The sequence below is a fragment of the Nocardioides sp. NPDC127503 genome, from assembly GCF_040302165.1.
Classification (GTDB): Bacteria; Actinomycetota; Actinomycetes; order Propionibacteriales; family Nocardioidaceae; genus Nocardioides.
The window spans coordinates 56,954-167,344 of the sequence record NZ_JBEORH010000011.1; the positions used below are offsets into that span (position 1 = coordinate 56,954).

The following is a 110,391-nucleotide window of genomic DNA, read 5'->3' on the forward strand; positions in this document are numbered from 1 at the left end:
TCGCTGGTGCTGGTCGCCGGGTTGGCGGTGGCCTGCTGGTGGATGATCCGCGCCGACCCGAAGGTGGCGCCGGCCGCCCGGGCCTCGCCCTCGGCGTCCCCGTTGGTCGCGTTGCCGACCGGCTCGGCTTCGCCCGGAAGCACGGCCGCGGTGCCGTCTGGCGCTGCGTCGGCGGGGACGGTGACCGTCGACGTGGAGGGCAAGGTGCCCAAACCCGGCATCGTCGTGCTGCCGGTCGGATCACGGGTGGTGGATGCCGTCGAGGCCGCCGGCGGGGCGCCCCTCAAGCACCTCGCCGGACTCAACCTCGCCGCTCTGCTCAGCGACGGTCAGCAGATCGTGGTGGGTGCGCCCAACGGGGGAGTGGGCGCTGCTGCAGCTGGCTCCGGTGGTCCGGCCGCTGGGGCACCGGGAGCGGGAGTGAGCCTCAACGCCGCCTCCATCGAGGAGCTGGAGACGTTGCCCGGGGTTGGGCCGGTGACGGCGCAGGCGATCATCGACTGGCGCACCACCAACGGCGCGTTCACCTCCGTCGACGAGCTGCTCGAGGTCGATGGGATCGGGCCGAAGACCTATGACTCGCTGGCACCGCTGGTCACGTTGTGAACGACCTGCGACTGCCGCTCCTCGGGGCCGGCGCGTGGGCGGGGGCGTTGGCCGGGCCGGTCGTGGTCGCCGGTGGGCGGTCCGGGGTGGTTCTGCTCGTTCTCCTTGCCGCGGTCCTCGGCATCGGCGGTGGATGGGCCGTCAGGACGCGCCGCCCGACAGTGCTGGCGTTGGTCCTGATGATCGCCGGGACCGCAGTCGTCGCCGGTCTGCACGCCGCCCGGGTCAGCGACAACCCGGTGGCGGACCTGGCCGCGCGCAAGGCGCAGGTACGGGTGGTCGCCACCGTCACTACCGACCCGAAGGAGGTGAGGGGCGAGCATGCGACGTATCAGCTCCGGCGCGCCAGCGTCCGGGAGATCAGGGGCCGTGGGGTGGTCTACCGGCTGCGTACGCCGGTGGTCGTGCTCGGCGACGAAGCGTGGGAGGACATCCCGCTGGGGGCGACGGTGTCGACGACCGGTCGGCTGGGGAAGAGCGACTCGCACGAGGAGTCAGCGCTGCTGATCGCCGGGACGCCGAGGGTCGTCGCGAGCCCGGGGATCTGGTGGCGAGCCTCCGAGACGCTGCGGGCCTCGATCCGGGAGGCGGTGGCACATCGGCCGCCCGACCAGGCGGCGCTGGTCCCGGCGCTGGTCGACGGTGACGACGCCGGCCTCTCCGACGACCTCGCGGACGACTTCCGTACGACCGGGCTCACCCACCTCCTCGCGGTCTCGGGCACCAACCTGACCCTGGTGGTGGGGTTCCTGCTCATCGTCGCCCGCTGGGCCGGGGTGCGGGGGAGAGGGCTGTACGCCGTCGGGGTGCTCGGCATCCTCGGGTTCATCGTCCTCGCCCGCACCGAGCCGAGCGTGGTGCGGGCCGCTGCGATGGGTGCAGTCGGGCTGCTGGCGATGACCCACAACGGACGCCAGCGAGCGCTGCGTGGGCTCGGTGCGGCGGTGATCGGGCTCCTGCTGATCGACCCCGGGTTGGCGACCTCGGTCGGGTTCACCCTCTCGGTTCTGGCCACGGCCGGCATCCTGCTCTTCGGGCCACCGTGGCGCGACGCGCTGAGGCGTTGGATGCCGCAGTGGTGCGCGGAGGCGATCGCGGTCCCGGCAGCGGCACAGCTGGCCTGCACTCCGGTGGTCGCCGCCATCTCCGGTCAGGTCAGCCTGGTCGCAGTGCTCGCCAACCTGCTTGTCGAACCCGCCGTCGCGCCTGCGACGGTGCTGGGTCTCCTGGGAGGTCTGCTCGGGCTGGTGTGGGATCCGCTCGGCATGGTCGCGGGCACGGTCGCGACCTGGTGCGTCGCCTGGATCATCGCGGTGGCCCGCTTCGGTGCCGGGCTGCCGACCGCGGAGGTCGGCTGGGCGACCGGTCCGCTGGCCCTGGCGGTGCTGGTGGTCGTCTGTGCCGCGATCGCCTTCCTGGGTCCCCGGATCCTGCGGCATCCGGTCACGGGGGTGGCTGGCTGCCTGGTGCTGCTCGCGGTCGCGCTTGTGCGGCTGCCGAGCCCAGGCTGGCCTCCGGCGGGGTGGGTGCTCGTGATGTGCGACGTGGGACAAGGAGATGCCCTGGTGGTGCGCACCGGGCCGGGGAGCGCCGTCGTGGTTGACGCCGGTCCCGATCCTGACCTCGTCGACAACTGTCTCGACCGTCTCGAGATCGAGGACGTTCCGCTCGCGGTGATCACCCACTTCCACGCCGACCACGTCAACGGCGTCGAGGGCGTCTTCGCCGGACGCCGGGTCGGTGAGCTGTGGACCTCGCGTCTCCAGGACCCGCCCGAGGGCGTACGGATCCTCGGGGAGACCGCCGGGGCGGCCGGGGTGGTGCCGGTTCCGGCTCCCTACGCAGCCACGACCACCATCGGTGAGGCGCGGATCCAGGTGCTCTGGCCGACGGGCGACTCCGACACCCGCGGACCCGGGGACGGCTCCACGGCCAACGACGCGAGCGTGGTCCTCCTCGTCGAGTCCCGCGGCCTGCGTCTGCTGCTGACCGGCGACATCGAGCCGGAGGGACAGGACCAGCTCGCCGACGATCTGGCCGAGCTCGACATCGACGTGCTCAAGGTGCCCCACCACGGCTCCCGCTACCAGGACCTCGACTGGCTGCGTACGCTCCGGGCGCAGGTCGCGCTCGTCCCGGTCGGTGCCGGCAACGACTACGGTCACCCGGCCACCGCCACGGTCCAGGGGCTCGAGGAGAGCGGCACCAAGGTCTACCGCACCGACCGCGACGGCTCGGTCGCGGTGGTCGAGTCAGGAGGTGAGGCCGCCGTGGTGACGCCATAGTTGTCGGTGCCGTGTGGGAGGGTTTGAGCATGGCACGCACCGCCTCCGCACCGAGCCCCACCGGCAACCTCTCGGCCTCCGACGTCCTGGGCCGGGTGATGCTGGTGACCGGCAAGGAGGAGTTCCTGGGGGAGCGTACGGTCGCGGCTGCGAAGGCCGCGGTGAAGGCCTACGACCCCGAGGCGGAGGTCTCCGAGGCGACGGCCGCCGACCTGACGCTGGCCACGCTCGGCGAGATGAGCGCGCCTTCGCTCTTCTCGAGCATCCGCTGCGTTGTGGTGCGCAACCTGGAGAACCTGCCGGACGAGTCGGTCGCGGGCCTGATGGAGTACGCCGGAATGCCGTCGGAGGAGGTCGGGCTCGTCCTCGTCCACGGCGGCGGGCAGAAGGGCAGCGGCACGCTCGCCAAGCTCCGCAAGCTCCCGAAGGTGACCGAGCACAAGTCCGTCGAGCTGAAGGCGCGTGAGTTCGGCAGCTTCGTAAAGTCCGAGATGCGGCTCCACGGAGCGAGCATCGATGAGGAGGGCGCCGACTTCCTGATCCAGGCGGTCGGCCAGGATCTCCGCGCCCTCGCGGCCGCGGCGAGCCAGCTCGCCGGCGACAACGAGGCGAAGCGACTCGGCCTGGAGCACGTGAAGCAATACTTCGGCGGCCGGGCCGAGGTGAAGAACTACGTGATCGCCGACGCGATCATCTCCGGCGACCGGGTCAAGGCCCTCGAGGAGATCCGCTGGGCCCTCGACACCGGCTCCTCCCCGGTCTACGTCCTCTCCGCCGTGGCCGGCCAGCTGCGTACCGTCGCCAACCACGTCGCCGGCATCCGTGACAGCGGCACCCCGCCCTGGAAGCAGAAGTCCATCGCCGGCCTCGCCCGCGGCTGGTCCCGCGAAGGCATCGGCGAGGCCCTCCGCTCGGTCGCCCGAGCCGACGCCGACCTCAAGGGCGCCGCCAGCGACCCCGCGTACACGCTCGAGCGTCTCGTTCTCACCCTCGCCTCCCTCCGCCAGCGCTGACCCCGCCGAGGCGTCACCCCGGTCGGCCGAGGCGTCACCTAGGACGGCCGAGGCGTCAGGTACGTCGGCCGAGAAGGCAGCGCGGTGCCCACTCGGCCGCCACAACTGCCCACTCGGCCGACGCAAGTGCCCACTCGGCCGACGCAACTGACGTCTCGGCGGGAGGGGGTCTCGGAAATGCGAAAGCCCCCGTCGCGGAGGACGGGGGCTTCGGTGGGACTTACCTCAGAGGGAGGAAGCCTTCTTGGCGATCGCCGACTTGCGGTTGGCGGCCTGGTTCTTGTGGATGACGCCCTTGGAGGCGGCCTTGTCGAGCTTCTTGGTGACGACCTTGGCGGTCTCGACCGCAGCGTCCTTCTCGCCAGCCGCGGCGGCGGCGTGGAACTTGCGGATGACGGTCTTGAGCTCGCTCTTGACGGCCTTGTTGCGCTCGTGCGCCTTCTCGTTCTGCTTGTTGCGCTTGATCTGCGACTTGATGTTCGCCATGGGTGAATGATCTCCAGTGCTTCGACGTGTGGTGGTGCGAGCTCTCAATCCGGCCCCTCGGGGAAATGAGAGGGGAGAGGCCTACGCGAACACGCTTGCGGTCAAGATTACAGACTCGCGTCGTTTGGCCTCAAATCGCCGTACCTCCCATAGCTACTCCGGGGTAGGCTGTGGTGATCTCGGTCACGAGATTTCCGGCGGAACCCCCTGTTGCGGCTCGGCTCCAGCGTCTAGGGTCCCCCGCGCGGTCCCTCTCGTGCAACCGCCCACCGTTCACCCCCCACGCACACACTGCAGGCCAGGAGAATCATGCCGACCCAGTCCGCGATCGATCTCGCATTCCTCGACGAGATGCCGGCGAACTTCGCCCTTCACTTCCTCAACCGGGTCAAGGCGACCCCGAATGCGGAGGCGTTCCGTTATCCCGTGGTCGGCTCGACGACCGAGGCAGGCGGAGAGGAGTGGAAGTCGCTGACCTGGAAGGAGGCCAGCGACATGGCCAGCCGGCTCGCGGCGGGCCTCGTCTCCCTCGGCCTCGAGCCCGAGCAGCGGGTCGGCATCGCCTCGACCACGCGCTACGAGTGGATCATCGCCGACCTCGCGGTGATGCTCGCCGGTGGCGCCACCACGACGGTCTACCCGACGACCAACGTCGACGACACCGCCTACATCCTCGGTGACGCCGAGTGCCGCTTCGTCTTCGCCGAGGACGACGGTCAGCTCGCCAAGATCGCCGAGAAGGCCGCCGACCTGCCCGAGATCGTCAAGGTGATCACCTTCGACGGGGCGACCGACGGCGAGCGGGTCATCGGCCTGGACGACCTGGCGGCCATCGGCGACAAGTACCTCGCCGATCACCCGGACCTGATCGAGGAGACCGCCGCCAAGATCACCCCGGACCACCTGGCGACGCTGGTCTACACCTCGGGCACCACCGGCCGGCCGAAGGGTGTGCGCCTGCTCCACCGTGCCTGGGTCTACGAGGGCGAGGCCGTCCGGGTCCAGGGCGATGTGCTCGGCCCCGACGACCTGCAGTTCCTGTGGCTGCCGATGTCGCACGTCTTCGGTAAGGTGCTGCTCTCGATCCAGATCGCCTGCGGCTTCCCGACCGCGATCGACGGCCGGATGGACAAGATCGTCGACAACCTGGCGATCGTGAAGCCCACCTTCATGGGCGCCGCCCCGCGCATCTTCGAGAAGGTGCACGCCAAGATCACGATGATGGTCGAGAACGACGGTGGTGTGAAGAAGAAGCTCTTCGACGCCGCCTTCGCCAACGGGATCGCCCGCGACCGGCTGCTGCGCGAGGGCAAGTCCGTGCCGACCTCGATCGCGCTCAAGCACGCCGTGCTCGACAAGCTGGTGCTCAGCAAGGTCCGTGACCGCTTCGGTGGCCGCGTACGTTTCTTCATCTCCGGCTCCGCCCCGCTCAACCGCGACATCGCCGAGTGGTTCCGGGCCGCGGGGATCCTCATCATGGAGGGCTACGGCTCGACCGAGAACGCCGCGGGCGCGTCCGTCGGCACCCTGCAGGAGCACAAGCTCGGCACGGTCGGCAAGGCGTTCCCGGGCAGCGAGGTGAAGATCGGCGAGAACGACGAGCTGCTGATCCGCGGCCCGCACGTGATGCCGGGCTACCACAACCTGCCCGAGGAGACCGCCAAGGCGCTCGACGCCGAGGGCTGGTACCACACCGGTGACAAGGCCTCGATCGACGAGGAGGGCTACATCACCATCACCGGCCGGATCAAGGAGCTCTTCAAGACCTCGGGCGGGAAGTACGTCGCGCCGCCGGCGATCGAGTCGAAGTTCGCCGCGCTGTGCCCCTACACCAGCCAGTTCCTCGTCTTCGGTGCCAACCGCAACTTCGTCAGCGCCCTGATCGCCCTCGACCCCGAGTCGATCACCGCCTGGGGCGCCTCCCACGGCCTGGAGGGGAAGTCGTACGAGGAGATCGTCACCTCGCCGCAGGTGCGTGAGCTGATCGGCGGCTACGTCGACGAGCTCAACGCGAGCCTCAACCGCTGGGAGACCATCAAGAAGTGGGAGATCCTCGAGCACGACCTGACCGTCGAGAGCGGTGAGCTCACCCCGTCGCTGAAGGTGAAGCGCAACGTCGTCGAGGCCAAGGAGCAGGCGCGGATCGACGCGTTCTACGCCGGATCCTGATCCTCTACGCCGGGTCCTGATCCCAGGCTCGGCGCTCCGCCAGCCAGTCCAGACACACCTCGCCCTGCCACCGCTGCATCCTGCGGAGGTGGGGCGAGGTCGTCTTGACCGGCTGGTCGGCGGCGGCTAGGAAGTAGCCGGCGAAGAGGGCCAGGACGGAGTCGATGGCCTCAGGTGCGGCCTGCGACAGCAGCGGATGGGTAGCCAGGAACGACTCAGCGTCGAGGCCGTCGCCGCGCGGCCCGACCAGCAGCAGGAGCGAGTCGATCCAGTCGGCACCGAGGACCGGCCAGGTCCAGTCGACCAGCAGGACACCACCGTCGGGGCGGATGAGGATCGTGTCGTCGCGTGCGTCCAGGTGGACCAGCGTCTCGCCGGCCGTGTGCTCCGCGAACCCGGCGGCGAGCTCCGCCGCCAGGTCGGCATGCGGGTAGCCGTCCACCCGGTCCCACAGGGCGGGGTAGGAGGCGTGCTCCTCGGCGAAGGTCGGCCAGCCGATTCCCGGGGCCGGGGTGAGCGCGGCGGCGGTCTCGACCAGCGCCTCCGAGACGACCTCGAGGTCCGCGGACGTCCACGGCCGCGACGGCAGCCGCGACTCGACGTACTCGAAGGCCAGAACCACCCACTCGCCGTCGTCGAACCACTTCAGCTTCGGGGCGGGCACCCAGCCGGCGAGCTTCTTCAGCTTCGCCGCCTCCTCCCGGTAGAGCGCCGCGGAGTCGCGTTGCGCCTTGGCCGAGGCCGCCTTCACGAAGTGCTGGGAGCCGTCCTGACAGGTCAGCACCGAGGCGAACCCCGGCGTAAACCCGGCCCCGTGCGACTCCGCCGAGACCACCGGCCCACCGCCGAGCCGCTTCTCGATCGAGGACCGCAGAAAAGGCGGCAGGTGGGGCCACTCCAGGCGGCGGGCGGTCTGCCCGTGCGGGATGTTCGTCGGGATCGCGCTCACGACCACATCCTTGTGTACGCCGGCCGTGATGCGCCAGCGCACCACGGCACGAGCAGCTAGGACATCGGCGGCTGATCGAGCTGTGCGGCGGGCTTGCCAGTGGCGACGTCCCAGGCCGCGACACCGTCCTCGGCCGACGCGGTGTAGAGGGTCTTCCCGTTGGGGCTGAAGATCACCTTCGAGCCCGACAACGCGGTCCGGACGAGGTCACGGGACTCGCCGGTACCGCCCAGCGCCTTGGGTGCCCACAGGATCAGCCCGGCATCGTCGGAGTCGCTCGTGGCAGCCAGCGAGCGAGAGTCGGGGGAGAAGGCGACAGCGGCGACCGGATGACCGGGTAGCGTCTCCGCGGCCTCGAGCGTCTTGGCGTCCCAGATCGTCGGGTAGCCCTCGGTGGTGACGCCGGCGATCCAGCGGCCGTCCGGGCTCCAGACCGGATCCGCGACGTTCGCGGCCGCGACGGTGCCGACCTCGTCGCCCGATTCGGCCTCGAGGATCGAGACGCTGTCGCCGGAGGCAACCGCCACCTGCTTGCCATCGGGGCTGAACGAGATGGATCCGACGCCGCTGCTGAGATCGGTGCTCGCCACCTCGTCGCCGTCCTCGACCGACCAGATGATCAGGTCGCCCTCGAGCCCGGCGCCGGCCACGAGCCGACCGTCGGGACTGAACGCGATCTCGCCGACCGGGCTGGCGTCGGTGACCTGCGGGTTCGGCAGGCCCTCGAGCCGCTGGACCTGCTTGTCGCCGTCCACCTCGACCAGCGCGATGTCCGAGCAGCCGACCCTCCTCGCCACGAGCGTCAGGTCCTGGCTGATGGCTCCGTAGCCGGTCTCGGAGAGAGTCTCGTACGCACCACCGGCGGCGTTCCAGCGGCAGGTGCCGTCGGTGCAGCTGGCCACGACGTACTTCCCGTCGGCGCCGGCGACCAGCGAGCCAGGGTCGAGCCGCGAGGGCATGACCGCGGCGGCCAGGCTGATCGAGTCACCTGATGTCCCGAGCGCGGAGATGTCGCAGCCGTCCTGGTCGGGGTCGCCGGCGCAGCCGGCCAGGAGCGCGGCGGCGAGCACGCCGCTGAGCGGGACGCTGAGGACGTACGTTCGGGGTTTCATCGGTCCTTCTCGAGATCTGTCAGGCGAACGAGGACACGTCGAAGTAGGCGACGGTGCCGTCGGTGCAGGTGAGGCGGTCGAGACGACGGCCTCCGGTCTCGACGAGGTCCTGGCGGTCCCGGACCTTGTCGAGGGCTCGGAGCATGTCGTACTCGTCGTTGATACGCAGCACCGACCACGGATGTTGCTCGCTGCCATCGCCGGTGGAGCGGATGCTGCGCAGCGCGGCCCCGGCGACCTGCCGCTCGCGCGCGGCGGCTCGTCCGTCGCCGGACTGCTCCAGCGCGGTGGCCATCCGCAGGTGGGCCGAGGGGCTGAAGATCGCCCCCGGCATGGCCCGCCGCAGCTCGGCGACTGCCGCTGCGTACGACCCCTCGGCGAGCAGCCTGTTGACCGAGTCGAGGTCGAGGTCGGGGGTGAAGTTGACCGAGCCGCGGACCGCGCGGCGAAGCGGCCCGAGGGTCTCGGGGCCGGGGTCGTCGAGGTAGGCGGTGACCAGGTCGGCGTACGTGGTCATCGCGACTCCTCCAGGAGCCGGTTGAACTCCTCGTCGGTGAGGTTGTTCAGGTAGTCACGGCCGGAGTTGCGGGCGTCGGTCTCGACGGGCTGGTTGTAGTACTCGTCGAAGGAGTCGCCGTTGTCGGTGCTCTTGTAGTCGTCGAAGTTCTCTTCCCACTCCTCGGCCTGACCCTCGGTGATGCCGTCCTGCTCGTGCTCGTCGAAGGGATCGTCCTCCCACCAGAACTGGAAGTCGTTGTTGTCCTCGATCGCCTCGTGCTGGCGACCGTGCCGGACCTCATGGGCAACGGTGTTGATCAGCATGCCGGGGTTGTCGAGCACATTGGGGTTGAGCGCCATCGTGGGCTCTTCGTCGCTCCAGTAGCCGAACGTGACGCCGTTGCTGTCCCACTTGTCGTTCGCCAGGGCGTCCCAGTCGATGGTGGGCATGTCGACGCCGCTGTCAGCGGCGATCTTCTTGACCATCGCCTCCAGCACGGCCTTGCGCTCCTCGATGGTGAGCGTCTCCCACTTCTCCGCGATGGCCGGGTCGATGTTGCCGTACTCGTCGCCCTGCTCGTTGATGCCGGTCGGCAGGCCGCGGGCGAGGACCGCGTCGACGCCGACCGCCTTCGCCAGTGCCTTCTCGATCTCGTCAGCGAGCTCCTGGGCGATGTTCTGACGACTGTTGCCCCACTCCTCGGCCTCGAAACGGCTCTTGAACGTCGGCGGGGTGGCCGTGCTGGTCACCGTGCCGTCGTCACTGACCGTGAACTCCTGGGTCTTGGCCCGATCGAGGATGCCCTGGACGAGACGCTCGATCGCCTCGACCTCGGGCTCGGCCGTGTAAAGCGCCTTCTGCATCTCCTGCTTGGCGGTGATGTGGCTGCTGAGGTTCTTGACCAGACCGTTGCGATGCCCGCGGGCGGCGTCCGCCGCCATCCCGGTCCAGGACTTGGCCACGCCGTTGGCCTCGAGCTCGTCGCGGCTGCTCTCCAGCTTGCGAAGATCGGCCTTGAGCCCGTCGCCGGCATCACCCAGCGGTGCGGCCTTCCAGGTCTTGACCTGGCCGAACGTGATCGCCATCAGACGAGCGCGGACGCGTCGAAGTGAGCGAGGGTCCCATCGGTGCAGGTGTGGCGGTCGATACGCCGCCCGTCGGCCTCCAGGAGATCCTGGCGGCCGGGGACCTTCTTGAGCGCGCGGAGCAGGTCGTACTCGTCGTTGATCCGCAGCACGGTCCAGGGATGCTCCTCGGTGCCGTCGCCGCTCGCCCGGATGCTCCGCAGGGCGGCGCTGGCGACCTGGCGCTCGCGGGCGGCGGAGCGCTCCTCACCGGAGCGCTCGAGGGCGGTCGCGAGGCGTAGGTGCGCGGACGGGCTGAAGATCGCTCCGGGCATGAGTGCCCGCAGCGCGTTCGCGGCCTCGGCGTAGTTGCCGTCGGCGAGCAGCTTGTCGATGCCGCTGAGGTCGAGGTCGATGGTGAAGTTGGCGGAGTTGCGGACCGCGCGGCGCAGCGGCGCCAGCGTCTCGGGGCCGGGGTCGTCGAGGTAGGCGGTGACCAGGTCGGCGTACGTCGTCATTTCGACTCCTTCAGGAGGCGGTCGAGCTCAGCGGGCGTCAGGTTGTCGAGATAGTCGCGACCGGACTTGCGGGCATCGGCCTCGACGGGCTGGTTGTAGTACTCGTCGTAGGTGTCGCCGTTGTCGGTGCTCTTGTAGTCGTCGAAGTTCTCCTCCCACTCCTCGGCCTGCTCCTCGCTGATGCCGTCCTCCTCGTGCGCGTCGAAGGGGTCGTCCTCCCACCAGAACTGGAAGTCGTTGTTGTCGTCGATCGCCTCGTACTGACGGGCATGGCGCATCTCGTGAGCCACGGTGTGCAGGATGTCCGGATCGTCGACGTTGCCCGGATTGAGGTGCACCGTGTGGTCGTCCTCGCTCCAGTAGCCGTTGGTGCTGCCCTTCGCGTCCCAGACGATGTCCTCGACGTCGACGCCGTACTCCTTGGCGAGCTCCTCGATCTTCTGGTCGATGATCGCCTTGCGCTCGGCATCGGTGAGCTGGGCCCACCGCTCGGTGGTCTCGGGGGACGCCATCCCGCGCTGATCGCGGGTCTGGTCGAGGTCCGCGTCGGTGCCGGCGGGGATGCCGTCGGTGAGGATCTGGTCGACGCCGACTGCCTTGGCGAGGGCGTCGGAGACGTCGTCGGCGAGCTCCTGGGCGATGGTGTTGCGGCTGTTGCCCCATTCCTCGGCCTCGTAGCGGTTCTTGAAGGTCGGTGGGGTGGCGGTGCTGGTCACCGTGCCGTCGTCGCTGACGTTGAACTCGTTCGTCTTGGCCCGGTCCAGGATGCCTTGGACCAGGCGCTCGATGGCCTCGACCTGAGGCTCGGCGGCGTAGAGCGCCTTCTGCATCTGCTGCTTGCCGGTGATGTGGCTGCTCAGCCGGGCCACGAGGGTGTCGCGGTGGCCGCGGGCGGCGTCGGCGGCGACGCCGGTCCAGGACTTGGCCACGCCGTTGGCCTCGAGCTCGTCGCGGCTGGTCTCCAGGTTGCGGAGGTCGGCCTTGAGCCCGTCGCCGGCGTCACCCAATGGTGCCGCCTTCCAGGTCTTGACCTGGCCGAACGTGATCGCCATCAGTTGGGGCCCATGACCTTGCCGGCCTTTTCGCCGGCGGCCTTGTCGGCGGCCTCGAACTCGTCGAGAGCCTTCTGCATCTCCGCGGCGAGCTTCTGGGAGCTGTCGGCCGCGGCCTTCGTCTCATCGGTCCAGCGGGTGCCGAGATCGGACATGTAGGTGACCGACTCCGCCCCTGGGACCGCAGCGCCCGCCTTGCTCAGATAGCCGGCGGAATCGGCCTTGCGTACGGCGCTCTCGGCGTCCGTGGCGATGCCGATGGATGTCTTCATGTCCTTGGGGACGACATGAATTTCGCTCATGGTCTGCTGGTCCTCCTGGGCCCGAACGGGAGACGGCTAGGGCGTGTCTTCACAGAGACACGCCCTAGCCGGGAGACCCTAACGGAAACTCGGGTCCAGCGTCTTCGTAAATAGCGCACCGCCGTCGACGTCACGGAGGGTGACAGTGAGCTGCTGCGTACGTCCGTCGATCTCGACCTCGCCGAAGAACTGGAAGCCGTCGGCGGGTGAGGCGTTGGCGGCCGGGGGAGCGGCCACGAACTCGGCGGCCGGACCGAAGGTGGGGTCCAGCTTGTTGGGGCCGAAGGCGCCGGCGTTGAGCGGGCCGGAGACGAACTCCCAGAACGGGTCGAAGTCCTGGTAGGCGGCGCGGCCGGGGTCGTAGGAGTGCGCCGCCGTGTAGTGGACGTCGGCGGTCAACCAGACGTGGTTGCGGATGCCGAGGCGCTTGAGCCCGGTCAGGACCTTGGCGATGTCGAGCTCGCGGCCGAGCGGGGCACCGAGGTCTCCCTGGGAGATGCCCTCCTGCAGGGTGCCGTCGGGGACGACCAGGCCGATCGGCAGGTCGGCGGCGATGACCTTCCAGGTGGCGCGGGAGGCGGCCAGCTCGCGCAGGAGCCACTTCGTCTGACGCTCACCGAGCACGCCACCGTCGGCGCTCGTCTCGGCGTTGGTCGTGTTGGTGTCCTTGTGGGTGCGCATGTCGAGGACGAAGAGATCCATCAGCGGGCCGTAGGAGAGCTTGCGGTAGATCCGGCCGTCGGGGTCGGGGGAGGCGTCGCCGACCGGGATGTACTCGTGGAAGGCCTGCTTCGCGCGGGCCGCGAGGACATCGACACGGCGCTCGGTGTAGCGGCCGTCGTCGGGGAGGATCTCGCCCGGGTACCAGTTGTTGGTGACCTCGTGGTCGTCCCACTGCGCCACGATCGGCGTCTGGGCGAGGAAGGCGCGCCAGTTGTCGGCGAGCAGGTTGTAGGCGTACTGCCCGCGGAACTCGGCCAGCGTCTCGGCGACCTTGTCCTTCTCCTCGGTGACGATGTTGTTCCAGACCCGCCCGTCGGGGAGTGTCACGGTCGAGGTGAGCGGGCCGTCGGCGTAGACGTTGTCGCCGGAGCTCAGGAAGAAGTCGGCCTCGCGCGCCGCCATCGCGGGCGCGATCCGGAACCCACCGAAGTCGGGGTTGGCGCCCCAGCCCTGCCCGGCGATGTCGCCGGACCACAGGAACCGGATGTCCTGGCGGCCTGCCGGGGCGGTACGCAGCCGGCCCAGCTCCCAGGCGCTTCCGCGTCGCGGGTCGTCGGGGTCGACGGCGCGCACCCGGTAGAAGTAGTCGCGCCCCGCCTCGAGGCCGTCGACCTTCAGCTCTCCGGTGAAGTCGCTCTTCGCGGTCACCACCGGACCGCTGACGGGCCGGGCCCGGTGGAAGGACTCGTCGGCCGAGATCTCCGCGACCAGGCGCGAGGTCTTGTCCGCGCGGCTCCACAGGACGCCGCCCCGGGCGCCGACGTCGCCGGACTGGACGCCGTGGGTGAGGGAGGGGCGGTTGCTGCGTACGAAATTGGCAGGGCCGAAGGCGGGGGCGGCGGCTGCTGCGGATGCGGGGATGACGAGTCCGGCACCGGCGGCGGCACCGAGGCCGAGGACGGAGCGGCGGTTGAGTGGGGTCATGGACCAAACCTGCCGATTCCGGCGGAACGACCGGTGAGTTCCGCGGGTCGTGTCGGTGAACACGTACGCCTAGGGTGCCGTCCCCGGGTGGAAGAAAAGTTTCTTTCACCCGGATGTCGAGATCGCCGGGCGGGCTCCGAGAGAGGGGTGAAGGCCGGAGACGCCGGCCGCACAAGAGGAGCGACATCATGAACGACGAGTACGCCATGCCCGCACTGCCCGCACCGAGCCCCGGCATCCGCGCCCTGGACCGGCTCATCGGCACCTGGAAGGTCACCGGCGGCGCGGAGGGCGAGGTCACCTACCGCTGGATGGAAGGTGGCTACTTCCTGCTGCAGGACGTACGCCTGGAGCAGTTCGGCCAGGTCACGACCGGGATCGAGGTGATCGGCAACCTGCGCCCCTTCGGCGAGGAGCCGAGCGCCGACGTGCACTCGCGCTACTACGACAACACCGGCGCCACCCTCGACTACGTCTACGAGCTCGACGGCGACACCCTCACCATCTGGGGTGGGGAGAAGGGCTCGCCGGTGAAGTTCGTCGGCACCTTCGACGAGACCGGCGACGTGATGACCGGCGAGTGGGACTATGCCGGCCAGGGCGGCTACGAGTCGACGATGACCCGGGCCTGATCCGCACGCCGCAGCAGGTAGTCGCGTTCGGCCTCGTTGGCGGTCAGCTCCGCAGCCGCCCGGAACTGGGCGGCTGCGGACGGGTCGCGCCGCTGGTCCAACAGGTGCGCCCGCACCGCCAGGACCCGCTGCGCGGTCAGCGGATCGCCGGCGAGGCCGTGCTCCGCGTCGAGCTCGTCCAGCAGCTGCAGGCCGACCACCGGGCCGAACGCGTGAGCCGCCGCGACCACTCGGCCCAGGCGGACCGGTGCGGTGGGCAGCGTACGTTCCAGCAGCAGGTAGAGGCCGAGGATCTCGCGCCAGTCGGTGTCCGCCGCGGACTCCGCGTGGGCGTGGACGCCGGCGATCGCCGCCTGGAGCAGGAAGGGCCCCGGGTCACTTCGCCCCCACACCTCCTCCAGCAGGGCCAGCCCCTCTTCGATCAGCGCGTGATCCCAGCGGGAGCGGTCCTGCTCGGCCAGCGGCACCAGGCCGAGGTCGGGGTCGGTACGTGCCGGCCGCCGCGCCTCGGTGAGCAGCATCAGCGCCAGCAGACCGGCGACCTCGGGCTCGCCGGGAGCGATCCGGACGAGCATCCGGGTCAGCCGGATCGCCTCGTGCGCCAGGTCGACCCGGCCCAGCTCGGCGCCGGCACTGGCGGTGTAGCCCTCGTTGAAGACGAGGTAGAGCACGTCGAGCACGGCGCCGATCCGCTCGGCGCGCTCGCTCTCCCCGGGCGGCGTGAACCGGGCGCCGGCCTTGCGCAGCGTCTGCTTCGCCCGGCTGATCCGCGTGCCCATGGTGTTCTCCGGGACGCCGTACGCATGGGCGATCTCGGTCGTCGTCAGCCCGGCCACGGCGCGCAGCGTGAGCGCCACCTGCCCGGTCCGCGACAGCGCCGGATGACAGCACAGCAGCAACAGCGTCAGGCTGTCGTCGGTCTCCGCCGCCGGGCCGGCCGGAGTGACCACCTCGGCGATCCCGACCTGGAGCTCGCGACGGTGGGCCGCCTGCTCGGAGCGGAGCAGGTCCACCATCCGCCGGTAGCCGATCCTGGTCAGCCAGGAGCGCGGGTTCTCCGGAACGCCGTCGCGCGCCCACTGGACGCTGGCGTCCAGCAGCGCCTCTTGGACCGCGTCCTCGGCGGCCTCGAACCGGCCGAAGCGGCGGACCAGGGCGCTGAGGACGTACGGCGCCTCGGTCCGCAGCAGGTCCTCGAGGGCCGCTGGTCCGGTCATGCCGTCAGAGCCTAGTTTCGGGGGCTAGTTTCGGGGCATGAAATACCTGCTGCTGGGATACACACCCGCCGACGCCTGGGACGCCTCCGACACGGCCTCCGAGGAGGCTCTCGCGGCGTTCGCGGAGTACCAGAAGTTCGAGGAGGAGCTGGTCGCCAACGGCGAGCTGGTCAGCACCGAAGGTCTGGGACACCCGGCCGTCTCGGTCACGGTCCGGCCGGGTGAGAACGGTCCGGTCGCGACCGACGGCCCGTTCGCCGAGCTGAAGGAGGTGCTGGCCAGCTTCGCGGTCATCGACGTCGCCAGCCAGGAGCGCGCCATCGACATCGTGTCGCGGATCGTCGCGGTCCTCGGGGAGCCGATCGAGATCCGGCCGGTGATGGGGGACGACTTCGCGCAGGTGTGACCCGCTGGGATGCGGGTGGCAGTATCTGCGGTGATGTGGGCGAGAAAGAACCTGTACGCCGCCGTGCTGCTGCTCCTGGCGGCGCCGGTGCTGTTCGGCTGCGCCGCGGAGCCTCCGGCCGAGGCGGAGTCCGGCTCGCCGTCGATGCCCGCGATCACGGCGCCCGAGACGTCGGCGAGCGCGCCACCACGCGCGCCGGAGTCGCTCGACATCCCGTCCGTCCCGCCTGCTGACGACCGCGGGATCGTCGAGGGCGGTGACCTGAGCTGGCCGCAGTGTCCCGAGGGGATGGGCATCAAGGAGCGTCGGACGCTGGGACTGCCGATGCCGCTCGACTCGGCGGAGTACGTGATCATCGGCCTCACCAACGGCCCGGCGTTCACCCCCAACCCGTGCCTGGCCTCGCAGGTCGAGTGGGCCAAGAAGAACAAGGTGATGACCTCGGCCTACGCGGTCACCTCCTACCCCCGTGCCGCCACGATCCGTGAGTACGGCGGCGAGGGGCCGGGCGACCCGGACACGAAGATCGGCCGGCTGACCAACGTCGGCTACCAGCAGGCGGTGTGGAATCTCGAGGAGATGAAGCGCGCCGGCCTGGAGTCGCCCTCGGTCTGGCTCGACGTCGAGCCGGTCGCGGTCTGGGAGTGGTCCGGCGACATCGAGGCCAACCAGGCGGTGGTCAAGGGCGCCCTGGCCGGCTATCAGGACGCCGGGAAGCGGGTCGGGGTCTACTCGATCGAGGGCCTGTGGACGCCGATCGTCGGCGACCTGCAGCTGCAGCTGCCCGAGTGGCGTCCGGCGGGCGAGGCGTCGCGGGCGGCGGCCCTGGAGCGGTGTGGTGGCGACTGGATGTTCCAGGGCGGTGCCGCGGTGATGGTGCAGTGGCTCGAGAACGGCCGCGACCGCAACGTGACCTGCCCGGGCGAGTCGGTTCAGCTGCCGCTTTGGTTCCATCAGTACTGAGCGTGGGACAATAGGCGGTGACGTACCCGCCCCCGTTCTTGAGCATCTACGAAAGCAGCCTGTGACTCACTCCGCGCCACAGCCCGGCTCCACTGATCCGGCGATCATCCGCAACTTCTGCATCATCGCCCACATCGACCACGGCAAGTCGACGCTGGCCGACCGGATGCTGCAGCTGACCGGTGTGGTCGACGAGCGTGCCGCGCGGGCGCAGTACCTCGACCGGATGGACATCGAGCGCGAGCGCGGGATCACGATCAAGTCCCAGGCCGTGCGGATGCCGTGGACGGTCACCGAGGGCGACGACACCGACAAGACGTTCGTCCTCAACATGATCGACACCCCCGGCCACGTCGACTTCACCTACGAGGTCTCCCGGTCGCTGGAGGCTTGCGAGGCGGCGATCCTGCTCGTCGACGCGGCCCAGGGCATCGAGGCGCAGACCCTGGCCAACCTCTACCTGGCGATGGGTGCCGACCTGCACATCATCCCGGTGCTCAACAAGATCGACCTGCCCTCCGCCAACCCGGAGAAGTACGCCCTGGAGCTGGCCAACCTCGTCGGCTGCGAGCCCGAGGACGTACTCCAGGTCTCGGCGAAGACCGGCATGGGTGTCGAGGGACTGCTCAACGAGATCGTGGCCCAGACCCCGGCTCCCGTCGGTGACCCGGACGCCCCCGCGCGGGCGCTGATCTTCGACTCCGTCTACGACACCTACCGCGGCGTGGTCACCTACGTCCGGGTCTTCGACGGCAAGCTGACCCACCGCGACAAGATCAAGATGATGTCGACCGGTGCGGTCCACGAGATGCTCGAGCTCGGCGTGATCAGCCCGGAGCCGGTCAAGGCCGACCACATCGGCGTCGGCGAGACCGGCTACCTGATCACCGGCGTGAAGGACGTACGCCAGTCGCGCGTGGGTGACACCGTCACCGGCAACAACCGCCCGGCCAAGGAGATGCTCAGCGGCTACTCCCACCCCAATCCGATGGTCTTCGCGGGGCTCTACCCGATCGACGGCGACCAGTACCCGGTGCTGCGCGAGGCCCTCGACAAGCTGCAGCTCAACGACGCTGCCCTGACGTACGAGCCGGAGACCTCGGGCGCGCTCGGCTTCGGCTTCCGCGTCGGATTCCTCGGCCTGCTGCACATGGAGATCACCCGCGACCGTCTCGAGCGCGAGTTCAACCTCGACCTCATCTCGACGGCCCCCAACGTGGTCTACGACGTGATCATGGAGGACGGCTCCGAGCACATCGTCACCAACCCGTCGGAGTTCCCCGAGGGCAAGATCCGCGAGGTGCGCGAGCCGGTCGTCAAGGCCACCATCCTCTCGCCGTCCGACTACATCGGCACGATCATGGAGCTGTGCCAGAAGAAGCGCGGCACCCTCGGCGGCATGGACTACCTCTCCGAGGACCGCGTCGAGATGCGCTACGTCCTCCCCATGGGCGAGATCGCCTTCGACTTCTTCGACCAGCTCAAGTCCTCGACCAAGGGGTACGCCTCGCTGAACTACGAGTTCAGCGGCGACCAGGCCGCTGACCTCGTCAAGGTCGACATCCTGCTGCAGGGCGAGCCCGTCGACGCGTTCTCCGCGATCGTCCACCGCGAAGCCGCGTACTCCTACGGGGTCATGATGGTCGGCAAGCTGCGCGAGCTGATCCCCAGGCAGCAGTTCGAGGTCCCGATCCAGGCCGCCATCGGTGCTCGCGTCATCGCCCGCGAGACCATCCGCGCCATCCGCAAGGACGTCCTCGCCAAGTGCTACGGCGGCGACATCTCGCGTAAGCGCAAGCTGCTCGAGAAGCAGAAGGAGGGCAAGAAGCGGATGAAGATGGTCGGCCGCGTCGAGGTCCCCCAGGAGGCCTTCGTCGCCGCTCTCTCCACCACCCAGCCCTCTACCGACAAGACCGCCGGGAAGAAGTAGGCCCCGCTGGTCGAGCCGCTTTGCTCCGCTGGTCGAGTTGCCGGAGCCGCTCTGCCCCGCTGGTCGAGCCGCCGGAGCCGCTAGGCGGAGGCGTGTCGAGACCAACACGGTTCTCTTCCGCGGGAGAGCTCGCTTGGTGACTGTTCTTCGTTTCAGGGTTCGCCGCCGACCCTTGATTTGAGTGTCTCTCGATCGTGCGCCGCGTCAAGGACGGGCTTCGCCCGCCGCTTCGCGGTGGCCTTCGGCCATCCTTGACCCGGCACCCGATCGAGAAAGATTTCGCCTATATCGGGGCGGCGGCGAGAGAGTGGCGCGGTGCTCAGGTGTCTTGTTCGCTGACCGCGTAACTTGGTTCTGACCTGCTTAAATGGGTCGCTTCATGGTGCCCTGTCGCATATAATTAGGCTTATGTACGAGACCATCGATCGCTTTCTTGCTGGGCCGCCTGCGGGTGCGTCCGAGGGTGAGTTGGTCGACTGGATCTCGCGCCTCGAAGAGGTCAAGTGCACCGCTGAGGCAGTCCAAGCCGAAGCGGCGGTACGTCTCGAGGAAGCCGCTCGCGCCCGCCAGGTCGAGGCCGGGGTTCCGGCCCGCAAACTGGGCGAAGGCGTTGCATCGCAGGTCGCGTTGGCGCGGCGGGTCTCGCCCGAGAAAGGTGCCAAGCTGCTCGGGCTCGCGAAGATCCTGATCGCCGAGATGCCCCACACCTACGCGCTGATGAAGGCAGGCCTGTTCTCCCAGTGGCAGGCCACCATCCTCGCCCGAGAAACCGCCTGCTTGTCGATGGAGGACCGTCGGGTCATCGACCATGAGCTCTGTGCCACCGGTCCAGACGATGAACCCGCTCGAGCCGTGTCGATGGGGTTACGGCAACTCGAGAACGCCGCCAAGAAACTCGCCATCACCCTCGACCAAGCATCCGTCGTCGCCCGCGCCGCCAACGCCGAGAACGACCGACGCGTCAGCCTCCGCCCGGCACCGGACACCATGACCTGGCTCGGCGCCCTCCTCCCGGTCAAGGACGGCGTCGCCGTCTTCGCGGCCTTGGACCAGGCCGCCAAGACCGCTGCGGCCGCCGGGGACGAGCGAACACGCGGCCAGGTCATGGCCGACACCCTGGTCGACCGAGTGACTGGCCGCGCTGAGGGAGCCAAGCCTCGGATCGAGGTCAAGATCGTCATGACCGCCGACTCGCTCGCCAACGACGCCGATCAACCCGCGATGGTCGAGGGCTACGGACCCGTCCCCGCAGCCTGGGCCCGCAAAGCGCTCAACGATGCCGAGGTCTTCGTCCGCCGCCTGTTCACGGATCCCGCCGGGCAGTTGGTCGCGATGGAATCCCGCTCACGGAAGGCACCCGACGGGTTGGCGGAGTTCGTCGCGACCCGCGACGGAGGGATCTGCAGGACCAACGGCTGCGATGCTCCGATCCGCAACATCGACCACATCGAACGTCATGCAGACGGCGGCGAAACGAGAGCCGAGAATCTGCAGGGTCTGTGCGAAAGGTGCAATCAAGCCAAGGAAGCCCTCGGGTGGCGCGCCAGACCAGAACCGGACGGCAGCATCATCACCACCGCACCCACCGGGCACACCTATGTCAGCCCGCCGCCAGACACCTGGTCACCGGATCCACCATCCTTGTCGTCGGCAGAGCGCAGGCTGCGCGATGTACTTCTCACTCACACGCTCGCGGCCTGAGCCGCTACGCCTTACGCTCGATGGAAGACAGCCTTTCCCGGGGGCGATGAGACGGGAGGGGACGCGAATGCGATCCGATGAGGAGCGCTCGGGTGCCCGTGGCTGGGTGTGGTGGTACGGGCTGTTCCTCGGTTGCCTGCTCGTCGTGGCAGGGGTGGCCGAGACGGTTCGCGCGGTGAGCAGCGGGGACGGTGGGCTTGTCTTCTGGTTCGGCACGCTCGTCGGTGGCGGCGTGCTCGTCCTGGTCGGCACGCTGCTGCTGCCCCGCAGGCCTAGGACGGGGTTCATACTCACGACGGTCGGATGTCTCGCGGGGGTGCTCCCGACCATGTGGACGTTGATCGTGCCCGTGATGCTCGTGGCGTTGATCTTCGTGAGCGGCAGCCGAGCTATGGCGCCGCCGCGGGTCAGGAGCGGATGAGCTCGATGCTGTCGAGGACGGCGTCGAGGTCGTCGAGGCGTTGGTCGATGTCGTCGGGGTTCTGCCAGAACACGCGGATGCCGTTGGCCTGCACCTGGACGCAGTCGAAGGGCGTGCCGTCGGAGTAGGACCACCAGCTGAGCCGCTCGCCCTCCAGGTCGCCGAAGGTGTCGGTCGGGGCGTCGTAGGTGACGTCCTTGACGTCGTCGTCACCGCCGCTGTCCTCGAACTCCTTCAGCTCGTCGTTCATGTCCGCGAGCGACTCCTTCTCGCCGACCCGGACGCTGAAGAAGCGGTCCTCGGACGTACGCCACGTGCACTGGCCGCCGGGGGTCTGGTCGCTCGGGCCGGTGGACTCCGGCTCGAACTCCTTCGGCACGTCCAGCCTCAAGATCACCCGCTTCCCGCCGATCGCCCCCGCACACTCGGCGGCGGTGAACCCCTCCGGCGTCGAGGTCGAGGACGCCGAGAACGGCGTCGGTGCGTCCGTCGTCACCGGCCCCGAGCCGGCCCCGCAGGCCGACGTGGCAGCGATCAGGACGATCATGGGTGCAGCCCGAAAATGCATGCCGGCTAGTCCATCACAGGACGCGGCGGGCGGCCGCGGAACACCATCCTTCCCGCCGCGATCGCCGGGATGCGACCGGTTATGCGCTATCCGCGCATCGCCAGGTAGTGGGGGCTGTGCATGAGCCCGATCACGTTGCCGAACGGGTCGGCGACGGTGGCGATCTCCCAACCGGGTTCGCCGAGCGGTCGTGGGGCCGCCAGCCCGTTCGCGCCGAGGGCGAGCAGGTGGTCGTACGCCTTCTGCACGTCATCGACGTGCCAGTGCATGATCGCGCCGGCAGGGCTGGCGAACTCGTAGCCCTCCGGTGCGTAGCGGCGGTCGAGGAGGCCGAGCTCATCCTGGCTGTCGCCGATGCGGAACTCGACGTACGCCGGCTGCTCGGCGCTGGGGCGTGCGAAGTAGGGGGCGACGCCGAGGAATTCCTGGTACCAGGCGGCAGCAGCCTTCACGTCGTCGACGAGGTAGTTGATCGTGGTGAATCCGTGGAACATGTGCTCTTCCTTTCGTGGTGGTGACTCCCATGATTCCGCTCAAAGTGCTCACGGAATGAGCACTTTGTGTGGCAGCCTCAGATCTGTGCGAGCCGAGCGGATGATCGCCACGCTCCTGCTGTTGCAGGCGCGCGGCCGGGTGACGGCGGCCGAGCTCGCCGTCGAGCTGGAGGTCTCGGTCGCCACCGCCCGTCGCGATCTCGAGGCGCTGTCGTCGGCCGGCGTGCCGGTCTACCCACAGCCGGGGAGGGGCGGAGGTTGGTCCCTCGTCGGGGGCGCGCGCACCGACCTGAGCGGGTTGACCGGTCCCGAGTCACAGGCTCTGTTCACGCTGGTCGGACCGGGTGCGGGCACGTCGCCCGAGGCACAGCAGGCGGTGCGCAAGCTGCTCCGGGCGCTGCCGAGCCCATTCCGGGCCGACGCGGCCGCTGCGGCGGAGGCGGTGCGGCTCGATGCCGGCGCCTGGGGCGAGCAGCGTCGCTCGCGACCCGAGGTCGTAGACGTCGTGCAGCAGGCGGTGATCGACCGGCACCAGATCCGCCTGGACTACACCAGCAGAACCGGTCACGTCAGCACGGTCCTGCTCGATCCGCTGGGTCTGGTGGCCAAGGACGACCTGTGGTATCTCCTAGCGACCCGCGACGGCGCCCCGGACGTACGCACCTATCGCATGGACCGGGTCGCCTCGGTCGAGGTGACCGCGCAGCCGGCGAGTCGGCCAAAGGACTTCGACCTGGCCAGGGAGTGGCAGCGGGTGGTGGCGTCGTGGAGGAGCGGCGGGCCCGGGTCCGCGCCGCGGTGCTTGTGCGGCGCCGCCATCTGTGGGTTCTGCGCGACCACTTCGGCACCTACCTCGACGTGGTCGGCGACGCGCCTGCGGTCGGTGACGAGGAGCGGATCGAGGTGAGCGTCGCCGCCCACACCGCCCGGTCTCTCGCCGAGCAGCTGGCGGGATGGGGATCGATGATCGAGGTCGTCGGGCCCGAGGACGTACGTCACGAGCTGGCTCGCATCGGGACCGAGTTGGCGGCTGCGTACGGCTGAGAGTCGCGCAAGATCGGCTAAGCGCGCAGTCGGCGTTCGGTGATCTACTCGTGTGTGCCGACGAGTCGAAGGAGTGACGATGCGTACAGAACAGGTTCGGTTTCCGGAGGGATATGGCACGCCGAGCGAGCTGATGGCGTGGGAGGACGTACGTCAGCGGCTGGTCGAGGCGAAGCAGTTCTGGTTCGCGTTCGAGAGGCCGGGGCGGAGCCCGCACGTGACACCGCTGGACGGGATCTGGTTCGAGGACAAGCTTGTCTACGGCGGCAGCCCGGAGACGTTGCACCGGCGGCTCGCGGCCGAGCATCCGAAGGTGACGGTGAACTTGCCGGACCCGTGGAAGCTGGTCGTCATCGAGGGCGAGGTGCGGACGACAACCTTCGACGCCGCGACCGCCGAGGAGATCGCGGGGCTGCTGAACGCGAAGTATCCCGAGTACGGCGAGAACGTCTTCGAGGCGAAGCACTACGTCGAAGGGACGACGGCGGTGCATCCACGGCGGATCCGGGCCTGGACCTCGTTCCCGAAGGACGCGACCGCCTTCGTCTTCGACTGACTTCCGGCTGGTCCGCGCTAGTCTCGCAGGGATGCACTTCACCGACTACGACACTCGGGTGGCGGCGTACGCCGTCATCGTCGACGACGCGGGGCGGATCCTGCTGAGCTGGTTCAACGGCAACCACCGCAACGACCCGGGCTGGACGCTGCCGGGTGGCGGCGTCGACTACGGCGAGCAGATGCCCGCCGCAGTCGTGCGCGAGGTGAAGGAGGAGACCGGCTACGACGTCGAGGTCGGAGCTCCGCTGACGACCGACGTGTTCGTCGTGCCGTTCGACCCGGGGCGACGGCCCTACCAGTCGACTCGGGTGGTCTTCGAGGCCCGGATCGTCGGGGGTGAGCTGGGCACGCTGGAGGTCGGTGGAACCACCGACTACGCCGCGTGGATCGGCCTGGACGACCCCGCGATCGAAGCCGACTCCACGAGCCCCATCGTCAGGATGGGGATCGCGGCCCTGAAGGTCGCTCAGTCGACCCAGTAGTTGTCGTGGAGCTTGTAGAACTCGGCCATCTCGTCCGGACCGAGCTCGGTGCCCTCGGCCAGCTCGCGCAGCCCCTCGAAGTAGCCCTCCCGCGGCGCGCCCGGGGTGAAGTGGAGCAGCATCGAGGCGGGCTCGTCGGTGGCGTTGCGGAAGCCGTGCAGGCCGCCGACCGGCACGTGCACGAAGTCGCCGGCGCCGGCCGGGATCCACTCCTCGCCGTTGTAGATCCGCACGGTCCCGGTCAGCACGTAGAACGACTCGGCCACGGCACGGTGGAAGTGGGGCCCAGGGCCGGTCTCGTTGGGACCGAAGTGCCAGCGGTAGAGCCCGTAGTCACCTGCGGTCGTCGCTCCGGTGGCGAGATAGTCGACCTTCACGCCGTTGGGATAGGTGAGATCGGGCGCGGTCTTGTCGGGACGGTAGAACGCCGAGACCTCACCGGCCTCGCCGTCGTAGCGCTCGGGCGGGTAGGGAACACCTTTGGTCCCCATCGACTCTGGAAGTGACATGAGCACAACCTGCCCGATCCGTGCGGGGTTGGGAAGCGGATTAAGGTGGCTGGCGTGACGCGGCTGCCGGACCCCCTGCTGGCCCTCGCGGCGAACGGTCCCGAATGGGCGGCGTGGCTCGACCGGCTGCCCGGGCTGGTGCGCGACCTGCTCGAGGAGTGGTCGCTGAGACCGGACGGCGAGGCGACGCACGGGAACACCGCGGTCGTGCTTCCCGTGCGGACCACCGAGGGCGAGGCCGCGGTGCTGAAGGTCGGCTGGCCGCACTGGGAGGCCGAGCACGAGGCGCTGGCGCTGCAGACCTGGGGCGGTCGGGGTGCCGTACGCCTTCTCCGGGCCGACCCGAAGCGCTTCGCGCTGCTGCTGGAGCGGCTCCACGCCGAGGACCTCTCGGAGCTGTGGGACGTGCAGGCGTGCGAGATCGTGGGCGGGTTCTGCCGGCGGCTGCACGTCCCGGCTCCGCCGCAGCTGCGTACGTTGTCCGCGCAGGCCGCGCGCTGGGCGAGCGAGCTGGGGGACAAGGAGCGACGGCTTCCGGTGCCGCCGCGGATGGTCGAGCAGGCCCGGGCGATCGCCCGCGACTTCGCCGCCGACGAGGCGACCGACGGTCGGCTGATCCACACGGATCTGCACTTCGACAACGTCCTGCGAGCCGACCGCGAGGAGTGGCTGGTGATCGACCCGAAGCCCCTCTCCGGCGACCCGCACTACGAGCTCGCGCCGATGCTCTGGAACCGCTTCGAGGAGTACGCGGGGCGGATCCGCGACGGCGTACGGATGCGGTTCTTCGCCCTCGTCGACGCCGCCGAGCTCGATGAGGACCGCGCCCGGGCCTGGGCGGTGCTGCGGCTGGTCGTCAACGTCAAGGACGAGGTCGAGGACAACCAGGCGCCCGACAAGGCTGGACCTGATAAAGAGTGGATCACCGCGATGATCTCGGTCGCGAAGGCGGTCCAGGACTGAGGGCCCTCAGTCGACCGGCCAGGCCTTTGGCGGCACCGGCTTGCTGCCACCGACCCGCTTCCCGGCGGCGTCGTAGGCCGCGAAGCCGGTGGTGGTGTCGTCGTCCAGCTTCGGTAAGCCTTCCGTGCTCAACGAGGCGACGGCGATCCCGCCGTTGAGGGTGCCGTCGACGTATCCGTCGCCGATGAAGAACTTCACCGACGTGACCTCGGCCGGCACGGGCAGCATGAAGTTGATCGTGTTGGTGTCCCAGCCGCTGGTGAACTGTTCCCGATGGTCCGTGTTGGGGAAGGGTCTGATGCGGCTTGCTGAGCCCGCGGCGTCCTCGGCCCTTGGCTGGCTGGAGTCGGTCGTGAAGGCCTCGCAGTGCACCAGGTAGTCGTCGGTCAGGAACATCGCGCGCAGGACGTTGTGATGCTCGGGCCCGACATCGGTGCGCCGCTCGGCGAAGATCGGGTAGAGGCGTGCGGGATCGATTGTGTCCGGCAACGGCGGACTTTCGGGGCGGCCGCCTGGGATCATGCGCCACCCGTTGGCCTCGTCGTAGGCGTCTTGATTGGCACTGCGCAGGCAGCTGCGTTCGAGCGTCGCCAGCTCCTTGTCGGAGACGTTCGTGGGTTCACCGCTCCAGGTGAGCACCTGCTCGGGACGGGACGGCGAGGTGCTCTGGTCCGCGGGCGCGAGATCGATCGCCAGCGGGCTACGTCCGAGACCGGCGAGGACGACCCCGGTCACGACGAGACACATACCGGCAGCAGCGGCGGTCAGCAGTGACGTACGCCGCCGGCGGAGCCGGTCCCCGCGGACCCGGATGTCGGCGAGCGGACGGTCGAGGGTGAGGTCGCTGCTGGTGCGCAGCTCGTCTTCGAGGTCGATGCTCATGAGCGAGCTCCTTCGGTGGCGAGGTCGGCGCGCAACGTGGCGAGCGCCTGGTGCAGGTGGGCCGAGACGGTGCCTTGCGAGATTTCGAGCACGGCCGACGTGGTCGCCGTGTCGAGGTCGAGGATGTAGCGCAGCGCCACCACCTCGCGCTGCCGCTCGGGCAGGCGGCGCACGGCGGCGATGAGGTCGCGGCGCCCGTCGAGGTCGGGTTGGTCGCTGCGTACGTCCTGGGGTGGGCCGACCTCGCGGCGGCGCTTCCGCCACGAGGAGATGTCAGCGTTGACCGCGGTGCGTACGACCCAGGCAGCAGGCGATCGGGCGTTGCGTACCGTCCGCCACCGCGCCCAGGCACGCGCGAAGGCTTCGGCCACCGCGTCCTCGGCGCGCGCCGGGTCGACCCCGCTCGCGACGGTGGCTCGCAGGCAGCGGTCCTTGTGGGTGGCGTAGAACGCACCGAACTCGTCGAAGTTCACAGCCTGTTGACGCATCAGCCCTCGGATCCCTTTAGGCGGCCATCGACAATTCTCGGCGGAAACCCGTTCGACCGTATTCGCGAGCCACGGGAGAATCGCGGCCATGCCCATCGTGCGAAGCGTCAACATCGGTCAGTCCAAGCCCGCCGAGTGGGCGGAGGTGGGCGCCACCTCGATGGAGAAGCTCGCCACGCCCGAGCCGGTGACGGTCGGCAGGGAGGGCATCGTGACCGACACGCAGACCGACCGTCGCCACCACGGCGGCGAGGAGCAGGCGGTCTACGCCTTCGCCCGCGAGGACCTCGACGTATGGGGCTCGCGGTTGGGTGTGACGCTTCGTGACGGGCAGTTCGCCGAGAACCTCACCACCGAGGGGATCGACATCAACGCCGCTCTGGTGGGGGAGCAGTGGCGGATCGGGACGGTGCTGCTGCAGATCTGCAGCGTGCGTACGCCGTGCAACGACTTCAAGAACTGGATGGGCGTCTCGGGCTACGACAACGCCCAGTGGGTCAAGAAGTTCGCCGCCGAGGCGCGCCCGGGGCCCTACCTCCGCGTCCTCGAGGAGGGGCAGCTGCAGGCCGGCGACGAGATCGTCGTCGTCCACCGCCCCGACCACGGCATCACCGTCTCGACGCTCTTCAAGGCGCTCATCACCGATCGCAGCCTGCTCCCGAGCCTCATCGGCATCGACGGGCTCGGGGACAAGCCGCGGGCGGCGGCGGAGAAGTACGTCGCGGCCCAGCGTTAAGGACCGCAGGGCCCTCCGGTGCAGCCCATCAAGTAGAGACCCTCGGGGGAGATGCCCTGGATCTCGAGCTTGTTCAGCTCGTCCGTGGTGAGCTCGCCGGTCGGGATCAGCGCGACGGCCACATTGTCTTCGGTGATGGTCGCGTCGAACCGCTGCTCGCCGACCCAGAACCAGGCGGACTCGATCGTCTCGTTGCCGAGTGATCGCGTCACTCGGATCCCTTCTGCGGTCTCGGTCCACTCGATGATCGGGGGTTGCCGCCTCGCCTCATCGGGCTCGGGATAGACCAGATCTCCGGCGGCGTCGTAGGCGCGGAAGCTTGCCGACTCGACGTCGACCCGGTGGTCGGTCCACGCGACCGCCAAGCCGTTGACGATGGTCGCCGGGAAGTCTTCACCGCTCGAGGTGAAGACCACGTCGGCGACGTTCATCTTCTCGGGGAGGGGGAGCAGGAACTCTGTGCCGTCGCCGGTGCCTCCAGCGGTGAAGTCCTCCCATGGCCCGGTCTCCGCAAAGGCGCCCCAGACCTGGGGTTGGCCGAATGCCCCCGCAAGATCGGGCTCGCTGTCGGCGTCCCGTTCGGCGTTCTGCCCCGTCGAGCAGGTCACGTCATAGTCGGGGCCGTCGAAGATCGCCATCGCCGTCGATCCACGCTTCTCGGCGAGGAACGGCCAGGTGCCCGCCGGGATCTCTTGGACCTCATCGGGATCGATGGCATTGTCCGCTTCGGGGGCTGAGCCGTACAAGAGCTCCACATCGGCCCAGGCCGTCATCAGGCACCGATCGGTGAAGGTGTTGAGCTCCTCGGGAGTCAGATTGGTCGGCTTGCCCGACCAGTCGACCGGAGTCTTCTGCTGAGGTGCGTCCGACGTCGACGGTTCCGGGGTGGCGATGTTCGAGTCGATCAGCCGATCGGGGATCGCGACGTACGCCATGACCCCGGCGAGTGAGAAGGCGGCGACCGCGGCGACCGCCTTCGAGCCGCGACGGAGGCGACGCATTCGGTCGCCCCGGCGCAGGATCTCGGTGGAAGGGACGTCCAGGGTCCGGTGACTGCTGTTGCGCAGCAAGGTCTCGATGTCGTTCATGACAGCATCCCTTCGGGGTTGGTCAGCTGCAGCCGCAGAGTCTTGAGCGCGTGGTGGAGCGTGGCGGAGACGGTGCCGCGAGCGATACCGAGCTCGTGGGCGGTCGTCTCGGCATCGAGGTCGAGGAAGTAGCGCAGCGCGACCACCTCGCGTTGACGCGGTGGCAGCCGGCGTACGGCCTCCAACAGGTCGTGGTCGGTGTCGTCGTCAGAGTCGTTGCGGGGGAGCTGTTCGGGGGTCTCGGGAACGGTCAGCTCGCGGCGGCGCTTGCGCCACCAGGAGATGTCGACGTTGACCGCGGTGCGAACCACCCATGCCGCCGGGGAGTTGGCCAGTCTGACCGTCTGCCAGCGCGACCAGGCGCGCGCGAAGGCTTCAGCGGTCGCCTCCTCGGCCCGGCCGGGATCCATGCCGGTCGCGATCGCCGCACGCAGACAGCGGTCCTTGGCGCCGACGTAGAAGTCGGTGAATTCTTCTCGGCTCACGCCTGGATGACGCACAGCAGCCATTATCGGTTTAGGCGCGACCCGAATAACTCATTGACGGTTCTGACCGGCCTCACCAGACTCACTCCCAAACAACTCTTGGGAGGTTCGGGTGGACGAGGAGATCTCGCGGCTGCGGGCGGCCGGGCACCCGCTGCGGCTCCGGATGCTGTCACTGCTGACGGGTGCGGAGCTGTCGGCGGCGGAAGTGGCGCGCGAGCTCGATCTGACGCATGCCAACGCCTCCTATCATCTCCGGTTGCTCGAGAGCGCCGGGCTGCTCGAGGTCGCGGGCGAGGAGCGGATCCGAGGTGGGGTCGCGAAGCGATACCGGTACGTCTGGCGCCGCGACGCCGCCCAAGGGCCGCCGTCCAAGGAGGACGACGAGGTCCACACCCGCGCGATCGCTGAAGAGCTCGTACGCCGCCGCCGCTCGCGCGCCGACGGACCGGCCATCGTCTCGGACGCGGAGATGTGGGTCGACCCCGATGTCTGGCAGCGGGTCCACGACCTCGTCCGGGAGGCCAGCGGTCTGCTCCACGACAACGCTCGTCCGTCGCGTACGGAAGGCACGATCCACGTGAACCTGACCGCCTCCGCGTTCGTGATGGGTGAGGACCAGTGAGCGTCCGGGGGAGCCTCTTCGTCCTCAAGGAACGCGACTTCGGGTGGTTCTTCGCCTCGCGGTTCGTCAACCTCGCCGGCTCGTCGATGTCGCACGTGGCGCTCGCGTTCGCGGTGCTCGAGGTGACCGACTCGGCCTCCGCGCTGGGCTACGTGGTCGCCGCGCACACCATCCCGATGGTCGTGTTCCTGCTGATCGGCGGGGTGATCGCCGACCGGTTCTCGCGGCGGCTGGTGCTGCAGCTGAGCAACGTGGCCTCGGCCGTGACCCAGGCGGCCGCGGCGGCACTGGTCATCACCGGGCACGCCGAGATCTGGCACCTGGTCGTCCTGCAGGCGATGAACGGCACCACGATGGCGATGGCGTTCCCGGCGATGCAGGGGATGGTGCCGCAGCTGGTGGCGAAGAAGGACCTGCAGCCGGCCAACCTGCTGCTCTCGATGTCGCGCAGCACCTTGACGATCCTGGGCCCGTCGGTCGCGGCCGCTCTCGTGGTCGGCGTCGGTGCCGGCTGGGCCCTGGCGGTCGACGCCCTGACCTGGCTGCTCGCGGCGATCTTCCTGCTCCCGGTGCGGATCCCGCCGCGCCCGGCAGACGCGGAGAAGACCTCGGCGATCCAGGACCTGCGGGCCGGGTGGACGTACTTCCGGGGCACCACCTGGCTGTGGGTCGTGGTGGTCGCCTTCATGATCCTCAACGCGATCCAGTCCGGCGGGCTGCACGTGCTGGGTCCTGCGTACGCCAAGTCCTCCTCGCTCGGCGTCGAGGGCTGGGGCCTGGCCAACTCCGCGCTCGCGGCCGGGATGCTCGTCATGACGATCGTGCTGATGCGGGCCACGATCCGGCGCCCGTTGCGAGCGGGGATGTTCGGGATCATGGCGTTCTCGCTGCCCTTCTTCGCGCTCGCGCTGTGGCCGGAGACGGTGCCGCTCATCGTGGCGATGGCCTTCGCCGGCGCCGGGATCGAGATCTTCAGCCTCGGCTGGAGCCTGGCGATGCAGGAGAACGTCCCGGGCGAGATGCTCTCGCGCGCCTACTCCTACGACGCGCTCGGCTCGTTCCTCGCGATGCCGGTCGGACAGCTCCTCTTCGGGCCGCTGGCGGCATGGTTCGGGGAGCGGCCGGTCTTCTTCGTCAGCGGCGTGCTCTACGCCGCGGTCTGCCTGGCCGCGCTCGCCGTGCCGTCGGTGCGACGGCTCGAGCGGGCGGGCCAGGACGAGATGTCCGCGACCTCGTGAGGGTCAGACGCAGCCGTACGCCTCGGGACCGCTCGGGGCGTCGGGGTTTCCGCGCGGCTCCTCCGTGACCGTGGGTGCGTCGGGCAGCAGGTGGGCGGCATCGCTGCCGGCGAACTCCTGCCTGAGCTGCCAGGAGCGGGCCTCGGCCAGTGCCGTCTCCGCCCGCTCGATCCGGTTGTCGTCATCGGCCTCGGCGGCAGCCTTCCACTCGTCGTACCAGGCACAGACCGCCCCCTTCGCCACGTCGATCGCCAGGTGGTAGCGGTTCGGCTGGAGGCTGGTCAGCTGGTCCTCGTCGTAGCTCTCCGGAAGAGGTACGCCGGTGAGCAGCTGCTCGATCGTTGCCGATCGCTCCTGGGCGGTGAGATAGCGGTCGGGCAGGGCGGCGTCGAACTCAGCCTGGTCCACCCAGCGCAGCTGGGTGAGGAGCTCCTCGAACTCCGCCTTCGACATGCCGGTGCCGGTGATCACCTGGTAGTGGCCGTCCTTGACCGGCAGCACGACACGGAAGGCGTCCTCGGTCAGCGCGACCTCGTCGGTCTCGACATCGCGGTCGCCGACGTCCTTACCTCCGAGGTAGCTCCAGTAGGTCGCCTCCTGGCCGAGGACCTCGATCGACAGCTCTGTGACGCCGTCGCCGCCGGTGTTGAACGAGCCTGCGAACCTGAGCGCCTCCTGGTAGGTAGAGCTGTCGCCCCAGCCGATGTCCAGGCGAGGGGCTCGGCGGCCGCTGCCTGACGGTTCGTAGTCGACGCCGCCGATGTGGGACGCGTCGGTCACCGAGCCGTCGGACCCGGGCACGATCCACCCGGGTGCGTCGAGGACGAGCCGGTAGGCCTCGGCTGAACGCGGTACCCCGTCGTAGGCGAAGCTCATCGCCGGCTCGAACGGCGTCTCGCCCGGAAGTAGCCGGGGCGCGAGGACGGCGCCGGTCACGGCGAGGGCGCCAGCGAGACCGGCCACGGCGAGACCGCGGGTCCAACGGCGGCGGACGATGGTGCGGCGGGCGGCGCCCGGGCGTGGCGCCCGGGCGATCACTCGCCCGGCGGCAGGGGCGTCCTCGGCGCGCTCGGCGAGAGTGGCGCGGATCAGGTCATCGAGGTCGGTGCTCATCGTGACTCCTCGGCAAGGGTGGTGGACATGAGGTCGGGGTGGCTGCGCAGCTTGGTGAGAGCGCGCATGGCGTTGCTGCGTACGGTGCCTGCGGAGATGCCGAGCGCCTCGGCGATATCGGCATCGGCAAGGTCCTCGTAGTAGCGGAGGACCACGACGGCGCGCTGCCGCGGAGGCAGTGCGCCGATGCGCTGCCAGAGCAGGTGACGTACGCCGACTGCTTCTGTCTCGTCCTCGCCGGCTCGTTCCGGCAGATCGGCGACGACGAGCTCGCTCGAGGCGCGTTTGCGGCGCCAGCTCAGGTGTTGGTTGAGCAGGATCTTGCGGGCGTACGCATGCGGGTCGACGACGTGGGTCATCCTCGACCAGCGCCGGCACAAGCGCTCCAGGGTGTCCTGGACGAGGTCCTCGGCGCGGTGACCGTCACCGGTCAGCAGGTAGGCGAGCCGCAGCAGCGCGCCGCTGCGCGTCACCACGTACTCGTCGAAGTCTGTGTCCATGCTGTCCTCCGTCTGGGCCCGCTTCTGTCCGGGACCTCTGCCTCTTCGATGCGGCGGCACGGCGTGGGTGTTGCGCTGACGGTGCAACTGTGGCCTCTAGGCTGCAAGGCGTCGAGCAACTTCTGCCACCGAAGGAACGCCTGTATGAGCCTGAACACCTCTGTCGTCGACGAGCTCTTCCAACAGCGCTTCGAGGAGAAGCTGACTCCGGGGCTGGCCTATGGGGTCGTACGCGGCTCCGAGCTGCTCCACTCCGGCGCGTTCGGGGCGACGACCGAGGGTGGTCCGGCGCCGACGGCCGAGAGCGTCTTCCGGATCGCGTCGATGTCGAAGTCGTTCACGGCGGCCGCGGTGCTGCTGCTGCGTGACCGCGGGCTGGTCGACCTGGATGAGGCGATCGCGCAGTACGTGCCCGAGCTCGTCGACCAGGCTCCCTACTCCGCCGATTCCCCGGCGGTGACGCTGCGGCTGCTGCTCTCGATGTCTGCCGGACTGCCGACCGACGACCCGTGGGGCGACCGGCAGGAGTCGCTGTCCTACGACGACTTCGGGACGTTCCTCGACGGAGGCTTCACGACCGGGCAGGAGCCGGGGGTCGGGTTCGAGTACTCCAACCTCGGCTATGCGCTGCTCGGTCGCGCGATCGAGAACGTCGTCGGTGGTTCGTCTCCCGAGGGGGCGAACCGGGACTTCGTCGAGCACGAGCTGCTGGCGCCGCTGGGGATGACCTCCTCGGCCTACTCGCCCGATGCGGTGCCCAACCGGGTCCCCGGTCACGTACCGCCGCTGCACCCGGCCTGGGCCGGCGACCGGCTCGAGGGCCCGCCGACGTGGGCCCCGACGGCGCCGGTGCCGTCCGGTTCGTTCGCTGCGATGGGCGGCCTGCACTCCTCGGTCGCCGACTTGGCGCGCTGGGTCGGCGGCTTCCTGGGCGCCTTCTCCTCCGCCGCCGATGGGCATCCGCTGTCGAAGGCGTCGCGGCGGGAGATGCAGCAGCTGCACCGGTTCGGCTCGGTGTCGGCCTCGCTGGGGTTCGAGGGTCCTGAGGCGGGTGTCGGGGCGGTCGCCGCCGGCTACGGCTACGGCCTGATGGTCGACCACGACAGCCGGCTCGGGCAGTTCGTCCACCACTCCGGTGGCTACCCCGGCTACGGCTCGCGGATGGTCTGGCACCCCGCGACCGGCCTGGGTGTGATCACGCTGTCCAACAGCACGTACGCCGGGGGCTACCCGACCGCGATGACCGCGCTGCGCTCGCTGGTGTCGGACGAGCTCGCCGGCAACGGTCCGCAGCGGTTCTCGACGGTGGTCAAGGGCCTGCGGCCGCGGCTCGACGCAGCGCTGGAGGCCGCGGTCGAGCGGCTGCGTACGTTCGATCCTTCGGGCGCTGAGGTCTTCGCGCTGCCGTCGCTCTTCGCCGACAACGTCGAGCTCGACGCGCCCGACGCCGGCCGCCGCGTCCAGATCACCCAGGCGCGCGCGAAGGTCGGGCTGCCGCTGGGCGGCGCGCCCTACGGCTACTTCTCCCGCGGGATGGGCGTCGCGCTCGCCGTGGTGCCGGCCGAGAAGGGTCGCTACGACATCGAGGTCATGCTCTCGCCGGAGGCCGAGCCGCGCATCCAGACCCTGCGCGTCAACGCCGTCCCCGACGCCCATGGTGGCCTCATCGCCGCCGCCCGCGCCGCCCTCGAGGAGAGCTCCCCGGTCATCGCCGCCCTCCGGGCCTTCGGTCAGCCCGAGCTGATCACGACGCCCCTGTCCGGTGACGGTTCGTCGAAGGCCGACTTCCTGGTCGTCGCCGGCGCGACGTACTGGAAGATCGCGGTGGCCAAGACGACCACCGTCACCGCCCTCCCCACCTCCGACTACCCCCGCCTCACCTACCTCGCCTCCGCGCTCCGCGGCTGACCCCTGCCGAGGCGTCAGCTACGTCGGTCGAGATGGCATTCCGCTGCCAACTCGACCGACGTGAGTGACGTCTCGGCCGGCGGGAGCGACGCCTCGGCGGGGTTGCTCCGTTCGAACAAATGTTCGATACTCATTGAGTGGGAGTGGTAGCGGGGATTGAGCGACACCAGAAGCTGGCTCAGATCGAGCAGCTTCGGTCGAAGGTGCGACGGCTGGAGCAGAAGCCGGGCATCGGTGCGGAGCTGGCTACGCACGAGGCGCTCGGTGGAGTGGTGCAGCTTCGGGCCGGCGGGACGTACGCGGCCGACTCGCTGTCGTTGGCGGTGCTGCTGCTGGCAGGACCGTCGGCGGCGGGGGAGTGGACCGCCGTCGTCGGGGTGGAGGACTTCGGCGTCGAGGCGGCGGCCGAGGCCGGTGTCGACCTGGAGCGGACCATCCTGGTGCCGCGCCCCAAGGACTCCTGGCTGGAGGCGACCGCGGCGCTGGTGGACGTGGTCACGCTGGTGCTGGTCCGGCCGACCGGTCGGGTGACCCCGAGCGTCGCCGAGAAGATCGGTGCCCGGCTGCGCACCCGCGGTGCCGCGCTGGTCGCGCTGGGGGAGTGGCCGAGAGCAGACGTACGTCTGCGGGCGACCGAGCCGCGCTGGGTTGGGCTGGGCAACGGCGACGGCCATCTCCGGGCGAGAAGGATGGTGGTCGAGGCGGTGCGCGGGACGGCTCCGCCGCGGCGTACGGCGCTCTGGTTCCCGGCCGAGGACGGCGGTCTGCGGCGCGTCCTCGAGCCCGTCTCTGGCCTTGCTGACCTGCGGAAACAGGAGTCGGCATGAGTCGGACGCTGGTGGTCTGGTGCGCCGACTGGCCGGTCGCCGCAGCGCTGGGCGAGGCCGGCCTGCCGCGGCACCTTCCGGCCGCGGTCTTCGCGCAGAACCGGGTCCAGGCCTACAACCAGGCTGCGCGGGAGTTCGGGATCAAGCGCGGGATGCGCCGCCGCGACGCGCAGTCGCGCTGCCCGGAGATCCAGGTGCTCGCCGCCGACGAAGCCCGTGACGCGCGGGTGTTCGAGGAGGTGCTGGTGCGCCTGGAGGAGCTGCGCCCCGGCGTCATGCCGCTGCGCCCCGGGCTGGTCGCGCTGCGCTCGCCGGCACGCTTCTACGGTGGCGAGGCCGAGGCCGGCGCGGCGATCGCCGAGTGCGTGGTCGGGCTCGGGATCTGGGACGTACGGATCGGCATCGCCGATGAGCTCTTCACCGCCGAGCAGGCCGCGCGGAGCGCCGGGCTGCAGGAGACGTACGCCGTCCCGGCAGACGGAGGCTCCACCGCGTTCCTGCGCGCCCTGCCGGTCCATGTCCTCGAGGACGCGAACGCGGTCAGCCTGCTGCAGCGACTCGGCCTGACCACCCTCGGTGGCCTCGCCGACCTGCCCGGCGCCGACGTCAAGGCGCGCTTCGGCGCGCAGGCCGCCTGGGTCCGCCAGGTGATCCATGGTGAGGGAGCGCGGCCGGTGACCGGGCGTACGCCACCGCCCGAGCTCACCACCGAGGTGGCCTTCGAGCCGCCGCTCGACTCCGCCGAGGCGGTCTGCTTCTCGGCCCGGCAGGCGGCGGAGGGGTTCGTGAAGGGCCTGGCGACGCGACAGGAGGTCTGCACCGAGGTGCGGATCGAGGTCGCGATGGAGGACGTCACGGACTCGGTACGCACCTGGGCGCACCCGCGATGGTTCTCCTCCGTCGATCTCATCGACCGGCTGCACTGGCAGCTGGCCGGGGCGGTGTCGGGTAAGCGCGGAGGAGCGGTGACCGAGGTCCGCTTCGTCCCCGAGGTCGCCGTCTCCGAGGCGGTCCACGCCGATGGTCTCTGGGGCGGCACGAACGAGCGCGTCGATCGCGGCATCGCCCGGGTGCAGGGCCTGCTCGGCCATGAGGCAGTCGTCGCCCCGGTGCTCCAGGGCGGCCGGACGCCACGCGACCGGCAGGCGTACGTCCCCTGGGGCGACCGCCCCACCACTCTCCGCGACCGCACGCTGCCGTGGCCGGGGAGCATCCCGCCGCCGGCGCCCGCCCGGGTCCTGGCCGAACCCTGGCCTGCGGAGGTCTGCGACCAGGCCGGGCGGCAGGTGCTGGTGCTCCCGCGCGGCGGTGTCTCCGCCGACCCCGCCCGCTACCGGCCCTCGGCCGGCCAACCCTGGCAGCGGGTCGCCTCCTGGGCAGGTCCGTGGCCGGTCACCGAGGCGTGGTGGGAGCCCGGCGGCGGGCGACGAGTCGCCCGCTTCCAGCTCGTCGGGGTCGACGGCCGCGCCTGGCTGGCCACCTTCGACACCGACCACTGGCTCACCGAAGCCAGCTATGACTGACGGGGCGGTGGCTGATGGGCTGGAACAACCCCGAGATCCCGTGGAAGGAACTGGAGCGACGGCTGTCCGGCCGCCCGCCGAAGGACCCCTACGGCGACGCGCCGATCTCGCGGCGCAAGAAGCGGCTGACCGACGAGTCGGTGCGCTGGCCGGAAGGCCCGGTGGTGCCGTACGCCGAGCTCCACGCCCACTCCGACTTCTCCTTCCTCGACGGAGCGAGCTCGCCGTCGGCGCTGGTCAGCGAGGCGATCCGGCAGGGGCTGCACGGGATCGCGATCACCGACCACGACGGCTTCTACGGGGCTCCCGCCTTCGCCGAGGCGGCGCAGAAGCTGACGGAGCCGGGGCGACGGCTGCTGACGATCTACGGCGCCGAGCTGTCCCTGGGCCTGACCAAGCCGCAGAACGGGGTCGCCGACCCCGAGGGCAGCCATCTCCTAGTTCTCGCCCGGGGCGTCGAGGGCTACCGGCAGCTGGCCGGCGCGATCACCGAGGCGCAGCTGCGCGGCGACGAGAAGGGCCGGCCGGCCTACGACCTCGACGAGCTCGCCGACCGGGCCTGCGCCGGCAACTGGCTGATCCTGACCGGGTGCCGCAAGGGCACCGTACGCCAGGCCCTCACCAGCACCGGACCGATCGCCGCGGCCCGGGCGCTGCGCGAGCTCACCGACAGGTTCGGCCACGACAACGTCGTCGTCGAGCTGACCGACCGCGGCCATCCGACCGACTCCTACGACAACGACCTGCTCGCCGGCATCGCCCGCGAGGCCGGCCTGCCCACCGTCGCCACCAACAACGTCCACTACGCCACCCCGGACCGGCACCGGGTGGCCGACGCGCTCGCGGCGGTCCGCGCGCGGCGCACCCTGAGCGACATCGCCGGCTGGCTCCCGGCCGGGCCGGTGGCGTACGTCAGGACGGGGGAGGAGATGGACCAGCTCTTCCGGCGCTACCCGGGCGCGGTGGCACGCAGCGTCGAGATCGCCGATGAGTGCGCCTTCGACCTGCGCAAGGCCACCCCGAAGCTGCCCAAGCGCGGGATCCCCGAGGGCGAGACCGCCGCGAGCCGGCTGCGCAAGCTGACCGAGGAGGGTTTCGCGGAGCGCTATGCGGAGGCGTACGCCAGCGACCCGAAGTTCGTCGAAAAGGCCCGCAAGCGTGTGGAGCACGAGCTCGACGTCATCGAGCGCAAGGACTTCCCGGGCTACTTCGTGATCGTGCACGACATCGTCGAGTTCGCGCGGAGCGAGAAGATCCTCTGCCAGGGGCGAGGGAGCGCGGCGGCGAGCGCGGTCTGCTACGCCCTGGGGATCACCGCGATCGACCCGGTCTTCTACAAGCTGCCGTTCGAGCGGTTCATCTCTGAGCACCGTGAGGAGGAGCCGGACATCGACGTCGACTTCGACTCCGACAAGCGCGAGACGGTGATCCAGTGGGTCTACGACACCTACGGCCGCCGCAACGCCGCGCAGGTCGCGAACATCGTCGGCTACCGGCCGAAGATGGCGGTCAGGGACGCGGCCAAGGCGCTCGGCCACAGCCCCGGCCAGCAGGACGCCTGGTCCAAGCACCTCGGCTACTCCCGCGTCGAGGCACCGGACGACGTCGGCATCCCCGCTCCGGTCCTGGCGCTGGCCGAGGAGATCCACGGAACCCCGCGCCATCTCGGCATCCACTCCGGCGGCATGGTGCTGACCGAGGAGCCGATCGGCGAGGTCGTACCCATCGAGCGTGCCCGCATGGAGAAACGCACCGTGATCCAGTGGGACAAGGACGCCGCCGAATACATGGGACTGGTGAAGTTCGACCTGCTCGGGCTCGGGATGCTGGCGGCGCTCGACCACATGATGCACCTGGCTGCGGAGCACCTGGGGGAGGAGTGGACCCTGGCGACCATCCCCAAGGAGGAGCCGGCGGTCTACGACATGCTCTGCCGGGCCGACTCGATCGGGGTCTTCCAGGTCGAGTCGCGCGCGCAGATCGGCACCCTGCCGCGCCTGCAGCCGCGCTGCTTCTACGACCTGGCCATCGAGATCGCGCTCATCCGGCCCGGACCGGTGCAGGGTGGTGCGGTCCATCCCTACGTACGCCGGGCCACCGGGCGCGAGGAGGTCAGCTTCGCCCACGAGCTGCTGGAGCCGGTGCTGGAGCGGACCCTCGGGGTGCCGCTGTTCCAGGAGCAGCTCATGGAGATGGGCCGCGTGCTCGGCGACTTCAACCACGACGACGCCGATCTGCTGCGCCGGGCGATGGGCTCGAAGCGTGGTCTCGAGCGGATCGACTCGCTCAAGGAGCAGCTCTATGAGGGCATGCGAGCCAAGGGCATGACCGAGGAGACCGCCGAGGCGGTCTACACCCAGATCCTCTCCTTCGCGAACTTCGGCTTCGCCGAGTCCCACGCGCTGAGCTTCGCCAAGCTCGTCTACGCCTCGTCGTGGTTCAAGCTCCACTACCCGGCCGCGTTCCTGGCCGGCCTGCTCCGCGCCCAGCCGATGGGCTTCTACTCACCGCAGTCGCTGACCCAGGACGCCCGCCGCCATGGAGTGGAGGTACGCCGCCCCGACCTCGTCCTCAGCCAGGCCGCCGCCGGCCTGGAGCCGCTCGATGTCGACGTCGTGTCGCCGACCGGGAAGGAGGAGTGCCGGCTGGACGGGGAGAAGACCCCGTGGGTCCCCGGCACCCCCGACCCGACCCCGGAACACCGGCGTGACGGCAACTTCGCGGTGCGGCTGGGCCTGGACTCCGTACGCGGCATCGGCAAGGACGTCGCCAAGCGGATCGTGAAGGCCCGCGAGGAGGCACCGTTCAAGGACTCCCTCGACCTCTCCCGTCGCGCCGGACTTGAGCGGGCCCAGCTCGAGGCGCTGGCGACCGCCGGATGTTTGGAGGTGTTCACATCGAGCCGTCGCCAGGCGCTGTGGCAGGCGGGCTGGACCGAGACCGAGGACCAGCTCGAAGGGGTGCGGTTCACCGCCGAGACCCCCGCGCTGCCCGGCCTCGACCCGGTCGAGGAGACCCTCGCCGACCTCTGGGCGACCGGCGTGACCCCCGGTAGCCATCCCTTCGCCCATCTCCGGGCCGGCCTGACCGCGGCGGGACTCCCGAAGATCAGCGACCTCCCCACCTCGGAGCCCGGCCGACGCATCACCGTCGCCGGCTTGGTCACCCACCGCCAGCGTCCCGGGACCGCGGGCGGCGTCACCTTCATCAACCTCGAGGACGAGACCGGCATGCTCAACGTCGTCTGCTCCGCCGGCCTGTGGAGGAAGCACCGCAAGATCGCCGTCTCCACCTCCGTCATGCTCATCCGCGGCATCCTCGAGCGCAACGACGGGGTCACCAACCTGGTCGCCGACCGCCTCGCCCCGCTCGAGGAGATCCACCCCGAGGCAGCCAAGGCCATCGCCTCCCGCCACCGCTCCCGCGACTTCCACTGACAGCCGAGACGTCGGCTACGTCGGCCGAGGCGTCGGCTACGTCGGCCGAGGCGTCGGCTACGTCGGCCGAGGCGTCAGCTAGGTCGGCCGAGGCGTCAGCTAGGTCGGCCGAGATGGCAGCCGGTGACCTCTCGCGCGACGTACGTGACGTCTCGGCCGACGCGGGTGACGCTTCGGCCGACGGGGGTGACGCTTCGGCGCTAGGCGGGCGCGCGGAAGAGCTCGAAGGTCGTACGCCGCCGCTCCTCGAACCCGAGGCCGAGGTAGACCGAGATGGCGCCGGTGTTGGCGACCGACGCGTGCATCAGCGCGCGGGAGCCGCGGGCGCGGATGTCGGCGGTGACGGCGAGGACGAGGCGGCTGGCGAGGCCGCGGCCGCGTGCCTCGGGCGCGGTGCAGACGGCGCTGATCTCGATCCACCCGCCCGGGTGCATCCGCTGGCCTGCCATCGCGACGAGGCGGCCCTCGTGGCGCAGCCCCAGATACGTACCCATCGTGTGGGTCGCCTTCTCGAACGGTCCCGGCTCGGTGCGGGCGACGAGGTCGAGCATCTCGGGGACGTCGGCGTCCCCGAGCACGACCGCCGCGGGATCGGGCGCGGCAGCGACCCGTGACGTCTCGACGAGCTGAAACCCTTCGCCACCGCCGACGACCGACCACCCTTCCCCGCAGACACCGGCCGCGCCGGTGATCAGCGCGGTGCCGCCGGGCCCGACGGCTGCGGCCAGGTCCCGCCACGCCTGCGGGTCACGCGGGTCCGAGACCGCGGCGAAGGGCGAGACGTCAGGACGGTAGCGCCGACCGAGTCCCGAGCCCTCGGCGAGCGAGGCGTGCGCACCGGTCAGCGAGTGCCAGACCGGGTTGTCGAGAACATCGTCGAGAAGAAGATCAGGCTGCGAGACGGACACGCCGGAATTTTCCCACCACCCCTCCCGTGACGGTTAACCCTTTTCGACAGGTGGATCGGCCTCGACCATGCTGGCGCGTGGACGTCAGTGTCGTGCCGACCGGAACGGCGACAGTGCGAGGATCGCCGACGCGACCGCGAACACCGCGACAGCCAGCCACAACGTGGGCCGGAAGCCCAGCAGATCGGCCAGCAGACCACCGGCCACCGCACCTGCGACGGCAATGGTCCGGTTGGCCGAGCGCCTGGTCGAGTTCACCCGCCCCTGCACTTCGTCCGGTGTGTTCGCCTGCCAGTAGCCCATCTCATTGGCGTTCTCCAGGCCCATCCCCAGTCCGAGGACCAGTTGCCCGGTCGCGACGACGATGAGCGGGAGCACTGTTCCCGATGATGCGGAAGGTGCGAGCGCCACGACAGCCCACGCGACCATGGTGAGGACACGTCCTACAAGAACGACCAGTCCGGCCCCGAACGCATGTCCGAGTCGCGTGGCCAGCAGTGCTCCGATCAGGCCACCGACTCCGGCGACGGCGAGGGCGATGCCGTACGTCAGCGGGCTCAGTCCCAGCGGTCGGAGCGCGAACGGCACGAGCACCGTGGCGGCCATGCTGTTCCCGAGGAACCAGACATGCGTCGACCAGGCCAGCGGTGCGAGAGTCGGGTGTCGGTAGATCCAACGGATCCCTTCGGAGATCTCCTGGCGCAGGCGGGTGGTGGTCGGTCGCGGAGGCGGTTCATCGATAGGAACCCTCGAGATCAGCACCGCGCTGACCAGATAGCTGACCGCGTCCACGAGAACCGCCCACGGCGCACCGAGCAGCGATACCAGTCCGCCGCCGACCACCGGGCCGGTCGTCTGCGCCACCGTCTCGCTCTGGTCGAGTCGTGCATTGGCGGCCAGGAGTTCGGACCTCGGCACCAGCCGGGGCAGGAACGACTGGACCGCCGCGAACTCGATGACGTTGAGTGTTCCGAACAGGAACAGCACAACAGCAACGGCTGACAGCGAGAGCCTGTCCAGCACCCACAGGGCGGGAATGACCAGCAGTGTTGCGGCCAGAAGGACGTTCGACCACACCAGTACCGGCTTGCGACGCATCCGGTCGACCAGTGCGCCGACGACCAACCCCAGCAGCAGGTACGGCAGCAGTTGCACCGCCCTGATCAACCCGACTTCGGTAGCGCTCGCGCCGAGGACCGAGACGACCAGCACTTGAATCGCGATCACGGTCACCGACGAGCCGAACGCGCCGATCGTTGCCGCGGTCCAGTAGGTGCGGAACCCCGGGACGGACACCCGGCGATCCTAGGGGCCCAGCACCGCCTCGCCGCCAGAACTGCCCACCCGACCGCCATTTCTGACTACTCGGTGCTGGGGTTGAGAATGGAGGGGTGCCTTCCGCTCTGCCTCCCGGTGACCCCGCCCCTACCGACGGGTCACTGCCGGCCGAGTCGCTGAGCACGCTGGGCGAGAAGGGGCTGGGCTTCTACGTCCACGTCCCGTTCTGCACGGTCAGGTGCGGCTACTGCGACTTCAACACCTACACCGCGATCGAGCTGGGCCCCGGCGTGAGCCGGCAGACGTACGCCGACCAGGCCATCGAGGAGGTCCGGCTGGCGCGCCGGGTGCTGGGTGAGAGCGGCAAGCAGGTGAATACCGTCTTCTTCGGCGGCGGCACCCCGACGCTCCTGCCGGCGAGCGACCTGGTCAGCATGCTCACCGCGATCAAGGACGAGTTCGGCCTCGCCGACGACGTCGAGGTGACGACCGAGGCCAACCCCGACTCCGTCGACCTGGACTACCTGCGCGCCCTGCGCGAGGGCGGCTTCACCCGGCTCAGCTTCGGCATGCAGTCGGCCGTCCCCCACGTACTCGAGACCCTCGACCGCACCCACGACCCCGAGCGGGTCCCGCAGGTCGTGGAGTGGGCCCGCGAGGCCGGCTTCGAGCAGGTCTCCCTCGACCTCATCTACGGCACTCCGGGGGAGTCGATCGACGACTGGCGCACCAGCCTCGACACCGCGCTGGCCAGCAACCCCGACCACATCTCGGCCTACTCGCTCATCGTCGAGGACGGCACCGCCCTGGCCCGAAGGGTCAGAAGAGGCGAGATCGAGATGCCCGACGAGGACGACCTCGCCGACAAGTACGAGCTGGCCGACGCCACGCTGCGAAAGCACGGCCTGACCTGGTACGAGGTCTCCAACTGGGCCACCGACGAGAGCCAGCGCTGCCGCCACAACATGCTCTACTGGCAGGGCGGTGACTGGTGGGGTGTCGGCCCCGGCGCCCACAGCCACGTCGGCGGCACCCGGTGGTGGAACGTCAAGCACCCCAAGGCGTACGCCGACCGCATCGGCGCCAAGCAGAGCCCCGCCCACGCCCGCGAGATCCTCGCCGAGGAGGACCGGCGGGTCGAGCGCGTCCTTCTCGAGCTGAGGCTCGCCGACGGCCTCCCAACAGAAGCCCTCGACGACGACGGCCGTGCCGCTGTTCCGGAGCAGGTACGCCGCGGCCTGGTCACCGTCGCCGACGACACGATCTTCCTCACCGAGACCGGCAGACTCCTCGCCGACGCGGTGGTCCGAGACCTGCTCCCCTGAGCATCCCTGAGTTCGGGACCTTGGTCCTGATCGAAGGATCAGGGGTGATCCTGATTGGTAAAGAGGGCCCGACAGGGGAGAGTGGAGCTATGGCAACCACAACTCTTTCCCGTCCCAGCAACGACAAATGGATCGCCGGCGTGTGCGGCGGTCTCGGCAACCGTTTCGGCATCAACTCGAACCTGATCCGGCTGGCCTTCGTCATCTCCTGCCTGCTCCCCGGGCCGCAGTTCATCGTCTACATCGTGCTGTGGATCATCATGCCGAAGAAGTCGGCCTACTGACCGAGGCTCAGACGGGCTCGGTCACGAAGTCGATCAGCTCCTCGACCCGCCCGAGCAGGGCGGGCTCCAGGTCGCCGAACGAGTTCACCCGTCCCAGGATGTGCTTCCAGGCCCGGGCGATGTCGGCCTGATCGCGGTGGGGCCAGCCCATGTGCTGGCAGATGCCCTTCTTCCACTCGATCGACCGCGGCACGCTCGGCCAGGCCTCGAGCCCGAGCCGGCCCGGCTTGACCGCCTGCCACACGTCGATGAACGGGTGACCGACGATCAGCACGTGCTGGCCGACCGCGGAGCGCCTGATCGACTCCGCGATCCGGGCCTCCTTCGAGCCCTTGACCAGATGGTCCACCAGGACCCCGACCCGCCGCTCCGGTCCGGGCTTGAACGAGACCAGGTGGTCGGCGAGGTCGTCGACACCGCCCAGATACTCGACGACGACGCCCTCGATCCGCAGGTCGTCACCCCAGATCTTCTCGACCAGCTCGGCGTCGTGACGCCCCTCGACGAAGATCCGCGACTCGCGCGCGACCCGGGCCTTGACGTTGTCCACGGCCACCGAGCCCGACGCGGTGCGGGTCGGCTTCGCCGGTGCCGTGCGGGTCACCGGGGGAGTGAGGATGACCGGCTTGCCCTCGAGCCAGAAGCCGGGCCCGAGCGGGAACGTACGCCGCTTGCCCTTCCGGTCCTCCAGGGTCAGCGTGTGCAGGTCACGGTCGATCCGCACGATCTCGCCGACGAAATCGGTCTCGACCTCCTCGACCACTGCGCCCAGCTCTGCGGGAGTCTCGACGGCACGCCCGTTCTTGGGCTTGCGCCAGTCGCCGGCCAGTACGTCGGAGCCGTAGCGATCGCTCATCCGGAGAACGGTAGTGGAGTCAGCAGCGAGAACCGGTGAGCACTCGCCCGAGCTGCTCGAGAACCTCGTCCGGGGTGGCCGCGGTCTCCGGGAACCGGAAGGTCACGTGATGGCCGCCGTCGAGGGTGATCCAGGAGACATCGACGCTCTCGGCGGTGAGGTTGGAGAGACGTACGCCCACGATGTGACGCGGCCGCAGCCCGAGCCGTGCCGAGAGCGAGCGGCACAGGTCCGCCTGGTGCTCGTCGTTGGCGTGGACCGTGATGCGGGCCAGCAGATCGTCGGCGATCATAGGACTCTCCAGTGGGGCGGAAGCAGTGCAGAATGACTCTAAGGTCAGCCTAACCTAAGGCTATCTCGATGGCGACAGAAGTGTTCCGTTCCACAGAGCGGAGCGGCCACCGGGAACTGGTGCCTGTGACGCGAACCGGTAGGATTGGCACTCGCACGGAATGAGTGCCAGGCAGCCAGGACGATAGGAGGGCAGATGCAGAACGAACGCAGGCTCTCCGTCCTCAGGGCGATCGTCGAGGACTATGTGAAGACCGAGGAGCCGGTCGGCTCCAAGGCGCTCGTGGAGCGTCATGGTCTCGGCGTCTCCCCGGCGACGGTGCGCAACGACATGGCCGCGCTGGAGGAGGAGGGCTACATCACCGCCCCTCACACCAGTGCCGGCCGGGTGCCCACCGACAAGGGCTATCGGCTCTTCGTCGACCGGCTGACCACGGTCAAGCCGATGACCGCGGCCGAGAAGCGGGCGATCGCCGGCTTCCTCGAGGGCGCGGTCGACCTCGACGACGTCGTCACCCGCTCGACCCGGCTGCTCTCCCAGCTGACCCGCCAGGTCGCGGTGGTGCAATACCCGACGCTGAGCCGCTCGACCGTGCGCCACGTCGAGCTGGTCGCGCTGGCCCCGACCAGGCTCCTCCTCGTGCTCATCCTCAGCACCGGCCGCGTCGAGCAGCGACTGCTCGAGGTGACCGAGGAGGTCTCCGAGGAGACCCTGGCCACGCTCCGCGCCAAGATCAACACCGCGGTCGCCGGTGCGGTCATCGCCGAGGCCGGCGAGGCGCTGCGCACCATCGCCCGGCCGGCCGATGCGCCCGCCGACGCCCCGCAGACGGATACATTGAAGGATGGGCTCGCGGCCGCGGTGGCGGAGGCCCTGATCGAGGCGATGAACGACCACCGCTCCGACGAGCGGATCTCCATCGGCGGCACCAGCAACCTGGCCCGCTTCGGTGACAGCTTCGACACCGCCGTACGCCCGCTCCTCGAGGCCCTCGAGGAGCACGTCGTCCTGCTCAAGCTGATGGGCGAGGCGACCGCGGGCGGACTGGTCACGGTGCGGATCGGTGCCGAGGGCCCCTACCAGGAGCTGTCGCAGACCAGCGTGGTGGCGACCGGCTACGGACCTGGCGACGAGGCGCTGGCCACGCTCGGCGTGGTCGGCCCCACCCGGATGGACTACCCCGGATCCATGGCGGCGGTGCGCGCGGTGGCGCGTTACCTCTCCCGGATCCTCGACGAGGCTTGAGCAGCAGACTCGATTCAAGGAAGATCAGCGAACTTCGATGGCAGGAAGACCGACGTTGGACCCCTATGAACTCCTCGGTGTCGACAAGGACGCCGACGACGCAACGATCAAGAAGGCGTACCGGAAGCTGGCGCGCCAGTACCACCCTGACGTCAACCCCGACGCCGAGTCGCAGGAGAAGTTCAAAGAGATCTCCCACGCGTACGAGGTGCTGAGCGACCCGCAGAAGCGGGCGGCGTTCGACCGCGGTGGCGACCCGTTCGCGGGCGGCTTCGGCGCGCAGGGCGCGGGCTTCTCGTTCACCGACATCATGGACGCCTTCTTCGGCGGCGCCGGTGCCGGCACCGGAGGCGCGGGGCGTGGCCCCCGTCCGCGCGTACGCCGCGGGCAGGACGCCCTCATCCGTCTCGACATCGACCTGGCCGAGGCCGCCTTCGGCGTCACCCGCGACCTCAAGGTCGACACCGCGGTCGTCTGCGACACCTGTGGTGGCGAGGGGGCCGCGGAAGGCTCCCACCCGGTCCCGTGCGAGACCTGCCACGGCCAGGGTGAGGTCGCGGTCGTGCAGCGCTCCTTCCTGGGCGAGATCCGTACGCTGCGCCCGTGCTCGGCCTGCAACGGCTTCGGCACCGTCATCCCCGACCCGTGCCGAGACTGCAGCGGCGAGGGCCGGGTGCGCTCCCACCGCACTCTGACCGTCAAGATCCCGCCGGGCGTCGACGACGGCACCCGGGTGCAGCTCGCCGAGCAGGGCGAGATCGGCCCCGGCGGCGGCCCCGCCGGTGACCTCTACGTCGAGATCCATGTCGCCAAGCACGCCACCTTCACCCGCAGGGGCAACGACCTGCACTGCACCGCGAAGGTGCCGATGACCGCGGCCGCGCTCGGCACCACGCTCAACCTGCCGACGCTGGAGGCCGACCTCGTCGGCGATGGCGCGGACCAGATCGACCCCGAGGACGCCTCGATCCAGATCGACCTCAAGGCCGGCACCCAGTCCGGCACCGACCACGTCCTGCGTGGCCGCGGTGTGCCTGGCCTGCGTGGCGGTCGCGGCGACCTGATCGTGACCATCAACGTGGAGACCCCCACCAAGCTCGACCTCGAGCAGGAGGCGCTGCTGCGCCAGCTCGCCGAGATGCGCGGTGAGGAGTCCGTGCAGGGCCAGCTCAAGGCGGCCCACAAGGGCGGCGTCTTCTCCTGGTTCAAGGACACCCTCAACGGCCACTGAGCAAGCGCGGAGCTGACATGACCCTTCCCGTTCACCTCGTCGAGTCGCTCGTCGGCACCCGTGTCGGCGACGACATCGAGGTGAGCGGTGATGAGGGCCATCACGCGGTCGTCGTACGCCGCCTCCGGGTCGGCGAGGAGGTCGTGCTCACCGACGGCGCCGGCGAGGGCGTCACCGGCACGATCACCCAGACCACCAAGAAGTCGATGACCGTACGCGTCGATGAGATCTTCCTCGGCGACGCGCCGCCCGAGCCCGCGCTGACGGTCGTCCAGGCGCTGCCCAAGGGCGATCGTGGCGAGCTCGCCGTCGAGATGCTCACCGAGATCGGCGCCGCCAGCATCGTCCCGTGGGCGGCGACCCGTTCGGTCGCCGTCTGGAAGGGCGAGCGCGCGGTCAAGTCCCTGGCCCGCTGGCGGGCCACCGCCCGGGAGGCCGCCAAGCAGTCGCGCCGGCTGTGGCACCCCGAGGTCGAGCCGCTGGCCACCACCGACGCCGTCGTGGCCATGATCGAGGCGGCCGACGTCGCCGTCGTTCTCCACGAGGAGGGCACCCTCCCGCTCGGCGCGGTCCCCGTCATCGACGAGGGCACCATCCTCGTCGTGGTCGGCCCCGAGGGCGGCCTGACGGACGAGGAGATCTCCCTGTTCGAGAAGGCCGGCGCCACCACCATCCGTCTCGGTGGCGAGGTCCTGCGCACCTCCACCGCCGGCGTCGCCGCCTCCGCCGCCCTGCTGGCTCGCACCCGCCGCTGGGACTGACCGCCGACTGCTCGGCGTGGTGGGTTCCTCCTTCGGAGGTGCCGGGTGAGTATGGACGCATGAGGAGCACACGTACGCGTCCGGCTGGCGCCATCATCGCTCTTGCACTCTGCGGCGTACTGGCTGGTGGGTGCGGTAGCGACAACGCCGTCGCCGAGGATCCAGAGGTGTCGGCAGAGCCGTCCGAGGAGCCGTCGACGCTGCCACGCACCTCCGGCCTGATCACGCTGGCGGAGCCGGCCGAGGGCGCGACGGTCTCGGACAGCTTCGAGGCCTCGGGCAAGGCCAACTCTCCCGAGGCCAACGTGCCCTGGGAGATCCGCAACGGCTCCGGTGAGACCGTGCTCGAAGGTCACGCGACCGCGGAGGGCTGGGTGGACAAGCTCTACCCGTGGAAGACCACGGTCGACGTCTCCGAGCTCGAGCCCGGGACGTACCTCTTCATCGCCCGCACCGACGACACCTCCGACGGCGAGGGGAAGCCTTCTGAGGAGGTCGGCGCCCGGATCACCGTCGAGTAGGAGATCATCGCTACCGTGATCCTCACCGAACGGCAGCTCAACCGGACCCTCCTGCTCCGCCAGCATCTGCTGTCGCGGGCCTCGCTCACCCCGGCCGAGATGATCGAGCATCTGGTCGGCCTGCAGGCGCAGGAGTCGTCGCCGCCGTTCTTCGCGCTGGCCGCCCGGCTGGAGTCGTTCGACCCCTACGCTCTCAGCGCCCAGCTCGAGTCGAGCGCGCTGGTCCGGCTCTCCTCGCTGCGGTCGACGATCCACATGCACACCGCCGCCGATGCCGCGCTGATCAGGGCCTGGACCCAGCCGGTCCACGACTTCTACACGCAGCGGGTCGAGATCGTCCGCCCGGCGGCGCAGCTGGAGGGCTTCGTGGAGGCGGTCGAGGACGTACTCGCTCTCGGTGCCCTGCCCAACGCGGCCCTCGAGGCCGGTCTGGTCGAGCACTTCCCCGATGTCCCGGCGAAGGCGCTCGGCCTGCGGGCGCGCAACGAGCTGCCGCTGGTCCAGCTGCCGCCGCGGGGCCTGTGGAAGGGCTCGGGCGGGCTCGTCTACGACCTGCTCCCGCGCTGGACGGGCGTGCCGCCGGTGGAAGTGGACGATGTCGTCCCGACGCTGGCGCCGGAGATCGTACGCCGCTACCTGCTCGCCTTTGGGCCGGCGACCGCCGCGGACATCACCACCTGGTCGTCCCTGACCCGCCTGGGCCCGGTGATCAAGCGGATCGAGGGGCTGGTGACCTACCGCGACGAGGCCGGCAAGACCCTCTACGACGTCCCGGACGCTCCGCTGGCCACCGGCGACGAGCACGCCCCGGTGCGGCTGCTGGGCAGGTTCGACAACGTGTGGCTCTCGCACGCCAACCGCGAGCGGATCACCGCCAAGGGGACCCGGAAGGAGTGGGGCATCGGCGGTGGCGGCGCGGTCATCATCGCCGGCGGCCACCTCATCGGTCTCTGGAAGCCCGTCGACGGCAAGGTCGAGGTGGTCAAGCTGCTCCGCGACCTCACCCCGGACGAGCGCGATGAGCTCGCCGAGGAGACCGTACGCGTCGAGTCGCTGCTCGCGAGCTGACGCCGGAACTATCCAGTAGGAGCGGGGCCTAGCGCCCGCGTACCATGGACGCATCAGCCTCGTGACGAGAAAGGGCCCGCTCCGGGCATCCATGACCGATCGACACCCAAGTCCGCTTCCGACCGACACCTCCGACCCGGGGGTAACCGCGACCACCAAGCACACCGTGGTCGTTCCGAACAGCGTCGACATGGTGACCGTCCTCGGTCCGGCCGATGAGTATCTCGGGATCATCGAGGCCCACTTCGACGCCGACGTGCACGTGCGCGGCAACCGGATCACCCTTCACGGCGCCCCCAGCGAGATCGCGATGATCGAGCGGGTCCTGGAGGAGCTGGTCCAGATCATCCGCACCGGCCAGGGCGTCAGCGGCGAGACCGTTGAGCGCGTGATCGGCATGCTCCAGGCCGACACCACCGAGAAGCCGGCCGACGTGCTGAGCCTCAACATCCTCTCCAACCGCGGTCGGAGCATCCGTCCCAAGACGCTCAACCAGAAGCGCTATGTCGACGCGATCGACAAGCACACGATCACCTTCGGCATCGGCCCGGCCGGCACCGGCAAGACCTACCTGGCGGTCGCCAAGGCGGTCCAGGCGCTGCAGACCAAGCAGGTCACCCGGATCATCCTGAGCCGTCCCGCGGTCGAGGCCGGCGAGAAGCTCGGCTTCCTGCCCGGCACCCTGACCGAGAAGATCGACCCCTACCTGCGCCCGCTCTACGACGCGCTGCACGACATGATGGACCCGGAGCTGATCCCCAAGCTGATGGCCTCGGGCACCATCGAGGTGGCCCCGCTCGCGTTCCTCCGTGGGCGAAGCCTGAACGACTCCTTCATCATCCTCGACGAGGCGCAGAACACCACGCCCGAGCAGATGAAGATGTTCCTGACCCGCCTCGGCTTCGGCTCGAAGATCGTGGTCACAGGTGACGTGACCCAGACCGACCTGCCCAACGGCCAGAAGTCCGGGCTCCGGGTCGTGGAAGGCATCCTCGACGACGTCAAGGACATCAGCTTCAACAACCTGACCAGCCACGACGTCGTACGCCACCGACTGGTCGCCAAGATCGTCGCCGCCTATGAGGAGCACGACGTGCAGAGCCAGGGACGGGCCTCCGGAGAGAGCAGGGCATGAGCGAGCGCCAGCGAGCGGCCATAAGCCTCAGGCCGCCGCGTCCGTATGATTGCGCTTGCGCTACGGAGGCGGCGGCATGAGCACGGAGATCATCAACGAGTCCGAGCAGGAGATCGACGTCGAGCACGTCGCCAAGCTCGCTCGTTTCCTGCTCGAGCAGCTTCGCGTGCACCCGCAGGCCGATCTCCGGATCAAGTTCGGCGACGAGGCCACGATCACCGAGCTCAACGAGCGCTACTTCGACACCGAGGGCCCGACCGACGTGCTGTCCTTCCCCGGTGACGAGCTGCTCCCCGGCCGCCTCGACGAGGAGCCGGAGGAGGGCGACCTGGGCGATATCATCATCGCCCCGACGATCGCGGCCAAGCAGGGTGAGGCAGCCGGTCACGGCACGGTCGCGGAGATCGAGCTGCTGACCACCCACGGCATCCTCCACCTGCTCGGCTACGACCACGTGGACCCCGACGAGCACGCCGAGATGTTCGGGCTGCAGGCCAAGCTGCTCAACGCCTGGGGCTCCTCGGCCACCGCACCCGAGTAGGAGCACCACCACCAACCATGGACGATGCGAGGCTGCTGATCGCAGCCGCAGTTCTGGTCCTGATCGCCGGCATCTTCTCGGCCGCCGACGCGGCGCTCAGCGCCTTCTCCCGCGCCCGGGCCGCGGAGCTGGTCTCCGAGGGTCGCGCCGGGGCCAAGCGCCTGGTGGCGGTGGTCGGCGACCCCGCCCGCTACGGCAACACGGTGCTGCTGCTCAGGATGCTGTGCGAGATCGGCGCGACGGTGCTGGTCGCGCTGTGGGCGTACGACCTCTATCAGGGGCGCTGGTGGCCGACCGTGCTCACCACGACCGGGACGATGACCGTGGTCTCCTTCGTCGTCATCGGCGTCGGGCCTCGCACCCTGGGGCGTCAGCACCACGAGGTCATCGCCCTCGCGGTCGCCGGCCCGATCGGCGCCATCACCGCCATCCTCGGCCCGATCCCGAGCCTGCTGATCATGCTCGGTAACGCGCTCACCCCCGGCAAGGGCTTCCGCAAGGGCCCGTTCTCGACGGAGACCGAGCTGCGCGAGCTGGTCGACATCGCCGAGGCCTCCGACCTGATCGAGGCCGACGAGCGCCGGATGATCCACTCGGTCTTCGAGCTTGGCGACACCCGTGCCCGCGAGGTGATGGTGCCCCGCGGCGACATCGTCTTCCTGGAGCGCCGCAAGACCCTGCGCCAGGCGCTGTCGCTGTTCCTGCGCTCGGGCTACTCCCGGATGCCGGTGATCGACGACAGCCTCGACGACATCATCGGGATGGTCTACCTCAAGGACGTCGTCGCGCGGGACTTCGAGGCGCCGGAGGTCGAGACCACCCAGCGGGTCGAGTCACTGATGCGCAAGCCGACCTGGGTCCCCGACTCCAAGCCGGTCGACGAGCTGCTGGCCGAGATGCAGCAGCACCGCCAGCACATCGCGGTCGTCGTCGACGAGTACGGCGGCACCGCCGGCCTGATCACCATCGAGGACATCCTCGAGGAGATCGTCGGCGAGATCACCGACGAGTACGACATCGAGGACCGCGAGCCGCTCCACCTCGGCGACGGCTCCTGGCGGGTGCCCTCGCGCTTCCTGGTCAGCGACCTCGAGGAGCTCATCGGCCTCCCCGTGGAGGAGGACGACGTCGACTCCGTACGCGGTCTGATGGCCAAGCATCTCGGCCTCGTGCCGATCCCCGGGACCGAGGTCGAGGCCCACGGGCTCTGCTTCGTGGCCGAGGAGGCTGCCGGCCGGCGTAACAAGATCGGTACCGTACGCATCAGCGTCGTCGTCCCGGCCGAGACCGAAGCCGACGACGAGGACGAGCAGCGCGAGAAGTCGGACAGGAAGAAAGAGGCCCATGCCCGAGCAGAGTGAGCCCTCCGCGGAGGACCGCAAGCTGGTGACCCTGGCGCGCGCGACGCGTGCCCGCACCGGGGCGGCCGAAGGAGCAGCCGTACGCGACCTCGACGGCCGCACCTACGCCGCCGCCACCGTGGACCTGCCCTCGCTCCAGGTCTCCGCGATCGGCGTCTGTGTGGCGATGGCGGTGGCCTCCGGCTCCAAGGGCCTCGAGGCCGTGGTCGTGCTCGGCGAGGCCGAGGAGGCCTCTGCCAACGACCTCTCGATCGTCAAGGAGTTCGCGGGCGAGGACGTCCCGGTCCTCGTCGGCGATCCGCGCGGCAACCTCCGCTGAGCGCCTTCGGGCTGCTCAGCGAGCGGCTCGGTGGCCGCCGGTGCCGCCGCCTGCCCCGCCGGACTCGGCGAGGAGCGGAAGGGTGCCCAGCTCGATCGTGACGTGGATCCCGTCCTCGTCCCGGTAGGCGGTGAGGCCGTTCATGGTCGCCATGTCGACGCCCTTCTCACGCATGTGCACGACGATCTGGTCGATCGCCAGCGCGAGCCGGGCCTGGGAAACGGACTTGTTGCGCCACTTGACCTGGTTCTCGGTGAAGTAGGGGGTTGCCTTCTCGGCGAGCGTTGACACAGCGTCACGATGGGCAGCACTGGACATGGGGACCCTCCAGGGTGCACGAGATTGGGGGCGCTCGACGGGAGCAGTCGGCGCTTGTGACTGTAAGCGAACGAACGTGAAAATCGAAACCCGAGATCCCAGGGCGCGAGTAAAGTGCGTGGAGTGACGGGTGAGACTGGTTGGCAACGACACACCGAGGCCGTCGAGCGGCTGACGACCTCCTACCAGGAGATTCCTGACGGCGCTCCCGTCAGGCTGGCCAAACGCACCACAAACCTCTTCCGGGCCCGGGCGGCGACCGACGCCCCCGGACTCGACGTCTCCGGCCTGAGTGGCGTGATCGAGGTCGATGCCGCGGCGGGCACTGCCGACGTACAGGGGATGTGCACCTACGAGGATCTCGTCGACGCCACCTTGGCGTACGGGATGATCCCGTACGTCGTCCCGCAGCTGCGCACGATCACGCTCGGTGGCGCGGTGACCGGGATGGGCATCGAGGCCACCTCGTTCCGCAACGGGATGCCGCACGAGTCGGTGCTGGAGATGGACATCCTGACCGGGGCGGGCGAGATCGTCACGACGCGCCCCGGGGACGACCTCTTCGACACCTTCCCCAACTCCTACGGCTCGCTCGGCTACGCCACCAGGCTCAAGATCAAGCTGGAGAAGGTGCCGGGCTACGTCGCGCTGCGGCACGTACGCTTCGACGACCTCGGCCTGCTCACGAAGACGATCACGCAGATCACCGAGACCAGGACGTACGAGGGGGAGCGGGTCGACGGGCTCGACGGTGTCGCGTTCGAGCCGGGGGAGTACTACCTGACCCTCGCGACCTGGACCGACAAGGCCACGCAGACCCCCAGCGACTACGGCGGCCAGCAGATCTACTACCGCTCGATCCAAGAGCGTGAGACCGATGTGCTGACGACCTACGACTACCTGTGGCGCTGGGACACCGACTGGTTCTGGTGCTCGGGCGCCTTCGGCGCGCAGAACAAGTACCTCCGCAGGGTCTGGCCGCGCCGGCTGCGGCGCTCGGACGTCTACATGAAGCTGGTCGGCCTGGACCGGAGGTTCGGTATCGCCGACAAGCTCGACGCGCGTGCCGGACGGCTTCTGCGGGAACGGGTGATCCAGGACATCGAGGTCCCGGTCGAGAACCTTCCGGCCTTTCTGGAGTGGTTCGACGCCGAGATCGGGATGCGGCCGGTGTGGCTGTGTCCGCTGGTCTCCCAGGGGACGAACACAGGAGGGAAATGGCCGACCTACCCGCTCGAGGCGGGCCGGACGTACGTCAACGTCGGCTTCTGGGGCACGGTCCATGTCGGCCCCGGAGCCGTCAACGCTCCCAAGAACCGTGCGATCGAGACACAGGTCCACGAGCTCGGCGGGCATAAATCGCTCTACTCCGAGGCGTTCTATGACAAGGATGTCTTCGACGCTCTCTATGACGGGGACAACCTCGCTGCCGTGAAGGCGAGGTATGACCCCGGCAACCGGTTGACCGATCTGTACAGCAAGGCGGTGAAGAGACTGTGAACCATATTGCAGAGACCATCAACGAACTCTTCGACGGTGGGCTGCCGATCAAGCTCACCGCGTACGACGGCAGTGTCGCCGGCGACACGGACTCTCCCTTCGGGATGGAGATCCTCAACCCGCGCGGGCTCGCGTTCCTGCTGACCGCGCCGGGCGATCTGGGTCTGGCACGTGCCTACGTCAGCGGCGACATGGCCCTGCACGGCATCCATCCGGGCGACCCCTACCCGCTCCTGGACCTGATCCTGGACAAGACCGACTTCAAACGGCCCAGTCCTCGGGAGACGGTCGACATGGTGCGCGCGCTCGGGGCGAAGAACTTCGTCCCGCCCAAGCCACCGCCGCAGGAGCACCTGCCCGCGTGGCGGCAGCGAGCCGAGAACGTACGCCACCTCTCCGGTCGCGCGATCAGCGCGCTGCCGTGGACGCGGCACTCGCCCGAGCGGGATGCCGACGCGATCCACCACCACTACGACGTCTCCAACACCTTCTATGAGTACGTCCTCGGCCCGTCCATGACCTACACCTGCGCGCTCTACCCGACCGATGACGCCACGCTCGAGGAGGCGCAGGCGGCCAAGTACGACCTGATCTGCCGCAAGCTCGGGCTCGAGCCCGGGATGCGGCTGCTCGACATCGGCTGCGGCTGGGGCGGGATGGTGCGCCACGCGGCCCAGCACTACGGCGTCAAGGCGCTCGGTGTCACCCTCTCGCGCGAGCAGGCCAACTGGGCCCAGAAGGCGATCAAGGCCGATCGTCTCGACGACGTCGCCGAGGTGCGCTTCTCCGACTACCGCGACGTGGTCGAGGGGGACTTCGACGCGGTCAGCTCCATCGGGCTCACCGAGCACATCGGCGTGGCCAACTACCCGGCCTACTTCGGCTTCATCAAGAGCAAGCTGCGCGATGGGGGCCGGCTGCTCAACCACTGCATCACCCGTCCCGACAACATCTCGAAGGCGAACGCGGGGGCCTTCATCGACCGCTACGTCTTCCCCGACGGCGAGCTGATCGGCTCGGGCACCATCGTGTCCGCGATCGAGAACACCGGCCTCGAGGTACAGCACCACGAGAACATCCGGGTCCACTACGCCAAGACCCTCACGGCGTGGAACGACAACCTCCGCGACAACTGGGACGCCTGCGTCAACGAGGTCGGCCTCGGCACCGCGAAGGTCTGGGGCATCTACATGGCCGGTTCCCGGATCGGCTTCGAGCGCAACAACATCCAGCTCCACCACGTGCTCGCCACCAAGACGGTGGACGGGCTCTCCGGCTACCCGCTGCGGCACACCTTCTAGATCGAGATCGCGGCAACTGTCGAAATGGCGGTGACTCCTTCGTGGAACAGGTGAAGAGTCCTGAACCAGTCGAAGGAGACACCGCCATGGAGACTCACAACCTCGCCGAGATGTACGACGCTCCGCCCATGTCCTGGGAGGAGGTCACCGCTCGCCTCGACCAGGGCTTCAACCAGGGCCCGGGGTCGCAGGAGGGCGAGCCCGGGCGCTACACGACCTGGGTGAGCACGATCAACGCCGACGACGGTCCGCACGTGAACGCCGTCGGCGCGGTCTGGCTCGACGGCAGCTTCTACCTGGTCACCGGCCCGGGGACCCGGCGCGGCCGCAACCTCGCCCGCGATCCCCGCTGCGCGCTGTCGCTCTCGGTGCGTGAGTTCGACCTGGTCGTGGAGGGCCGCGTGACGCGGGTCCTCGGCGACGAGCTCGAGCGCGTGGCCAAGCACTACCACGACGACGAGGGCTGGCCGGCCGAGGTCGACGAGTCGGGCGAGGCCGTCACCGCGCCGTTCAACGCGCAGAGCGCGGGACCGGCACCCTGGCATGTGCATCGGATCGATGCCACCTCCGCCCACGCGGTCGCGACCGTCGAGCCCTACGGTGCGACCCGCTGGAGGTTCTAATGACCGACCTGTTCGCCGGACTTCCGGTCGCGGACCTGGCGCGAGCGGCCCGCTGGTACGAGGCGCTGCTCGGCGGCCCGCCGGCCTTCTACCCCAACGACGTCGAGGCCGTCTTCGAGGTGGTCGAGCACGGGTACGTCTACATCGAGGTGAAACCCGCTCTCGCCGGGAGCGGGTTCGTCACCCTCTTCGTCGACGACCTGGACGCCCGTCTCGCCGCGATCGCCGACCGCGGCCTGCGGCCGGAGTCGCAGGAGACGTACGACAACGGGGTCCGCAAGACCATCTTCCGCGACCCTGACGGCAACGAGGTCGGGCTGGGTGGTGGCCCCGCCTGATCAGGCTGGGACCGGGAGACCGTGCTCCTTGGCGTAGGCGCGTCGGCAGGACGCCGCGCAGAAGCCCAGGGTCTCTCCGCCGTGCTCCAACGTGATCGCTCCGGGGCCGAGGGTGACGTGCATGCCGCACATCGGATCGATGACGACGCCCTCAGGGAGGTCGACCTCGCCCGCGCTCTGCTTCGCGCGGAACTCCTCGGTCATCCAGCTCGTCAGCTCGTCCGCCGTCACCGGTCGGCCGTTGAGCCCGATGCTGCCGTCCGCGATGCCGACCAGGTTGATCCAGAGGTGCCCGGCCGGCCTGGTCCAGCCGTGGTCGCGGTCGACCTTGCGTACGCCGGCACGGATGGCGCCGGACAAGGGGCGAGACATCTCCTCGCGCCATGCCTCGGGAACGGTGGCCGTGATGACCAGGGGCGGCGGGGGCGGCGGGCTCCAAGCCCCGTCCCCGGTCGTCCACCCGGCCAGCTCCCGGAAGGCGATATGGGTGATCGCCCTGCCTCGAGTCATCGTCTCCTCGGGCGCGCTGGCGCTCTCGTTGAGGAGTCCCGTCACCGCCCTCGTCAGCGTCGCGCGGTCGCCATCGGTGAGTGCGTCGGCGGGAGCGGCGATCTCGATCAGGAACACGTCAGGCCTCCTCGTGGTGTGCCTCGGGATCGAACCCGTCGGGGGCGCGATCGATGAACGCGGTGATCGCCGCGATCCGTCCGGACTCGTCCAGATCGAGGACGTCCGTACCCTCGGCGAACGAGCCCTCCTCTTTGCGGATCTCCCAGCGCACCCGGACGTGCCCGTGGTGCGCATCGGGCTCGGTGCGGGCCAGGAACGTGTAGTCGCCGACGCCCTCGGTGAACTGGCGGGTGAAGGCGATCAGCGGCTCCAGGCCGGTGGACTCGCCGATCGGGGTGGAGCGGGCGACGTCCGTGGTGAACAGGGCTTCGCCGAGGATGCGCTGGTCGTCGGCGGAGAGGTTCCAGAACGAGACGTACGCCTCGGCCGTGGCAGCAGGTGAGATAGGTGTCGTTTCAGTGGTCATGGCCATGACGATCGCCCCTCTGGGCGAGCCCTGTCGATTACCTCTCGGGTAGTTGCCGGGCGGCGCTGCGCCCGGCAGCCTGGGTGCATGACAACGGCCCAGCTGAGCGTCGGAGACCTGCTTCGTGACTGGCGCGAGCGGCGCCGTCGCTCGCAGCTCGAGGTGGCGATCGCGGCCGACGTGTCGGCCCGCCATCTCAGCTTCATCGAGACGGGCCGGTCGGGTCCGAGCCGGACGATGATCGAGCGGCTCTGCGAGGAGCTCGAGGTGCCGCTGCGCGAGCGCAACAGGCTCTATCTCGCGGCGGGGTTCGCGCCCGTCTACCAGGAGCGGCCGCTCGACGATCTCGGGGTCGCCAGGTCGGCGGTCGAGGCGGTGCTCACCGCCCACGAGCCCTATCCGGCCTGTGCGGTCGACGTCCGCTGGGACATGGTGGCGACCAACCGGCCCATGGAGCTCTTCCTGGCTCCGCTGTCGGACGCGCTGCGGCAGCCGCGGCTCAACATGCTGCGCGCGACTCTGCATCCCGACGGTCTGGCGTCGCAGGTGCGCAACTACTCCCAGTGGCGAGCCCACGTCGTAGGCCGTATCCGCCGGCAGCTCGACCGCACCGCGGCCGAGGGCTTGGTCGAGCTCCTCGAGGAGGTGGCGGGCTATCCGGCGCCGGTCGGGGCCGACGTGGAGGTGCCGGCGGTCACGGCGAGTGACGGTGCCCTGCCGGTGCTGCCGTTGTTGCTGCGTACGAGCCTCGGCGACCTCTCCTTCCTCTACGTCCTCTCCGTGATCGGCGCGCCTCGCGACGTGACGGTCGACGAGATCGCGGTGGAGGCGATGTTCCCGGCCGATGACGCGACCCGGGAGGCTCTGCTCGCCATCAGCCACGAGTGAGTGCGCCGCTGATGCGGGTGGGCCGCGTCTGCGCGGATAACCTTGAGGCGATGAGTGTCAAGGCCCAGCAGTACGCCGCGGAGGTGCTGCGGCGCGAGCAGATCACGCCCCACCTCGTACGCCTGGTGCTCGGCGGTCCCGGCCTGGCCGGGTTCGAGTCCACCGGGATCCCGGACGAGTGGGTCGGGCTGATCGTCCCGGGGCAGTTCCAGTCGCGCTACTACACCGTCCGGTCGTGGCAGGGTGGCGAGCTGACCCTCGACGTCGTCGTCCACGACGTCGGTCTGGTGACCGAGTGGGCCACGCGTACCGACCCCGTGGGGCAGACGGTCACGATCACCGAGCCCAAGGGCTCCTACGCCGCGCCCGACGGCGCGCAGTGGCTGCTGCTGGTCGGCGACCTGACCGCGATGCCGGCCATGGCGCGGATCGCCGAGACCACCACGCTGCCGACGCGGATCTGGGCCGAGGTGCCCGACGACCTTCCCGGCTATCTGCCCGACACCGCCGAGGTCACCTGGTCCGTCCCGCCGTCGGAGACCTCCTCCGACCTGGCGGCGGCCGTGGAGAAGATCGAGTGGCCCGCGGGCGACGGCTACTTCTGGATGGCCGGCGAATCGAGCCAGATGCGGGCGATCCGCAAGCATCTGATGCGCGAGCGGAAGCTCGACTCCCATGCCTACGACGTGATGGGCTACTGGCGCGGTGGCGGCCAGAAACGGCAACCGCGCTCGGTCGATCCCGGACCGGTGTGGCGTGAGGGCAAGGCCCAGGGGCTCACCGATGAGCAGATCTGGCAGCGATACGACGAGCAACAGGAGCAGCAACAGTGACCGAGCCAGCTTTCCGGAGCGGCTTCGTGTCGTTCGTCGGACGCCCCAACGCGGGCAAGTCGACCCTGACCAACGCGCTGGTCGGCACCAAGGTGGCGATCACCTCCGACAAGCCGCAGACGACCCGCACCGTCGTCAAGGGCATCGTTCACCGGCCCGACGGCCAGCTGATCCTGGTCGACACTCCGGGCATCCACCGGCCGCGTACGCTGCTCGGCGAGCGGCTCAACGACCTGGTCGAGGCCACCTGGACCGAGGTAGACGTGGTCGCGATCTGCTTCCCGTGCAACGAGAAGATCGGCCCCGGTGACCGCCGGATCGCGGAGAACGCCAACAAGCTCAAGAAGGGCATCAAGCGGGTCGCGATCGCCACCAAGACCGACCTCGCCACCCCCGAGCAGATCGGCGAGCACCTGATGTCGATCCAGACCCTCGGGGTCGAGCTCGGCATCGAGTGGGCCGAGATCGTCCCGGTCTCCAGCGTCGGCGGCGACCAGATCGACCTGCTCGCCGACCTGATGATCAAGCTCCTCCCCGAGGGACCGCCGCTCTACCCCGACGGCGAGCTCACCGACTCCCCCGAGGAGATCATCATCGCCGAGCTCATCCGCGAGGCGGCCCTGGAAGGCGTACGCGACGAGCTCCCGCACTCCATCGCCGTCGTCGTCGAGGAGATGCGGCTGCGTGAGGACCGCGCGGAGGACAAGCCGCTGATGGACATCCACGCCTTCCTCTACGTCGAGCGCGACTCCCAGAAGGGCATCGTGATCGGCCACAAGGGCTCACGGCTCAAGGACGTCGGTCAGCGCGCGCGCCTGCAGATCAAGGAGCTGCTCGGCATGCCGGTCTACCTCGACCTGCACGTCAAGATCGCCAAGGACTGGCAGCGCGACCCGCGGCAGCTCCGCAAGCTCGGGTTCTAGTCCCGGGCGTCTCACCGGTCACAGCGCTCCGGTGTTTCCTGCACTTCTCGGGTGTTGCAATGCCTGAGAAGTGCAGGGATACCCGGTTAACCGGGTATTCCAACCGCCCTAGCTCGGCGCCCAGCAGATCCCGTACGACTGACCGCCCTGCCACTGCTCGGCGCTGGGGAACTCCCAGGACCACTCGTACTTGAGCGGGTCGTCGGCGACCTCGGCGGCAGCGGCCTTGCAGTCTTCGGCGCCGGCGCTGTTGACCTTCGCCTCGCCGGGGTACTTCCCGGAGCCGAGGTCGATGACCGACAGGGCGCGCCAGCTGTGCTTGATGGAGCACGGGACGCGCTTGAAGGATTCGGACTTCGGCGAGGCCGTGCCGCACATCCGGAAAGGCTCGGCGGTCTTGGAGTCGCCCAGGACGCCCTTCATGTTGCCCTTGAGGGTCATCAGGGCCTTGGGGCCGGCGATGCCGATGACGTCGCAGCGGAACCAGTTGGCGCCGGCCTCGGACTCCTTGATCGTCGGGGTGAACCAGACCGGGCGCAGCATCGAGAGGCGCAGGTCGTCGGCGTCGCCACCGAGGTACTTGGTGACCTTGTTGGGGCACGCCTCGGCGACCTGGGCCGCGACCTGCTCAGAGTCGACAGCGACGAGGTGGCCGTCGACGACGTTCCTCAGCCGGCCCACGGCGTACGTCTGGGTGGTGTGCTTGCCCTTGCAGGTGACCGCGGTGCCGCCGGCGGTCGGGGCGAGCGCCTCGTCGTAGGTGAGGTTGTAGCAGGCCCCCTCCTTCGGGGACGGTGCCGCAGAGGCGGAGGCGGACGGAGGCGCCGACGAGGGCGACGGAGCCGACTTCGGCTCGCCGCCACCACAACCCGCGAGAGCCAGGGCCCCCACGACGACGAGAGCTCCCCACAACGGCGCCGATCGCTTCGGGCTCCGCTTCAGCGTGTCTCGCATGCTCACTCCTCGGTCACCGCCCAGCAGACCGCCCAGCGATTGCCGGCGTTCCACTCCTTCTCTCCAAACCATGTGTACCCGTAGTCGAAGCTTTCCGGGTAACCCAACCAGGCCTGGACCGAGCCCTTGCAGTACTGCGAGGCCTTCTTCTTGGACTCCGCGACACCGAGGAACTTCGTCTTGGCCTCGCCCAGCTTGATGGTCGTCACCGCGCGCATCTGGTGCGGCTCCGAGCAGGGCACCTTCGGAGAGGCGACGCTCTTGCCCTCGGCGCACACCATCCAGCGGTCCTCGACGTCCTCGACCTTCTTGACCTTGAGCAGGTCGCGGGTGGTGGTCGGCAGGTCGACGTACTCGGCGCCCTGCTGGCCACCGCCGACCACGTCGCAACGGATCCAGCGCGCGCCCTCCTCCCAGGCCTTCTCCGAGGGTCCGAAGTAGACGTGGGAGAGCATGGATCGCATCAAGAGGCTCTGGTCGGAGCCGACGTACTTCTCCAGCAGCTTGCGGCACTGGCTGAAGGCCCACTCGTTGACCTTCTCGTCGCCGTACTCGGCGTCCTTGAACTCGTCCGGGAGCGGTCCGGCACCGAAGGTCTCGGCGTTGTGCGGCTCGTCGCAGGGGACGTACTTGTCGAAGTTGTAGGCCTCGGAGACATCCTCGTGGGTGAGGTTGCGGCACTTGCCGACCTCGGGAACCGCGGTCGAGTCCACCTGCTTCGGGTCCTCGCCCTTGGCAGCCGCCCGATCACCGCCGCACCCGCTGAGCGCGAGGACGGCGAGCACCACGATCAGGAGCGACAAAGATGTCGTACGTCTGGGGGTATGGCCGATCACGGGGATCGACTCTACTTGCGAATCCATGAGCAGACCGAAAGCACAATCAGTCGAGGACGGCGGCCAGCGTGGCTCCCAGCTCGTACGCCGCCTCGACATGCGCGTCCTCGACGTCTCCCAGGACGTCGAGGATGTCGTAGGACTGGGCCCACCCGAGGGCGCCGACGATCGACTGCACCGAGCGGATCGCGCCGGTGGTGTCGTAGCGGCCGTGGACATAGAAGCCATAGGGACGTTTGGCGGTGGCACCGGCCGCTGTCCCGTCTCCTGGTCCGGCTCCGCCGGAGGGGTCGAGCGCGCCGCCCACGTCCAGGAAGATCGAGTCGAAGAAGTGCTTCAGCGCGCCCGACATGTAGCCGAAGTTGGCAGTCGTGCCGAGTACGTAGCCGTCGGCGGCCAGGACATCCTCGGCCGTCGCCTCCAGCGCGGGACGTACGACGACCTCGACGCCCTCGATCTCCGGGTCGTTGGCGCCGGAGACGACTGCATCTGTCAGGCGCTGCAGCGACCGGGTGGGGGAGTGGTGGACGACGAGCAGGCGAGGCATCAGCCGTCAGCGACCAGACGACGGCCGGTGACCTCCTTGGGGCGCAGCCGCACCCACAACGGACGAGCGCCGGCCGGCCAGGGGTGAAGGTCCCTGACCAGGTCGGGGATCTGGTCGTCGCGGTAGAGGATCTCCGCGCGTCCCTTGAACAGCGCCGACAATCCCACGTGGGTGTCGGGGGCGAGATCGTCGACCAGCAGCGCGACGGCGCTCTCGTCGATCTGCTCGGCCATCGAGGAGTGGGCCGAGGTGCGGATCCAGAGCGCTTCCTCGTGCACGACGTGGTTGACCGGTAGCACCACCGGGCCGCGCGGGCCAGTCCAGCCGATCCGGGAGACCTGGGTGTCCGTCGCGAGCCGCCAGGACTCCTCGACCGTGAGCTCTTCCAGTTGGGCCACGCCCATTCCTCCCCTTCGTCGTCACTTCTGCGTCTCAGTGTTGAGGCTCAATCGCCTGCCCGGCCAGTCTGCCAGTTCTGTTCTGTTATTGTTACCGAGTCATGATGCGCAGCCTCCTCCTTAGCTGCCGCAGCGGGGTCTGAGAAGCCGGACTCCCTCGCTGCGGAGGTTTGACGTGCGCCGGCACTCGCTTCCATCTGATGAGGAATCCGCATGACCAACCTGAGCAACTCCCGCAACCAGCAGAAGCCGTCGGGGATGCCGCACCAGCGCTATCGCGCGTTCGTGCCCGTCGACGTACCCGACCGCACCTGGCCGGCGAAGAAGATCACCAACGCTCCGCGCTGGCTCTCCACCGATCTGCGTGACGGCAACCAGGCCCTGATCGACCCGATGACGCCGGCCCGCAAGCTGCGGATGTTCGAGCTGCTGGTCGCGATGGGCTACAAGGAGATCGAGGTCGGCTTCCCGTCTGCCTCGCAGACCGACTTCGACTTCGTGCGCAAGCTGATCGAGGACGACCGGATCCCCGATGACGTACAGATCTCGGTCCTGACCCAGGCTCGCGAGGACCTGATCTCGCGCACCGCCGAGTCGATCGCCGGCGCTCCGCGCGCCACGATCCACCTCTACAACGCCACCGCGGAGCTGTTCCGCCGGGTCGTGTTCAACGTGACCCCGGCGGAGTGCATCGGGATCGCGGTGCGCGGCACCGAGATGGTGATGAAGTACGCCGAGGAGCACGTCCCCGAGCTGATCGGCACCGAGGACTTCGGCTACCAGTACAGCCCGGAGATCTTCACCCAGACCGACACCGACTACGCGCTCGAGGTCTGTGAGCGGGTCTCGGACGTGTGGCAGCCGGAGGCCGGCCGGGAGATCATCCTCAACCTGCCCGCCACCGTGGAGATGTCCACTCCGAACACCTACGCCGACCAGATCGAGTACTTCGGCCGGGGCCTGACCCGCCGCGAGCACTCCGCCATCAGCCTCCACCCGCACAACGACCGCGGCACCGCGGTCGCGGCCACCGAGCTCGGCCTGATGGCCGGCGCCGACCGCGTGGAGGGCTGCCTGTTCGGTCACGGTGAGCGCACCGGCAACGTCGACCTGGTCACCCTGGGCATGAACCTCTTCTCCCAGGGCATCGACCCGCAGATCGACTTCACGGTCGGCGGCGGCATCGACGAGATCCGCCGTACGGTCGAGTACGTCACCAACATCAACGTCCACCCGCGCCACCCCTACGCGGGCGACCTGGTCTACACCGCCTTCTCCGGCTCCCACCAGGACGCCATCAAGAAGGGCCTGGAGGACCTCGACCGGATCGCCGCCGAGGCCGGCAAGCCGACCAGCGAGATCCCGTGGGAGGCGCCCTACCTGCCCATCGACCCCAAGGACGTCGGTCGCACCTACGAGGCCGTCATCCGGGTCAACAGCCAGTCCGGCAAGGGCGGCGTGGCCTACCTGCTCAAGACCGAGCACTCCCTGGACCTGCCGCGTCGTGCGCAGATCGAGTTCAGCCGCGTGGTCCAGCAGCACACCGACTCCGAGGGTGGCGAGGTCAGCCCCGAGGAGATCTGGTCGATCTTCTCCGCCGAGTACCTCGCCCGCGAGGAGCCGTACGCCTTGGAGAGCTGGTCCTCGGTGACCGACGCCGAGGGTGGCGACGAGCAGATCGTCGACCTGCGGGTCCGTGGCGAGGAGCGCACCTACAAGGGCGTCGGCAACGGCCCCGTGGCCGCCTTCGTCGACGCGCTGAAGGAGGCCGGCGCCGAGATCCGGGTCCTCGACTACGCCGAGCACGCACTCTCCGCCGGCGGCGACGCGGCCGCGGCTGCGTACGTCGAGTGTGAGATCGCCGGCGAGATCGTCTGGGGCATCGGCATCCACGAGAACATCGTCACCGCTTCCCTGCGGGCCGTCGTCTGCGCGGCCAACCGCGCCCAGGCGGTCACGATCCCGCGCGGCTGACGTCGGCGCCGCTGCGGGGGCGACCCCGCAGCGGCGACCCGCGCAGCCCGATCACCAGGCCCAGAGCGACCACCGCGGTGCCCACCCACACCATCGGGCCGGGCACGATGCCGTTGAGGGGTACGCCGAGGGCGGCCGCGGACACGGGCACGACGCCGGTCAGCAGGCCGGCGCGCCCGGAGCCGAGGCGCCTGACCGCGGTGAACCAGAGCAGGAACGCGAGCGTGGTGACGACCGCGGCCAGGTGGAGCGCCGCGAGCAGGTCGACGGTGTCGAGGGTGGTGACGGCGGCCGGTCCCTCGGTCGCGACACCGATGACGGCCATGCCGGCGGTGGCCATCCACACCGAGTGGAACGAGACGCCGAAGGCTCCCAGGCGGGGGAGGACGGGCACCGCCAAGAGCGTGAAGCCCGCCTCGCAGACCAGCACCAGGAGCGCATAGCCGATCCCGGCCGCATCGGTCCTCCCGAAGCCTTCGACCACGACCGCCCCCGCGGTCACGACCATCGCCCCGATGATCACGGTGCGAGCCGGGAGGGTGCGGGTCGCGATCGCCGGGACGATCGCCAGCAGCATCGGGACGGCGGCGACGGCTACGCCGATCACCGCCGGCTCGGCGTGGGCGACGCCGCGGACCACGCCGACGTTGAAGAGCACCAGGCCCGCGGTCGCCACTCCGGCCAGCCAGAGCCACTCGCGACCGCGCGGCCGCGGCACCCGCCAGCCGGTGACCCGCGCGACGGCGAGCAGGAGGAGGGCGGCGAGGGCGTACCGGACGCTCTGCAGGGTGAAGAGCGGGGCGTCGGTGATCGCTGCGGAGACGGCGACGCTGCTGCCGACGCAGATCATCCCGGCGGCGGCGAAGACGATGCCGAGCAGGGTGCCGCGGTGCGGTGCGGCTCCGCCGGCGGTGTCGGGGTGGGGGAGGGCTTCGGTGGTCATGTCTACGAGGTTCGCCCGAACTTGGTCTGGCGAACAGATCCAAACAAGACGTGGCAAAGTGGACCAAGTGACCGGAGCGGACTTCCTCCAGCTGGACCCGGCCGGCGTTCCGGCTGGCGGCCTGGCGGCCTGGCTCACCGGTGCGCTGCGCGACGCGGTCGCCGATGGCCGGCTCGCGGTCGGTGCCCGGGTGCCGGCGTCGCGCACCCTCGCCACCCAGCTCGGCGTCTCGCGCGGGGTGGTGGTCGAGGCGTACCAACGGCTCACCGACGAGGGACTGCTCTCGGCGCGCAGCGGCGGCGGCACGCGGGTGAGCGCGGTCCCCGGAGCCGTACGCCGCCTCGGAGCCGCCACCCGGCTGCCGACGCCCGATCTGGACCTCTCCCCGGGAGTGCCCGACCTCTCGGCCTTTCCACGGGCGGCGTGGGCCAAGGCGTCGCGGGAGGTGATCGCCGAGATCGGCAGCGTCGACCTCGGCTACGGCGACCCGCGCGGCGTACCGGCGCTGCGGGAGGCGCTCGCGGTCTGGCTGGGCCGCACCCGCGGCCTCACGGTCACGCCCGACGACATCCTCGTGGTCAACGGCGTCGCCCAGGGTCTCGTCCTCCTGGCGCGCTGGCTGGAGGAGCGCGGCAGGACCACGGTCGGCTTCGAGGAGCCGGGGTCCTACGGCGCCCGCGTGCACCTGCAGCGGTGGGGGATGACGACGGTCCCGGTGCCGGTGGACGGTGACGGCCTGGACGTGGCGGCGCTCGACGCGAGCGGTGTCGATGCCGTCGTGGTCACGCCCGCCCACCAGTTCCCGACCGGGGTCGTGCTCTCCCCGCAGCGGCGCCGGGAGCTGGTCGAGTGGGTCCGGGCGGTGCCGTACCGGCTGGTGATCGAGGACGACTACGACGCCGAGCACCGTTACGACCGGCCGCCGGTCGCGGCCGTGAAGGTGCTCGCCCCCGACCAGGTCGTCCACCTCGGCAGCGTCTCCAAGACGCTCGCACCCGCGATGCGGATCGGCTGGCTGGTCGCCCCGTCCGGCATGCAGGAGGAGCTGGTCGAGGCGCGCTACTGGCTCGACCTGGCCAGCCCGGCGCTACCCCAGATCACCCTGGCGCGGATGCTCACCTCGGGCGCCTTCGAGCGGCACCTGAGACTGGTCCGGCAACGGCACAAGGCTCGGCGCGACGCCCTGCTCGAGGCGCTCGCCGAGCATCTGCCGGCTGTTCGGGTCCGCGGCGTCGCGGCCGGCCTGCACGTGCTGGCGACGCTTCCCGACGGAGTCGACGACGCGGCACTCGCCACGGCAGCGCTCGAGGCGGGCATCGCCGTCCATCCGTTGAGCCGGCACCGCGAGGGCGACGGTCCGCCGGGCCTGGTGATCGGCTACGCGGCGACGACCCCCGACCGCCTCCGGGAGGCGGTCAGGCGGCTGGCGCCATTGATCTCCTAGGAATCGCTAGGACTCGACGTCGTACTTCGCGCAGAGACCCAGGCGGCTGCCGGCCATCCAGGCGGTCCGGAACGGCGCCTTGAACATCGTCGCCTCCGACGGACAGCCGCCGAGCCCCTGGACGTTGGTCTCGCTCTGCTCGGGGTAGGTGTCGCCGGTCATCTCAAAAGTGTCGACGACGATGTAGTCGTGGGTGGTCCCGCACCTGACGACCTTGTCGATCTCGCTGTCGATGCAGGCACGCAGGTCGGTCGGGAACGGGTCCGGGACCGGGTCCTCGGGCAGGTCGATCATCGGCGCCTTCTGGACCGTCACCCCGACGTCGCACCTGACGTAGCGGTCGCCGTCGTTCCAGGTGGCCTCGGAGGGCCAGTACCAGCTCACGATGTAGGCGGTGCGGGCCAGCGTCTCGGGATGCAGCCCGAGGCCGGTCTCCAGCCGGGTGAAGCAGGCCGCCCCGGCGGCCTCGTTGTCGTTGTAGGTCTTCACGTCGGTGGCGACGTGGAAGGTGTAGAGCGTGTGCGGCTCGGCGCAGTCCACAGGCTCCGTCTCGTCGACGAACTCGGTGGCCGCGGCGTAGTCGAGATTGCGGCACTCACCGGCCTCGGGGACCTGACTTCCTCCCTTGGTCACGAAGAAGATCAGCCCGGCGATGAGCCCGGCGACCACGACCGCGGCCAGGCCACCGACCAGGAGACCGGTGCGTTTCCGCTTGGGCGGGTGCTGCGTCGCGATGCTGGTCGGCACCGTCGTGGGCTGCTCGAAGGGCGAGCCCGTCGGCGGGCCGCTGGGCGGGCCGCTGGGCGGTCCGCTCGGCGGGACTGCCGACTTCTGCCACGGCGAGGTGGGCGGCGGAGGCTGAGGCGCGGAGTGGGGCTGCGGCCCGGGAGCGACGCGAGTGCCCTTGATCGCACCGCGGAGTCCGTCGGCGAACGAGCGCGCATCGGGCCAGCGGTCCTCGGCCCGGGGCTCAAGCGCCCGGGAGATTGCCTGGCTGATCGGGGCCGGGAGGGGACGTACGGAACCGGCCTCGGGCACTCGGGAGGTGAGCCCGAGAGCGGGGGCGGGGGAGCGGCCGGCGAGCAGGGCCCAGGCGACCGCGCCGAGGGCCCGTACGTCGGCGCGGTGGTCGATCGGCAGTGACGGGTCGAGCTGCTCGGGCGCCATGTAGGACGGGGTGCCGATGTCGCGGGTGACCTCGTTGAGCGAGTCGAGCGAGCGGGCGACGCCGAGGTCGGCGATCATCACCCGGCGAGCGCCGGCCGTGCCGCCGGAGGTCTCGGAGGTGAGCAGCAGGTTGGCGGGCTTGATGTCGCGGTGGATCACCCCGCGAGCCTTCAACGCCATGAGTCCGTCGGCAGCCTGCGCGACGATGTCGGCGACCTCGTGCACGTCCAGGCCGCCCGGGGATCGCTTGAGCAGGTCGGCGACCGAGCCGCCGTCGGCGTACGACATCACGAAGAAGGGGATGCCCGTGCTCGTCTGGCCGATGTCGTAGACGCGGACGACATGGGGCGAGTCGACCGAGCGGAGCAGCCGCGCCTCCTGGAGGAAGCGCTTGTGGATCTCCGGGTTCGACACCCAGCCGGGGGAGAGCGCCTTGACCGCGACGTGGGAGTCGAGATCGGGGTCGTAGTAGAGCCACACGGAGGCGAACGCACCTGCGCCGATGTGGCGGACCTGTTGAAGCCGCCCGAGATTGGTCGGGAAGGTCGCGCTCATGGCCGAATCATGCCCTGAATCCGATCAGGTGGACTGCGGTGACACCTACTTCAACGGGTTTCGCAAAGAAATCGAGACCTACTTCCCGAACCGCTCCTGATCCCGCTTGACCGCGGCGTGCTCGTCCGAGCCGATGTTCTCCCGCAGCTCCTTCGCGGACTCGCGGATGGCGTCGGAGATGATCTCGTGGACACGAGGATCGGCCAGGCCCTCGTCGACCAGACGCAGCACGGTGTCAGCCACGAGACGGACGACGTCGTCGTGGAAGGGGAGGTACCTCAGCTTCCCGGCCGCCTGGTCCTGACGGATGAGGTCGATGATGAGGTTGTCGATCTCGGCGCGGTTCTCCTCGATCGCGCTGGAGATGTGCCGGGTGTAGTTGCCGGTCTGGATCACCGCGATCACCTCATCGAGCACCGCGACCGTGATCGGCTTGCGGATCGCGTCGACGATCGACCCGGAGAACCTCCCCACGACGTACGCCGAGACGCGGTCTCCGAAGGCACGGTCGGCTGCGCGCATCAGCCGCAGGAAGATGACGACCACCCGCAGCAGCCGGAAGGCACGGAAGGCCGGGTCCGAGAGCGGGATCATGCCGAGGATCTCGTACCAGTAGAGCGCCAGGAACTTCCAGCCCAGCCCGGACCTGCGCCACCGGAAGCAGAACTCGACGAAGAAGATCCCGCAGATCACGTAGTCGGCGACGATCACCCGGCGTTCCCAGACCGAGGGCACGTCCCAGAAGGTGATCCAGACCAGCAGAACGACCGAGATGATCGCGAGCACCAGCATCAGCCAGTCGACCACCGTGACCGGCGGCGTCCGCACGGCACCCGGCTGGCGGTCGTCATGGCGGCGGTCGACGCCCCGATCCGTGCCTGTTGAGCTCATGACCCGCACGATAGGAGACGAGCCGACCGATCACGGTCACCCACACGCGTCGTTGCCATCGTGTGGCTGCGACGTGAGGTCGGCAGCGTGGTCACTGGGTGCAGGCGACCTTGCCGTCCGGGACCGAGCGAAACGACATCACCTTGCCCAAGAACGGGGTGTAGGAGAAGTGGGGTTCATATCCGATGAACTCTCCATCGACCTTCTCGATGCGACGGATCTGCCCATAACAGCTGCACTCCACGGATATGTCGCCCTTCTCGCTCAAAATCCGCTCGAACTCGAACCGGGTCAACGAGTGCTCGGCGTCAGCGACCTCGGCGAGCTCGGGGTCATCGGTCTCGATGATCTTGACCAGGTCGCCCTGATAGTCGCCGATCTGGATGGCCGGGCTGATGAACCAATGGTTCGTCCGGCCGTCCTCGGTCCAGAGGTTGCTGAACATCGTGAACGATGTCTGCGTCTTGAAACCGAGGTAGGGGAGGCTGCCGTTCACCAGGACGAGCAAGGTCACGACCCACAGCACGGGCGATCCGGTGAACAGCGGATCAGAGACGGCTATGGCACGCGGCCCGTCGCGGCGTACGACCGTGAGCATGGACCGGAAGTAGACGACGATGAGAACCACGAGGCCGAGGAACCACAAGCTCACCCGGGCATAGGTGAAGGCATCGTCGTTCCCGATGGTCCTGGATGCGAGCGTCACGGCGACCACCAGGACACTGACCGCCACCGCACCGCTCGCGACGGTTGCGACCACGTGGCGTCGTAGCCGACGAAGGCTGTTGCCGACCAGGTCGCTGGCTGCGGTGGCAACCTCGGGGCTGAGGAACAGGACGTACGTTGCGACGGCGGCGTAGCTGAACGCCTGGATCGCCGCGATCGGGACCACCGCAAGCGAGAGGTGGAACAACAGCCCGATCGGAATGGCGAGGAACCGCGTTCTGCGGAAGGCGAGCAGCAGCCCCAAGCCGATCTCGGTGACCAAGGTGCCGGCCGTGACCGGAGTCGCGAGCCACGCCACGATCGCGCTGTTCTGCTCGGCATGGAGGGCAGTGCCGAGCAGCGTGGTTGCGCAACCCACCATCGGGTCGAAGAAGTCGGTGTTGGCCTTCGCGATCCCCGACCACACGTACATGACGACCACGGCACCGCGGGCCGGACCCGCGAAGGCTTCGTACGTCGCCGAGCGGATGCCGATGTCGGCTCGACCGCGTCTGCGTCGCATCCACGCGATGACCAACGCGCCGAGCAGGATCAGATTGATGCAGTCCTCGAGCAGATGATGATTGACCTGATAGGGCATGTGTGCCCAGGAATAGGCCAGGTTGAGCACGACCATCGTCGCGAGCGCCAGGGTGCGGTTGGGAAGGACGATCGCCGCGAGCGTTGCCACCAGAAGCAGACCGAACAGGGCGTCGCGGGGAAAGTACTCATAGGTGAGGAGCTGGATCAGACCCTGTCCTGCCCAGAGCATGGTGAACAGGCTGAGCTGGTCAAAGGTCAGCCTTCGAATCCGTACGTCGGCCACGGCGAAGGTGGACCGAGGGCTGTCCCTGGTCATGGCGGGATTACATCTGGTTTCTCGCCGGAATATCTGGTTTCTCGCCGACGCGGACCGGGCGGCACCCGATGGCCAGGCGCGTGCTGCAGAATGGGGACCGTGCCCCTCTATCGCGACGAGGCCATCGTGCTTCGCACCCACAAGCTGGGTGAGGCCGATCGCATCATCACCATGCTCACCCGCCACCACGGACGGGTGCGTGCGGTGGCGAAGGGCGTGCGGCGTACGACCTCGCGATGGGGGTCGCGGCTGGAGCCCTTCACCCACGTCGACCTGCAGTTCGCCGAGGGGCGCAACCTCGACACGATCACCCAGGCCGAGACGCTCACCCTGTTCCACGCCGGGATCGGGCTGGACTACGACCGCTACACCGCTGGCACCGCGATGCTCGAGACCGCCGACCGGCTGGTCCACGAGGAGGGCGAGCCGGCGCCGCAGCAGTATCTGCTGCTCGTCGGCGGGCTGCGGGTGCTCGCCCAGGGCGACCGGCTTCCCCGTCACGTCCTCGACTCCTACCTGCTCCGCTCGCTGGCTGTCGCTGGCTACGCGCCGAGCTTCGAGGCCTGCGCGCGCTGCGGGCTGGAGGGTCCGCACCGGTGGTTCAACGTGTCCATGGGCGGCGCGCTGTGCACGACCTGCCGAGTGCCGGGCTCGGCGACGCCCTCGCCCGAGACGCTCGCCCACCTCGGTGCGCTGCTCTCAGGTGACTGGGATACCGTCGGCGCCGCCGAGGACCGGACCAGCAGGCAGGCGAGCGGGTTGGTCGCTGCGTACCTCTCCTGGCATCTGGATCGCAACCTGCGCTCGCTCGAATACGTCGAGAGCTGAGAAAAGATGGCCCACTCCCACGGCCACTCCCACGGTGGGCATGACGCCGAGGTGGAGGTCGAGGCTCTGCCGCGGATGGTGCTGACCGTCTCGTTGGTGCTCGTCGCCGTCATCACCGTCGTCGGCGTGGCCCTGTGGTGGCCCGACCGCGCCGCGGTCGAGAAGCTCCAGGGGTCGCAGGAGTTCGTCGCCGACGGCGTCGTCTTCGAGACGGCCGAGGTCACCTCGGTCGCCGAGCCGTGCAGCGCCGAGGGCACGCCCAAGGGCTGCAACACCGCCGCCGCGACGCTGACCAGCGGACCCGACACCGGCACCGAGGTCGCGGTGGAGATCTCGACCCCGATGGCCCGCTCCGGGCTGGAGACCGGCGACGAGGTGGAGCTGTCCCGCACCGAGAAGGAGGGGGAGGCGACGTACGCCTTCTTCGACGTCAAGCGCGGACCGCCGCTGCTCCTGCTGGTCGGCCTCTTCGTGGTCTGTGTCGTGGCTGTCGCGCGTATGCGTGGGCTGATGGCGGTGCTCGGCCTGGGGTTCGCGGGGGCGGTGGTGTGGCTGTTCCTGCTGCCCGCGCTGCTCTCCGGCGAGCCCGCGGCGTGGGTCGCGCTTATCTCCTCGGTGCTGATCCTCTACGTGGTGCTCTACACGACCCACGGGTTCTCGGTGCGTACGTCGGTGGCGCTCGCTGGCACCCTGGCCGGGGTCGCGGTCACCGCGCTGATCGGCACCTTCGCGATCGGTGCGAGCCGGCTCAGCGGCCTGGGCTCGGAAAGCGGTCAGACGCTCTCCTCGCTCGACGCCGCACTCGACCTGCAGAGCCTGCTGGTCGCCGCGGTGATCATCGCCGGCCTCGGCGCGCTCAACGACGTCACCATCACCCAGGCCTCCGCGGTGTGGGAGCTGCGTGCCGCCGGACCTTCCACCTCGCGCTGGGACATCTTCCGGGGCGCGATGCGGATCGGTCGTGACCACGTCGCCTCGACGATCTACACGATCGTGTTCGCCTACGTCGGCAGCGCGCTGACCCTGCTGCTGGTGATCCAGCTCTACGACCGCACCTTCTTCTCGCTGCTCACGACCGAGCAGATGGCCGGCGAGATCGTCGCCACGATGGCCGCGGGCATCGGGGTCGTCCTGGCGATGCCGATCACCACGATCATCGGCGCGCTGACCCTCCCCGGCCCGGCCAGGGGACCGGAGGAGATGGAGTACGACGCACCCCGGCGCCCGATGGTCCCGCCCCGGCCGCAGCCTCCCGGGCCGCAGCCGCCTCCTGGCTATCGCCCGACTAGGGTTGCACCTCGTGAGCAAGCCGGTCCGTACCCCAACACCCCACCCGTCCGGGGCTACCCCGCCCCCGGTCCCCAAGGACCTCGTCCCGCACCACGTGGCGATCATCATGGACGGCAACGGCCGATGGGCCAAGGAGCGTGGCCTCCCCCGGACCAAGGGCCACGAAGAGGGTGAGTCCTCGCTCTTCGACGTCGTCGAAGGAGCCATCGAGATCGGCGTGAAGGCCATCTCGGCCTACGCGTTCTCCACCGAGAACTGGTCGCGCTCGCCGGACGAGGTGAAGTTCCTGATGGGCTTCAACCGCGACGTCATCCGCCGCCGCCGCGACGAGATGAACGAGCTCGGGGTCCGGGTGCGCTGGGCCGGCCGAGCGCCGCGGCTGTGGAAGTCCGTCATCAACGAGCTCAAGATCGCCGAGGAGATGACGAAGGACAACACCGTCTGCACGCTGACGATGTGCGTCAACTACGGCGGCCGCGCCGAGCTCACCGACGCCGTGCGGCGGATGGGGGAGGACGTACGCGCCGGCAAGCTGCGTCCGGAGAAGATCACCGAGAAGACCTTCGAGCGCTACCTCTACGTCCCTGACCTCCCCGACGCCGACCTCATCTGGCGCACCTCCGGTGAGCAGCGGCTGTCCAACTACATGCTCTGGCAGGCCGCCTACTCCGAGTTCGTCTTCACCGACGTGCTGTGGCCCGACGTCGACCGCCGCCACCTGTGGCACGCCATCGAGACGTACGCCTCCCGGGACCGCCGCTACGGCGGCGCGCTGCCGAACCCGGTTCAGCTCTAGCGGCAGTCGGTGCAGGTGCCGAAGATCTCCAGGGTGTGGGAGACGTCGGTGAAGCCGTTCTCCTCGGCCATGGTCTTGGTCCAGCGCTCGACGGCGGGGCCCTCGACCTCGACGGTCCGGCCGCACTGACGGCAGACCAGGTGATGGTGGTGGGTGTCGGAGCAGCGTCGGTAGATCGTCTCGCCGTCCTCGGAGCGCATCGCGTCGACCGCGCCGGCCTCGGCCAGCGCGGTCAGCGTGCGGTAGACCGTGGCCAGGCCTACGGCACCGTCGAGGCGGGAGTGGATCTCCTGGGCGGAGTGGAAGCCGTCGTACGTCCGTAGCGCCTCGGCCACGGCCAGCCGCTGCTTGGTGGGGCGCAGGGCTCCGGAAGTTTCGGCCGCCAGAGGATCAGTGCTCGTCATAGTGCTCTCCCTCCGCGCCGACGTGCGCCGCGTGCCGGTGGCCGTCGTGGATGTAGTCGACGTGGTCGCCGTGCTCGACCGCGACGTGGCCGCACTTCTCGCCGTGGTGGTGCGGGTGCGCCTCGCCGACAGGCTTCTCCACGGGTGCGGTCTCCGGGAACGGTGCCACGAGGGCTCGCCGGCGCCGCAGCCAGGCGCCGATCGGCCAGACCAGGAAGAACCCGGCCAGTGCGACCAGCACGATGCTGGGGCCAGGCTGGACGTTGGCGCCGGTGCGGGAGAGCGCGGCCGCCAGCCCGAGGCCGCCGACCGAGGCGACCAGGCCGGCGCCCATCGCGCCGAGCAGCGTCATCCGGAACGACCGGGTCAGCTGCTGCACGATCGCGACCGGTACGACCATGAGAGCGGAGACGAGCAGCAGCCCGACGGTGCGCATCGCGATCACCACGCTCAGGGCGGCGAGCACGGCGACGAGGATCGAGTAGAACCGCACAGGCAGTCCGGCGACCTTGGCGTAGTCGGCGTCCTGGGAGACCGCGAACAGCTGAGGCGAGAGGCCGACGCAGATCACGATCAGCACGACCGCGAGGGCCATCGTCACGAGCAGGTCGTCGACCGAGATCGTCAGGATCGAGCCGAAGAGGAACTCCTGGAGCCGGGAGGCGCCGGTGCCGGCGAGCCCGGTGACGAAGACGCCACCGGCGAGCCCGCCGTAGAAGAGCATCGCCAGCGCGACGTCGCCCTCGGCGTGGCCGCGCTCGCGGACGATCTCGATGACCACGGCCCCGGCGATGGCCACGACCACCGCGGCCCAGGTCGGCGAGGTCTGGGTCCACAGGCCGATCGCGACGCCGGTGACGGCGACGTGACCGATGCCGTCACCCATCAGCGCCAGGCGTCGTTGCACGATGTAGGTGCCGACCGCAGGCGCCGCGATCCCGACGAGGAACGCCGCGATCAGGGCCCGTTGCATGAACGGCACCGAGAAGAGCTCGAGGAGAGTCACTTAGAGCTCCTTCAGCGGGGTCGGGACGGCGGGGTTGGGCTTGGGAGTCGAGGCGTCGTCGCAGTGGACGTGCCCGGCGTCGAAGCCCTGGGCGTGGACGTCGGCGTCGGAGAGAGGCGGTCCGTCGTAGGCCTTGCGCCCGTCGCGCATGACGACTGCGCGGTCGACGAGCGGAGCCAGCGGCCCGAGCTCGTGGGCGACCAGCACGATGGTGGCGCCGTCGTCCTTGAGACGGCCGAGGGCTCCGGCCAGCGCGTGCTGGTTGGGCAGGTCGACGCCGGCGGTGGGCTCGTCGAGCAGCAGCAGCTCGGGACGGCCGGCGAGCGCTCGCGCGATCAGCACCCGCTGGTGCTGACCGCCGGAGAGCTGGGCGACCCCGCGATGGGCGTACGCATCCATCCCGACCACCTCGAGCGCCGCCCGGATCGCGGCCCGGTCGGCGCTGCGCAGCGGCCGCAGCAGCTTGCGGTGGGTGAGCCGGCCGGAGGCGACGACCTCCCAGACAGAAGCGGGTACGCCGCCGGTGGCTGTGCTTCGCTGCGGCACGTAGCCGACCCGCGACCAGTCGTGGAAGCCGGCCAGCGGACGGCCGAACAGCTCCAGGCGACCGGCCGAGAGCGGGTTGAGGCCGACCAGGGTGCGTACGAGCGTCGACTTTCCGGAGCCGTTGGCACCCATCAGCGCGACGAACTCACCGCGCTTGACGGTCAGATCCACCTCGCGCAGGACGGGACGTCCGGACAGGGCGACATCCCCGTGCAGGAGCTGCACGGGGACATCGGCGGGGACCGTGCTGTTTCCGGTCCCTGATTTGCTCACTGACAACCGTTGGCCGCCTTCAGGGCGTCGAGGTTCTGGCGCATGAGGGAAAGGTAGTCCTCTCCCTCGGTGTCTGCCGAGAGGCCCTCGATCGGGTCGAGCACGGCGGTCTTGAGACCGAGGTCGTCGGCGAGGGTGTCGGCGAGCGCGGTGCTGACCAGACGCTCGGAGAAGATCGTGGTCACGCCGTGCTCCTTGGCGTGCTCGCCGATCTCGGCGAGCTGAGCCGGGTTGGGCTCGGCGTCGGGGGTCAGGCCGGCGATCGACTCGAACTCCAGGCCGTACTTGTCCAGGTAGCCGAAGGCGTCGTGGGAGACGACGACGTCTTTGATCTTGCACTGCGCCAAGCCGGTCTTGAACTCCTCGTCGACTCCTGTGAGGTTCTCGGTCAGCGACTTGGCGTTGGCCTCGTAGGTCTCGGCGTTGTCGGGGTCGGCCTTCACCAGAGCGTCGCGTACGCCCTCGGCGTACTGCGCCATCAGCAGCGGGTCGTGCCAGAAGTGAGGGTCGGACTCGCCGTGGGCGTGCTCGTCCTCCTCGCCCTCGGCGTGCTCATCCTCGTGGCCCTCCTCGGCCTTGCGGAGCTCGACGACCTTCTCGACATCGACGACCTCACCCTTGACGTCCTGCTCGACCGCGTCGTCGACGGCGGGCTGGAAGCCGTGCTCGGTGAGGATCAGGTCGGCGCTCTGCAGCGCGGCGGTCTGGTTGATGCTGAGCTCGAGGTCGTGCGGCTCGACGCCCGGCTTGGTGAGGGGAGTGACCTCGGCGAGGTCGCCCGCTACCCGCTCCGCGACGAACTCCAGCGGGTAGAACGCGGCTGCGATCTGCACCTTCCCCGAGTCGGATCCGGAGGCGGAGGAACCGGAGTCGTCGGAGAGGGCGGCACAGCCCGAGGTGAGCAGGAGTGCGCCGACGGCAAGGAGGCCAACGGAGCGGGTAGTGGGGGTCATGAGAACCATTCTCAGGCTAGTTGAGAATGGTTGTCAATTCCTTCCGGGATGCCGAACAGCAGGGGTACGCCGGTCACGCGGGGGAGGTCGAGGCGGTTGCACCTCTCTGCCAACCCTGGATCGCCCGGCCAGGAGCCGATGATCAGTCCGTCGGGCTCGTGCCCGCGTGCGCGCAGCGCGGCCACGGTCAGCTCGGTGTGGTTGAGGGTGCCCAGGCCGGCCGCGGTGACGACGACGAACGAGGTGGGTACGCCCTCGGCGAGGAGGGCGTCGGCCAGGTCCAGGAGCGTGCCGCCGTCGGTGTCCAGACGCACCAGCAGACCACCTGCACCTTCGACGAGGACGAGGTCGTTCTCGCTGGTCAGCGCCGAGATCGTCGGAGCGTAGGCCACGACCGCCGGGATCTCCACCCCGGCACGCCGGGCCGCGGTGTCTGGCGCGAGCGGCTCCTCCAGGCTGGTGAGCTCGTGGACCTCGATCCCGGTCAGCCGGTGGATCTCGGCGGCGTCGCAGTCGCCGTCGGCGGTCCCGGTCTGCACCGGCTTCACGACCGCGACCTTCTCGCCGTCCGTGCGCGCCCGGGCGGCCAGCGTCGCCGTCGCGACGGTCTTGCCGACGCCTGTGTTGGTGCCGGTGACGATCAGCACCTTCCCGGTCATGCCGCGCCCCGGGATGCTGACCGAGGTGCCTCGGTGTCGGGGCACTTCCTTCGCGGAGTTCCGCGAAGGATGTGAGCGCTGACCGAGTTACCTCGGTGAACATTCAGCAGCCCGCTCACCTGACTTCACCCACGATCGTGTCGATGGCCTTGGCGGCCCGGTTCCATTCCTCGTCGGTGACACCCGCTCCGGCGGTGACCCGCAGCCGGGAGACCCCGTCGGGGACCGACGGTGGGCGGAAGCAGCCGACGCGTACGCCCTCGCTGAGCAGGTCCGCCTGGGCGGAGACTGCCGCCTCGGGGGACGGCATCGGGACCGACAGAACCGCGCCGGCGGGGGCCGGGACCCCGAGGGTTCGGGCCAGCTCAGTGACGCGAGCGCGGATGGTGTCGGCGAGGTCCGGGCGAGCACGCGAAATCCGCACGGCGGCCAAGGCCGCGGCGGCGGAGGCGGGGGCCAGGCCGGTGTCGAAGATGAACGGACGGGCGGTGTTGACCAGGTGGTCGAGAACCGTTCGCGGACCCAGTACGGCTCCGCCCTGACTGCCCAGGCTCTTGGAGAGCGTCGCGGTGACCAGCACCTCGGGCCGCCCGGCCAGACCGTGACGGTGGACCAGTCCCGGCCCGTGCACGCCGACGCCGTGGGCCTCGTCGACGACGAGCAGCGCGCCGTGCGCAGCGCAGACCTCCGCCAGTTGCGTCAGCGGCGCCTCGTCGCCGAGGACGGAGTAGACGGACTCGGCCAGCACCAGGCTGCGTACGCCTGGACGTGCCGCGAGCGCGGCCCGGACCGCCGCCACGTCGTTGTGGGGCACGACCGTCAGCTGGGCCCGGGAGAGCCGTACGGCGTCGATCAGCGAGGCATGGATGTGCGCGTCCGAGACGACGTGGGCGGTCCGGTCGGCCAGCGCGCTGACGACCGAGAGGTTGGCGTGGTAGCCGGTGGAGAAGGTCAGTGCGCCCGGCTGCCCGAGCCAGTCGGCGAGCTCGGCCTCCAGGTCGCCGTGGAGGGTCAAGGTGCCGGTGACCAGCCGGGACGCACCCGCGCCGCCGCCCCAGAGCATGGCCGCGTCGGCCGCGGCGCGGCGTACGTCCGGGTGACCGGACAGGCCCAGGTAGTCGTTGCCGGCCAGGTCTACGACGCCGTCATCGGGTCCGCGCGGCCGCAGCCGCCGGGTCAGCCCGGCCGCCTCACGTCCGGAGGCCGCCTCCTCGAGCCAGGTCTGCCACCCCATGTCAGGCCACCTCCGCGGCCGCGGCGACGGCCCGGCAGATGCGGGCGAGGTCGTCCTCGCCGGTGATGTAGGGAGGCATCGTGTAGATCAGGTCGCGGAACGGCCGGATCCAGACGCCCTCCCGCAGCGCGGCGTCGGTGGCTTTGGCGACATCGACCGGATGGTCGAGCTGGACCACGCCGACGGCGCCGAGGACGCGGACCTGGCTGACACCCGGAGCAGCGGCCAGCGGGGAGAGGCCCGTCGAGAGGGCGGCGGAGACCCGCGACACGTCCTGCTCCCAGCCGCGGGCGGTCAGCAGGTCGAGCGAGGCCAGCGCGACCGCGCAGGCGAGCGGGTTGCCCATGAAGGTCGGTCCGTGCATGAGTACGCCGGACTCGCTCCGGGAGATCGCGTGCGCGACCTCGGTGGTGGTCAGCACGGCGGCCAGGGTCATGTAGCCGCCGGTGAGCGCCTTGCCGAGACAGAGGATGTCGGGGGTGACCAGCGAGGACACGAAGAGGTCGCCGGTGCGGCCGAAGCCGGTGGCGATCTCGTCGAAGATCAGCACCAGACCGTGCTCGTCGGCGATCTCGCGGAGCACGACCAGGCAGCGGTCGTCGTAGACCCACATCCCGCCAGCGCCCTGGAGCCGCGGCTCGAGGATGATCCCGGCCAGCTCGTCGGCGTGCTCGGCCGCCAGGCGGCGTACGCCCTCGGCCCACGCCTCCACGTCCCCACCCGGCGCCGGCGGGCGCTCGGCGAAGACCTGCGGCGCGAGCATCTCGCTGAACATCGAGTGCATCCCGCCGACCGGGTCGCACGTGCTCATGCACCCGAAGGTGTCGCCGTGGTAGCCGCCGCGCACGGTCAGCAGCCGCGTACGCTCCGGCCGCCCGCGTCCGCGCTGGCTCTGCAGCGCCATCTTGATCGCCACCTCGACGCTGACCGACCCGGAGTCGGCGAGGAAGACGTGCTGCAGCGGGTCCGGGGTGATCGAGACGAGCCGCTCGGCGAGGTCGATCGCCGGGGCATGGGTCAGGCCGCCGAACATCACGTGCGCCATCCGGCCGGCCTGCTCGGCGAGTGCGGCGTCCAGCTCCGGCGCCCGGTAGCCGTGGATCGCCGACCACCACGACGACATCGCGTCGACGACCTCGAGGCGCTCGCCGCCGTCGTCGAGATGAAGGCGTACACCCTCGGCGCCGGTGACGAGGCGTACCGGCGCCGGGTCCGTCATCGAGGTGTAGGGGTGCCAGAGGTGCTCGCGGTCGAAGGCGAGCAGATCGCGGGCCCGGTCGGCGCCCCGATCAACGCCCCTATCAAGCATTGGCAGCGACATCGGTCCCCGCTCCGCGGCGCCGGATCACCGGGCCGTCCTGCTCGTCGTGACCGCCGCAGGCCCCGCCGGAGGCAGAGCCGCAGGCATCGCCGCAGCTGCTGCCACAACCACCTGCGACGCGACCGGCGGCCTTGGCGCGATGTTCCTCGATCAGCTCGTCGAAGGCGCTCTTGTCCATGCCGAGGATGATGAAGCCGTTGTCGCGCAGCATCTCCAGGTCGGCCAGCGCGTCCTGCCCCTCCGAGGTCAGGTAGTCGCCGAGGAAGATCGAGTTGGCGACGTGGAGCGCGGTGGCCTGCAGCGAGCGCAGGTGCATCTCGCGGCCGGCGGCGATCCGGATTTCCGTGTCGGGGCAGACGAAGCGCGCCATCGCCAGGATCTTCACGCACCGGGCGGGGGAGAGCTCCCAGGTGTTCTCGTACGGCGTCCCGTCGAACGGCATCAGGAAGTTCACCGGGATCGAGTCGGCGTCGAGCTCCTTGAGTGCGAAGAGGGCCTCGACGAGCTGCTCGTCGGTCTCGCCCAGCCCCGCGATCAGGCCGGAGCACGGCGAGAGGCCGGCCTCCTTGGCCTTGCCGATCGTGTCGATGCGGTCGTCGTAGGTGTGGGTCTGGACGATGTTGTCGTGGTTGGACTCGGCGGTGTTGATGTTGTGGTTGTACGCATCCACCCCGGCCGCCTTGAGCCGCTCGGCCTGCCCGCCCTTGAGCAGCCCGAGGCAGGCGCAGACCTCGACGCCCTCGTGTGCATCCTTCAGCGCGGAGGTCATCTCGACGACCTTGTCGATGTCGCGGTCGGAGGGTCCGCGGCCCGAGGAGACCATGCAGACGCGGGTGGCGCCACCGCGCAGCCCGGCGCCCGCCTGCTCGAGGGTCTCGTCCTTGGAGAGCCAGGAGTACTTCAGGACCGGTGCCTGCGAGCCGAGCGCCTGGCTGCAGTAGTTGCAGTTCTCCGGGCACAGGCCGGACTTCAGGTTGACCAGGTAGTTCACCTTCACGGTATTGCCGAAGTGCTCGCGCCGCAGTCGCCCTGCTGCGGCGACGACACTCATCAGCTCCGAGTCGGGCGTACGCAGCACGGCCACTGCGTCCTCCGTCGTGGCGGCCCCGCCGGACAGGATCCGGTCGGCTAGCTGGTCGAAGGCTGTCGTCATGCGGGAGTCTCCTCGGGATGGCTACCTGAACAACGTTCAGTTGAACGGTGTTCAGGTTAGGTTCTGTTGGCCCATACCGCAACGCCGCCGTCCATCCGAGCGGCATTAGGATCGGCTCGTGCGCATCGATACGATCCCCGGCCTGGTCCTGATCGAGCACGAGATCGAGGTGCCGCTGGACCATCTCGGCGGCGGGCCGGAGACGCTGACCGTGTTCGCCCGCGAGGTGCGTCGTCCGGGCGATCGCGACGACCGCGAGGCGCTGCTCTTCCTCCAGGGCGGCCCGGGCGGAGAGAGCCCGCGCCCGATCGACCTCCCGATGGCGCCGGGATGGCTGGAGCGGGCACTCGAGGACTATCGGCTGATCCTCCTCGACCAGCGCGGGACCGGGCGGTCGACGCCGCTCACCGCGATGACCGGGATGAGCCCGCAGGAGCAGGCCGACTACCTGGCCCACTTCCGCGCCGACTCGATCGTCGAGGACGCGGAGCTGCTCCGCGCCCACCTGGGCATCTCGCGCTGGTCGCTCCTGGGTCAGTCCTTCGGCGGCTTCTGCTCGCTGCGCTACCTCTCGACCCATCCGGAGTCGCTGCGCGAGGTGATGTTCACCGGGGGAGTGCCGCCGGTCGGCCTGCCCGTCGACGAGATCTACGCTGCGACCTTCGCTCGCACGATCGAGCTCACAGAGCGTCACTACGCCCGATTCCCCGGCGACCGTGAGCGGATGCGGGCGCTGGTCGAGCGCTGCGACGCCGGCGAGATCCGGCTCCCGCACGGCGGCCTGCTCTCCGCCCGCCAGGCGCGCTGCATCGGCAACCGGCTCGGGATGACCGGCGGCTCCGAGCAGATCCACTACCTCCTCGAGCGCGACCCGGCCGGGCTCGGCTTCGGTCACGAGGTCGCGTCGCTGCTGCCTTTCAGCGGACACTCGCCGCTCTACGTACTCGTCCACGAGGCCTGCTACGCCGATGCCCAGGCCACGCGCTGGGCCTCCGCGCGCGTCCAGCCCGCGGCGTATGAGGATCCGACTCTCTTCACCGCCGAGCACCTCTTCCCATGGCACCTGACCGAGGACCCGCTGCTGGCTCCCTTCGCCGAGGCCGCGGACCTGCTGGCCGAGCGCGAGTGGCCGAGCCTCTACGACCCGTCGGTGCTGGCGTCCGTCGACGTCCCGTGTGCCGCGGCGGTCTACTACGACGACCCGTACGTCCTGCGCGAGCACTCCCTCGCCACCGCCGAGCTGGTCCCGACCCTGCGTCCGTGGATCACCAACGCCCACCTTCACAACGGCGTCCAGGTCGCCCCCGAGGAGGTCCTGGACCGCCTCATCAGCATGGTCCGCGGGCGCGTCTGACGGCGCTGGAGAAACCCGTTGGCGGCGGTGATGCGGCTGTGAAACGGTCCGTCCATGGAGATCCGAGCTGCCCTCGCTGCCGACCAGTCTGAGATCGAGGCCGTTGCCGCGGGCGCCTTCGAGGAGGAGACCGACGGGCGGATCGTGCGGCTGTTGCGTGCCTTGGCCGACTCCGGTGCGCTGCGGGTGAGCCTGGTCGCGGTCGCGGAGGGCGAGATCGTGGGCCATGTCGCGTTGTCATGCTCATGGGTGGACGCGCGCGAGCGACTCGTCGACGTGCTCGTGCTGAGCCCGCTCTCGGTGCGCCCGGACAGTCAGCGGGCCGGGATCGGCACCGCGCTGATCGCTGCGGCGCTCGCCGAGGCGGAGCGTCTCGGAGCTCCGGCGGTCTTCCTCGAGGGAGGGTGGGACTACTACGGCTCCCGCGGCTTCTCGGCCGCGACGCCGCTCGGTTTCACCGCCCCCTCGTCCCGCATTCCGCTGCCGGCGTTCCAGGTGGCCAGGCTTTCGGCGTACGAGGCCTGGATGACGGGCGCTTTCGTCTACTGCGATGCATTCTGGGCGCATGACGCCGTCGGTCTTCGCGACCCGCTCCTCGCGCAGGTCGAGGCGCACTCCGGCCACGCTGGTTGACCACGGACCCGGTTGACCAACGCTCGGTTCGTCAACGAAGGGCCAACATCTGTGGGCGCCCGCGGCGGTGCCGGGCATCATGAGCGCATGAGTCTGCCCGTGATCGCCGTTCGCACCGCCTCCTTCGTCGTCACCATGGCGCTCGTCGGGCTCGCCTACCCGGTGGTCGCCGGGTTGGTCTATGTCGGTCTTCTGGTCGCGTCCGCGACCGGCGGCCAGGGGATGGGCGGACCGCTCGCGGGACCGGTACTCGTACTTCTCGGTGCTGCCGTCGGAGCGCTCTGCGTGGCCATCGCCGCGCCCGCGGCGCTCGCTGCGCGGGTCGTGGGTGGCCTGAAGGGAGCCCTGGCCGGCTCCGCGACCCTCGTGTTCCTCGCCGCCGGAGCCACCTGGCTGGCCTGGCTCCTCTTCGACCTGTCCGGGAGCCCCGCGGTCACCGCCTCGCTCCTGGTCGTCGCCGCGACCCCTGCGGCGCTCGTCCTCGCGCTCTCCGACGCCGTCGCCGGGTTCGTCGCCGGCCTGCGTCTTCGGCCTTCTGCCGTCGAGGCCTGAGTCGACCTGAGAGACTCTGGTTCCTGTGAGCATCGAGGTAGTGGCGTACGACCCGTCATGGCAGGACCGGTTCGAGAAGGTTGCCGCGGTGCTGAGCGGCGCGCTGGCCGACGGCCCGGCGGCGAGCGTCGAGCACGTCGGCTCGACCTCGGTCCCGGGACTTGCGGCCAAGCCCATCCTCGACATCGACGTGATCGTCGCGCCGGAGGACGTACCCGCTGCGGTCGCTGCGCTCGTACGCATCGGCTACCGCCACCGCGGCGACCTCGGCGTCGCCGGCCGCGAGGCGTTCTTCGCCCCTGATGAGGATCCGAGACGCCACGTCTACGTCTGCGCCGCGGGGACGCTCAACGTACGCAACCACCTCGCCGTCCGCGACGTCCTGCGCCGCCGCGACGATCTTCGAGACGAGTACGCGGCCGTGAAGCTGGCGCTGGCAGCCGAACCGGACATGGACATCGACACCTACATCGCCCGCAAGTCCGATGTCCTGCAGAAGGTCCTCGCTGCCGCCGACCTGACCGACGCCGAGCGCCGCCAGATCCTCTCCCTCAACGACCCGAGCCGCTGATCTCCGTGACCGCCGATGGTCACAGCTGCAGCGCGTACGCCGCCATCCGGTACGCCACGGCGACGCCCTCAGGGTCATGGGACGAGTCGTCCTGGAGGACGGACTCGGCGTGGGCGCGGATGCTCTGCGAGGGATCCTCGGTCAGGAGGTCGCGGCAGAGGCCGTCGACGACGCCTCGGGCGTCGTGCTCGTCGAGGCCTTCGAGGACGTTGCCGAGGTCGAGCAGCATCGCCGCCTCGGAGAAGATCTCCTGGAGGGTCTCCAGGTCGGCCTCGGTGCCCGGGCGCGCTGCAGCCTCCTCAGCCAGGCCGAGGACGGGGCGGAGGCGCGGGTCGAGGTCGGAGGTGCTCATGGGTCGAGTCTGATCCGAGCGAGGCGCGGGCTCAACCGGGTTTCACCCCGGCCAGGTCAGCGGTCGAGATCGTCGAGGTTCAATCCCATCGGCGACTGGCCGGGGATCTCGCCGGAGGCGACCACAGCCTTGGCCAGTGGCCGTAGCAGCGCGATGAGCTCGTCGACCTCGGCCGGCTCCAGGGTCGCGTACGCGGTGGCAGCAAGCGCATCGGTCGTCGACTCGATCCCGGCCTTGGTCTCTCTGCCGGCGTCGGTGAGGGAGTGGCCGTCGTCGGTGACGAGCCCGCGGGAGCGCAGCCCGGAGACGAGGGCGTCCCACTCGGTCTCGTGGATGTTGCGGGAGGTGGCGTAGACCGACGGGGAGGTGCCGTTGGCGAGGGCATGGAAGACGTGCGATTCGCGGCCGCCGATCCCGGCGGAGAGGAGGGTGGCGACGTGGCCGTCGCCGCGGTGTTCCCGCAGCAGCGTCGCCGCGTCCCACAGGAGGGTCAGCGGGTCCTCGGAGACGGGGAGCGAGCGCAACGCGGCGTACAGGGCCCGGCCCTCCGACGGGGCGCCGAGAGCGGCTCGCGAGGCGAGCGAGGCAGCCCGGTCGACGTCATCAGCGAGCGGACCGAGGTGACGGCGGAGCGCGGCGATCGCACCTGTGCGGCGGGCCTCGTGAGCGGCTTCGGGTGGCGCGAAACTCCAGGCGTCAGGAAGCGCCCGGGAGACGTGCGAGAAGGCGAAGTTGTAGAAGACGGCATGGACCACCTCGGCCGGGACGGCCCCCAGCGGAGCGGACCGAGCAGCGAAGTAGCCCATCCAGTAGCCGCGGTAGCCGGCCTCCTTGAGCAGGGCGATCGGCTCGGGTGAGAAGTAACCCACCGCATGGATCGGCTCGAGCAGCTTCCACAGACGACGCGCGTTCGACTCCATGCCGAGCGACGCTATCGGCAGATGCCCGAGCGGCCGAGCGAATTGGCCCAGCGGGCGGCGTACATAACAAGATGACACCGCGGATAGGATTTCCGCAGATCCCCTAGCACCGAGGCCCGGCAGCCGGCCGGGCTCGCAACGAGCAGAGAGCATTCATCGTGGCAAAGCCGCCAGCATCGACCCTTGACCTCGTCGTCTCCCTCGCCAAGCGGCGCGGATTCGTCTTCCCCAGCGGCGAGATCTACGGCGGCACCCGGAGTGCCTGGGACTACGGCCCCCTCGGTGTCGAGCTCAAGGAAAACATCAAGCGCCAGTGGTGGAAGGCGATGGTCCAGCAGCGCGACGACGTCGTCGGCCTCGACTCGAGCATCATCCTGCCGCGCCAGACCTGGGTCGCCTCCGGCCACGTCGAGACCTTCAACGACCCGCTGGTCGAGTGCCAGTCGTGCCACAAGCGCTACCGCTTCGACCACCTCCAGGAGGAGTACGCGGAGAAGAAGGGCATCGACGACCCGGACACGGTCGACCTCAACGAGAGCGTCGCCTGCCCCAACTGCGGCACCCGCGCCGCCTGGACGGAGCCGCGCGAGTTCTCCGGCATGCTCAAGACCCACCTCGGTGTCCTCGAGGACGAGTCGGGCCTCCACTACCTGCGTCCGGAGACCGCGCAGGGCATCTTCGTCAACTTCGCCAACGTGGTCACCTCCACCCGCCAGAAGCCCCCGTTCGGCATCGCCCAGACCGGCAAGAGCTTCCGCAACGAGATCACGCCGGGCAACTTCATCTTCCGCACCCGCGAGTTCGAGCAGATGGAGATGGAGTTCTTCGTCAAGCCGGGCGAGGACGAGGAGTGGCACCAGTACTGGATCGACGAGCGCATGCGGTGGTACACCGGCCTCGGCATCAACCCCGACAACCTGCGCCTCTACGAGCACGCCCAGGAGAAGCTCAGCCACTACTCCAAGCGCACCGTCGACATCGAGTACCGCTTCGGCTTCACCGGTAGCGAGTGGGGCGAGCTCGAGGGCGTCGCCAACCGCACCGACTTCGACCTCGGCACCCACATGAAGCACTCCGGGCAGGACCTGCAGTACTTCGACCAGGCCAACAACGAGCGCTACCTGCCCTACGTCATCGAGCCCGCGGCCGGTCTGACCCGCGCGCTGATGACCTTCCTCGTCGACGCGTACGCCGAGGAGGAGGCGCCCAACGCCAAGGGCGGTGTCGACAAGCGGGTCGTGCTGCGTCTCGACCACCGGGTCGCGCCGGTCAAGATCGCCGTGCTCCCGCTCAGCCGCAACGAGGCGCTCTCGCCGAAGGCGAAGGCGCTCTCCGCCGAGCTGCGCGCCAACTGGGCCGTCGACTTCGACGACTCCCAGTCGATCGGCAAGCGCTACCGCCGCCAGGACGAGATCGGTACGCCGTACTGCGTCACCGTCGACTTCGACACCCTCGAGGACAACGCGGTCACCATCCGCGAGCGCGACACGATGAAGCAGGAGCGCATCCCGCTCGAGGGCGTGAGCCGCTACTTCGCCGAGCGTCTGATCGGCGCCTGAGCAACACTCGTTACCGCGTCGTAAACGTCGCAAAGGGCGTCCTGCCGCATGATTCCAAGACTCGTGCGGCAGGATGTCCCCATGCAACGAGCGGGGTCCGTACTCGCCGCATCCGTCACGGGTGCGGTCATGGTCATGTCAGTGATGGGGTGCAGCGGCACCGCGCCGAGGACGAACGCGCCCAAGCCGTCCGAGAGCGCATCCGCCTCGCCCTCCGCATCGGCCTCGGCGTCGGCATCGCCCTCCGCCGGGGCGCTCACCGAGCCCGGTGCCGACCGCAAGCTCGGGGAGACCGCAACGGTCGAGTGGGCGCCCAAGGAAGGTGTCGACGGCAAGCTCTCGATCACCGTCACCAAGCTCGAGTCGACCTCCTACAAGCAGACCTTCTCCGGGTGGAAGCTCGACGAGGCGACGCTGGCGCGCGCTCCCTACTTCGTACGCGCCACCATCAAGAACGACAGCAAGACCGACCTCGGTGGCTACGACGTGCCGCTGTGGGGTCTCGATGACCAGGGCAGCCTGGTCGAGGCCGCCTCGTTCAAGGAGCCGTTCAAGCCCTGTGACGGCAAGGCGCTCCCCAAGCCGTTCGCGCCCGGCGCCAGCGTCAACGCCTGCCTGGTCATGCTCGTCCCGGATCAGGGCAAGCTCGTCGGCGTGAGCTTCCGGCCCTACGAGGAGTTCGACCCGATCACCTGGGAGAGCGAGCCGACGCCGTACGTCGCGCCCAAGCCCTCCGGCTCCGCCTCCCCGTCTGGCTCCGCGACTCCTTAGATTTCGTACGCTCCAAGGTTGGCCGGACAATAGAGGGCATGTCCCTCCCTGGCCCCCTGAAGCTCGGCAGCCTGACCGTCGACACCCCTGTGGTGCTCGCGCCGATGGCCGGTGTCACCAACGCCGCCTTCCGGCGCCTGTGCGCCGAGCAGGGTGCCGGCCTCTACGTCTGCGAGATGATCACCTCCCGCGGCCTGGTCGAGGGCGACCAGCACACCAAGGACATGCTCGTCTTCGACGAGGCCGAGACCGTACGCAGCGTGCAGCTCTACGGCACCGACCCGGTCTACGTCGGCAAGGCGACCGAGATCCTCTGCGCCGAATACGGGGTGGCGCACGTCGACCTCAACTTCGGCTGCCCGGTGCCGAAGGTGACCCGCAAGGGCGGCGGGGGAGCCCTGCCCTACAAGCGCGGTCTGCTCGGCGAGATCCTGGAGCACGCCGTACGCGCGGCGGAGCCCTATGACGTACCGGTGACGATGAAGACCCGTAAGGGCATCGACGACGCCCACCTGACCTACATGGACGCCGGCCGGATCGCCCAGGAGAGCGGCGCGGCCGCGATCGCGCTGCACGGACGTACGGTCGCCCAGGCCTACTCCGGCACCGCCGACTGGGACGCCATCGCCGAGCTCGCCGCCTCGGTCGACATCCCGGTGCTCGGCAACGGTGACATCTGGGAGGCGGCCGACGCGATCCGGATGGTCGAGGAGACCGGCATCGACGGTGTCGTCATCGGCCGGGGCTGCCTCGGACGCCCGTGGCTCTTCCGCGACCTGGCGGCCGCATTCGCCGGTGAGACGGTCAATGTTCTGCCGAATCTCGGCGAAGTGACCGACATCATGCGGCGCCATGCCGAGCTGCTCTGCGAGCACATGGGGGAGGAGCGCGGCTGCAAGGAGATCCGCAAGCACATCGCGTGGTACCTCAAGGGTTTCAGCGCCGGTGGTGAGCTGCGTCGGACACTCGGCCTGGTGAACAGCCTCCAGGACCTCGACGAGATGCTCGCCAAGCTCGACCGGAACGAGCCTTTCCCCTCGTCACAGCTGGGTGCGCCGCGTGGGCGGCAGGGTGCGCCGCGGGACAAGGTGGTCCTTCCGGAGGGGTGGCTCGACGACGCCGATGGGCGCGGCTGCGGGTTCGCCGAGAACGTGTCGGAGACCTCCGGCGGCTGAGCTTCCAGGCCCGTTCGGACGGGCCTCGCGGGGCGTTTCGAGCCTTCGGAATCAGTCGCTCGACAGGTACAAAACTACGCAAAAACTCGGTAAGGGAATTGGAATACCCCCTCTCGTGTGTGTTGTACTCATTGCCGTGCCGAGCCCCCACCAGCACAACCCTCGACGGTTTTCATCCGTTGAAACCATGGGAACAGCTCTGGCGCAGACCATGTAGTCGAGCAAAGGAATTGCGTGTGGCCGGCAGCCACAGAGGCGACACTCGGGCCGTCCGTAAGACCAAATCCATAGTTGTCAGCGCAGGGGTCGCGGTTCTCGCGACAGGTGCCGCAGTCGGCGCCGGAGCCGCGTTCGCGGAGCCAACCTCCTCCCTGGTCGCCAAGAACGCAGGCGCTTCCCTCTCCTCGACCAAGGCCAACGTGCCGAGCACCCGTGACGACGCGCGCGTCGCCGGGGACCGTCGTGAGACCGTTGTCAGCCGTGACGGAGGCGACCGTGAGTCGGTCTCCTCGGTCGAGACGCTGACCAAGGGTCCCGAGCAGGTCGAGACCGGCACCGCGAAGGCAGTCAAGCGCTGGACCGACGAGACGCTCAACCTCTGGTCCGCCTATGGCAAGCACGCCGCTCAGAACGGTGAGATCGAGGCCGGCGAGCTGGTCTACGCGACCGGCCGCACCGAGTCCGGCCGCGACGAGATCCTCGTCGACGGCGAGGTCGCCTGGGTGACCGCCGGTCACCTCGTCGACGAGAAGCCCGAGGAGACCGGTGTCGCAGCCGGCGTCAGCACCGCCGCGTGCGGTGACCCCTCGGTCGAGAGCGGTCTCGTCTCCGACGCTGTCACGGTCTACCGCGCGGTCTGCAACGCCTTCCCCGAGGTCGAGTCCATGACCGTCGGCGGCTGGGACGGTCACGGTGAGCACTCCTCGGGCAAGGCGCTCGACTTCATGACCGGCGACAAGGCGCTCGGCGACTCGATCGCCGCCTACCTGCAGCAGCACGCTGCGGAGCTCAACCTCTACGACATCATCTGGTACCAGCGGATCTGGACGCCGGTGCGTGCCTCGGAGGGGTGGCGCTACATGGAGGACCGCGGGTCCGCCACCGCCAACCACTACGACCACGTGCACGTCTCGACCAACTGATCCGTCGGTCTCGAAACGCGTTCGGCCCGGGCTCGAAAGAGCCCGGGCCGAACTGCGTTTCAGGCGATCGGCAGATCAACAACTTCGCAAAAGTCTCAGGCCTGCGTTGGGATACCCCCGCAGGTGTGTGCTTGACTCAGGCGCTGTGCCCGGGCTCACGACCCAGCTTCAGCGGAAGTGGCGAAGGGCGTTCTCGGGCGATACCCCCACATTGTCGAGCGAAGGATTGCACAGTGGCCACCAGCCACAAAGGCGATTATCGAGCTGTCCGTAGAACCAAGAACGCCGTGGCGACCGCAGGGATCGTGACGTTCGCGACCAGCGGTGCGATGGCCGCCGGGGCGGCCGCGGCGAACCCCGGCATCGTGATCTCCGAGGTTGAGGAGAAGTCCGGGCTCCGGCTGCCGTCGCTGGCTGATCGGCGTATCGAGGCCGAGGCCAAGGCGGCGGCGAAGATCCCGGCGCTGCCGACGACCCGGGAGGACACCCGGATGTCGAACGACCGCCGTGAGCTACCCGGCCGCGAGACGACCGTCAGCCGCAGCGGCGAACGAGGGGGAGGGACGAGGACCAACGCGCTGAGCGAGGTCGCGACGATCGAGTCGCTGATCGAGCGGCCGACGTCGGTCAGCGGCGGTGCGCAGAAGGCGGTGCTGCGCTACGTCCAGGAGGACGTCACCGTCTACGCCTCCTACGGAAAGCGTGCCAAGGAGCTCGGCGAGCTGGAGCTCGGGCGCGCGGTCTACTACACCGGCCGCGACGAGGGTGGCCGCCAGGAGATCGTCCTGGAGGGCAACCCGGTGTGGATCCCCGAGGGCAACCTCGGCAAGACCAAGCCCGAACCCCCGCCCGAGCCGACTCCCACGCCGACCCCGACGCCCTCCCCGACGCCGTCGGAGGACGCGCCGGCGGGACTCGACTTCTCCGCCTGCGGTGACTCCTCGGTCGAGGACGGCCTGGTCTCCGACGCGGTCGATCTCTACCGCGCCGTCTGCAACGCCTTCCCCGCGGTCGCCTCCGGCACCACCTACGGCTACGACCCGCACGGCGAGCACATCAGTGGCAAGGCACTCGACTTCATGACCGACGACAAGGAGCTCGGCGACGCCATCGCCGCCTTCGTCCAGGAGCACGCCGCGGCGCTGAACATCTACGACATCATCTGGTACCAGCGCATCTGGACCCCCGTCCGAGCCGACGAGGGCTGGCGCCCGATGGAGGACCGCGGCGACCCCACGGCCAACCACTACGACCACGTACACGTAGCGGTCAACTGAACCGACGCCGAGTCGGCTCGTCCTGACCGAGTACGCCGCCGAGTCGGCGCGTCATGACGCGCCAACTCGGCGATTCGTCTTTCAGAGAACCGCGCCTCGGGGCGCTACTTCCACCGTGGAGATCCCGCGCGCGTACAACAGCAGCAGTCGGTCGCCGTGCCTGCAGCGGATGACGCCGGTGTCGCTCGACAGGACGGCGGCGAGGTGGTCGATCGCCTCGGCCTCGCTCGCCGTCTCTACGTCGTCGTAGATGACGTCCATGCTGTCACCGCCGATGAGCCTTACCCGAAGGACGATCCCGGCCATGGTCACTGGCCGATCTCTCGTGACGTCGACATGATGTCCGCCTCTCGACCGGTACAAGCGGGTCCGGATGGAGGCCTCAGCTCCGGTCAGTCATCCCAAATCTACGCCGGATCGCCAAGACGGGATCAGACCAGCGCGCTCAGGGGAGTGGGCTTGCGGCCGCCGACCTGCTCGACGACGTCGGTGACGGTGGCGAGCTTGCCGAGGCGGGTGGCGGTGCCGAACGAGGTGAGCAGCGGGGCGATGAAGTCGGGGAGCCCGGCGGAGACCAGGCCGGCGGTGTAGGCCTCGTCGTCGACCTGGACGACCTCGACCGGCTTGCCGGCCTTTTCGGTGGCGAGCTCGGCCAGATCGGTCGCGGTGTAGGCGTGCGGGCCGGTGACGTCGTACGCCTTGCCCTCGTGTCCCTCGCCCGTCAGGACCCCGGCGGCGACAGCCGCGCAGTCGGCGCGGGTGACGTAGGCCGCACCGCCGTCGCCGAAGTTGGTGACCAGCTGCCCGGTCGCGGCGGCCTGGGCGACGGAGTCGACCTGCATGTCGGCGTAGAGGTTGTTGCGGAGCATGGTCCATGCCAGACCGCTCTCGCGCAGCGCCTCCTCGGTGGCGGCGTGGTCGGCGACGACGCCGGCAGGGTTGTCCGCGGTCGGCCCGGAGACCGAGGTGTAGGCCATGTGGCGTACGCCTGCCTTGACGGCCGCGTCGATCGCGGCGAGGTGGCCCTCGACGCGGGCGCCGACGGCGTCGGTCGAGATGAGCAGTACGCGCTCGACGCCGGCGAAGGCGTCGACGAGCTCGTCGGGCTTGCTGAAGTCGGCGGCACGGACATCGGCACCGCGCTCGGCGTAGTCGGCGAGCTTGGCGGGGTCGCGGGTGAGGAGCACGACCTCGGCGGGGTCGACGGTGGTGAGGAGCTGGTCGGCGACGAGTCGGCCGAGCTGGCCGGAGGCACCGGTGATGGCGATGGTCATGGGAGTCCTATCGGTAGTGCCGTAACTGTAGTCACGGCGGTGACGGTTTTATAAATGTAGTCATAGCGATGGCAATAAGGCAAGATGGGGGTATGGCTGCCCCGACGAACACCCGTTTCGCGGTGGCTGTCCATGTCCTGACGTACCTCGCCTCGTGCGCTGCCGCCGGCCGCACGACCCCCGTCAGTTCCGACGAGCTCGCCGGCAGCACCGCGGTCAACCCGGTCCACGTACGCAAGGTGCTCGGGCCGCTGCGTACAGCCGGTCTGGTTCGGTCCCGTCCCGGCGCCCACGGGGGATGGGAGCTGGCGGTCGACCCGAAGACGGTGAACCTCGCCCAGGTGTGGCAGGTGCTGCAGGGTGACGACCAGGTCCTCGGGATCCATGGCCCCAACCCCGCCTGCGCGGTGGGTGCCAGCATTCAGGGTGTCCTCGTCGACCTCGACCGCCGGGTCGCCCGGGCCGTCCTCGACGAGCTCTCGGGGATCACGCTCGACGACGTGATGTCGACGGCCGGTTTCAACGCGGAGGACTTCGCGATCCTGCTGCCCTGAGGGCCGCTCATGGCCGCCATCGGGTGCCGCAGCCGTTAGCCTCTCCACCGTGGAGCTATATGGGGCCGCCGACCGCGAGCGGATCGTCGCCGAGCCGCCCAAGCGGGTGGTCGCGCCGGAGCGTACGCAGTTCGAGCGCGACCGCGCCCGGGTGGTGCATGCCGCCTCGACCCGGCGGCTGGCGGCGAAGACCCAGGTCGTGGGTCCGCAGGCCGACGACTTCGTACGCAACCGGCTGACCCACTCGCTCGAGGTCGCCCAGGTCGCGCGGGACCTGTCGCGTGCCCTGAACGGGCCGGACTCACCACAGCCAGACATCGCCGAGACCGCGGCGCTCGCGCACGACCTCGGGCACCCGCCGTTCGGGCACAACGGCGAGAACGTGCTCGCCGAGCAGGCGAAGGGCATCGGCGGGTTCGAGGGCAACGCGCAGACGCTGCGGATCCTGACCCGGCTGGAGGCGAAGACCTTCGACGCCGACGGGCGCTCAGTCGGGCTCAACCTGACCCGGGCGACGCTGGACGCCTGCACGAAGTATCCGTGGGGCTTCGGTGAGCGCAAGGGGGCCAAGTTCGGGGTCTACGAGGACGACCTGCCGGTCTTCACCTGGCTGCGTGCCGCTGATGCCGGCCAGCGGCAGTGCGTCGAGGCGCAGATCATGGACCTCTCCGACGACGTCGCCTACTCCGTCCACGACGTCGAGGACGGGATCGTCGCCGGCAAGGTCGACCTCGCCCGCCTCGATCTCGACGGCGTCGCCGCGACCGTCGCTGACTGGTACGTCCCCGGCTTCGACCGCGCTCTCGCGGTCTCGACCATCGCCGACCTGAGTGCCGCCGGCTGCTGGATCCCCGAGGGCGCTGCGTACGACGCCTCTCGTCAGTCTCGGGCGATGCTCAAGAACCTGACCTCCGACGTCATCGGCCGGTTCTGTGGGGCGGTGCGGGAGGCGACGTACGCCGCCGGCGGCGGTCCCTACGTCCGCTACGGCGCCGACCTGGTGGTGCCGGAGCAGACCCGCCTGGAGATCGCGCTGCTGAAGGGCATCGCGGCGCACTACGTGATGCGCACCGACGAGCGGGCCGTGAAGATGGACCGCCAGCGCAACCTGCTCGGCGAGCTCCTCGAGCACCTCGTCTCCACCGGGCCGGACGACCTCGACCGGCAGTTCGCCGACGACTGGCACGACGCGGCCGACGACGCCGCCCGGCTCCGCGTCGTGATCGACCAGGTCGCCTCGCTCACCGACATCACCGCGCTGTCCTGGCACGAACGGCTCTGCGCCGCCTGACCCCAACTCGCCGAAGCGTCACTTCGGTCGGTCGAGTGGTCACGGAGGTGCCCACTCGACCTGCGCAGGCGACCTCTCGGCCGACGGATGGCCATTGCGGGCACGACATTTAAGCATTACCTTAAATGTCGTGACCGATGCCTGGTACGCCGTCTCCGACTCCACCCGCCGCCAGATCCTGGCTCGGGTGGCCGCCGGGCCGTGCTCGGTCGGAGAGATCACCGATGCCCTGCCGGTGAGCATGGCCGCGGTGTCCCAGCACCTCAAGATCCTGCGCGAGGCCGGGCTGGTGTCGATGACCCCGGCCGGACGACGCCGGATCTACCAGGCCCGGATCGAGGGCCTTGCCGAGCTGCGCGCCGAGCTGGATACGTACTGGACCGAGGCGTTGCATTCGTTCAAGCAGGTGGCTGAGGACAGCTACCGTGCAGAGACGACCGGAGCGAGGTCGGGCGGCGAGCTTGCTCGTCCGCACGCGCCGAGCGAGGGAGTAAGCGAGCACCGCGAGCAGAAGGAGCAGCCATGAGCACCACCCGCGAAAAGACCTCCGTGGATCTGGAGATCACCGTCGACGTCCCGGTCGAGCACGCCTTCAAGGTGTTCACCAAGGACTTCGACCGGATCAAGCCGCGCGAGCACAACATGCTTCCCGTCGAGATCGCCGAGACGGTGCTGGAGCCCCGGGTCGGCGGTCGCGTCTACGACCGCGGCGTCGACGGCAGCACCTGTCAGTGGGCGCGTGTCCTCGCCGTCGAACCGCCCCACCGGCTGGTGATCTCCTGGGACATCACCCCCGGCTTCCAGGTCGAGCCCGATCCGGCGCGGTGCAGCGAGGTCGAGTTCACCTTCACCTCGGTGGGGGCAGAACAGACCCACGTACGCCTCGAGCACCGGCATCTCGACCGGCACGGCGCCGGGTGGCAGGGCTGGCGCGACCGGGCCGCGGGCGACAGCGCCTGGGGGATCTACCTGGAGCGCTTCCGGGCGCTCGCGGAGGCATGATGGCGGTGAACCGCACCGCGCTCGCGACGGCCGAGCGGCGCGACCTCGCCGACTTCCTCGAGACGCTGACGCCGGAGCAGTGGGGCAGACCCTCGCTGTGCAGTGGGTGGGCGGTGCGCGACGTCGTCGCGCACCTGGTCAGCTACGAGGAGATGGGGCTGGGAAGCTTCATCGGCGGGTTCGTACGTCATGGGTTCAGGTTCGGGAACATGAACGAACGCAGGCTGAAGGAGTTCGGGACCAGAACCCCCGGCGAGCTGATCGCCTACGTGCGCGCCCATGCGAAGCCGTCGGGGGCCACGGCGGTGGCCGATGCGCGGATCGGGCTCACCGACGGCCTCATCCACCACCAGGACATCCGGCGTGCGCTCGAGATGCCACGTCACGTACCGCCCGAGCGGCTGGTCCCGGTCCTCGGGTTCGCGATGATCGCCCCGCCGCTGCCGGCGAAGCAGAACGCCCAGGGACTGAGGCTCGTCGCCACCGACCTCGACTGGTCCCACGGGAGCGGCGAAGAGGTCACCGGGCCGGCCGAGGCGCTGCTGATGGCGGTCTGCGGGCGGGCCGTCGCCCTGCCCGAGCTCGCCGGGCCGGGGCTGGCGACGCTCGAGAGCAGGGTGCGCCGTACGGGCTGAGCCCGGAGCTAAGGAACGACGATCCAGAGCGCCGAGGCGATCACGAAGACCGAGAGGCCGAGGGTGGTCTCCAGGACCGTCCAGGTCTTGAGGGTGGTGATGACGTCCATCCCGAAGAAGCGGCTGACCAGCCAGAACCCGGAGTCGTTGACGTGGGAGAGGACGGTCGCGCCGGCCGCGATGGCGAAGACGAGCAGGGCGATGTCGAAGCTGCCGAGCCCCGCGGCGGCGACCTGGGCGGAGATCAGGCCGGCGGTGGTGGTCAGTGCGACGGTCGCAGAGCCCTGGGCGACCCTGAGCAGGGTCGCGATCAGGAACGCCTGCACGATGAGCGACATCCCGAGACCGGAGAGCGAGGTGGACAGCGCCTCGCCGATCCCGCTGATGCGCAGCACGCCGCCGAACATCCCGCCGGCACCGGTGATCAGGATGATCGCGCAGATCGGGCCGAGCGCCTTGTCGACGATGTCGCTCGCCCGGCCGATGGGGAAGCGGCCAGGCGCGAGCACGAAGATCGCGACGAGCACGGTGATCAGCAGCGCGATCGGGGTCTGGCCGATGAGGATCAGGGCGCTGGCCCAGGTGGCGTCTTCGCTGACCGTCCCGGCGGCGATCAGCGTGCTGGCGACCGTGTTGAGACCGATCAGGACGAGGGGCAGAGCCAGGAGGAGCACGACGGTGGCGAACGGCGGGGGAGTGGCGTCGCTCTCCAACACGTCGTCCGGATCACCGGTCGCGAAGACGTTGGGAGGCTGCGGGTTGTATCGGGCGCCGAGCCTGGTGCCGACGAAGTACGCGCCGGGGATCCAGGCCAGGACCGCGACCGGCACGCCGATCAGGAGGGTGAGGCCGATGTCGCCGCCGAGCTCCGTGGCGGCGGCGACCGGGCCCGGGTGAGGCGGTACGACGGCGTGCATCGCCGCGAAGGCACCGGCGGTGGGCAGGGCGTAGATGAGGATCGAGCCGCCGAAGCGCCGGGCGACCGCGAAGATGATCGGCAGGAAGACGACCAGACCGGCGTCGAAGAAGATCGGGAACCCGAAGATCAGCGCGGCGACGCCGAGCGCGAGCGGGGCCCGCTTCTCGCCGAAGGCGCCGATGAGCGTGTCGGCTAGCACCTGCGCTCCGCCGGTCACCTCCAACAGCCGTCCGAGCATCACGCCGAACGCCACCAGCAGCGCGACCGAGCCGAGTGTGGTGCTGAAGCCTGCCAGCATCGCCGCAGGCACGTCGGCGACCGGGATCCCGGCCACGACCGCGGTCACAGCGCTGACCAGCACCAGCGAGATGAAGGCGTGCAGCTTGACCTTGGCGATCAGGAAGAGGAGTACGGCGACGGCGACAGCGGCGATCAGGAGCATCACCCAAGTGGGGTGCGCGGGGGCCAGCGGATCCATGGCGGTCACCCTAGCGGCGGGATGTGATTCAGGTCACCCCTACCGGGGTATGGGAGAGTCTCCCGGTGTGAGCGATCCCCTCGTCTGGCTGCCCTTCGATCCATCCGAGCTGGGCAAGGTGCCCGCTGGTCTGCGCTTCGAGCTCTTCGACCACACCCGCTTCACCGGTGGCGAGGTGAAGGTGCCGGACTCGGTCGGTGAGGTGGCCTTCTACCTGCCGCCCTACATGCTCGGCTCGCGCATCTTCGACGTCGTCAGCCAGATGACCTCGCTCCAGGTGGTGCAGCTGCTCACCGCGGGGGTCGACGCCGCCCGCGGCCACATCCCGGAGGGCGTGACCCTCTGCAACGGCCGCGGCATCCACGACACCTCGACCGCCGAGCTCGCCGTCACGCTGATCCTGTCGTCGCTGCGTGGCATCCCCGGCCACGTACGCCATCAGGACGAGCACGCCTGGCGGCCGGGCTGGTTCCCGTCGCTGGCCGACAAGAGGGTCCTGATCGTCGGGTACGGAGCGATCGGCCGAGCCATCGAGGCACGGCTGCTTCCGTTCGAGACCGAGGTGGTCGGGGTCGCGCGGACCGCGCGGGAGGGTGTGCACGGCTTCGACGAGCTCGACACGCTCGTGCCCGAGGCCGACGTGATCGTGCTGGCCACACCGCTGACCGAGGAGACCCGCGGACTGGTCGACCGGAAGTTCCTGGGGCGGATGAAGGACGGCGCACTGCTGGTCAACGTCGCCCGTGGCGGTGTCGTCGTCACCGCCGACCTGGTCGCCGAGCTCGCCACGAAGCGCATCCACGCGGCCATCGACGTCGCCGAGGCCGAGCCACTCCCGGCGGAGAGCCCGCTGTGGAGTGCACCCAACCTGCTCATCACTCCGCACGTCGGCGGAGCATCGAGCGCGATGTGGCCCCGCGCCTACCGGGTCGTACGCGAGCAGCTCGAGCGGTTCGCCGCCGGCGAGCCGCTGGCCAACGTGATGTCGGGGGCCTACTAGTGCTGCGGTTGGCGGTCGTCCAGGAGACGGCGGTGCCGGGCGACGTTGCGGGCAACGTCGCGACGGCCGGGGACCGGGTACGCGAGGCGGCGGCGAAGGGCGCGCGCCTGGTCGCGCTGCCGGAGACGTTCACGACCTCGTGGGACCTCGACGCCTTCGACGGTCCGCTGCCCTCGCTCGAGGACACCGCGTGGCTCGCCCCCGCGCAGGCCGCGGTGGACGAGACCGGGGCGGTGCTCGTGCTCAACTCGCCCCTTGCCCAGGCCGGACGACGGGCGATCACCAGCCTGGTCATCGCGCCGGGGGAGGAGCCGGTCGCGGCGTACGACAAACAGCACCTCTACCCGCCGGAGGTCCAGCGCTTCGAGCCCGGAAACCACGGCACGACCATCGAGATCGACGGCGTCCGGGTGGCGCTATCGGTCTGCTACGACGCCAACTTCCCCGAGCACGCGGCCGCCGCGGCCGCCGACGGGGCGATCCTCTACCTCAACACCGGCGCCTACTTCCCTGGCGGCGGTCACCGGCGCGACCTGCACTACGCCGCCCGGGCGCTGGACAGCTCGATGTACGTCGCCTTCGCCGGTCTCGTCGGCGGGCCGCTGGGCCTCATCGGCGGCTCGGCGGTCTACGACCCGCTCGGCCGGCCGGTCGAGCGGCTCGACGACGCCACGCCTGGGATGGTCGTCGCCACGATCGACCCTGCTGAGGTCGCGCGTGTCCGGGACGAGCAGCGGATGTGGGCCGACCACCGAGCCGACCTCGGCCCGCGGCGTACCCTCCGCTTCTAGCCTCCCGTCAGCTGGCCGACTCCTCGGCGACGAGCGCGCCGAAGGCGATCATCCGGTTGTCGGTGTGGAAGAGCTCGGAGCAGGTGGTGAGGGTGATCAGGCTCCGGCCCGCGACCTGCTCGGGCTCCACGCCACCACGGTCGGGGTTGTCGGGAAGCGGGTCGGTGACCCAGACGGAGGTGAATGGCGCGATCAGGTCGTCGCCGTCGCTGGTGAGGGCATAGACGTACGTCTTCTCCCTGGTCAGGACGCGGATCTCGTCGCCTTCGCGGAGCTTCGGGAGATCGCGCAGCGGCTCGCCGTGGGTGATCCGGTGGCCGGCGAGCGCGAAGTTGCCGACCTCGCCGGGCCCGGCGGTGCCGGAGAAGTGGCCGAAACCGGCGCCCAGGGCCCGGTCCGAGGTGCCTTCGAGGACCGGGATCCGGTAGTCCTCGCCGAAGCGGGGGATCTCGATGAGGGCCTCGGCCGAGCCGAACTCGGTCGTGGCCTCGGCCCGGCCCGAATCCCACGCCTTCTCGATCTTCGAGGTCGCTTCCTGCTGGCGTTGCTTGCTGACGATCGTGGTGCCGTAGAGCTCCCAGGCGGCGTAGCCGAGGAGCGCCACACCGGCCAGAACCATCGCGAGGCCGAGCCAGAAAGTCGCCCGGCGGGCCCGCGATCGGGCCGGTGTGGTGATGGACATCAGGTCAAGCATCTCAGCCCGGTCCACCGCCCCGTAGGATCAGACGTTGTGGCGGGCCGGATCAAGGAGACGAGCATCCAAGAGGTGCGCGAGAAGGCACGCCTGGACGACATCGTCTCCCAGTACGTCACGCTGCGCCGCGCTGGCCCGGGGACCTACAAGGGCCTGTGCCCGTTCCACGACGAGAAGTCACCGTCGTTCAACGTGAACCCGTCGCGGGGCTTCTTCAAGTGCTTCGGTTGCCAAGAGGGCGGCGACGTCATCGACTTCGTGATGAAGCTCGAGGGGCTGAGCTTCTTCGAGGCGGTCGAGCGGCTCGGCGACAAGGTCGGCGTGCAGGTCCAGCGCGAGGAGGGCGACGAAGCGCCGGTCCGGCGCGGACCCGGTCGCGGCAAGCTGGTCGAGGCCCACAAGGTCGCCGCCGAGTACTACGCCGAGCAGCTGCTGACCCCGGACGCCGTCGTCGCGCGGCAGTTCCTCGCCGAGAAGGGCTTCGACCGCGACGCGGCGCTGCACTTCGGGGTCGGGTTCTCGCCGCGTGGGGGAGAGGACCTCTACCGCCACCTGCGTGCGCGCGGGTTCTCGGACGAGGAGGTCGTCACCGCCGGCCTGGTGGGGCACGGGCGGTCGCACTACGACCGGTTCCGTGGGCGGCTGATGTGGCCGATCCGGGAGTCGGGCGGTGACGTCATCGGCTTCGGCGCTCGCCGGCTCTTCGACGACGACCGCATCGAGGCGAAATACCTCAACACCTCCGAGACGCCGATCTACAAGAAGTCGCACGTCCTCTACGGCATCGACCTGGCCCGCAAGGAGATGGCGCGCACCCGCGAGGCGGTCATCGTGGAGGGCTACACCGACGTGATGGCCTGCCATCTCGCCGGGATCACCACCGCCGTGGCGACCTGCGGCACCGCGTTCGGCGACGACCACGCGAAGGTGCTGCGCCGGTTCATCTCCGATGACCAGCAGCTGCGCGGCGCGGTCGTGTTCACCTTCGACGGCGACGCCGCCGGTCAGGCCGCGGCGCTGAAGGCGTTCAAGGGCGACGGCAACTTCACCTCCCAGACCTACGTCGCCGTCGAGCCCGACGGCCTCGACCCCAACGACCTGCGGATCAAGAAGGGCGACGAGGCGGTCCGCGAGCTTCTCGCCAACCGGGTTCCGCTCTACGAGTTCGTGCTGCGCAACGTCGCTTCGAAGTACGACCTCGACCGTGCCGACGGGCGGGTCGACGCCCTCCGCGAGGCGGCCCCGCTGGTCGCCTCCGTGCGCGATGAGTCCAAGAAGATGGGCTTCACCCGGGACCTGGCTCGCTTCCTCGGCGTCGATCCCGACGAGGCGGCCCGAGAGGTACGCCGCGCCGCCGGCCGTCCCGCACCCTCGGCTGCTCCGCCACGGCGTGAGGCCGTCGCCGCTTCCGAGGCTCCCGCCGCGCCGCAGCGACCGCCCATGCCGCACCCGCGCGAGCCACGCTTCACGGTCGAGCGCGAGACCCTGAAGCTCTTCGTGCAGCACCCGGTCGCCCTGGGACGCACCACCGGCGAGATCACCCCCGAGGCCTTCACCCACCCCCTCTACCGGGCACTGTGGGAGATCATCGCTGGCCTAGGTGGCCCCGGCGCCGGCACCGGCGACGCCGGCTGGGCCCAGAAGCTCGGTGCCGCCGCCTCGGACCCGCTCGTCAGCCGCATCCTCGCCGAGCTCGCCGTGGAGCCGATCCCCACCGCGAAGGAGCCGGATGCTGCGTACGTCCTGCAATATGTCGTACGCCTCCTCGAGCTCCTCGACCAGCGCCGCATCGCCGAGGTGAAGAGCCGTCTGCAACGCTCCGACGGGGCCGCCGACCCCGAGTCCTACAACCGTCTTTTCGCCCAGCTGGCCGCCCTCGAACAGCACCGCCGCGGCCTCCGCAACCTGGTCGCCGAGTGACGGCCTGCCGATTTCCGATCGCCGCCGCCGGGTTGCTAAGGTTTCACCCGCGCCGCAAGGTGCAATTCCCCTGTAGCTCAATTGGCAGAGCATTCGGCTGTTAACCGGAGGGTTGTTGGTTCGAGTCCAACCGGGGGAGCAAGAAAACTCCGCCTGACCTGCATAGACAGGACAGGCGGAGTTCGTTGTTTTATCTGGTTCAAAGGCTTAGTCACACCTTTGTCGCACTTTTGAGGTCGGCGCGGGCGAGCGGTCGCACCTCATCGGTATGGCGACCTCAACATCCGACCTGCCGCTCGCAAGTCTCACCCCGTTCCGACTCCTCACCTCCGATGAGGCGGCTTCGCTGCTCGGCGTCCACAGTTGCCGTGGACGCGGCTTCCGTCCGACCCCAACCGTCCGTCTCGCCCCAGCCAGTCCTCGGATAGCCGCCTCGGAGTGACTCGCGTCGGCCTGTCCCTCGGTTGTCGAAAGATTCACGGTCGCAGTTCCTCCTCACCCTGCATGGCTTCCGCACCGGAAAGTTTCCGAAGGGTGCCGGTCTGATGCTCTCGTCAGTCACGATTCGCTGTTCGGGTGCGCTCCAGGTCGGCACTTTTGTCCTGCATCAGGCGTCCGTGCTGTCGGCCGTGGCGATGACCCTCGATGCCGCAGCGCCGCAGGGAAAGCTGATCGTTTTAGCGCTTCTGATAGTTTCATCAGTACAGGTACCAGAATCCACGAAAGGTTGAAGTGATGGCAACTCCCACGAAGAAGTCTGGTCTCGGCAAGCAGCACGGGTTCGTGTCCGAGCTGAGCGCGCCGCTGACAGTCATCGAGGGACACGAAGAAGAGTTGCGAGCCGCGTCTGACCGCTTCAACGAGCGGCTGCTGCTCGGGATGGAGTACAAGCCGGAGTTCCTGCTCCAGATCGGCATCCGCTACATGCGCCACATCATCTTCGACAACGGTCGCCGGTTGATGTGGCTCACGGCTTTCGAGACCGACTGGGACCCGTACATCGACGACGCCCTTGAGCTGATCGGCCTGGACAGCTGGGTCGACTTCCTCCAGCACACGACCGAGTTCGTGGCCGCAGGCATCGACCCGACGCAGGCAACAAACGCTCAGGTGAAGGAGTTCCTGCAGGGGGCTCAGGAACCCGCCGCGGCGTTCTTCGACTCGATGGCAGACATCACGATGCCGGAGGTCCGTAAGAACCAGAAGTTGGCCGCCGCCTTCGAGCAGGTCCTAGAGGCGCCCAACGCCTCAGACGTGCTCAGCCACCCGACTCTCGCGCCGCTGCTCGAACTGGCCGCCGGCTGACAAGGGGAAAGGAAACCACCATGTCGGATCACTTCTCCGGTCCCCGCGCGCTCGCGGGCCCCGCTGCAGACATCACTGACTTTTACGCCTTCCCCAGTCCCGGGTCACCTGGGGCGTTGTGCCTGGTGCTCAACGTGCATCCACTCGCCACTCCCGGCACGTTTTTCTCTGACGCAATCTCGTTCAATCTTCGGCTCAGGCCAGTCACCGCGACCACACCGGAAGCGGGATACTTCGAACTCGGCGACGAGCCGAGCGAGATTGCCTTCAGCGTCACGTTCGACCTGCCCCAGAGCGATCGGCAGGTGGGAAGAGTGGTCCCCTCGCGTGGGGCCGCCAGTCCGTTTCACGGGGGACCGCCGCCAGTTCAGTTCCCTGCAGTCGAGGTGGAGGTGAACGACGAGAACGGCGGCGTCGGCGACGGAGTGCGTGTCTTCGCCGGTCTTCGGTCAGACCCGTTCTTCATCGATCTCCCGGCGTTCCAACAGTCGCTGCAACGGGGCGAGCTCGCCTTCACGGATAAGGGGGCCAACTCGATCCCCGGCGCTGACGTCTTGTCCATCGTGATCGAGATTGACACGGCGTTCTGGCTCTCTGAAGCACCTGGTTCGCTGGTCGCAGCGGCGGGGGAGACGGTCGTCGCGGCGGGGATCCCCGTGCGGCTTGAGCGCGTTGGACGTCCCGAGATCAAGAACGTCATGCTGCAATGGCGCCAGTTCGACAGGGTCAACAGCAACGTCGAACTCCGGGACCTCTACAACCTGGAGGACCCCTTCCACATGGGAAGGGATTACTTCGACGCCTACCGGTCCCGGCTCGATGCGAATCTGGCCGCCCTCGACCGACTCGACGGCAAGGTCGACTGGGAGCCGGAGGCCGACGGCAAGCACCCGCTGACGGAGCTCTTGTTGGCCGACTATCTGGTGGTCGACGTGGCGAAGCCCTACCGGGAGGACAGCTTCCTCGAGATCGAATCAGCGATTGGGGCAGGAGTTCCCCATCAGTCCTCCGGCGGCCGTTCGCTCAACGACGACGTGATGGACACCCTCTACACATTGCTCATCGGCGGTCGTCAGGGAGCCCGGATCAGCGACGGCGTGACACAGGCGACCGTCCGAGCAAGCGAGACTTTCCCCTACCTCGCGCCCGCCAACGGGGGACGGTGACGATGACCGTCGCGCTTGACCTGGACGACATTCAGGCAGGCTGCCTGCGTGGCCGCCCCAACCCGTACTTCGGCGCTTTCATGGCCTTACGTATCGGTAACCCAGTGGACGGTCGCACCCTTATGCGCCGCTTGGCTGAAGTCGTCCATTCAGCTGCGGACGTGCTCGACCCGCGCCGGTCGCGGACGTTCAGCGTCGGACTGACGGCCACAGGACTACGGGCGCTGGGCGTTCCTGACGAGTTGCTAGCCACGTTTGCTCCCGAGTTCGTACAAGGCATGGCAGCGCGTGCAAACGAACTGGGCGATCACGGGACCAATGCTCCCGACCACTGGGAGGAGCCCTGGGGACGGGAGGACGTCCACGCCATCATTGTGCTGCTGGCACCCGACCAGTCGGCGTTCGAGGAGACCTTGGAGTCATCCCGAGAAGTCCTGGACGGGTTGCCAGGCATCGGCCGGGTGTGGCGGCAAGACGTACGGGGCGACGCGGACGGCCGCAACTCCTTCGGGTTCAACGACGGGATCTCTCAGCCGGCTGTGGAGAGCAGCGGCATTCCCGGCACCAACCCCGGTGAGGTGCCTCTCAAGCCGGGCGAGTTCGTGCTCGGTTACCCCGACGAAACCGGCTCGGTCGCGGCCATCCCGCAACCCGAGACCCTCGGGCGCAACGGCAGTTACCTAGCGGTCCGGAAGCTGTACACCGACGTCGCCGCGTTCCGCCGCTACCTTCGCGAGCGCGCCGAAAGCCCTGCTGAGGAAGCGCTCATGGCGGCCAAGATCGTCGGCCGCTGGCCCAGCGGTGCCCCCCTGGCTCTCACCCCAGATGTAGACGACCACGAGCTCGGCGCCGATCCTGAACGCAACAATGACTTCATGTACGGCGATGATCCACGCGGGCTGTCATCTCCCGTTGGCTCGCACGCACGTCGCATGAACCCGCGGGACGCCGTAGTGACCGGAGAGGTCCGTCTCCACCGTCTGTTGCGCCGCGGTGCGACATACGGGCCTCCCCTTGGGGAGGGCGTACTTGAAGACGATGGCGCCGACCGTGGCCTGCTCTTCGCGGCGGTTTTCGCTCACCCAGCCCGCCAGTTCGAGTTCGTCCAGAAACAGTGGATCGGCGACGGCAAGTTCATCGGTAGCCCGATCGAAGCCGATCCCCTTGTCGCCGGGCGTGACGCCGGTGACCAATTCACCGTCCCGATGCGGCCAGTGCGTAAGCGCCTGACCGAGATGCCCGCCTTCGTCGTCAACCGCGGTGGCGAGTACTGCTTCGTGCCGAGCCTGAGCGCCTTGCGTTGGCTCGGAGCCCTCGACTCGAACGAGCGTTTCCCTACGAGCGGAGAACGATCATGAACAAGCAGCAGACGGGCCGCACAGGCCTCGTGACCGGCGGCTCCCGCGGGATAGGCGCGGCCATCGTACGACGCCTCGCAGCAGACGGGGCGCAGGTGGCCTTTACCTACGCGGCCTCCAAGGATCGCGCCGAAGAACTCGCCGCGCAGGTGACGGCCGCGGGCGGGCAGGCCCTGGCGATCGAAGCTGACAACGCCGACCCCAAAGCGGTGCAGGCAGCGGTGGCGCGCACCGTCGCGGAGTTCGGAGGTCTCGACATCCTTGTGAACAACGCCGGGGCCGCGGTCATGTTGCCGGTGGCAGACCTCCCCCTGGCCGCATTCGACCGGATGATCGCAGTCAACGTCCGCGGCGCGTTTACGGCCGTCCAAGCTGCCGTGCCGCACCTGGGCGACGGCGGGCGGATCATCATGATCGGCAGCGTCAACGCCCACCGGGCCCCGTATCCCGGCCTCAGCGGGTACTCCGCGAGCAAAGCCGCCGTGGCTGGCCTGACCAGGGCCCTGGCCCGGGAACTCGGCCCGCGGGGAATCACCGTCAACAACATCCAGGCCGGGCCGACCGACACCGACATGAACCCGGCCGACGGGCGTTTCGCCGACATGCTCCACCGGATCATGCCGCTCGGTCGACACGCGGAACCGGCTGACATCGCCAGCGCGGTCGCCTACCTAGCAAGCCCCGAGGCTAGCTTCGTCACCGGCACCAACTGGGACGTCGACGGCGGCTTCGCGGTCTGACATGTAGGGGGTCCGCCGCCTTGTCCGGCGGCGGACCCCGGTGCGCGGAACCCGCCAACGAGCTGGCCGGGCAGGCGGCACAATGCGTGCTCCTGAGGTCGTACGGCTGGCATGCCTATGGCTCCGTGGTGACGATGGTCGTGTGCCTGGCCGCCAGGCGCGGTGCGCTCAGCCCCGTAGCTGGTTGTGAGGCCGACGCCCCGCGTACGTGCAGCCCGAACCCCGCGGGCGTACGGAAAGGTGTCCTGACCGTTTGCCGAAGCCAGGTGGAGTCATTCAAACAGATTGCGATGCGCGTCACCTTCCGTGCCGACATCATCAGCGATTCGGTCGTGGATCGGTGTGCGGCTGGGCGCGGTCGCCTCTATCCATTTCTGGGAGATGCGGTGGTGCGGCGGACGATGAGGTGGGTGCCGAGGGTGATGGAACGTTCGATCTCGTCGTGACGCAGGAGACCGAGAAGCATCTGGGCAGTGAGTACGCCCTGCCGACGCACGTCTTGCTTGATCGTCGTGAGATGAAGGAGGGCGGCGTGGGGGTGGTCGTCGATGCCGATGATGGAGATGTCCTCGGGGATTCGTAGGCCCGCATCGCGGATCGTGCGCATGGCGCCGAACGCGACCTCATCGGAGTGGGCGTAGACCGCCGTCGGCAGCTCGGCCAGGGACAGCAGGTGCGCCATCGCTGTCGAGCCCTGCTCGATGCCCCAAGCCGTCGTCACCACCAGAGCGGGGTCGGACTCTATGTCGGCGTCGTTGAGCGCCATATGGTAGGCGGCGCTTCGTCCCGAGGGCTGACGGGGCTGTTCGGGGTCGATCGCCTCGATCATCGCGATCCGCCGGTGGCCGAGCGCCAAGAGGTGTCCCATGGCCTGACTGCCAGCCTTGAGGTCGTCGATGCAGACGTGCGGGTAGACCTCGTGCTGTCCGCCGGCGGCGACGATCTGCGCTCCGAGCATCAGCTCCAGGCGCTGGCGTTCGGCTTCCTCAACCGGGAATCCGACGACGATGACCGCGTCGACCTTGCGTCGGGCGGGCAACAGTTCGAAGAAGGACTGTCGGTCCTGCAGGTTGCCGACGTGGTAGAGCAGCAGGTCGTACCCGGCCTGGCGCAGCACTGACTCGATGCCCTCTACCATTTCACCGAAGAACCAGCGAGACAGGTGTGGCACGACAACCGCTACGCGGCCGGTGGCCCCCTTCTTCAACTGGGATGCGTCGGGTGACACGACGTAGTCGTGTCGCTCGGCGACTTCCAGGACCTTCTGCCTGGTGGCGGGGGAGACGTTGGGTAGTCCGCGGAGCGCTCGTGACGCAGTGCCGAGACCCACCCCGGCAAGACGAGCGATGTCGGCCAGGGTCAGCTCGCGTTCCTGCTCGGAATCCATGGGCTCATGGTAGCGGCCAACTGGCAGCGTTTCCAGTAACTCGAGATCGCCCTTATCAGGGGGTTGACAATCGAGTGTGACGTTCGTAACAGTTGGAACCTGGAAACGATTCCAGTCCCGGACGAACAGGAGATGTCCATGAGATTGAAGCGCGGGTCACATGGGGTGAGGATCGCTGCGGCGATGATCGCGACCGTGTCTTTGGTGGCGTGTTCCGGTCCGGGCGGCAACGCGCCGGCAGCGGACACGATGCCCACCGACGTACGGACCGATGTGGGAGAGGACGCGGCGACGATCACCTTGTTCACCGCTGCGGGCCTGAAGGACTACCAGCAGGGGCTGGCCGATGCCTTCATGGAGGAACATCCTGCGATCGAGGTCGAGCTGCAGGTGGAGGCCGACAACAACTACAACACCGTGGCGCCCCGGCTGCTTGCCTCCGACGACCCCCCGGATCTGGCGATCGTGCCGGACCTGACCGGAGCCGTCCGCGACGGCCTGGTCACCGAC

The 110,391-nt window shown here is 69.4% G+C and carries 115 protein-coding genes, 1 tRNA gene and 1 pseudogene (2 of these 117 only partly in view); 68 read left to right on the forward strand and 49 right to left on the reverse strand.

What is annotated here, in order from left to right; all coding sequences use genetic code 11:
* The 3 genes in view from ABTW65_RS23045 to holA are tightly spaced (at most 29 nt apart) and all read left to right on the forward strand, a layout consistent with a single transcriptional unit that may run on beyond the window.
* A protein-coding gene (locus tag ABTW65_RS23045; protein WP_350664451.1) for a ComEA family DNA-binding protein crosses the window boundary here: on the forward strand, positions 1-606 show its 3' portion. 285 nt of this gene lie to the left of the window's left edge; the window shows 606 of its 891 coding nt (coding positions 286-891); its start codon lies off the left edge, out of view; its stop codon occupies positions 604-606.
* A complete protein-coding gene (locus ABTW65_RS23050; RefSeq protein WP_350664454.1) occupies positions 603-2,891 on the forward strand; it encodes a ComEC/Rec2 family competence protein in 2,289 nt (762 codons plus the stop codon). Before ABTW65_RS23045 ends, ABTW65_RS23050 begins: the two co-directional genes overlap by 4 nt.
* 29 nt (positions 2,892-2,920) lie before the next feature.
* On the forward strand, positions 2,921-3,904 hold the full coding sequence (gene holA, locus ABTW65_RS23055) for a DNA polymerase III subunit delta (protein ID WP_350664456.1): 984 nt from the start codon (positions 2,921-2,923) through the stop codon (positions 3,902-3,904).
* A 225-nt stretch (positions 3,905-4,129) separates the two neighbouring features.
* Here the strand turns inward: holA and rpsT are convergent, their stop codons facing one another.
* Positions 4,130-4,390, reverse strand: coding sequence for a 30S ribosomal protein S20 (gene rpsT, locus ABTW65_RS23060; RefSeq protein ID WP_350664458.1), 261 nt, complete (start codon positions 4,388-4,390; stop codon positions 4,130-4,132).
* Between the two features lie 309 nt (positions 4,391-4,699).
* On the opposite strand from rpsT, the gene ABTW65_RS23065 reads away from it, so the two are divergent.
* Complete coding sequence (locus ABTW65_RS23065; RefSeq protein ID WP_350664460.1) at positions 4,700-6,559, forward strand: AMP-dependent synthetase/ligase; 1,860 nt, start codon at positions 4,700-4,702, stop codon at positions 6,557-6,559.
* A 4-nt stretch (positions 6,560-6,563) separates the two neighbouring features.
* On the opposite strand, the gene ABTW65_RS23070 is transcribed toward ABTW65_RS23065, so the two are convergent.
* The 8 genes from ABTW65_RS23070 to ABTW65_RS23105 form a co-directional block, all read right to left on the reverse strand.
* The gene (locus ABTW65_RS23070; protein ID WP_350664462.1) at positions 6,564-7,508 is read right to left on the reverse strand and encodes a phosphotransferase family protein; all 945 of its coding nucleotides are present in this window, start codon (positions 7,506-7,508) and stop codon (positions 6,564-6,566) included.
* Positions 7,509-7,564: 56 nt separating this feature from the next.
* Positions 7,565-8,620, reverse strand: a complete 1,056-nt coding sequence (locus tag ABTW65_RS23075) for a WD40 repeat domain-containing protein (protein ID WP_350664464.1) — start codon at positions 8,618-8,620, stop codon at positions 7,565-7,567.
* Positions 8,621-8,639: 19 nt separating this feature from the next.
* The gene (locus ABTW65_RS23080; RefSeq protein ID WP_350664466.1) at positions 8,640-9,137 is read right to left on the reverse strand and encodes a DUF4919 domain-containing protein; all 498 of its coding nucleotides are present in this window, start codon (positions 9,135-9,137) and stop codon (positions 8,640-8,642) included.
* Positions 9,134-10,204: a hypothetical protein gene (locus ABTW65_RS23085; RefSeq protein ID WP_350664469.1), complete on the reverse strand. Its 1,071-nt coding sequence runs from the start codon at positions 10,202-10,204 to the stop codon at positions 9,134-9,136. The genes ABTW65_RS23080 and ABTW65_RS23085 overlap by 4 nt, the downstream gene beginning before the upstream one ends.
* Entirely contained in the window at positions 10,204-10,701 is a 498-nt protein-coding gene (locus ABTW65_RS23090; RefSeq protein ID WP_350664471.1) for a DUF4919 domain-containing protein, read from the reverse strand. The genes ABTW65_RS23085 and ABTW65_RS23090 overlap by 1 nt, the downstream gene beginning before the upstream one ends.
* Positions 10,698-11,753, reverse strand: a complete 1,056-nt coding sequence (locus tag ABTW65_RS23095) for a hypothetical protein (protein WP_350664473.1) — start codon at positions 11,751-11,753, stop codon at positions 10,698-10,700. Before ABTW65_RS23095 ends, ABTW65_RS23090 begins: the two co-directional genes overlap by 4 nt.
* Positions 11,753-12,055 carry a hypothetical protein gene (locus tag ABTW65_RS23100; protein ID WP_350664476.1) on the reverse strand — a complete coding sequence of 101 codons (303 nt, stop codon included), beginning with the start codon at positions 12,053-12,055 and terminating at the stop codon, positions 11,753-11,755. Before ABTW65_RS23100 ends, ABTW65_RS23095 begins: the two co-directional genes overlap by 1 nt.
* A gap of 78 nt (positions 12,056-12,133) precedes the next feature.
* The gene (locus ABTW65_RS23105; RefSeq protein ID WP_350664477.1) at positions 12,134-13,702 is read right to left on the reverse strand and encodes an alkaline phosphatase D family protein; all 1,569 of its coding nucleotides are present in this window, start codon (positions 13,700-13,702) and stop codon (positions 12,134-12,136) included.
* A 188-nt stretch (positions 13,703-13,890) separates the two neighbouring features.
* On the opposite strand from ABTW65_RS23105, the gene ABTW65_RS23110 reads away from it, so the two are divergent.
* On the forward strand, positions 13,891-14,334 hold the full coding sequence (locus ABTW65_RS23110) for a hypothetical protein (RefSeq protein ID WP_350664479.1): 444 nt from the start codon (positions 13,891-13,893) through the stop codon (positions 14,332-14,334).
* Here ABTW65_RS23110 and ABTW65_RS23115 read toward each other — a convergent pair.
* Positions 14,307-15,551, reverse strand: coding sequence for an RNA polymerase sigma factor (locus ABTW65_RS23115; protein ID WP_350664480.1), 1,245 nt, complete (start codon positions 15,549-15,551; stop codon positions 14,307-14,309). The genes ABTW65_RS23110 and ABTW65_RS23115 overlap by 28 nt on opposite strands.
* Before the next feature lie 37 nt (positions 15,552-15,588).
* Here ABTW65_RS23115 and ABTW65_RS23120 point away from each other — a divergent pair, with 37 nt between their 5' ends.
* From ABTW65_RS23120 to ABTW65_RS23140, 5 genes are all read left to right on the forward strand, one after another.
* Positions 15,589-15,957, forward strand: a complete 369-nt coding sequence (locus ABTW65_RS23120; RefSeq protein WP_350664482.1) for a YciI family protein — start codon at positions 15,589-15,591, stop codon at positions 15,955-15,957.
* Positions 15,958-15,990: 33 nt separating this feature from the next.
* The gene (locus ABTW65_RS23125) at positions 15,991-16,920 is read left to right on the forward strand and encodes a glycoside hydrolase family 25 domain-containing protein (RefSeq protein WP_350664484.1); all 930 of its coding nucleotides are present in this window, start codon (positions 15,991-15,993) and stop codon (positions 16,918-16,920) included.
* 61 nt (positions 16,921-16,981) lie between these two features.
* Positions 16,982-18,850 (forward strand): translation elongation factor 4, encoded by a 1,869-nt coding sequence (gene lepA / locus ABTW65_RS23130; protein WP_350664486.1) that lies wholly within the window; start codon positions 16,982-16,984, stop codon positions 18,848-18,850.
* Between the two features lie 408 nt (positions 18,851-19,258).
* Positions 19,259-20,551 carry an HNH endonuclease gene (locus tag ABTW65_RS23135; protein ID WP_350664489.1) on the forward strand — a complete coding sequence of 431 codons (1,293 nt, stop codon included), beginning with the start codon at positions 19,259-19,261 and terminating at the stop codon, positions 20,549-20,551.
* Between the two features lie 67 nt (positions 20,552-20,618).
* Positions 20,619-20,972 carry a hypothetical protein gene (locus tag ABTW65_RS23140; RefSeq protein ID WP_350664491.1) on the forward strand — a complete coding sequence of 118 codons (354 nt, stop codon included), beginning with the start codon at positions 20,619-20,621 and terminating at the stop codon, positions 20,970-20,972.
* Here the strand turns inward: ABTW65_RS23140 and ABTW65_RS23145 are convergent.
* Both ABTW65_RS23145 and ABTW65_RS23150 read right to left on the reverse strand, forming a co-directional pair.
* Positions 20,959-21,519, reverse strand: a complete 561-nt coding sequence (locus ABTW65_RS23145; RefSeq protein ID WP_350664493.1) for a hypothetical protein — start codon at positions 21,517-21,519, stop codon at positions 20,959-20,961. The genes ABTW65_RS23140 and ABTW65_RS23145 overlap by 14 nt on opposite strands.
* Before the next feature lie 107 nt (positions 21,520-21,626).
* A complete protein-coding gene (locus tag ABTW65_RS23150; RefSeq protein WP_350664495.1) occupies positions 21,627-22,034 on the reverse strand; it encodes a VOC family protein in 408 nt (135 codons plus the stop codon).
* An 85-nt stretch (positions 22,035-22,119) separates the two neighbouring features.
* Between ABTW65_RS23150 and ABTW65_RS23155 the strand changes: the two genes are divergently transcribed.
* The 4 genes from ABTW65_RS23155 to ABTW65_RS23170 all read left to right on the forward strand — a co-directional run bounded on the left by ABTW65_RS23155 (position 22,120) and on the right by ABTW65_RS23170 (position 24,118).
* Positions 22,120-22,941: a helix-turn-helix transcriptional regulator gene (locus tag ABTW65_RS23155; RefSeq protein ID WP_350664498.1), complete on the forward strand. Its 822-nt coding sequence runs from the start codon at positions 22,120-22,122 to the stop codon at positions 22,939-22,941.
* Entirely contained in the window at positions 22,839-23,078 is a 240-nt protein-coding gene (locus tag ABTW65_RS23160) for a WCX domain-containing protein (protein WP_350664500.1), read from the forward strand. The genes ABTW65_RS23155 and ABTW65_RS23160 overlap by 103 nt, the downstream gene beginning before the upstream one ends.
* Positions 23,079-23,157: 79 nt before the next feature.
* Positions 23,158-23,634, forward strand: a complete 477-nt coding sequence (locus ABTW65_RS23165; RefSeq protein WP_350664502.1) for a pyridoxamine 5'-phosphate oxidase family protein — start codon at positions 23,158-23,160, stop codon at positions 23,632-23,634.
* A 31-nt stretch (positions 23,635-23,665) separates the two neighbouring features.
* Positions 23,666-24,118 carry an NUDIX hydrolase gene (locus ABTW65_RS23170; protein WP_350664504.1) on the forward strand — a complete coding sequence of 151 codons (453 nt, stop codon included), beginning with the start codon at positions 23,666-23,668 and terminating at the stop codon, positions 24,116-24,118.
* Here the strand turns inward: ABTW65_RS23170 and ABTW65_RS23175 are convergent.
* Complete coding sequence (locus ABTW65_RS23175; protein WP_350664506.1) at positions 24,103-24,627, reverse strand: cupin domain-containing protein; 525 nt, start codon at positions 24,625-24,627, stop codon at positions 24,103-24,105. The genes ABTW65_RS23170 and ABTW65_RS23175 overlap by 16 nt on opposite strands.
* Positions 24,628-24,681: 54 nt before the next feature.
* Here ABTW65_RS23175 and ABTW65_RS23180 point away from each other — a divergent pair, with 54 nt between their 5' ends.
* Positions 24,682-25,590 carry an aminoglycoside phosphotransferase family protein gene (locus ABTW65_RS23180; protein ID WP_350664508.1) on the forward strand — a complete coding sequence of 303 codons (909 nt, stop codon included), beginning with the start codon at positions 24,682-24,684 and terminating at the stop codon, positions 25,588-25,590.
* Between the two features lie 6 nt (positions 25,591-25,596).
* Here ABTW65_RS23180 and ABTW65_RS23185 read toward each other — a convergent pair whose 3' ends face one another.
* On the reverse strand, positions 25,597-26,472 hold the full coding sequence (locus tag ABTW65_RS23185; protein WP_350664510.1) for a hypothetical protein: 876 nt from the start codon (positions 26,470-26,472) through the stop codon (positions 25,597-25,599).
* On the reverse strand, positions 26,469-26,960 hold the full coding sequence (locus ABTW65_RS23190; protein ID WP_350664512.1) for a SigE family RNA polymerase sigma factor: 492 nt from the start codon (positions 26,958-26,960) through the stop codon (positions 26,469-26,471). The genes ABTW65_RS23185 and ABTW65_RS23190 overlap by 4 nt, the downstream gene beginning before the upstream one ends.
* A gap of 88 nt (positions 26,961-27,048) precedes the next feature.
* Here ABTW65_RS23190 and ABTW65_RS23195 point away from each other — a divergent pair, with 88 nt between their 5' ends.
* Positions 27,049-27,696: an MOSC domain-containing protein gene (locus ABTW65_RS23195; RefSeq protein ID WP_350664515.1), complete on the forward strand. Its 648-nt coding sequence runs from the start codon at positions 27,049-27,051 to the stop codon at positions 27,694-27,696.
* Here the strand turns inward: ABTW65_RS23195 and ABTW65_RS23200 are convergent.
* Together ABTW65_RS23200 and ABTW65_RS23205 are read right to left on the reverse strand one after the other, a co-directional pair.
* The gene (locus ABTW65_RS23200; protein WP_350664517.1) at positions 27,693-28,784 is read right to left on the reverse strand and encodes a hypothetical protein; all 1,092 of its coding nucleotides are present in this window, start codon (positions 28,782-28,784) and stop codon (positions 27,693-27,695) included. The two genes, ABTW65_RS23195 and ABTW65_RS23200, sit on opposite strands and share 4 nt — an antisense overlap.
* Positions 28,781-29,269, reverse strand: coding sequence for a sigma-70 family RNA polymerase sigma factor (locus ABTW65_RS23205; protein WP_350664519.1), 489 nt, complete (start codon positions 29,267-29,269; stop codon positions 28,781-28,783). Before ABTW65_RS23205 ends, ABTW65_RS23200 begins: the two co-directional genes overlap by 4 nt.
* Before the next feature lie 112 nt (positions 29,270-29,381).
* Between ABTW65_RS23205 and ABTW65_RS23210 the strand changes: the two genes are divergently transcribed.
* Both ABTW65_RS23210 and ABTW65_RS23215 read left to right on the forward strand, forming a co-directional pair.
* Positions 29,382-29,894, forward strand: a complete 513-nt coding sequence (locus ABTW65_RS23210; protein ID WP_350664521.1) for an ArsR/SmtB family transcription factor — start codon at positions 29,382-29,384, stop codon at positions 29,892-29,894.
* Positions 29,891-31,132, forward strand: a complete 1,242-nt coding sequence (locus ABTW65_RS23215; RefSeq protein WP_350664523.1) for an MFS transporter — start codon at positions 29,891-29,893, stop codon at positions 31,130-31,132. The genes ABTW65_RS23210 and ABTW65_RS23215 overlap by 4 nt, the downstream gene beginning before the upstream one ends.
* Before the next feature lie 3 nt (positions 31,133-31,135).
* Here ABTW65_RS23215 and ABTW65_RS23220 read toward each other — a convergent pair whose 3' ends face one another.
* A complete protein-coding gene (locus ABTW65_RS23220; RefSeq protein ID WP_350664525.1) occupies positions 31,136-32,245 on the reverse strand; it encodes a hypothetical protein in 1,110 nt (369 codons plus the stop codon).
* Positions 32,242-32,745, reverse strand: a complete 504-nt coding sequence (locus ABTW65_RS23225; protein WP_350664527.1) for a SigE family RNA polymerase sigma factor — start codon at positions 32,743-32,745, stop codon at positions 32,242-32,244. The genes ABTW65_RS23220 and ABTW65_RS23225 overlap by 4 nt, the downstream gene beginning before the upstream one ends.
* A gap of 144 nt (positions 32,746-32,889) precedes the next feature.
* Here ABTW65_RS23225 and ABTW65_RS23230 point away from each other — a divergent pair, with 144 nt between their 5' ends.
* The 4 genes from ABTW65_RS23230 (at position 32,890) to ABTW65_RS23245 (ending at position 40,440) form a co-directional block, all read left to right on the forward strand.
* Positions 32,890-34,653 carry a serine hydrolase domain-containing protein gene (locus tag ABTW65_RS23230; RefSeq protein WP_350664529.1) on the forward strand — a complete coding sequence of 588 codons (1,764 nt, stop codon included), beginning with the start codon at positions 32,890-32,892 and terminating at the stop codon, positions 34,651-34,653.
* Between the two features lie 137 nt (positions 34,654-34,790).
* Positions 34,791-35,480, forward strand: a complete 690-nt coding sequence (gene imuA' / locus ABTW65_RS23235) for a DnaE2-dependent mutagenesis accessory factor ImuA' (RefSeq protein ID WP_350664532.1) — start codon at positions 34,791-34,793, stop codon at positions 35,478-35,480.
* Positions 35,477-37,003, forward strand: coding sequence for a Y-family DNA polymerase (locus tag ABTW65_RS23240; protein ID WP_350664534.1), 1,527 nt, complete (start codon positions 35,477-35,479; stop codon positions 37,001-37,003). Before imuA' ends, ABTW65_RS23240 begins: the two co-directional genes overlap by 4 nt.
* A gap of 14 nt (positions 37,004-37,017) precedes the next feature.
* A complete protein-coding gene (locus ABTW65_RS23245; protein WP_350664535.1) occupies positions 37,018-40,440 on the forward strand; it encodes an error-prone DNA polymerase in 3,423 nt (1,140 codons plus the stop codon).
* Between the two features lie 200 nt (positions 40,441-40,640).
* Here ABTW65_RS23245 and ABTW65_RS23250 read toward each other — a convergent pair whose 3' ends face one another.
* Together ABTW65_RS23250 and ABTW65_RS23255 are read right to left on the reverse strand one after the other, a co-directional pair.
* Entirely contained in the window at positions 40,641-41,348 is a 708-nt protein-coding gene (locus tag ABTW65_RS23250) for a GNAT family N-acetyltransferase (protein ID WP_350664537.1), read from the reverse strand.
* Between the two features lie 84 nt (positions 41,349-41,432).
* The gene (locus ABTW65_RS23255; RefSeq protein ID WP_350664539.1) at positions 41,433-42,644 is read right to left on the reverse strand and encodes an MFS transporter; all 1,212 of its coding nucleotides are present in this window, start codon (positions 42,642-42,644) and stop codon (positions 41,433-41,435) included.
* A gap of 95 nt (positions 42,645-42,739) precedes the next feature.
* Here ABTW65_RS23255 and hemW point away from each other — a divergent pair, with 95 nt between their 5' ends.
* Both hemW and ABTW65_RS23265 read left to right on the forward strand, forming a co-directional pair.
* On the forward strand, positions 42,740-43,951 hold the full coding sequence (gene hemW / locus ABTW65_RS23260) for a radical SAM family heme chaperone HemW (RefSeq protein WP_350664541.1): 1,212 nt from the start codon (positions 42,740-42,742) through the stop codon (positions 43,949-43,951).
* A gap of 89 nt (positions 43,952-44,040) precedes the next feature.
* A complete protein-coding gene (locus ABTW65_RS23265; protein ID WP_350664544.1) occupies positions 44,041-44,235 on the forward strand; it encodes a PspC domain-containing protein in 195 nt (64 codons plus the stop codon).
* 7 nt (positions 44,236-44,242) lie between these two features.
* Here the strand turns inward: ABTW65_RS23265 and ABTW65_RS23270 are convergent, their stop codons facing one another.
* Both ABTW65_RS23270 and ABTW65_RS23275 read right to left on the reverse strand, forming a co-directional pair.
* A complete protein-coding gene (locus tag ABTW65_RS23270; RefSeq protein WP_350664545.1) occupies positions 44,243-45,091 on the reverse strand; it encodes a DUF3097 domain-containing protein in 849 nt (282 codons plus the stop codon).
* 19 nt (positions 45,092-45,110) lie between these two features.
* Positions 45,111-45,383, reverse strand: coding sequence for a hypothetical protein (locus tag ABTW65_RS23275; protein ID WP_350664546.1), 273 nt, complete (start codon positions 45,381-45,383; stop codon positions 45,111-45,113).
* 195 nt (positions 45,384-45,578) lie between these two features.
* On the opposite strand from ABTW65_RS23275, the gene hrcA reads away from it, so the two are divergent.
* The 9 genes from hrcA (at position 45,579) to ABTW65_RS23320 (ending at position 53,565) form a co-directional block, all read left to right on the forward strand.
* Positions 45,579-46,628 (forward strand): heat-inducible transcriptional repressor HrcA, encoded by a 1,050-nt coding sequence (gene hrcA, locus ABTW65_RS23280; RefSeq protein ID WP_350664548.1) that lies wholly within the window; start codon positions 45,579-45,581, stop codon positions 46,626-46,628.
* Positions 46,629-46,665: 37 nt separating this feature from the next.
* Positions 46,666-47,859, forward strand: a complete 1,194-nt coding sequence (gene dnaJ / locus ABTW65_RS23285) for a molecular chaperone DnaJ (RefSeq protein ID WP_350664550.1) — start codon at positions 46,666-46,668, stop codon at positions 47,857-47,859.
* A gap of 17 nt (positions 47,860-47,876) precedes the next feature.
* Positions 47,877-48,620: a 16S rRNA (uracil(1498)-N(3))-methyltransferase gene (locus ABTW65_RS23290; protein ID WP_350664551.1), complete on the forward strand. Its 744-nt coding sequence runs from the start codon at positions 47,877-47,879 to the stop codon at positions 48,618-48,620.
* Between the two features lie 59 nt (positions 48,621-48,679).
* Positions 48,680-49,141: a Gmad2 immunoglobulin-like domain-containing protein gene (locus ABTW65_RS23295; RefSeq protein WP_350664553.1), complete on the forward strand. Its 462-nt coding sequence runs from the start codon at positions 48,680-48,682 to the stop codon at positions 49,139-49,141.
* A 15-nt stretch (positions 49,142-49,156) separates the two neighbouring features.
* Positions 49,157-50,209: a winged helix DNA-binding domain-containing protein gene (locus tag ABTW65_RS23300; RefSeq protein ID WP_350664556.1), complete on the forward strand. Its 1,053-nt coding sequence runs from the start codon at positions 49,157-49,159 to the stop codon at positions 50,207-50,209.
* Positions 50,210-50,300: 91 nt separating this feature from the next.
* Positions 50,301-51,344, forward strand: coding sequence for a PhoH family protein (locus tag ABTW65_RS23305; protein WP_502890655.1), 1,044 nt, complete (start codon positions 50,301-50,303; stop codon positions 51,342-51,344).
* A gap of 76 nt (positions 51,345-51,420) precedes the next feature.
* Entirely contained in the window at positions 51,421-51,885 is a 465-nt protein-coding gene (gene ybeY / locus ABTW65_RS23310) for an rRNA maturation RNase YbeY (protein WP_350664558.1), read from the forward strand.
* Between the two features lie 17 nt (positions 51,886-51,902).
* A complete protein-coding gene (locus ABTW65_RS23315; protein WP_350664560.1) occupies positions 51,903-53,246 on the forward strand; it encodes a hemolysin family protein in 1,344 nt (447 codons plus the stop codon).
* Complete coding sequence (locus tag ABTW65_RS23320) at positions 53,230-53,565, forward strand: cytidine deaminase-like protein (RefSeq protein ID WP_350664562.1); 336 nt, start codon at positions 53,230-53,232, stop codon at positions 53,563-53,565. The genes ABTW65_RS23315 and ABTW65_RS23320 overlap by 17 nt, the downstream gene beginning before the upstream one ends.
* Before the next feature lie 15 nt (positions 53,566-53,580).
* On the opposite strand, the gene ABTW65_RS23325 is transcribed toward ABTW65_RS23320, so the two are convergent.
* Complete coding sequence (locus tag ABTW65_RS23325; RefSeq protein WP_350664563.1) at positions 53,581-53,856, reverse strand: hypothetical protein; 276 nt, start codon at positions 53,854-53,856, stop codon at positions 53,581-53,583.
* A gap of 150 nt (positions 53,857-54,006) precedes the next feature.
* Here ABTW65_RS23325 and ABTW65_RS23330 point away from each other — a divergent pair, with 150 nt between their 5' ends.
* From ABTW65_RS23330 to ABTW65_RS23345, 4 genes are all read left to right on the forward strand, one after another.
* On the forward strand, positions 54,007-55,383 hold the full coding sequence (locus tag ABTW65_RS23330) for an FAD-binding oxidoreductase (protein WP_350664565.1): 1,377 nt from the start codon (positions 54,007-54,009) through the stop codon (positions 55,381-55,383).
* On the forward strand, positions 55,380-56,684 hold the full coding sequence (locus ABTW65_RS23335; RefSeq protein ID WP_350664567.1) for a class I SAM-dependent methyltransferase: 1,305 nt from the start codon (positions 55,380-55,382) through the stop codon (positions 56,682-56,684). Before ABTW65_RS23330 ends, ABTW65_RS23335 begins: the two co-directional genes overlap by 4 nt.
* An 86-nt stretch (positions 56,685-56,770) precedes the next feature.
* On the forward strand, positions 56,771-57,307 hold the full coding sequence (locus ABTW65_RS23340) for a pyridoxamine 5'-phosphate oxidase family protein (RefSeq protein ID WP_350664569.1): 537 nt from the start codon (positions 56,771-56,773) through the stop codon (positions 57,305-57,307).
* The gene (locus ABTW65_RS23345; protein WP_350664571.1) at positions 57,307-57,645 is read left to right on the forward strand and encodes a VOC family protein; all 339 of its coding nucleotides are present in this window, start codon (positions 57,307-57,309) and stop codon (positions 57,643-57,645) included. Before ABTW65_RS23340 ends, ABTW65_RS23345 begins: the two co-directional genes overlap by 1 nt.
* On the opposite strand, the gene ABTW65_RS23350 is transcribed toward ABTW65_RS23345, so the two are convergent.
* Positions 57,646-58,272 (reverse strand): hypothetical protein, encoded by a 627-nt coding sequence (locus ABTW65_RS23350; protein ID WP_350664573.1) that lies wholly within the window; start codon positions 58,270-58,272, stop codon positions 57,646-57,648.
* Between the two features lies 1 nt (position 58,273).
* Positions 58,274-58,681 carry an isomerase gene (locus tag ABTW65_RS23355; RefSeq protein ID WP_350664575.1) on the reverse strand — a complete coding sequence of 136 codons (408 nt, stop codon included), beginning with the start codon at positions 58,679-58,681 and terminating at the stop codon, positions 58,274-58,276.
* Between the two features lie 87 nt (positions 58,682-58,768).
* Here ABTW65_RS23355 and ABTW65_RS23360 point away from each other — a divergent pair, with 87 nt between their 5' ends.
* Genes ABTW65_RS23360 through era form a run of 3 tightly spaced genes read left to right on the forward strand, consistent with a single transcriptional unit; the run spans position 58,769 to position 61,325 of the window.
* Positions 58,769-59,569, forward strand: a complete 801-nt coding sequence (locus tag ABTW65_RS23360; RefSeq protein WP_350664577.1) for a helix-turn-helix domain-containing protein — start codon at positions 58,769-58,771, stop codon at positions 59,567-59,569.
* Positions 59,570-59,619: 50 nt separating this feature from the next.
* A complete protein-coding gene (locus ABTW65_RS23365) occupies positions 59,620-60,402 on the forward strand; it encodes a siderophore-interacting protein (RefSeq protein ID WP_350664579.1) in 783 nt (260 codons plus the stop codon).
* Positions 60,399-61,325 carry a GTPase Era gene (gene era / locus ABTW65_RS23370; RefSeq protein WP_350664581.1) on the forward strand — a complete coding sequence of 309 codons (927 nt, stop codon included), beginning with the start codon at positions 60,399-60,401 and terminating at the stop codon, positions 61,323-61,325. Before ABTW65_RS23365 ends, era begins: the two co-directional genes overlap by 4 nt.
* A gap of 108 nt (positions 61,326-61,433) precedes the next feature.
* Here the strand turns inward: era and ABTW65_RS23375 are convergent, their stop codons facing one another.
* The 4 genes from ABTW65_RS23375 to ABTW65_RS23390 are packed head-to-tail and all read right to left on the reverse strand — an operon-like array spanning position 61,434 to position 64,066.
* Complete coding sequence (locus ABTW65_RS23375) at positions 61,434-62,279, reverse strand: septum formation family protein (RefSeq protein WP_350664583.1); 846 nt, start codon at positions 62,277-62,279, stop codon at positions 61,434-61,436.
* A gap of 2 nt (positions 62,280-62,281) precedes the next feature.
* On the reverse strand, positions 62,282-63,142 hold the full coding sequence (locus ABTW65_RS23380) for a septum formation family protein (protein WP_350664585.1): 861 nt from the start codon (positions 63,140-63,142) through the stop codon (positions 62,282-62,284).
* A 19-nt stretch (positions 63,143-63,161) separates the two neighbouring features.
* Positions 63,162-63,662, reverse strand: coding sequence for a flavodoxin family protein (locus ABTW65_RS23385; RefSeq protein WP_350664587.1), 501 nt, complete (start codon positions 63,660-63,662; stop codon positions 63,162-63,164).
* Complete coding sequence (locus ABTW65_RS23390) at positions 63,662-64,066, reverse strand: pyridoxamine 5'-phosphate oxidase family protein (protein WP_350664589.1); 405 nt, start codon at positions 64,064-64,066, stop codon at positions 63,662-63,664. The genes ABTW65_RS23385 and ABTW65_RS23390 overlap by 1 nt, the downstream gene beginning before the upstream one ends.
* A gap of 207 nt (positions 64,067-64,273) precedes the next feature.
* On the opposite strand from ABTW65_RS23390, the gene leuA reads away from it, so the two are divergent.
* A complete protein-coding gene (gene leuA, locus ABTW65_RS23395; protein ID WP_350664591.1) occupies positions 64,274-66,034 on the forward strand; it encodes a 2-isopropylmalate synthase in 1,761 nt (586 codons plus the stop codon).
* On the opposite strand, the gene ABTW65_RS23400 is transcribed toward leuA, so the two are convergent.
* A complete protein-coding gene (locus ABTW65_RS23400) occupies positions 66,015-66,977 on the reverse strand; it encodes a DMT family transporter (protein ID WP_350664593.1) in 963 nt (320 codons plus the stop codon). The two genes, leuA and ABTW65_RS23400, sit on opposite strands and share 20 nt — an antisense overlap.
* Positions 66,978-67,044: 67 nt before the next feature.
* Here ABTW65_RS23400 and pdxR point away from each other — a divergent pair, with 67 nt between their 5' ends.
* On the forward strand, positions 67,045-68,421 hold the full coding sequence (gene pdxR / locus ABTW65_RS23405; RefSeq protein ID WP_350664595.1) for a MocR-like pyridoxine biosynthesis transcription factor PdxR: 1,377 nt from the start codon (positions 67,045-67,047) through the stop codon (positions 68,419-68,421).
* Between the two features lie 6 nt (positions 68,422-68,427).
* Here the strand turns inward: pdxR and ABTW65_RS23410 are convergent, their stop codons facing one another.
* The 3 genes from ABTW65_RS23410 to ABTW65_RS23420 all read right to left on the reverse strand — a co-directional run bounded on the left by ABTW65_RS23410 (position 68,428) and on the right by ABTW65_RS23420 (position 72,598).
* The gene (locus ABTW65_RS23410) at positions 68,428-70,143 is read right to left on the reverse strand and encodes a serine/threonine-protein kinase (protein ID WP_350664596.1); all 1,716 of its coding nucleotides are present in this window, start codon (positions 70,141-70,143) and stop codon (positions 68,428-68,430) included.
* A gap of 78 nt (positions 70,144-70,221) precedes the next feature.
* Entirely contained in the window at positions 70,222-71,034 is an 813-nt protein-coding gene (locus ABTW65_RS23415; protein ID WP_350664598.1) for an ion transporter, read from the reverse strand.
* A gap of 91 nt (positions 71,035-71,125) precedes the next feature.
* Entirely contained in the window at positions 71,126-72,598 is a 1,473-nt protein-coding gene (locus ABTW65_RS23420; protein ID WP_350664601.1) for an HTTM domain-containing protein, read from the reverse strand.
* A gap of 99 nt (positions 72,599-72,697) precedes the next feature.
* Between ABTW65_RS23420 and recO the strand changes: the two genes are divergently transcribed.
* The 3 genes and pseudogenes from recO to ABTW65_RS23435 all read left to right on the forward strand — a co-directional run bounded on the left by recO (position 72,698) and on the right by ABTW65_RS23435 (position 75,512).
* A complete protein-coding gene (gene recO, locus ABTW65_RS23425) occupies positions 72,698-73,426 on the forward strand; it encodes a DNA repair protein RecO (RefSeq protein WP_350664603.1) in 729 nt (242 codons plus the stop codon).
* Positions 73,427-73,768: 342 nt separating this feature from the next.
* Positions 73,769-74,587, forward strand: a pseudogene (locus ABTW65_RS23430) (YibE/F family protein); the annotation flags it as partial.
* 130 nt (positions 74,588-74,717) lie between these two features.
* Positions 74,718-75,512: an isoprenyl transferase gene (locus ABTW65_RS23435; RefSeq protein WP_350664605.1), complete on the forward strand. Its 795-nt coding sequence runs from the start codon at positions 74,718-74,720 to the stop codon at positions 75,510-75,512.
* Here the strand turns inward: ABTW65_RS23435 and ABTW65_RS23440 are convergent.
* The 8 genes from ABTW65_RS23440 to bioB all read right to left on the reverse strand — a co-directional run bounded on the left by ABTW65_RS23440 (position 75,509) and on the right by bioB (position 83,061).
* On the reverse strand, positions 75,509-75,916 hold the full coding sequence (locus ABTW65_RS23440; RefSeq protein ID WP_350664607.1) for a Fur family transcriptional regulator: 408 nt from the start codon (positions 75,914-75,916) through the stop codon (positions 75,509-75,511). The two genes, ABTW65_RS23435 and ABTW65_RS23440, sit on opposite strands and share 4 nt — an antisense overlap.
* Positions 75,903-76,922: a metal ABC transporter permease gene (locus ABTW65_RS23445; RefSeq protein WP_350664609.1), complete on the reverse strand. Its 1,020-nt coding sequence runs from the start codon at positions 76,920-76,922 to the stop codon at positions 75,903-75,905. Before ABTW65_RS23445 ends, ABTW65_RS23440 begins: the two co-directional genes overlap by 14 nt.
* Complete coding sequence (locus tag ABTW65_RS23450; protein WP_350664611.1) at positions 76,923-77,741, reverse strand: metal ABC transporter ATP-binding protein; 819 nt, start codon at positions 77,739-77,741, stop codon at positions 76,923-76,925.
* Positions 77,738-78,694: a metal ABC transporter substrate-binding protein gene (locus ABTW65_RS23455; protein WP_350664612.1), complete on the reverse strand. Its 957-nt coding sequence runs from the start codon at positions 78,692-78,694 to the stop codon at positions 77,738-77,740. The genes ABTW65_RS23450 and ABTW65_RS23455 overlap by 4 nt, the downstream gene beginning before the upstream one ends.
* A gap of 11 nt (positions 78,695-78,705) precedes the next feature.
* On the reverse strand, positions 78,706-79,398 hold the full coding sequence (bioD, locus tag ABTW65_RS23460; protein WP_350664613.1) for a dethiobiotin synthase: 693 nt from the start codon (positions 79,396-79,398) through the stop codon (positions 78,706-78,708).
* A gap of 70 nt (positions 79,399-79,468) precedes the next feature.
* Positions 79,469-80,587, reverse strand: a complete 1,119-nt coding sequence (locus ABTW65_RS23465) for an 8-amino-7-oxononanoate synthase (protein WP_350664615.1) — start codon at positions 80,585-80,587, stop codon at positions 79,469-79,471.
* 1 nt (position 80,588) lies between these two features.
* Complete coding sequence (gene bioA, locus ABTW65_RS23470; protein WP_350664616.1) at positions 80,589-81,896, reverse strand: adenosylmethionine--8-amino-7-oxononanoate transaminase; 1,308 nt, start codon at positions 81,894-81,896, stop codon at positions 80,589-80,591.
* Positions 81,889-83,061 carry a biotin synthase BioB gene (gene bioB / locus ABTW65_RS23475; RefSeq protein WP_350664618.1) on the reverse strand — a complete coding sequence of 391 codons (1,173 nt, stop codon included), beginning with the start codon at positions 83,059-83,061 and terminating at the stop codon, positions 81,889-81,891. The genes bioA and bioB overlap by 8 nt, the downstream gene beginning before the upstream one ends.
* A gap of 118 nt (positions 83,062-83,179) precedes the next feature.
* Between bioB and ABTW65_RS23480 the strand changes: the two genes are divergently transcribed.
* The 4 genes from ABTW65_RS23480 to ABTW65_RS23495 all read left to right on the forward strand — a co-directional run bounded on the left by ABTW65_RS23480 (position 83,180) and on the right by ABTW65_RS23495 (position 86,171).
* Positions 83,180-84,415, forward strand: a complete 1,236-nt coding sequence (locus ABTW65_RS23480; RefSeq protein WP_350664620.1) for an alpha/beta fold hydrolase — start codon at positions 83,180-83,182, stop codon at positions 84,413-84,415.
* Between the two features lie 54 nt (positions 84,416-84,469).
* The gene (locus tag ABTW65_RS23485; protein ID WP_350664623.1) at positions 84,470-85,048 is read left to right on the forward strand and encodes a GNAT family N-acetyltransferase; all 579 of its coding nucleotides are present in this window, start codon (positions 84,470-84,472) and stop codon (positions 85,046-85,048) included.
* Between the two features lie 87 nt (positions 85,049-85,135).
* A complete protein-coding gene (locus ABTW65_RS23490) occupies positions 85,136-85,600 on the forward strand; it encodes a hypothetical protein (protein ID WP_350664625.1) in 465 nt (154 codons plus the stop codon).
* Between the two features lie 25 nt (positions 85,601-85,625).
* Complete coding sequence (locus tag ABTW65_RS23495; protein ID WP_350664627.1) at positions 85,626-86,171, forward strand: GrpB family protein; 546 nt, start codon at positions 85,626-85,628, stop codon at positions 86,169-86,171.
* A 19-nt stretch (positions 86,172-86,190) separates the two neighbouring features.
* On the opposite strand, the gene ABTW65_RS23500 is transcribed toward ABTW65_RS23495, so the two are convergent.
* Both ABTW65_RS23500 and ABTW65_RS23505 read right to left on the reverse strand, forming a co-directional pair.
* The gene (locus ABTW65_RS23500) at positions 86,191-86,523 is read right to left on the reverse strand and encodes a hypothetical protein (RefSeq protein ID WP_350664629.1); all 333 of its coding nucleotides are present in this window, start codon (positions 86,521-86,523) and stop codon (positions 86,191-86,193) included.
* Between the two features lie 56 nt (positions 86,524-86,579).
* Positions 86,580-87,443 carry an SCO6745 family protein gene (locus ABTW65_RS23505; protein ID WP_350664631.1) on the reverse strand — a complete coding sequence of 288 codons (864 nt, stop codon included), beginning with the start codon at positions 87,441-87,443 and terminating at the stop codon, positions 86,580-86,582.
* A 158-nt stretch (positions 87,444-87,601) separates the two neighbouring features.
* Here ABTW65_RS23505 and ABTW65_RS23510 point away from each other — a divergent pair, with 158 nt between their 5' ends.
* From ABTW65_RS23510 to ABTW65_RS23530, 5 genes are all read left to right on the forward strand, one after another.
* Positions 87,602-89,002 (forward strand): glycine--tRNA ligase, encoded by a 1,401-nt coding sequence (locus tag ABTW65_RS23510; RefSeq protein ID WP_350664633.1) that lies wholly within the window; start codon positions 87,602-87,604, stop codon positions 89,000-89,002.
* 81 nt (positions 89,003-89,083) lie between these two features.
* Complete coding sequence (locus ABTW65_RS23515) at positions 89,084-89,773, forward strand: hypothetical protein (protein WP_350664636.1); 690 nt, start codon at positions 89,084-89,086, stop codon at positions 89,771-89,773.
* A gap of 38 nt (positions 89,774-89,811) precedes the next feature.
* Entirely contained in the window at positions 89,812-90,948 is a 1,137-nt protein-coding gene (gene dusB, locus ABTW65_RS23520; RefSeq protein ID WP_350664638.1) for a tRNA dihydrouridine synthase DusB, read from the forward strand.
* 236 nt (positions 90,949-91,184) lie between these two features.
* On the forward strand, positions 91,185-92,090 hold the full coding sequence (locus tag ABTW65_RS23525) for a VldE C-terminal domain-containing protein (protein ID WP_350664640.1): 906 nt from the start codon (positions 91,185-91,187) through the stop codon (positions 92,088-92,090).
* Between the two features lie 287 nt (positions 92,091-92,377).
* Positions 92,378-93,367 (forward strand): VldE C-terminal domain-containing protein, encoded by a 990-nt coding sequence (locus ABTW65_RS23530; protein WP_350664642.1) that lies wholly within the window; start codon positions 92,378-92,380, stop codon positions 93,365-93,367.
* Between the two features lie 81 nt (positions 93,368-93,448).
* Here ABTW65_RS23530 and ABTW65_RS23535 read toward each other — a convergent pair whose 3' ends face one another.
* Entirely contained in the window at positions 93,449-93,628 is a 180-nt protein-coding gene (locus ABTW65_RS23535) for a hypothetical protein (RefSeq protein WP_350664644.1), read from the reverse strand.
* Positions 93,629-93,798: 170 nt separating this feature from the next.
* Positions 93,799-94,641, reverse strand: coding sequence for an SDR family oxidoreductase (locus tag ABTW65_RS23540; protein WP_350664647.1), 843 nt, complete (start codon positions 94,639-94,641; stop codon positions 93,799-93,801).
* 92 nt (positions 94,642-94,733) lie between these two features.
* Between ABTW65_RS23540 and ABTW65_RS23545 the strand changes: the two genes are divergently transcribed.
* From ABTW65_RS23545 to ABTW65_RS23565, 5 genes are all read left to right on the forward strand, one after another.
* Entirely contained in the window at positions 94,734-95,195 is a 462-nt protein-coding gene (locus tag ABTW65_RS23545; RefSeq protein ID WP_350664649.1) for an Rrf2 family transcriptional regulator, read from the forward strand.
* Positions 95,196-95,244: 49 nt separating this feature from the next.
* Positions 95,245-96,486 carry a deoxyguanosinetriphosphate triphosphohydrolase gene (locus tag ABTW65_RS23550; RefSeq protein ID WP_350664651.1) on the forward strand — a complete coding sequence of 414 codons (1,242 nt, stop codon included), beginning with the start codon at positions 95,245-95,247 and terminating at the stop codon, positions 96,484-96,486.
* 130 nt (positions 96,487-96,616) lie between these two features.
* Positions 96,617-97,012: an ArsR/SmtB family transcription factor gene (locus tag ABTW65_RS23555; protein ID WP_350664653.1), complete on the forward strand. Its 396-nt coding sequence runs from the start codon at positions 96,617-96,619 to the stop codon at positions 97,010-97,012.
* Entirely contained in the window at positions 97,009-97,488 is a 480-nt protein-coding gene (locus ABTW65_RS23560) for an SRPBCC family protein (RefSeq protein ID WP_350664655.1), read from the forward strand. Before ABTW65_RS23555 ends, ABTW65_RS23560 begins: the two co-directional genes overlap by 4 nt.
* Complete coding sequence (locus ABTW65_RS23565) at positions 97,488-98,123, forward strand: maleylpyruvate isomerase family mycothiol-dependent enzyme (protein ID WP_350664657.1); 636 nt, start codon at positions 97,488-97,490, stop codon at positions 98,121-98,123. The genes ABTW65_RS23560 and ABTW65_RS23565 overlap by 1 nt, the downstream gene beginning before the upstream one ends.
* Before the next feature lie 8 nt (positions 98,124-98,131).
* Here the strand turns inward: ABTW65_RS23565 and ABTW65_RS23570 are convergent, their stop codons facing one another.
* Entirely contained in the window at positions 98,132-99,520 is a 1,389-nt protein-coding gene (locus ABTW65_RS23570) for a GntP family permease (RefSeq protein ID WP_350664660.1), read from the reverse strand.
* Positions 99,521-99,587: 67 nt separating this feature from the next.
* Between ABTW65_RS23570 and ABTW65_RS23575 the strand changes: the two genes are divergently transcribed.
* Both ABTW65_RS23575 and ABTW65_RS23580 read left to right on the forward strand, forming a co-directional pair.
* Entirely contained in the window at positions 99,588-100,520 is a 933-nt protein-coding gene (locus tag ABTW65_RS23575; protein WP_350664662.1) for a 2-hydroxyacid dehydrogenase, read from the forward strand.
* Entirely contained in the window at positions 100,520-101,311 is a 792-nt protein-coding gene (locus tag ABTW65_RS23580; RefSeq protein ID WP_350664664.1) for a carbon-nitrogen hydrolase family protein, read from the forward strand. Before ABTW65_RS23575 ends, ABTW65_RS23580 begins: the two co-directional genes overlap by 1 nt.
* A 7-nt stretch (positions 101,312-101,318) precedes the next feature.
* Here ABTW65_RS23580 and ABTW65_RS23585 read toward each other — a convergent pair whose 3' ends face one another.
* Positions 101,319-101,993 (reverse strand): class E sortase, encoded by a 675-nt coding sequence (locus ABTW65_RS23585; RefSeq protein WP_350664665.1) that lies wholly within the window; start codon positions 101,991-101,993, stop codon positions 101,319-101,321.
* Between the two features lie 48 nt (positions 101,994-102,041).
* Here ABTW65_RS23585 and dnaG point away from each other — a divergent pair, with 48 nt between their 5' ends.
* The 6 genes from dnaG to ABTW65_RS23615 all read left to right on the forward strand — a co-directional run bounded on the left by dnaG (position 102,042) and on the right by ABTW65_RS23615 (position 108,494).
* A complete protein-coding gene (gene dnaG / locus ABTW65_RS23590) occupies positions 102,042-103,925 on the forward strand; it encodes a DNA primase (protein WP_350664667.1) in 1,884 nt (627 codons plus the stop codon).
* A gap of 66 nt (positions 103,926-103,991) precedes the next feature.
* Positions 103,992-104,064 (forward strand) — tRNA-Asn (locus ABTW65_RS23595).
* A 596-nt stretch (positions 104,065-104,660) separates the two neighbouring features.
* Positions 104,661-105,230, forward strand: coding sequence for a hypothetical protein (locus ABTW65_RS23600; protein ID WP_350664669.1), 570 nt, complete (start codon positions 104,661-104,663; stop codon positions 105,228-105,230).
* A 20-nt stretch (positions 105,231-105,250) separates the two neighbouring features.
* Entirely contained in the window at positions 105,251-106,396 is a 1,146-nt protein-coding gene (locus ABTW65_RS23605; protein WP_350664672.1) for a DUF4331 family protein, read from the forward strand.
* A 2-nt stretch (positions 106,397-106,398) separates the two neighbouring features.
* The gene (locus ABTW65_RS23610) at positions 106,399-107,754 is read left to right on the forward strand and encodes a Dyp-type peroxidase (protein WP_350664890.1); all 1,356 of its coding nucleotides are present in this window, start codon (positions 106,399-106,401) and stop codon (positions 107,752-107,754) included.
* Positions 107,751-108,494, forward strand: coding sequence for a 3-oxoacyl-ACP reductase family protein (locus ABTW65_RS23615; protein ID WP_350664673.1), 744 nt, complete (start codon positions 107,751-107,753; stop codon positions 108,492-108,494). Before ABTW65_RS23610 ends, ABTW65_RS23615 begins: the two co-directional genes overlap by 4 nt.
* A 364-nt stretch (positions 108,495-108,858) precedes the next feature.
* Here the strand turns inward: ABTW65_RS23615 and ABTW65_RS23620 are convergent, their stop codons facing one another.
* On the reverse strand, positions 108,859-109,881 hold the full coding sequence (locus tag ABTW65_RS23620; protein WP_350664675.1) for a LacI family DNA-binding transcriptional regulator: 1,023 nt from the start codon (positions 109,879-109,881) through the stop codon (positions 108,859-108,861).
* A gap of 138 nt (positions 109,882-110,019) precedes the next feature.
* On the opposite strand from ABTW65_RS23620, the gene ABTW65_RS23625 reads away from it, so the two are divergent.
* Positions 110,020-110,391, forward strand: partial view of an ABC transporter substrate-binding protein gene (locus ABTW65_RS23625; RefSeq protein ID WP_350664676.1) — the 5' portion only. It continues 975 nt past the right edge of the window; only the first 372 of its 1,347 coding nucleotides appear in the window; its start codon is at positions 110,020-110,022; its stop codon lies beyond the right edge, outside the window.

What these genes read in the sequence shown, in the direction of transcription:
- holA (WP_350664456.1), top strand. Translation starts at nt 2,921, where the DNA reads ATGGCACGCACCGCCTCCGCACCGAGCCCCACCGGCAACCTCTCGGCC.
- rpsT (WP_350664458.1), bottom strand. Translation starts at nt 4,390, where the DNA reads ATGGCGAACATCAAGTCGCAGATCAAGCGCAACAAGCAGAACGAGAAG.
- ABTW65_RS23065 (WP_350664460.1), top strand. Translation starts at nt 4,700, where the DNA reads ATGCCGACCCAGTCCGCGATCGATCTCGCATTCCTCGACGAGATGCCG.
- ABTW65_RS23075 (WP_350664464.1), bottom strand. Translation starts at nt 8,620, where the DNA reads ATGAAACCCCGAACGTACGTCCTCAGCGTCCCGCTCAGCGGCGTGCTC.
- ABTW65_RS23080 (WP_350664466.1), bottom strand. Translation starts at nt 9,137, where the DNA reads ATGACCACGTACGCCGACCTGGTCACCGCCTACCTCGACGACCCCGGC.
- ABTW65_RS23085 (WP_350664469.1), bottom strand. Translation starts at nt 10,204, where the DNA reads ATGGCGATCACGTTCGGCCAGGTCAAGACCTGGAAGGCCGCACCGCTG.
- ABTW65_RS23090 (WP_350664471.1), bottom strand. Translation starts at nt 10,701, where the DNA reads ATGACGACGTACGCCGACCTGGTCACCGCCTACCTCGACGACCCCGGC.
- ABTW65_RS23095 (WP_350664473.1), bottom strand. Translation starts at nt 11,753, where the DNA reads ATGGCGATCACGTTCGGCCAGGTCAAGACCTGGAAGGCGGCACCATTG.
- ABTW65_RS23100 (WP_350664476.1), bottom strand. Translation starts at nt 12,055, where the DNA reads ATGAGCGAAATTCATGTCGTCCCCAAGGACATGAAGACATCCATCGGC.
- ABTW65_RS23105 (WP_350664477.1), bottom strand. Translation starts at nt 13,702, where the DNA reads ATGACCCCACTCAACCGCCGCTCCGTCCTCGGCCTCGGTGCCGCCGCC.
- ABTW65_RS23110 (WP_350664479.1), top strand. Translation starts at nt 13,891, where the DNA reads ATGAACGACGAGTACGCCATGCCCGCACTGCCCGCACCGAGCCCCGGC.
- ABTW65_RS23115 (WP_350664480.1), bottom strand. Translation starts at nt 15,551, where the DNA reads ATGACCGGACCAGCGGCCCTCGAGGACCTGCTGCGGACCGAGGCGCCG.
- ABTW65_RS23120 (WP_350664482.1), top strand. Translation starts at nt 15,589, where the DNA reads ATGAAATACCTGCTGCTGGGATACACACCCGCCGACGCCTGGGACGCC.
- ABTW65_RS23125 (WP_350664484.1), top strand. Translation starts at nt 15,991, where the DNA reads ATGTGGGCGAGAAAGAACCTGTACGCCGCCGTGCTGCTGCTCCTGGCG.
- ABTW65_RS23135 (WP_350664489.1), top strand. Translation starts at nt 19,259, where the DNA reads ATGTACGAGACCATCGATCGCTTTCTTGCTGGGCCGCCTGCGGGTGCG.
- ABTW65_RS23140 (WP_350664491.1), top strand. Translation starts at nt 20,619, where the DNA reads ATGCGATCCGATGAGGAGCGCTCGGGTGCCCGTGGCTGGGTGTGGTGG.
- ABTW65_RS23145 (WP_350664493.1), bottom strand. Translation starts at nt 21,519, where the DNA reads ATGATCGTCCTGATCGCTGCCACGTCGGCCTGCGGGGCCGGCTCGGGG.
- ABTW65_RS23150 (WP_350664495.1), bottom strand. Translation starts at nt 22,034, where the DNA reads ATGTTCCACGGATTCACCACGATCAACTACCTCGTCGACGACGTGAAG.
- ABTW65_RS23165 (WP_350664502.1), top strand. Translation starts at nt 23,158, where the DNA reads ATGCGTACAGAACAGGTTCGGTTTCCGGAGGGATATGGCACGCCGAGC.
- ABTW65_RS23170 (WP_350664504.1), top strand. Translation starts at nt 23,666, where the DNA reads ATGCACTTCACCGACTACGACACTCGGGTGGCGGCGTACGCCGTCATC.
- ABTW65_RS23175 (WP_350664506.1), bottom strand. Translation starts at nt 24,627, where the DNA reads ATGTCACTTCCAGAGTCGATGGGGACCAAAGGTGTTCCCTACCCGCCC.
- ABTW65_RS23185 (WP_350664510.1), bottom strand. Translation starts at nt 26,472, where the DNA reads ATGAGCATCGACCTCGAAGACGAGCTGCGCACCAGCAGCGACCTCACC.
- ABTW65_RS23190 (WP_350664512.1), bottom strand. Translation starts at nt 26,960, where the DNA reads ATGCGTCAACAGGCTGTGAACTTCGACGAGTTCGGTGCGTTCTACGCC.
- ABTW65_RS23195 (WP_350664515.1), top strand. Translation starts at nt 27,049, where the DNA reads ATGCCCATCGTGCGAAGCGTCAACATCGGTCAGTCCAAGCCCGCCGAG.
- ABTW65_RS23200 (WP_350664517.1), bottom strand. Translation starts at nt 28,784, where the DNA reads ATGAACGACATCGAGACCTTGCTGCGCAACAGCAGTCACCGGACCCTG.
- ABTW65_RS23220 (WP_350664525.1), bottom strand. Translation starts at nt 32,245, where the DNA reads ATGAGCACCGACCTCGATGACCTGATCCGCGCCACTCTCGCCGAGCGC.
- ABTW65_RS23225 (WP_350664527.1), bottom strand. Translation starts at nt 32,745, where the DNA reads ATGGACACAGACTTCGACGAGTACGTGGTGACGCGCAGCGGCGCGCTG.
- ABTW65_RS23230 (WP_350664529.1), top strand. Translation starts at nt 32,890, where the DNA reads ATGAGCCTGAACACCTCTGTCGTCGACGAGCTCTTCCAACAGCGCTTC.
- ABTW65_RS23240 (WP_350664534.1), top strand. Translation starts at nt 35,477, where the DNA reads ATGAGTCGGACGCTGGTGGTCTGGTGCGCCGACTGGCCGGTCGCCGCA.
- ABTW65_RS23245 (WP_350664535.1), top strand. Translation starts at nt 37,018, where the DNA reads ATGGGCTGGAACAACCCCGAGATCCCGTGGAAGGAACTGGAGCGACGG.
- ABTW65_RS23265 (WP_350664544.1), top strand. Translation starts at nt 44,041, where the DNA reads ATGGCAACCACAACTCTTTCCCGTCCCAGCAACGACAAATGGATCGCC.
- ABTW65_RS23270 (WP_350664545.1), bottom strand. Translation starts at nt 45,091, where the DNA reads ATGAGCGATCGCTACGGCTCCGACGTACTGGCCGGCGACTGGCGCAAG.
- ABTW65_RS23275 (WP_350664546.1), bottom strand. Translation starts at nt 45,383, where the DNA reads ATGATCGCCGACGATCTGCTGGCCCGCATCACGGTCCACGCCAACGAC.
- hrcA (WP_350664548.1), top strand. Translation starts at nt 45,579, where the DNA reads ATGCAGAACGAACGCAGGCTCTCCGTCCTCAGGGCGATCGTCGAGGAC.
- dnaJ (WP_350664550.1), top strand. Translation starts at nt 46,666, where the DNA reads ATGGCAGGAAGACCGACGTTGGACCCCTATGAACTCCTCGGTGTCGAC.
- ABTW65_RS23290 (WP_350664551.1), top strand. Translation starts at nt 47,877, where the DNA reads ATGACCCTTCCCGTTCACCTCGTCGAGTCGCTCGTCGGCACCCGTGTC.
- ABTW65_RS23295 (WP_350664553.1), top strand. Translation starts at nt 48,680, where the DNA reads ATGAGGAGCACACGTACGCGTCCGGCTGGCGCCATCATCGCTCTTGCA.
- ABTW65_RS23305 (WP_502890655.1), top strand. Translation starts at nt 50,301, where the DNA reads ATGACCGATCGACACCCAAGTCCGCTTCCGACCGACACCTCCGACCCG.
- ybeY (WP_350664558.1), top strand. Translation starts at nt 51,421, where the DNA reads ATGAGCACGGAGATCATCAACGAGTCCGAGCAGGAGATCGACGTCGAG.
- ABTW65_RS23315 (WP_350664560.1), top strand. Translation starts at nt 51,903, where the DNA reads ATGGACGATGCGAGGCTGCTGATCGCAGCCGCAGTTCTGGTCCTGATC.
- ABTW65_RS23320 (WP_350664562.1), top strand. Translation starts at nt 53,230, where the DNA reads ATGCCCGAGCAGAGTGAGCCCTCCGCGGAGGACCGCAAGCTGGTGACC.
- ABTW65_RS23340 (WP_350664569.1), top strand. Translation starts at nt 56,771, where the DNA reads ATGGAGACTCACAACCTCGCCGAGATGTACGACGCTCCGCCCATGTCC.
- ABTW65_RS23345 (WP_350664571.1), top strand. Translation starts at nt 57,307, where the DNA reads ATGACCGACCTGTTCGCCGGACTTCCGGTCGCGGACCTGGCGCGAGCG.
- ABTW65_RS23355 (WP_350664575.1), bottom strand. Translation starts at nt 58,681, where the DNA reads ATGACCACTGAAACGACACCTATCTCACCTGCTGCCACGGCCGAGGCG.
- ABTW65_RS23360 (WP_350664577.1), top strand. Translation starts at nt 58,769, where the DNA reads ATGACAACGGCCCAGCTGAGCGTCGGAGACCTGCTTCGTGACTGGCGC.
- ABTW65_RS23365 (WP_350664579.1), top strand. Translation starts at nt 59,620, where the DNA reads ATGAGTGTCAAGGCCCAGCAGTACGCCGCGGAGGTGCTGCGGCGCGAG.
- ABTW65_RS23375 (WP_350664583.1), bottom strand. Translation starts at nt 62,279, where the DNA reads ATGCGAGACACGCTGAAGCGGAGCCCGAAGCGATCGGCGCCGTTGTGG.
- ABTW65_RS23380 (WP_350664585.1), bottom strand. Translation starts at nt 63,142, where the DNA reads ATGGATTCGCAAGTAGAGTCGATCCCCGTGATCGGCCATACCCCCAGA.
- ABTW65_RS23385 (WP_350664587.1), bottom strand. Translation starts at nt 63,662, where the DNA reads ATGCCTCGCCTGCTCGTCGTCCACCACTCCCCCACCCGGTCGCTGCAG.
- ABTW65_RS23390 (WP_350664589.1), bottom strand. Translation starts at nt 64,066, where the DNA reads ATGGGCGTGGCCCAACTGGAAGAGCTCACGGTCGAGGAGTCCTGGCGG.
- leuA (WP_350664591.1), top strand. Translation starts at nt 64,274, where the DNA reads ATGACCAACCTGAGCAACTCCCGCAACCAGCAGAAGCCGTCGGGGATG.
- ABTW65_RS23400 (WP_350664593.1), bottom strand. Translation starts at nt 66,977, where the DNA reads ATGACCACCGAAGCCCTCCCCCACCCCGACACCGCCGGCGGAGCCGCA.
- ABTW65_RS23410 (WP_350664596.1), bottom strand. Translation starts at nt 70,143, where the DNA reads ATGAGCGCGACCTTCCCGACCAATCTCGGGCGGCTTCAACAGGTCCGC.
- ABTW65_RS23415 (WP_350664598.1), bottom strand. Translation starts at nt 71,034, where the DNA reads ATGAGCTCAACAGGCACGGATCGGGGCGTCGACCGCCGCCATGACGAC.
- ABTW65_RS23420 (WP_350664601.1), bottom strand. Translation starts at nt 72,598, where the DNA reads ATGACCAGGGACAGCCCTCGGTCCACCTTCGCCGTGGCCGACGTACGG.
- ABTW65_RS23440 (WP_350664607.1), bottom strand. Translation starts at nt 75,916, where the DNA reads ATGACGAGCACTGATCCTCTGGCGGCCGAAACTTCCGGAGCCCTGCGC.
- ABTW65_RS23455 (WP_350664612.1), bottom strand. Translation starts at nt 78,694, where the DNA reads ATGACCCCCACTACCCGCTCCGTTGGCCTCCTTGCCGTCGGCGCACTC.
- ABTW65_RS23465 (WP_350664615.1), bottom strand. Translation starts at nt 80,587, where the DNA reads ATGGGGTGGCAGACCTGGCTCGAGGAGGCGGCCTCCGGACGTGAGGCG.
- bioA (WP_350664616.1), bottom strand. Translation starts at nt 81,896, where the DNA reads ATGCTTGATAGGGGCGTTGATCGGGGCGCCGACCGGGCCCGCGATCTG.
- bioB (WP_350664618.1), bottom strand. Translation starts at nt 83,061, where the DNA reads ATGACGACAGCCTTCGACCAGCTAGCCGACCGGATCCTGTCCGGCGGG.
- ABTW65_RS23485 (WP_350664623.1), top strand. Translation starts at nt 84,470, where the DNA reads ATGGAGATCCGAGCTGCCCTCGCTGCCGACCAGTCTGAGATCGAGGCC.
- ABTW65_RS23490 (WP_350664625.1), top strand. Translation starts at nt 85,136, where the DNA reads ATGAGTCTGCCCGTGATCGCCGTTCGCACCGCCTCCTTCGTCGTCACC.
- ABTW65_RS23500 (WP_350664629.1), bottom strand. Translation starts at nt 86,523, where the DNA reads ATGAGCACCTCCGACCTCGACCCGCGCCTCCGCCCCGTCCTCGGCCTG.
- ABTW65_RS23505 (WP_350664631.1), bottom strand. Translation starts at nt 87,443, where the DNA reads ATGGAGTCGAACGCGCGTCGTCTGTGGAAGCTGCTCGAGCCGATCCAT.
- ABTW65_RS23515 (WP_350664636.1), top strand. Translation starts at nt 89,084, where the DNA reads ATGCAACGAGCGGGGTCCGTACTCGCCGCATCCGTCACGGGTGCGGTC.
- dusB (WP_350664638.1), top strand. Translation starts at nt 89,812, where the DNA reads ATGTCCCTCCCTGGCCCCCTGAAGCTCGGCAGCCTGACCGTCGACACC.
- ABTW65_RS23535 (WP_350664644.1), bottom strand. Translation starts at nt 93,628, where the DNA reads ATGGACGTCATCTACGACGACGTAGAGACGGCGAGCGAGGCCGAGGCG.
- ABTW65_RS23540 (WP_350664647.1), bottom strand. Translation starts at nt 94,641, where the DNA reads ATGACCATCGCCATCACCGGTGCCTCCGGCCAGCTCGGCCGACTCGTC.
- ABTW65_RS23545 (WP_350664649.1), top strand. Translation starts at nt 94,734, where the DNA reads ATGGCTGCCCCGACGAACACCCGTTTCGCGGTGGCTGTCCATGTCCTG.
- ABTW65_RS23560 (WP_350664655.1), top strand. Translation starts at nt 97,009, where the DNA reads ATGAGCACCACCCGCGAAAAGACCTCCGTGGATCTGGAGATCACCGTC.
- ABTW65_RS23565 (WP_350664657.1), top strand. Translation starts at nt 97,488, where the DNA reads ATGGCGGTGAACCGCACCGCGCTCGCGACGGCCGAGCGGCGCGACCTC.
- ABTW65_RS23570 (WP_350664660.1), bottom strand. Translation starts at nt 99,520, where the DNA reads ATGGATCCGCTGGCCCCCGCGCACCCCACTTGGGTGATGCTCCTGATC.
- ABTW65_RS23585 (WP_350664665.1), bottom strand. Translation starts at nt 101,993, where the DNA reads ATGTCCATCACCACACCGGCCCGATCGCGGGCCCGCCGGGCGACTTTC.
- ABTW65_RS23600 (WP_350664669.1), top strand. Translation starts at nt 104,661, where the DNA reads ATGGCAACTCCCACGAAGAAGTCTGGTCTCGGCAAGCAGCACGGGTTC.
- ABTW65_RS23605 (WP_350664672.1), top strand. Translation starts at nt 105,251, where the DNA reads ATGTCGGATCACTTCTCCGGTCCCCGCGCGCTCGCGGGCCCCGCTGCA.
- ABTW65_RS23610 (WP_350664890.1), top strand. Translation starts at nt 106,399, where the DNA reads ATGACCGTCGCGCTTGACCTGGACGACATTCAGGCAGGCTGCCTGCGT.
- ABTW65_RS23615 (WP_350664673.1), top strand. Translation starts at nt 107,751, where the DNA reads ATGAACAAGCAGCAGACGGGCCGCACAGGCCTCGTGACCGGCGGCTCC.
- ABTW65_RS23620 (WP_350664675.1), bottom strand. Translation starts at nt 109,881, where the DNA reads ATGGATTCCGAGCAGGAACGCGAGCTGACCCTGGCCGACATCGCTCGT.